Raw genomic sequence first — 115343 nt, 5'->3', positions numbered from 1 at the left:
AGCGCTATCTTGTCTTGCATAAAAACGAAGTTCGTAAGAAGTACCTCCTGTAAGGCTTAAAGGATAAAATATCCAATCTTCATTACCATATCGCAAATAGATATTCCAACCTCCACTTCGTGGCCCACGGTTATAATTAGTTAACGTATTATTTGTAATCCATTCATTTGCGCCTGTTACAGAACTCTGTGACCAACATCCTCCAAGCGGTTGCTGATCTGTAAACGAAGTTTCGAAACCTTCAGTAAATGGAGGAGACGAAATACCACAACTAGTATTATAAGCAACAGGGCCTACAAGAGCACTTTGTTCTCCCACTCCACAAATTGCACGAACATAAAAATCATAAAGTGTATTTGCACTTAGACCTGTTACTGTAAGTCCAGGAGTACCATCGTCATCGAGAATTATTGTTCCTTCAGTATTCGGATTAAAACCTGCAACGCCGTACACCACTTCCCATTCTGTAGCCACACCATTTTCTGCCCAATTTAAATCTGCAGTAGTATCCGTTCCTCCTGTTATAGTAAGGTTAGATGGTCTTGGACAAGCTTCTTGAAGCCCTCCTAAAATAACATTATTAATAAAGTTTGTTCTTGCTTGCGCTGTTGGAGGCGCAGCAGGGTCAGGGTTATCGGTATCACTTCGGAAGTAAATACTTCTTCCAGAACCCATAGCTCCAGTTTTTCCAAAATAATTAGTACAATCAAATCCTGGTTGATTTTCATCAACAGCAACAACAAGATTGTCTACATTATTGTAAGGAAATGGGGTATCAAAGGTTATAAGCATTTGATTTCCTTCAGCTGGATATGTCACTGTTCCTGTATAAACTTCAGTTAACTCTGCGAACGGCAACCAATCGTCGTTATTTGAAAACTGAGTTTTTGTAGTATGACCTAAATAAACTGTCCATCCAGCACTATTGCTATTGGTTGTAGACGTTGTTCTATCAAAATAAAACGAGATAGAAGTAATATCTCCAGCAGTAGAATTGATATCACTTTGATAAATCAGCTGTTGGCTATAAGAATAGGCAAAACAACTGCTAATTGGCATGGCATTCGTAGTGCCGTTTTGGCTTCCTACAATAACTTGAGCAAAATTCGCCCAAGTACTCAGAAGTCCAAATAGAATCAGTAATGTAATTTTTTTCATTAGTAGGGTTTTTTGTTAATAAAGCGTTTAGAAATCAAGGTTTAAAAATAAAGTAATTAAGGCGTTCAATTAACACGTACAACTGCTGTAAACAATTGCTAACACTGATAACCAAAACCTTAACAAATTAATTAAAACATTAATTATACATTGGCGACCGTGAAAGTAAACATTTATTTTAAATTAACAAAGATTAACATACCTCTTTTATATAGTTATGATTAAGAATTAACAACAAAGTGTGTAACATTCTAAATTTAAAAATTTTTAAAACCTTCAATTCAACATTCTGTTGACGTCATGACAAGTAAACTAAAATTGTTGTAACAAAAATTCAAGACAACTTCAAAACCTGAAAACCTGAGTATTTAAGCCTCATAAATTGTTGCGATAAATTAATTTGCTACTGTTTTATTTGAGAAATTTATAAAAATTAAAAAGTGGTAAAAAACCCATCTTTCTTACGTTAAAAAAAGGCTAAACCCTCTCTTTTAATTGCTTCTGGCTTAAGCTTTAATTATCTTTGGGTGAATCTTAAAAAAACAACTATATGAGCTATTTAAATCTTGATAAAAAGAAAACAACCGCTACCGCAAAAGAACTAAATGTTCTTTTAGCAGATTATCATTTATACTATCAAAAACTACGTAACTTCCATTGGAACATCGTAGGCAATCATTTCTTTGACCTTCACAACAAATTCGAAGAAATGTATGATGATGCCAAAGTTAAAATTGACGAAATCGCTGAACGCATTTTAACATTACGCTTTCAACCTACAAGCAATTTTTCAGATTACATAAAAATGAGCAGCATCAAAGAAGCTTCTGAAAATACTAAAGATTTAGAAATGGTTGAAAAACTATTAACCGACCACGGACTTCTTTTAAAACAAATGCGTAAGGTGATCGAGACTGCCGATAAGGCTGAAGATGAAGGAACAATCGACCTGATTGGAGGATACATTGGTTATATTGAAAAGGTAAGCTGGATGTTGGATGCTTGGACAATGAAAGCCACAGATAACCACCCAGAAGCATAAGTAAACTTCTAAATACATGAGATTAGAAACTGGAACAGTAAAAACACCTTGGTTTTTATTATTCCAGTTTTTTCATGCTACAACCTTCAGCGCTTATCAGCTTCTATTCAGACTCCTTTTGAAGTTAAAAATTTACATTGATATTTTGAAAACTAAGTTCTTTCTCACTCAAAACCACCTAATGCTAGGTTAAGTCAACGAAATACTCATTAGCTACTGTAAGAGAAAAAACATATTAGTACATTTAAAACCGGAATATCCGTCGTGCGTTTTGAACAGATTTTTGGCAGCATTGTACAAACCATATAGAAACAATCGTAAAAACCTCTACTCCCTGCTTTTGGATTAAAGAAAAAACAAAGCTTTTGTTCTCCTATCTATATGTTCTTGTCAAAATACACAACGAATAAAAATAATATAATGGTAGACGAAACAAATACACCAAATTCATCAGAAGCATCAACGATTGAAGAAGGAAAAACAATGGCAATAGTCTCTTATATGACCATTTTTGGACTTATAATCGCTTTTATTATAAATAACGAAAAAAAGAATTCATTTACTGCTTTTCATATAAGGCAATCTTTGGGATTGGGACTGTTTGGAATAGCACTTAGCATACTTAGTTATGTGCCATTTGTAGGTTGGCTGATTAGTATGCTAGGATCGCTTTTAATTATTGCCTTATGGGTAATAGCATTGATAAGCGCTGTAAATGGAGAAAGAAAACCCGTTCCTGTTTTAGGTGAAAAATTTCAAGAATGGCTTAGTGGCATTTCTTAATTCTATCATTTTAAACTCACAAAACGTGTTGAATTTTAGATTTAAGGTAGTGACAACAGGTGTTACTGAGAGAATTATGTTCCTAAAAATATGCTTTTAAAAATGTCATTGATAAGTTAGAAAACTAATTAAAAAATCAATTTATGAAATCATCTTTAAATTCACTAACGAATCCAATTTTTCTATTGGTTATGTCTTTGGTTATTCTAGCATCTTCTTGCAATGACAAAACGAGCGATCAAAAAGGAAGCTATGACAATTCTGATAGTTGTGAATTGATTACTGTCAGTGATGTTCGATCCGTTTTCGACCTTTCAAATCAGGTAGAAATAGAACAAACCAAAAAACACGATGAAATTTGTTATTACAAATGGCAATCACCAGAAAACCCTAATTTGGAATATACAGTTCGATTTGCTTTTGCACATTGGGCACAAAAAAGTGAAGCAGAAATGAACAAAACTTGGGAAACCCAAAATAAGCAGGTTTATAGCAAACACAACCTTCAAGAAGTACCAGGAATAGGCGATAAAGCTTCGTGGAGCGAGTACGAAAATGGCCAACTACGAGTAACTGAAGATGGTTACATATTTTACATATCTATTTATGTGAAACCAAAAAATGAAAACCCTTTGAATACTCAAGATTTGATTGAAAAAACTTCAGCCTTGGCCAAAGCCGTAATCAAAAAGATGTAAGTAATTTAAGATTATCCCAAATAACCATTGTACCTATGGATATGTAGTTTTTTAAGGGTATGCCCTAAAACCTTTGTCAAAGGTTGCTAATTGTTATTTTACTAGAGCTTAAACCACTTCTGCATAAAGATCAAAATCTTCAGCTGCTGTGATTTTCACCGTGAAAAACTCACCTGTTCGCAAATAATCGTTTTCGGCATTAATCAAAACCTCGTTATCAACATCGGGACTGTCAAATTCTGTTCTTCCTACAAAATAACCGCCTTCTTTTCTATCGATAACCACTCGGAATTCCTTGCCTATTTTCTGTTGATTCAATTCCCAAGAAATCTGTGATTGAATTTCCATGATTTCATTAGCCCGATCCATTTTCACTTCTTCGGGAACATCGTCTTCCAAATTATAGGCGTGAGTGTTTTCTTCGTGTGAATATGTAAAACATCCCAAACGTTCAAAACGCATATCTTTCACCCATTGTTTTAGGGTTTGGAAATCCTCTTCAGTTTCGCCAGGATACCCAACAATTAAAGTAGTTCGTATTGCCATTTCAGGAACGGCAGCTCTAAACTCTTCTAACAATTTGGTTGTTTTCGCTTTTGTAGTTCCGCGGCGCATCGACTTCAAAATTGAATCCGAAATATGCTGCAATGGAATATCTATATAATTACAAATTTTAGGCTCGCTACGCATTACATCCAAAACGTCCATTGGAAACCCTGTTGGGAATGCATAGTGCAAGCGAATCCACTCAATCCCTTCAACCTTTGCTAACTTTTGAAGTAATTCTGCAAGGTTTCTTTTTTTGTATAAATCTAAACCGTAATAGGTTAAATCTTGAGCGATCAAAATCAATTCCTTCACTCCTTTTGCTGCAAGTTTTTCGGCTTCAACAACCAAATCTTCCATAGGTGTACTTCGGTGCTTTCCTCGCATAATTGGAATTGCGCAAAAAGAACAAGGTCTATCACAACCCTCCGCTATTTTGAAATATGCATAGTTTTTTGGCGTAGTTGTAATTCGTTCACCAATTAATTCATGTTTGTAATCAGCACCCAAAGCTTTTAACAAACCTGGAAGTTCTGTAGTGCCAAAATATTCATCAACATTTGGAATTTCTTTCTGTAAATCTGGTTTATACCTTTCGGAAAGGCAACCAGTAACAAAAACCTTATCTACTACGCCATCCTCCTTTTTCTGAACGTATTCAAGAATAGTGTTTATGCTTTCTTCCTTGGCATTATTTATAAATCCGCAAGTATTAATAACCACGATATTCCCTTCTTCTTCGTGAACAACCTCTTTGTTACTCTCACGAAGCTGCCCCATCAGCACTTCACTGTCGTAAACATTCTTTGAGCAGCCAAGGGTTACTACGTTAATTTTATTCTTCTTTAGGGTTTTAGTACGCATATAGATTTTTATTATCGGGGTGCAAAGATACAACCATTTAAACTAAATCAATACGAATAGCTTAAAGGTGAAGTTTTTAAATTTTGAAAAGCCTGAAGATGCTTTTAAACACTATTAAAACCGAATATTATTTCTAGCGTACCGTGAAATAAAATTCACGATTAGTTTCGCTTAAAATCCTGTAACTATATGAACCACATTGATCGAAACCTATTTCACCAGGATGTGCTGCCATAAGATAGTTTTGAATTATATGTTCGTTTCGTTCAGAATTAGTCAAAGTTGCATCTCTAAAACTAAAAACGTAATCGGCAGTTTGCAATGGCACAAAACCTATTTTATAAGTATAAAACTCCATATCAGAACCTAATGCATTTTGTGCTATCAAATTAGATTCATCACATACCGAAGTGTACGAATCACCAACACTAGTCACAATTTTAAAATGGTCTATTGCACCTTCACTAGTAACCTCCGGATTTGAATTAATGAGTTTCATAACCAGAAATTCGTCTGAAAAAGGGTGATCATTAAAGAAAATTGAATCGTTTGTTTCGTTATCAAAAACCCTTGAAGATATTTTTCCAGTTACCCAAATTGTATCATTCAACGTAAAATTTGACTGCGGCGTTACACTGGTTTTAAAAGTATTAAAAACCAAAGAACTTCCCATATCATCATCACATTGAAAAGCCATCAGAAAAAAAGACAATACAAAAAGTTTAAATACATTTTTCATTTTAATCGATTTTACGCCGGACAAATATAAATTTCGTTCCTTATAACAGGGTTTTTATTAAGAAACTTTTATAAATGTCATTCCGAAAACTGGACGCAACACAAGACCTCTACAACTTATTTTAAGTAACTTTACGCCTCTTAAAAATTCAATACATTTCAAGATGAAAAAAATAACTTTCCTGCTAGCCTTCTTATGTGCTGGCCTTCTGCATTCACAAAAAACCATGACACCTGAGCTTTTATGGCAAGTTAAACGTGTAAGCCCCATCGGAATCTCTGATGATAGCAAAGTATTATTTTACAAAGTAACAACTCCAAATATGGAAGAAAACAGCTTTGATTCAAAATATTACGCAATGCGGGTTGAAGGTGGAAATTTCGCTGAAATCACAAAAGATGAAGTACAAGTTGCCGACAAAAACCTATCGCCAGACGGGAAACACCTTTTAATGCACAAACCTGTTCAAGTTAACAAAGTAACAGGAAAGGATATTTATAGCGATCTAGCTAAAAGTGACGCCTACGTTTTTACAAGCTTAGACTACAGACACTGGGACAAATATAACGACGGTACATTTAATCACGTTTTCTACAAGGACGTTAAGACGGGTGCTGAAACAGATATCACTCCGGGACAACCATACTACACTCCGCAAGCGCCTTTTGGAGGTGACGAGGATTATATTTGGGGTCCAAAGGGAGAAAACATCTACTATGTAAGTAAAAAAATGGCTGGAGCAGCATATGCCACTAGCACAAATACCGATATCTACAAATACAATCTAGCCGATAGAAAAACAGAGAACATTACAATTGAAAACGAAGGTTACGATACAAATCCTGCTTTTTCTAAGAAAGGGGCCTTGGCCTGGCTACAAATGAAAACTCCAGGATATGAAGCCGATAAAAACGATATTATCGTACTTCAGGACGGCGTAAAGCAAAACTTAACCGCCCAATGGGATGGAACAGTAAGTAGTTTTCACTGGGCAAACAACAGCAAAGAAATTTATTTTGTAGCACCTGTAAACGGAACCAAGCAACTTTTTAAAGTAGATTATCCAGGAAGAACAAGAAAAATGCCCGTAGTAGAGCAACTTTCTCAAGGTCAGTTTGACGTTACTGGTATTGTAGCCGAAAACAATGGCAAGCTAATCGTAACCAGAACGGATATGAACCACGCTGCCGAAATTTTTTCTTTCGATTTAAAAAGCAAAACTTTCGCACTTCTTACACAAGTGAATACAGAGCTTTTCGGGAAATTAGATTTGCCAAAAGTTGAAAAGCGAATGGTAAAAACTAAAGATGGCAAGCAAATGCTAGTTTGGGTTATTCTACCACCAAACTTCGACAAAAATAAAAAATACCCAACTTTACTTTATGCCCAAGGTGGGCCGCAGTCACCGCTTTCACAGTTCTATTCCTTCCGTTGGAATTTTCAATTGATGGCTTCACAAGGATATATTGTTGTTGCACCAAACAGAAGAGGAATGCCAGGCCACGGAGTAGCATGGAATGAAGCCATTAGTGGCGATTGGGGTGGTGGCGCTATGCAAGATTACCTAGATGCTATAGACGACGTTGCAAAAGAACCGTACGTAGATAAAGAAAGGTTAGGTGCTATTGGGGCTAGTTTTGGAGGTTATTCAGTTTTTTGGTTAGCTGGAAATCACGAAGGCCGCTTCAAAACATTTATTGCTCACGACGGTGTTTTTGACACACGTTCCATGTACGGAACTACAGAAGAATTATTTTTCGTTAATCACGATATGGGCGGAGCTTATTGGGAAAAAGATAATGCTGTAGCTCAAAAAACGTACAACGAATTTAACCCTATTTCCCACGTCAACAAATGGGATACGCCTATTATGATTATTCAGGGAGATAAAGATTACCGTGTACCGATTGAGCAGAGTTTACAAGCTTTTCAAGTTGCACAACTTAAAGGAATCAAGAGTAAACTTCTCTTTTTCCCAGAAGAAAACCACTGGGTGCTTCAGCCTCAGAATGCTTTGGTATGGCAACGTCAATTTTACGATTGGCTAAAAGAAACGCTATAAATTATTCGAAACAGATGAAAAAAATCCTAATCCTTCTTTCGGTAACGACTATTCTTGCTTGTAATTCCTCTAAGGAAAAACAGAGCACAATTAAAACTACCGAAACAGTTTCATTCGCATCAAAAAACAATAAAGCAGAAAAAATGAACGAAACGGTTCCATACGAAGAGTCTGTAATGATTTTGGGAAAAGCCAATCGCGCTGGTCTTCAAAACGAAGCTTTTAAAGATTGGTTTGGTCCAGGTTACGAAAGTTATAACCCCGACTCTGGAGTAGTTGAAAAACTAAAACCACTTTTAAAAGACGTGCAGATTACTGTTTTTATGGGAACTTGGTGTGAAGACAGTCATCGGGAAGTCCCATATTTATACAAGGTTTTGGACAAAACAGGTTATGACGAATCGCAATTAACTGTAATTGCCGTTTCTGAAGAAAAAACAACGCCACAAGGGTTTGAAGAAGGCAAAAACATCACCCACGTTCCTACTATAATTTTCTATAAAGATGAAGTAGAAATGGGGCGTATTGTTGAATTCACAATTCAGACTTTAGAGCAAGATATGTTGGATATTTTAAGTGGCGCCGACTACAAAAACCCCTATTCAGAATAATACAATTGAGAAGGCGATAATTCTTCGTAATTTTGCCCACCGAGAAATTAATTAATGAAATACGAATCTTTTTTAATTGCTGTAGATTTTGACGGAACCATAGTGGAAGACGACTATCCACGTATTGGCCGACCCATAATTTTTGCCTTCGAAACAATGAAAAAACTACAAGAAAAAGGGCATCGACTTATTTTGTGGACATACAGGAGAGGAAAAGCTTTAGAAGATGCCGTGGCGTTTTGCAGACAAAATGGAATAGAATTTTATGCTGTAAACAAGAGTTTTCCAGAAGAACAATTCGATGGAACCTATAGCCGAAAAATTAATGCAGATATCTTTATCGACGACCGAAACTTTGGCGGCATGAGAGATTGGGGTGAAATATATCTTAACCTAGTTGGCGAGAACAAAAATCAACCTTCAGCAATTAAAAAACAAAAAAAAGGTTGGCTTTCCTTTTTCAGAAAATAAACTATGATAATACCAAAAACAAGAGAAGAAATTGAACTGATGCGCGAAAGTGCATTGGTAGTTTCCCGTACTTTAGGAATGCTTGCTAAAGAAGTAAAACCGGGCGTTACAACAAATCAGCTTAATAAAATGGCGGAAGAGTATATACGAAGTCAAGATGCAATACCAGGGTTTTTAGGATTGTACGACTGCCCTTCTACCCTACTTACAAGTGTAAATGAAGCGGTAGTTCACGGATTGCCCACCGATGTTCCTTTAAAAGAAGGAGATGTTGTAGCCATAGATTGCGGCGCAATAAAAAATGGGTTTTACGGCGATCACGCATACACTTTTGAAGTTGGCGAAGTAGATCCTGAAATTAAAAAGCTGCTACAAATCACTAAAGAATCACTTTACATAGGTATACGCGAATTTAAAGCGGGAAATCGTGTGGGCGATGTAGGTTATGCAATCCAAAAATATTGTGAAGCACACGGGTATGGTGTAGTACGGGAGTTAGTAGGTCACGGACTTGGACGGAAAATGCACGAAGATCCCGAAATGCCGAATTATGGGCGTAGAGGTCGTGGTAAGAAATTTATTGAGGGAATGACCATTGCTTTAGAACCTATGATTAACATGGGAACACATAAAGTGAAACAACTAAGTGATGGTTGGACAATTGTAACTCAAGATGGGCAACCTAGCGCGCACTTTGAGCACAACATCGCCCTTGTAGATGGAAAACCTGAATTGCTATCAACTTTCGATTATGTGTATGAAGCGTTGGGGATTACGAGCGATGAGGAGAAGGAGTTCAGAAATTAAAAAATATTTTACTCTGTGTTCTCCGTGACTCTGTGGTTTAATGTTGACCACAAAGGCACAGAGAACACTAAGAATTAAGTTATACCTCAATTCCTTTTGTTCAAAAAAATCCTAAATACCATTCCACGTCCATTACTCATTAAACTGAGTATTATTACCAGACCCATACTTGCTTTCTTTTTAAAAGGAAATAAGTTTACAGACCCTATAGACGGGAAGTCCTATCGGAAATTTTTGCCTTATGGATATGAAAATGTTCGGGAGAATGTGCTTTCCCCTGGAACACTTTCTTTGGAGCGGCACCGGTTGTTTTGGCTTTATTTAAAAAATGAAACCGATTTCTTTACTGAAAACTTAAAAGTGCTACATTTCGCTCCAGAACAGGCTTTTTATAAGAAATTCAGAAAAATGAAGAATCTGGATTATACCACCACGGATCTTAATTCGCCCATAGCAGATGTGAAAGCCGATATATGTGCTCTACCCTTTAAGGACAATGAATTCAATTTTATTATCTGCAATCACGTTTTAGAGCATATTCCAGACGACACCAAGGCAATGGAGGAAATATATCGCGTATTAGCTCCAGGCGGCACAGCCATACTTCAAGTGCCTTATAAAGCAAGCCTTGACACTACTTTTGAAGACGATACCATTACCGACCCTAAAGAACGGGCTCTAATTTTTGGACAATACGATCACGTACGAGTATATGGAATGGATTATTTCGAAAAACTTAGAACGATAGGGTTTAAAGTAGAAGCGGTTGATTACACAAAACAGTTTTCTAAAAGTGAAATTGAAAAATATCGTTTGTCAATTGGCGAATTACTTCCAGTCTGCAGAAAGTAAATAATCGATTCATTGCAAAAAAACTATTTAGGCATTCTTCGTTTAAACCCTTCTGTAATATAAACTGATTGTTGATTAAGAGAGTCTGTATACGTTATATAAGCATCAACTACTGATAGCTTATTAAGCAATTCTTTTGACTTTTCGAACCCTAAGGCCATTAGCGCAGTTGCATATGCGTCCGCTTCACCACAACTTGAAGCTATAACAGTTGCACTTGTAACATCACTCATTTCTGCTGAACCGGTTAACGGATTTAAAGTATGCACATATTTTTTCCCTGTTAAAGAATCGACTCTAAACTTTCTGTAATTACCCGAAGAAGCCATCCCTACATCTTTCAACATCACGGCTGCTTCGAAACTACGGTTCTCAAGTTCAGAATCAGGAGTTTCAATTCCGACTGTCCACAGTTTATTTTTATCTATATTTTTACCTTTTGTAAGGATTTCCCCGCCAAGTTCTATCAGATAGTCCGAAACGCCTTTAGAATCAAAATAACGGCCTATTTGATCAATTCCAGAACCTTTTGCAATTGCATTAAAATCGAAGTAAATTTGAGGATATTCTTTTCTAACAGTGCCGTCTTCTTTCAATGCTACCTTATGAAAACCCACATACTGCATCAAGGAATCTAATGTTTTGTCATCAATATTTTGAAGTGATTTAACATCTCCAAACCCATAAGCATTCCGAAGTACACCAATTGTTGGATCAAAATATCCATCGGTTTCGCGATGAATTCTAGAGGAAAGATTAAATACTTCACGAAATAAATCATCAACAACAACTGTGGCGTCACCTCGATTAATTTTGGAAATATCACTCTCAGGAATGTAAGTGCTTAACGATTGATTAACAGCATTTATTACAGAATCAATTCCTTTTTGAAGTCCATTAGCTTCGTTTGCGTATAATTGAATATGATAATTTGTGCCAAAAGCATTTCCTTCAAAATAGTGATGATTTGAGGTTTCATTTGTGCAGGAAAAAAATAGACCTACTAATATTAAAGTTAAAATATATTTCATTTTATTTCCTGTAAGCCGTTGTAAATTAAAGTATAATCCTCATTTTTTAGAACAGGCTTTCCGTAGTCATCTCCATGTCCTAAACCAACACCAGCGTAAAAGGTTCTAGCCTCAAATTTAGTAGCATGTTCCTTTATGGTAGCCATAAATTGCGGATCGTAGGCATTGGCATCTTCAGGGTAGGAAACAGCTCGAACAATTATAAAACTGAGTTTCTTATCCTTTAAAACCACAAACTGCGGGTCTCTTTTCAGCTTCGAATTAACCCCTAAAAATTCGTACCCTTCACTTTCCAATAATTTGCCAACAATATTCATGGCTAAATTATGTAATTCTTGTTTGCTAAGTTTTTCGTTCATAATAGTCACAAATTTACATAATCGTCAATGAGTTTCACTATAGGAGAATTAAAAAAGCCGTTCCAATAAATTTGAAACGGCTGATAATTTTTACTTCTGAAGACCATTATCCCCCAAAATCGTCGAAACGAATATTTTCGTCTGGGATTCCGAAGTCTTCTCCCATTTTTTGAACCGCTTGGTTCATCAAAGGAGGCCCACAGAAATACAATTCAATATCTTCTGGCGCTTCGTGATGGTTTAAATAATTGTCAATTACTACTTGGTGAATAAATCCTACAAAACCATCGCCAGCCTCATCGTTTATATCTTTTTTCACTTTCCAATTATCTTCTTCCATTGGCTCCGATAATGCTAAATAAAATTTGAAATTCGGGAATTCAGCTTCCAATTCTTTAAAGTGGTCTAAGTAGAATAATTCTCTTTTAGAACGCCCTCCGTACCAATATGTAACCTTACGGCCCGTTTTAAGGGTTTTGAAAAGATGATACAAGTGAGAACGCATAGGCGCCATTCCAGCTCCACCTCCTACATAAAGCATTTCTGCTTCGGAAGGATTAATAAAGAACTCACCATAAGGCCCTGAAATTACAACCTTATCGCCTTCTTTACAGTTGAATATATAAGATGATGCAATTCCTGGATTTACGTTCATCCATCCTCCTTTAGCACGATCAAACGGTGGCGTTGCTATACGAACGTTCAGCATAATTTCCCTACCTTCTGCAGGATAAGAAGCCATTGAGTATGCTCTTTCAACAGTTTCGGTGTTTTTCATTACCAGTGGCCAAAGTTTAAACTTATCCCACTCATCCTGAAACTTATCTGGTCTTTCGTGCTCCTCTGGGTGAGCAGTAATGTCCATGTCCTCGAATTTAATTTCACATGGCGGAATTTCAATTTGAATATATCCACCAGCTTTGTAGCCCATATCTTCAGGAATTTCCACTACGAATTCTTTAATAAACGAGGCTACGTTGTAATTTCTTACTACAGTCGCTTCCCATTTCTTAATACCAAAAACTTCTTCTGGAATTCTAATATTCATGTCCTGCTTCACTTTAACTTGACAAGAAAGACGAGCTCCTTCTTGCAACTCCTTACGGGTAAAGTGCGGTGTTTCGGTAGGAAGTGCTTCACCACCTCCAGAAATCACGTGACATTCGCATTGTATACAAGTTCCACCACCACCGCAGGCCGATGGAAGAAATATTTTTTCGCTACCTAAGGTTGTTAAAAGTGTTCCTCCGCTTTCTACCTCAATTACCTTCTCGTCGTTAATAGTTATTTTAACTGGGCCAGATGGTGATAGTTTTTGTTTGGTAAAAAGTAATAAGGCTACTAAAAGTAGGGTTAGAACCATAAAGGCGATAACCGTTACTACAATAACTCCGAGTGTACTAACTGCTATAAACATACTATTGCTTCGTTATAGTTGAAACTTCAACCGTATTTGCGGTTGCTGTATTTTCGTTTTGAATTTGCTCTGTTTGAACTCCAATGTTTTCAGGTTTACCTTCTAGAGATGTGGTATCTTCATCGCCTCCTGTCAACATTCCTCCAAAACTCATAAAACCAATTGCCATTAAACCGGTAATGATAAATGTAATTCCTAAACCCCTTAACGGAGCTGGTACATTTGAATACCGTATTTTTTCACGAATTGCGGCTATTGCTAAAATTGCTAAAAACCAACCAATACCTGAACTAATTCCATAATTTAAAGCCAGCCCTAAAGTTTCAATTTCTCTAGACTGCATAAATAATGAACCACCTAAAATTGCACAGTTTACAGCAATAAGCGGCAGGAAAATACCTAAAGAGTTATATAATGAAGGTGAAAATTTTTCAACAACAATTTCAACTAATTGCACCATTGTAGCGATGGTTGCGATAAAAAGAATAAATGAAAGGAAGCCAAGGTCATAAGAAGCATACTCCTCGCCCAACCAAACCAACGCACCATCCCGTAATAAATATTGATCTAGTAACCAGTTAATAGGCACTGTTACTGCTAGTACAAATATAACTGCAGCCCCTAGACCAACAGCGGTTGATACTTTTTTAGAAACCGCTAGGTACGAACACATTCCAAGGAACGTGGCGAATACCATATTGTCTATAAATATCGATTTAAAAAATAACTCTACGTGTTCCATTTTTTGAGTATTCAGTGTACAGTTACAGTTTACAGTAGGACTTGTTGCCCACTAATACTGATTACTGCTAAGTTTTTATTCTTCTATTAAGTCTTTGTTTCTAGCGCGTTGAACCCAGATGATTAATCCAACAATAATCAAGGCCATTGGCGACAATAGCATAAAACCATTGTTTTCATAACCTATAGCATAGATTCCAGTTTTTTGGATAGGATCACCCAAAACTTGGTATCCCAATAAGGTTCCTGAGCCAAGTAATTCCCTAAAAAATCCAACGATTACTAGGATAAGACCGTAACCAGCTGCGTTTCCAATACCATCTAAGAAAGATCTCCATGGGCCATTAGCTAATGCGAATGCCTCAAAGCGTCCCATAATAATACAGTTGGTGATAATTAATCCAATAAAAACCGATAATTCCTTACTTAACGAATATGCAAAAGCTTTTAAAACCTGGTCAACGATAATTACCAAGGCTGCTACAACAACCAACTGAACTATAATTCTAATTTTTGAAGGAATAATGTTTCGCATCAACGATATAACCACGTTTCCAATTCCCATTACCGCAAGAACCGAAATAGCCATTACAATAGAAGCTTTAAGTTGTGCAGTAATTGCCAATGCTGAACAAATTCCTAAAACCTGAATGGTAATTGGGTTGTTATCTGCTAATGGATCTAAGATTAACTTACTATCCTTTTTTGAAAGAAGTGCCATATTCTATTGATTTAAAGATTTTAAATAAGGTAGGTATAGTCTAATATCCTTTCGTATCATTGCTGTAATACCGTCTCCTGTAATGGTAGCTCCTGCAATTGCATCAACCTTATTATCTGTTTTGTTTTCGTTAATAGGGTCGTTATTACCTTTTGCCACCGTAATTCCTTTAAAAGTGTCTCCATCCATGATGTTTTCACCTGTAAAGTCATCCATAAAATAACGTTGCTTAATCTCGCCCCCTAAACCAGGAGTTTCGCCTGCGTGGTCGAAAAATACACCTTGAACCACAAAGTCCTTGTCAAGTGCGACAAACCCCCAGATAGCATCCCAAAGACCTTTCCCACGCATTGGAAGCACATAAACTGTTTCTCCATCTTGCTCGCCAACAAACAATGGCAATCTGCGCTGGTAGTTCGGATCTTTTGCTTTTGTTTCTTCTTTTTTGATATCAATCAAATAAGCTTCTGGATCTTCAGTTACATTATCGCCTTGAATAACCAATTGCTTGGTAATATTTTTAGCAAAGGCTTCTTCAACTTTATCGGTAGAAATAAAGGTAACGTCTCCATCCCCTTCATTGCCATTGACTCCCATAGCGTAAAGAATATTCTGCATTTTTTCAAAACGCTCATTTAGTGTTATCTTACTTTTAAGTCCCTGAGCAACTCCGGCCAAAAGCGATCCCACTACAATAACCATAATCACTGCAAAGATTATAGTATATGAGTTTTTATCTGTTGTTTTTGACATTATTACGCTGTTTTAGCTTTTAAACGTTTCATTCTTTTCTTAACATTTCCTTGAATCACATAGTGATCAATAGTAGGAGCAAACACATTCATCAACAATATTGCTAGCATTACTCCTTCTGGGTAGGCTGGGTTGAAAACCCGAATCAATACCGAAATAAAACCAATAAGGAATCCGTAGTACCATTTACCTTTATTGGTTTGTGAGCCAGTAACCGGATCGGTAGCCATATAAACAATACCGAAAGCAAGTCCTCCAATAACTAAATGATGCCAGAATGTTTCACTCATTAAGCCATAGAAACTATTTCCTTCCTGAATCCATCCTGCATTTACAACACCATTAAAGATAAGCCCCATAGTGAGTGCACCAATCACGGCAGAAAGCATAATTCTCCAGCTTCCGATTTTAGTATAAATTAAAAATATTGCGCCTAATAATATTAGGAAGGTAGAGGTTTCTCCAACCGACCCTGGAATAAAGCCCCAAAAGCTATCCCAAATACTGTATGCATGTTCTTGATTTTGCGCTAAACTTCCTAAAATTGTTTCGCCAGAAATAGCGTCTGGTTGCCCAGCCATATCTCTTGCTCCGTGAACCCAAACCTTATCACCGCTCATCCAAGTTGGATAAGCAAAGAATAAGAAAGCACGAATGGTAAGCGCTGGGTTAAGGATGTTCATACCTGTTCCTCCAAAAACTTCTTTACCAATAACAACTCCGAAGATTACTGCAACAGTAAGCATCCAAAGTGGAATGTCGATAGGAACAATAAGTGGCACAAGCATTCCCGTTACTAAATATCCTTCTTCTACTTCGTGCCCTTTAATAACGGCAAAGATAAACTCCACCGCAAGTCCTACTCCATAAGAGATTAAAACCAAAGGTAAGACAGTCCAAGCTCCTAAAATAAAGTTATCCCAAGTAAAAAAGTTAGCAAGCGGGTCTAAACGTAATGATGCGTCGATAGCAGCGTAATGTTGAAACCCTGCATTGAATATTCCAAATATTAAGCAAGGAACAAGCGCCATAATCACCGTGTTCATGGTCCGCTTTAAATCGTCTACTACACGTACGTGCGATCCAGAATGAGTAGTTTCATTTGGCGTGTACAAAAAGGTATGCAAAGCGTTGAAGGCCGGAGCCATCTTAGTACCCCTGTACTTTTCCTTTAGCTTATGTAAATTCTGTTTCAATCCCATATACTACGTATTTTTCATTTTTTCAAAAATGAATAATTATCCAATTTCTTTAAACATTAAATCCAGACCGTTCCGGATGATCTGTTGGTGTGGCTGCTTACTTACACAAACAAATTCGGTAAGTGCAAAATCTTCTGGTGCCACTTCATACATTCCCATTGCTTCCATTTCGTCTAAGTCTTGAACCAAGCACGATTTTAGCATTTGCAACGGATACATATCTAGCGGAAAAACCTCTTCATAGCTTCCAGTAACTACAAAATTACGGTGTTCACCATTTGTATTAGTATCTAAATCGTATTTCTTATTTGGCACTAACCAAGAAAAAGTTAAAGCCCTAGATGTAGATATTTTATCAAAAACCGGTTTGTTCCAACCAAACAACTCATAATCATCCCCTTCCGGGATAACCGTTACGGTATTACTATAAAAACCTAAATGTCCTTTTGGAGATATTTTTGTTCCTGTAAGCACATCACCACTTATAACACGAATGTTTTCGCTATTAAGTCCTGAGTCGTACAAGAAGGTAGATACTTCTGAACCTATTTTAGTTTTGTAATATTTTGGAGTTTTAACCTCTGAGCCGGATAATGCGATTATTCTTTCAGCATTAAATTTCCCTGTAAGTAAAAGTTCGCCAATTATCACTAAATCCTGAGGAGCTATAGTCCAAACCACTTCACCCTTATTCACGGGTCCGATTTTATTTATCTGAGTTCCAACGTTTCCAGCAGGATGAGGACCCGATACCGAATGAACAACAACATCTCTTAGTCCTTTAAGCGGAGAATTTGCATCTTTTGCAACTCCTACGTGAACCTGACCTTTAGTAAGTTTACTCAATGCGGTTACAGCAGCTTGCAACTCCTTTTCTTTATTCTGAAGTGAAAAATCGCAATCATTAGCCAAAGGGGCAGAACTGAATGCAGAAATAAAGATATCTCTTGGCTCTTGTTCGGTATTAGCAACTACCGCATACGGACGCTGCATAATAAATGGCCAGCAACCAGACTCTAGCAAACGGCTTTTTATAGCCTCTGCACTAGAGGAATCTGGATTTAAAATACCAAAATCCCTGAACGAATCTTGTGCATCTGCCTCAATCAACAATGTGGTGATTACTCTTTTTGCACCTCGTTCTATTTTAGTCAAGGTGCCACTTACCGGAGAAACAAACTTTATTAGTTCGTTATCTTTAGAATAGAAAATTGCATCTCCTGCTAAAAACTTTTCACCTTCTTTAATCACCATTTTTGGGGTAATTAAATGAAAATCGGCAGGTTTGATAACAAAAGTTCTAGATCTCGGCGCACTGGAAAGTGTTTTTTCGGCGTCGCCTTTTAAATTAATGGTAAGACCTTTTTTAATCTTAATGTCTTTGGACATATCTATGGATATTAATAATGCCTTTTTTACACCCCTAACTTCCGAAATATTTCGGTCGATTTTTGGAGCGCACAAATTTAAAAATTAAAAAGACTATTGCACAATAAAAGCGTATAATTTTGCAGGTTTAACAAGATGAAATAGTATTTTTAAAATATCGGTTACATTCGGCAATCTGGATTTTGGGTAAATTTGAATGAACCAACAGCTTCAAAAAACTCTGCACAACCCTTTTATATAAACCTACTTTGCCTATTAGCATATAGTAAAGCTAACTACACTTCCGTTTTATTTCTCTAACTACACATCAGCTTCGGGCACAAAATTTGTTTTATATTAGCCTTTTAAAATGTTATGATGAACAAAATACAACTAACCTTCTTATTTTCCTTGCTTTTCGCTTCTCAAATTTTTGCTCAGTTGCAAGAAAAAATAGAACCGCCTTATATTAGAACCGTACAATTTCGCGGAGCAACCGACCAAAGTCAACTTCCTATTATTCGACTAGGCGATAGATTACAGCTATCATTTGATGCGCTAAATGGAAAGGAAGAAGATTTTTATTACACCCTTACGCATCACGATTTTGACTGGTCTCCTAGCGATTTATCAAAAAGCGAGTACTTAGACGGATTTGACGATGTTCGTATTTCAACGTATGAAAACTCTTTAAACACGCTTCAAATTTATTCACATTATACGCTTACTATTCCCAACAGGGATACGCGGCGTTTATTAAAAAGTGGAAATTATTTATTGAGTGTAACCAATAGTGATGGCGATATTATTTTTTCGCGAAAATTCTTAGTTGCAGAAAGTATTGCTTCTGTAGGTGTAGAAATTAAACGTTCGAGAGATTTAAAATACATCAATGAGAAACAGGTGGTTCAGTTTACTGTTAATTCTCCCAATCTACTTTTAATCAATCCAAAACAAACAGTCAAAACCCTTGTGTTACAAAACAGTAACTTAAAAGCGGGTATAACCGATCTTGTTCCTCAATACACAATGGGAAATGAGTTAATATATAAATATGACAAAGAAGCATCGTTTGGCGGAGGAAACGAATTCTTGGCATTTGACAATAAAGATGAACGTTCTGCAACCAATGGAGTTCGGTCTGTTTCGTTAACCGATGTATATGAAAATTACCTCTTTACCAATACACCTAGATACAATAAACCTTACACTTACAATCCCGATATAAACGGAAATTTTGTAGTTCGAAATGTCGATGCACAAAATCAGGATATAGAAGCGGAATACGTACGAGTTCACTTTAACCTTCAATATTACGATGATCTTGGCGATAAAGAATTACATATTTATGGCAATTTCAACAATTGGACAATCGATGGTAGCACTTATATGAAATATGATAAGCAGAGTGATTCTTACCGAAACGAACGTTTGTTTAAGCAAGGTTTCTACAACTATAAGTATGTAGTAGTTAACCGTGATGGCACCGTGGACAGTGGCGCCGTAAGTGGTGATTTCTGGCAAACCGAAAACGACTATACAGTAGTGGTTTATTTTAGAGACCTCGGCGCTCGCTACGACAGAATTATAGGTATGGGAGCAGCAAACTCAATTAACATCAGTAATAATTAGAGTGAAATATGTATATGAACTCTATCTTTACTCTGATTTCTAACGTGGTTTTCAATACTTACTAAATTAGAAGCTTAAAACACTGCTTATTTTAAGCGCACGATGAAACGCAAGAAAAAAGAATTTAGCAGCAGGAAGTCACTTCGGTATCGAGGCACTGAATGTTTGAATTGCAAACAACCTTTAGATAAAAGTGACGTCTATTGTCCGCATTGCTCACAAATAAACAGCAAAAAACAGCTTTCGGTATTAGATTTTCTTTCAGAATTCCTGGGCAGTATTTTAGTTTACGACTCCCGACTTCGCCATACCTTGCGGGATCTATTATTTCATCCTGGACGCATCACTAAAAACTATGTTTCAGGACAGCGCTTAAAGTATGCCAATCCATTTCGGTTTTTTTTAAGCGTATCAATTATTTACTTTTTGATAAAAGGTTTTATCGGAGTAATAGATACTTCAGAAAAAGACGATTTCCTAAATTTAACAACTGCTAAAAATGAATCGGAAGTAAGTGAAAAGATCAATTCACTCCCTCCAGATATATTCATTTCCGATTTAAATGGAGACACTCTAATGGCCAAAAAGTTGGATATTCCAAATTACTTTCCGGAGCGTTTATTAGATTCGTTACCATACTTTGAAAACCAAGTGGAGCGGAGCACAATGTATTTAGGCCACCATTATAGATATCCATTGGAAACCCCTACCGAAGCTTTACAAAAACTTCAGCATACAAATTCGTTTAAAAACCGTTGGTTATATTCACGAATGGTTGCCGTAAAAAAAATAGCAGAAGACCCATATTCCTTTATTGATTATTTCAGCGCTAAGATGCCCTTCTTTCTTTTCTTTTTCGCGCCTTTATTCACATTGTTTTTCTGGATACTTTATTCAAAAAAGAAGTATACGTATATGGAGCATATGATATTCATCTTCCATATTTTCAGTTTTGTTTTTGTTGTTAAACTGTTAGTAACCATTCCAGAGTTAATCTTTAAAACCAGTCTACTAGATTGGCCATATATTATTATTTTGGGAGCGATTTACTTCTATTTCGCCTTAAAACGATTTTATCAGCAAAGCCATTTACTCACGTTTATCAAGTTTGCTTTTCTTGGATTCACATTTAACACCGGTTTTTTTATTGCCCTTTTAATTTTTGTTACGGGCAATGCAGTTATTTATTAAGTGCGAATTAACACCCTACCATCCGCATTAGGCTTATTCAACTAAAGAAATAAAGTAAAGAAGAACAACGTATTTCTATAAACACAAACCATTGGGAATTTTAAATAGGTTTTAAAAACAACACCCAACCACCCTAAAGGCATTATCGTCAAAATTTCAATTTCATTCAATTAGAATAGGGAAAAATTAAAGCTTTATTCCTACACATATCATTAGCGGCAAATACAAAAAAAAGAAAAATTCATTCAACCACCGCAATAATTATGTTTTTTTAAATTATTTACGGTATTTTGTATTACTTTTACATGTTACAAGGAGTTTTAATACATTTAAATCTTTTTTACGGTGTATTTACAACTACTTATGTAAATCATTCAGATTTATTTTCACGGATTTCAATTACTAAAAAACCAAATTAATGAAAACAAACATCACTTTGAAAAAACAAGTAGCGCTTCTTGTGCTACTTGTTTTTTCATTAACAATTTCCCACGCCCAAGACATTGCTATTAACGAAGTAATGGCTTCAAACAACACCACAATTTCTGATGAAGACGGAGATTATGGAGACTGGATAGAGCTTCACAATTACGGCAGCTCATCGGTTAATCTTCAAGGTTTCGGACTAACAGACGACGCTACTATTCCTTTTAAATGGGTTTTTCCGTCGTTAACCTTAGCTGCAAATTCGTATGTAATAATTTGGGCTACAGACAAAGATCGCACCGTGGTAGGAGAACCACTTCACACCAATTTTAAAATTAGTTCTGGCGGAGAAGCCATAACACTAACCAACGCCCAATCGGTACTGGTAGACGAGTCTCCCAGTGTGGCTTTAGACCCCGATGTTTCCTACGGAAGGCAACCAGATGGCACTGGCCCTTGGTGGTATTTCTACACGAGCACTCCTGGTGCTTCAAATACTGGAACAGGACTTTCAGAACTTTTGGTTCCTCCAACTTTTTCGCAAGCATCAGGTCTGTACAGCAATGCATTTGATTTAACCATCTCGCACACTAACCCAAACGCAGTAATTGTTTATACCTTAGACGGATCTGAACCTTTAATAGACAATCTTTCAGGGACAAGTTTCAACTATAAAAATGAATATCCTTTAGACGTAGGCGATCCATTAGGCCCAATGCTTACCGACAGTTACACATCTATAATTTATTCGCAAGCCATTAATGTTTACGATAAATCTTTGGAGCCAGACCAGGTAACAACAAAAAACACCAATCAAGACCCGTTATACATTCCACCAAGCCCAGTTCGAAAAGCTACAGTTATAAAAGCCAGAGCGTATGTAAGTGGAATAGCCTCTAAAATAGCTTCCGAAACTTTTTTTGTTTGGAGTGGCGGAAATCCGTATAACATCCCTGTGCTTTCACTACAGATTCAAGAAAATTTATTGTTTGGCTACAATGAAGGAATATATACCTCTGGAATTGATTTTGACACTTGGCGGCTTGAGAATCCAAACAACACACAATCATACAGACCCGAATGGAACAACTATTGGCGACGAGGAAGAGATTATGAATACCCTGTAAATCTAGAAATATTTGAACCTAACGGAACTGAGTTAAATTTGGTGCTGAGTCAAAATGCTGGCTTGAGAATACACGGAAATAACTCTAGAAAAAGAGCTATAAAAAACCTCAGGTTTTACGCAAGAAGCGATTATGATGAGCAAAGTGTTTTTGAACATAACCTTTTTGACAGTCCAATACCAGACGCTACAGTTCCCAACAACAATGAGTTTAAGCGAATAATGTTGCGTGGTGATGGTTCTGGTGGTCCGGTTTCGTATGATGTTGTTTTTAACAGAACGATGCAACCCATTTTTAATGGCCTTACACGAGTTAAGCCTGTAATTCATTTTATAAACGGAGAATATTGGGGCCTCAATGCAGTTCGCGATCGAATTGACGACCACCATTATGCCTTAAACTTCGACTTAGACAATGACAACGTCGCAATTGTTGATTGCAAAGGAGTAAATTGCGAATTAGATGAAGGAAGTGATGATGATTATCAAGCATACATAGATATGCGCGATTTTATTATCGATAATAACATGGCAAACCCCACCTTATATAGTCAAGCCACAGACATGCTGGATATGGCATCGTTTATAGATCACTTTGTTTTAGAAATTTTTGCGGCAAATGATAGTTTCGAAAGAGCTTTTTGGAAAGCTCGCGTACCTGTTAATAATGGTTATGGCGATGGAAAATGGCGATTATCGGTTCAAGATTTTGAAGCGTCTTTAAAAGATGAGACCAATTGGTTAGAATTTTACTCAGACATCACGAGTGGATCTGATAATAATATTCTGTTAGGCAACCTGTTGGAGAATGAAAGTTTTAAGAATCAATTTATCAATCGATTTGCAGATGTACTGAATACGGTATTTACACCAACATATTTCAACAATGCAGTACATGAAACTTTTGATGAAATTGAACCATATTTGGCAGAAAACACACATCGTTATCCACGCGATCAATTTTATGATCCTTCAGAAAAAACAAATTTATTAGACTGGGGAAACACGCGACCGACAGCTCAAAGAAATCAAATAAAAGATTATTTTGCAATTTCGAACGTGGTAGACGTTGATATAAACGTTTCTAGCAGCGAGGCTGGATTTGTAAAAATAAGCACCATAAACATAGACCCAGCAACTCCAGGTGTGCCAGAAAATCCGTATCCTTGGACAGGAAAATATTTTGAAGGCATTCCTGTTACTTTAGAGGTTACTGCGTTCCCTGGTTATGAATTTTCGCATTGGAGCGGCAGTGTTACGGGAACTAACCCTATAATTGAAGTAACTCCAACTGGAAATATGCAAATTCAAGCCAATTTTGTAACAGGATCAGCATCTCCAGAAGTTGTCTATTTCTGGTTAATGGACGGAGAAATTCCAAACGACACACCTCTTGAATTTTTAGATGCCACCTATGCTAGTAACGCTTTAAATTCGTCTATACTTTATACTTCGTGTTTAGATGGATATCCTTTTACAAGTGGCGACCCCAATTGGAGAAAGGCTTCTTTTGAACGCAAAAACTCACCAACTCCGCTAAATTACAGACCAGAGGCGAATAACGACATCCCCTATTCTTCAGATATGATGAAGGGAATTCAAGTTAAACAACCCTTTAGGGCAGGTGATTTGGAAAATACTCTCGAATTTCACATCCCTACGACAGAATTAGAAAACGTAAAGCTTTCTTTTGCCGTAAGTACTGATGGCGCAGCACAAACCTTATTGGTAGATTATTGGGATGGTTCAGACTGGTCAACAACCAACTTAATGAACCCTTCGGAAACTATTTCAGACACATTTGAAGTAAAGCTATTCGACTTTTCTGATGTTCTTCTAGCAAATGACAATCCTGATTTTACTGTGCGAATGCGTTTTGACGGGACTGACATGTATGCTGAAGAAAGTAAAGAAGTCGTTTTTAACAACATAGCTATAGAAGGAGAAACCACCTTATCTAATAATGTAATTGTAAAAAAAGAAGTTTTAAAAGTATTTCCAAATCCTACAAACGATATGCTTAACTTCAAAACGAGTGAGCCTATAGACCAAATTGTTTTTTATAATATTTATGGGCAAGAGATAAACAATTTTCACCCCGAAGGTTTAAACTTTGAAATTAACATCCAAGATTTTTCTCAAGGCGTTTATTTAATGAAGGTCTATTTTAACGAAACGGAAAGAACTTTAAAAATTATTAAAAACTAATTGTAAATCCGCTTTTTGCCGTACAAGTAAAAAAGCCTGCGAGTATCTGCGAGATCGGCGGGAACCAAAAATCTGAGAATGCGAAAGATATCCCACAGATCACGGTGATTAACACAGAATATAAAAGTATTTACTATTTGAGACTACATATAAAAGGTGTTAGAATGTCACAATTCACAGCATTATGGCATATTGTGGACAATCAAAAAACTAATAAAGAAAAAATACAATTGTAAAATAAAATCAAGTAAAATGGTGGGAAATTGTCCCACCATTTTTTTATAGTAGATCAAGAAAATTGAGCATCTCGACTACCAGTTAGTTTTTGAAATATAACGATAAATAAGACATCTTATTGGGAAGCTGTATTGCTATATTAACATTAGTCCATATAATAACTTTTATTGTTTTCATCGCCATCGACGAAACTTTTTATATTGCCGTCTTTATCTTTTTCTTCTTGGTATAGTTCTTCGTAATCCTTGGTATAATGAGCACTAGGAACCACGTTTACATCAAACTTAATCTCGTACATATCTGTTCCTTCAAAATTGCCAAACAAGGTAATATAGTGATCTACAAAGCCAACGTTTTTAGCACTGTTGTATTCTAAAATCAATAAACGTTCATCTCCTTCTGGAATGGCTTCTATTGAGGATTTTTTAGACACAAGGCAACCACAAGAAGTGATTACATCTGATATAACAAGCGGGTTATTTCCTGTGTTTTTAATAGGAAAGACAATATCAAGCTTTTGTCCTGCCAACACAGGATAGTAATGACGATTATTATCTACAACTTCAATGGTCGTTTTTCTATTTTTAATATCTGCGCAACTTACAGATAGCAAAGCCAAAAGAAAATATGCGAATATATTATACTTCATAATTTTAAAATTTGAACCTCATCACAAGCAATAATACTCTTTTTAGCTTCTTTTGGAGTCATTTTAATAACTACATTTTTCATTTTAGAAAAATCGATATCAATATCGCACGAAGCCGTATTTCCAACAATTTTTATTTTATTAGATGCTATCATTTTTAAAGGTTTACCATCTGCCAAGATTTCTATTTTTTCAGGTGAAAGCAAGCCTTGTCTAGGATTATTTAAAAACCTAAGACGTAAAGTATTTGTGTTCTGCAAATTTGTTGTGGAAAATTGTAATTGAAGTTTATCGCCACTAAACAAATACCAACCTTGAAGATAATCCTGAGGAAAACCAGGCGTGCCATCATTTAATAAACTTACTGATTCAAAACCTTCATCAGGCTTTGACAGAAGTTCTATTTTTTCGCCCAAAAGTGCATTTTGAAAGCTATGTTTTGCTATTAGCGCATTCCATTCAGCAGTATACTCTTCAAGTGTATTTCCTATTTCGTCGTAGTTTGCCATATCCGAATATGCCACATATCTACCCAATAGGTTTACATATTCGCTTATTTCGGGTTTCACAATCAATTTATTTCCGTTTACAATTCCGTAGCCCCATTTTCCAGTGGTTGTGGTATATGCAATTTGTAGCCGTGTAAAGGTTAGTGTTGTATACAACTTCAACAATTTATTCCACTCTTCACCTCTTATTATTGGAAGTAACGTTTCTACCGCTTCATAAAAAGTAATAAATTTAGTTGCATCTAAATACGTTTTCAGGTTATCACGCATTCCTCCATACAGATTATAAGCTTTATTTTTTTCGGCGTAATTCTGTTCTAGTGACAAATAATAATTGGCTAATAAATTACCACTTACGGGAAATTCGCTTACAAAATACCTTCGACAAAGTTCCTCTACATTAGCTTGTGTATCCATCATTAATGCAGCGATGACATACGTTTTCATGCCGTCAAATGAAGAATAATCGTAACCACTACCATTAATAAAAACACCCTTTACCCCATTGTTTTTAAAAAACTGCAAATGCTGTTGTAAACCGAATAAAACAGGAATTGGTGTTAGGTAATCATCATAATTAGCCGCATAATCCCACAAGTAAATATTATCTGTTATACTACGCCATTCATTTAACTGATTTAAAAACTGACTTGTTTTTGATTGTTTCTTATTTAATTTAATGCCCTTTGGAAGTTTTATTGTACTAATAAATACACCTGAATTTTTAGGTAGTTTAAAAGTAGGAGGGCTTGCTGTTGTTCGATAGGCAGTCATATAAAAACGATGATCGGGGAAGTGCTCCGATAGTCTTAACACTAACTTTGAGACTGCGGGTGTAGCGTTGCTTGAAGTATTCCCTAATTTACTACATTCACTACAAGTACACACCAAGTTGTTATCCTGTGGGCTTATCATAAAATAGTTGGAAGTTTCATCTCCTCTTCCATAGTTATCAATGATAAAATACCTAATGTGCTCGAAAAACTGTGGCGATGAGAAGCAAAGTTGAGATTCCACCCTCTTTCCTTCCACAAGAGCGTATAAATTTTCGTCTTCGTATTTATTAACTATTCTTGAAACATTGTGCCCCCATATACCCCAATCTGTTTCAACATTATTTGTACCTAGAATTGGAGCAAAATCTGTTTGAAGATTTGGTGCAAAATGTGGTTCGCGATATTCAAAATCAAAATTTTTACAGCTGTTTGAAAGATTAATCATTGGGGGCGGAAAATCTGCTGCATTAATTCGATTATCTTCTATTGAAATATTTCCGATAACTTGATAAATAATCCATAAGGCGCTGCGATCGTTCTGTGCTCGTATATCTAACTGTTCCGCCGAATTTTGGATGCAGTAATCGAACTGTAATCCTGAAGAAACCTGGATGAACAATGATTTATAACCACGCTTTATACTTTTTTCTTTTGAGACTTTTTGCAACAAAACAATAGTCTTGTCTTCGGCTCTATTTGATAAATGGTTATAAAGATAATTCGCCCACCGTTCGCTTTTTTCATCATCACTATACGAAACAACGTATCCTTTGAAACCTAGTTCTGAAGAAAATACTGGAGCTGTGACCAGGATTAATGCCACAATCAAAAACCGAGAATTAAAAAGCCACATGAATTTGAAGATAGAGGTTATATAGATTTCTAAAGTCGAAGTTAGTGTTTTGATCATTCTTATAATTATACCAAGTACCTAAAACCCCAACCGACAGGTTTTTTGTTAGCAGGTGGCTACCTCCTACTCCCACCATTGTATTCAACACCGAAAAACCATCGTAAAGTCGGTAATCTATCATTTCAATATCCGGAGAAGACCCTATGCTTCCCATTGCCGTTACATAGCTTTTAGGTGATGCGATATAATAACGTGCATTTAGCGAAAAGTTATAAAGCCATTGCCCGTCTAAAACAAAATTATTGAAGCGCGAATTGAACCTCCATTTATCCAATTCTTTTGTAGCACCAACAACCAGGTTTAAAAAGTTTTCATCATCAACTAATTTTCTGTAGCCTAGCCCCAATTCTCCTTCGAGTCCGTTTAAAATATTTAATTGTCTATAAATCGAAGCATTGAGCATTATTTCTGGAAAAAACTGATTGGCCCAAGCAGCATCAACTTTAAACCGTGTTCGTTCGTTCAGAATTCTTCCCCATTCCAATTGAATTTGAACACCTTTTCCGGGGTTACGACCTGCGTAATTTACCCTCCCTACATACGTATTTCTTGTTCCGAAAAAACTATATTCTAAAGTTGAAACAGTAGATATAATGTCTTCATCTCCATAACGACTTCGCAAATGATAAATACCTATTTCATTACGATTACTCTTATAGTTAAGGTAATAAAGATGTTGTTTAAACTGATTTTCTTCTAAATAATCAGGTTCATAAACCGATTGGTATGCATACGCTGAATCATATTGCTTCAGTTTTTCAAAGACCCTTCCTTTGGAGTACTTTAGGGTTTTGTTTTCAGGTGAATAGTATAAAGCTGTGTCTAAGACTTTACGGGCCAAATCTAGATCCTTATTTTTAATTAGTTGATTTCCGTAATCGTCTGAAACTTGTGTAAAAGCGTTAATTAAATCAATGTTATAAGGGTTTTTCAACACATCTTGATGCATCGCTAGATAAATTCGCTCAAAGTTGCTATCGTCCTTTCCTTCAATTTCAGCTAATTTAATTTTAAAATACACTTCTTCAGGATATGCTTCCTTGCCCATTTGGGCATAGCGCTTCATTTCGGCTGCATTTTTTGTTTGAAAAGAGAGGTTCACGGCATATTGTAAAGCTTGCAAATTATTAGGGTCTTGCTTTAACCATTCTTTTACATACGCCAAGGATTCGCTATACCGAAACTGCTCGTTCAGTTCTTTCACAATCTGCGAAATCATATCGGAATAACCGCCAAGATGCTTCTGTTTAACATCTTCAGCAACCATCTGGAGGGCTTGTTCGTAAGTAGCAATTGCCAATTTGTACTTTTTTTGCCGCCAATAAACATCTGCGCGTTTAACATACAAATCTGCATTTGATGGATCCGCTTCAATCATAGCGTTTAAGGCATTCAAAGCGTTATTGTATTCGGTGTTCCCCATTGCCATATATGCATTAAATATAGCGTTTTGCGCAACCTTTTTCATTTCTGAATCACCGTATTTCCATACCTCGTCCCATGCTGTAATGGCTTCACTATAGCGCTCCTCAGCCATTTTGTCTTTGGCTTCATTTAGCATTATAACGGCATAATTAATTCGTAAATCCGCATCATCGGGATATTGTAAAAAAAGTTGTTTTGCCAATGCATCGCCTCGGGTTTTATTGCCCATTCTATTGTAAACCATCAATTCCATAATAGATAGTTTTTTGGAATTGCCCCTAGCCTTGCGTTGTTTATTTAAAATACCAAGCGCTTCTTCATATTGATGTGTTCCCATTACGTCGATAAATACATATTCAAAAGCCTCCTCATTTCCTGGATTCTGCTCTAGCACCTTTCCGTATAGCGTTGCCGGCTTCCTGTTTTTAGCATCTCTAGCAGCCTCTAACAGATAGTAATTGTATTGCTTTTTTAATTCTGGAGAATTATTACTTTTAATTTCTTGCTGCAGGAAACCCAATAGCTCGTTATAGCGATTTTGTTCTGCCAGCAATCCTGTTTTCTTATCAATAAGCGAGAGATTTTTTGGAAACTTATCTAAGCCCTGTTCAATATAACTTTGTGCGTTGTATTGATCTCCTGCTTTCAGGTAATTATTTATTAGCATTAAATAATATTCAGGATTATCGGCTTTTTGATTTACCAATTCTTTACTTAATGCAATAGCTTGTTCTATATTTGCTGACTTATTGCTGGCAATGGCTTGCATTTCGGCACTGTATAGGTAGTCTTCTTGCAACTCACTATCTTCTGGATAAATTTGCATAATCCGTTTCCGGAGTCTACTAGCTTCAACGTTATTTCCCTGCAACTCGTAAATAGCTATTTTTTTTCGCCATAGCCCACGCCAATAGGGGTTTATTTCTAATAATTCATTTACGTAACAAATTGCACTGGAATATCGTTTGGAGTCTGTTTCAACGTTCACTAAAATATGTTTAGCATCTACGTTTCCTGGGTTTTGCCTTAACGCCTTGATTAAATCGTATCGTGCCCTATCGTATTCTTTGTAATGATGATGGTACTTTCCCGAAAGCATATTTAAATCAGAATCTTTCGGATGCTTATCCAGCCCTTCGTCTATAATTATTTTTCCTTCTTCCCATTTTCCACGTTCAAACAGCGCGCTTGCCTGTTCGGTATAATCTTTCCTATCGTCAAGTGTTACCTTAACTTGCGAATAAATAGTCTGAAACCCTAATATGAAAATCAAGGTAATGCATACCGACTTTAAAGGAGTTTTATATATCGTTGTTATCATATTTTCTTTTGACACCTTATTAATTCCTTTCCAGTCTACACTTATTACAATTGTTTTTCTACTACTGCTTTTTTGGAAGAAGACTTTTTTGAAAACCCCTGCCTTGTCATTGCTCCCCATTCAAAATTTTCTTGAGTTAGAAACTGCCAATACCCTCTTAAGCTAAATATAACAATTAATGGATGATATAATACTGCTTCAAATGAAGAGAAAAAGATTAAGCGAAAATATTCTTTGAGCTTATACTGTTTCTTTACGCTAATATCATACGAGATAGCAATGAGCGACATTGTGAATCCAATTAAGAAGACAAATATCAACATAAGCCAAAAGGTAGAAAAATTTATTTGTTGAGTTATTAACAAAAATAGTAAAACAAAAAACCCAGTTACCTCAATAATTGGAGCCACAAATTCAAACAACAGCGCATAAGGAAGAATTACAAGCCCTAAACGGCCATATCTTCGGTTAAAAAGAAACCTTCTATGAACAATAAAAATCTGCAACAAACCTCTTCCCCACCTTGTACGTTGTCTACTAAGCACTTGAATATTTGGAGGGCCCTCAGTCCAACAGCAAGTATCGGGTATTTGAACTATTTTGTATTTGCGACCATTATCGCGCATGTAAACAACCATTCGAATAGTCATATCCATGTCTTCAGCGTGAGAAAGCGGGTCGTAACCACCAGCTTCTATAACAACAGATCTATTAAACAACCCGAAGCCCCCAGAAACATTAGGAATAGCATTGAGCGCCGCCCAACCCATTTTTGCTAGTAGGTAAGAACGAAGGTATTCTGTTTCTTGAAAAGTGGGGATAAACCTTCTAGGAGGATGTGCCGCTACCATATCGCCATCTTTTATCTCGCAGCTATTCACCATTCTCATGGTTGCCCCAACAGCAATTACGGTGATTTTTGAATCTAAAACAGGAAGTACAACTTTTGTTAGGGTATCTTTTGCCAAAATACAATCTACATCGGTATTGATAAAGTAATCGTACTTGGCTACATTGATACCCGCATTCATTGCGTCGGCTTTGGTACCGCCATTTTCCTTGTCTACTACGGTTAATCTCGAATAAGCTCGATTTGTAGATCTAAAAATTCTTTTAACAGGGCGACAACGAATATTTTGAACATAGGGAAAAGGTATTTCTTCTAAATGAAAGTGATTAATTAAAAGATCTAAGGTCTTGTCTACACTTCCATCATTGACAATAACTACTTCAAAATTTGGATAATTTAAACTCAACAAAGAGTTTACGCTATCAATAATAATAACTTCTTCATTATAAGCTCCAGCGACAACTGAAATACCGGGCGCTTTTTTAGGTGAAAGGTTAAGTAAGTGTTCTTCTTTTAAAGTGTATCTTGTTTTTTCTCTCAGAATATTTAAATACCCCAAAATTCCCAAAACAAGGTAAATTACGGTAAGACAAATTGCATAGAAAAAAATAGCATATTGATAAAAATATATAACTGTGTCCATTAAGACAATTTAGTTTTCTTTCTAGTACCAAGAAAATTCGAGTTGTATTCTACGTACGAAAATGCTTTTTTCTCGAATTCGGATGCAGCATACTTTCTTAGTTCTTTGAATATTAATTTTGCTTGGCAATCAATTTTGTAAATATTTTCGATAATCTTGATAAAGCTTTTATCATCGTGATGTGTGCTTTTATAAATATTCTTTAAAAAATCTAAAGCTTCGGGGCTACCGTATTCGCCCATAACATCAACAATAGCATTTTGCACAGGTGTAGAACTATAGGGATAATCATCTGTTAACATGGTAAATGCCGGTTCATATTTAAGGGCTCCAAATGTTGTTACAATCTGTGATTTTACTGTAAGACTATCTGTTGTTTTGTACAACTCCATTAAATAGGACGCACTTTCCTGTTGATTAAAAAATGCTATCTCCCTAATTAAAAAACACTTGAAGTCTTCATTTTTTGCAGTTCGTATCCAGCGACCAAATAGGGGAAGTGTTTTTTTCTTAGCGTTAGAAATTAGACCCGAGTGAATTCTTAGTTCGTCAAGGTGATTAAAGCCCTTATCAAAATCATCTTCCATAAATTTAAAGGTGTTCGACTTATTAATTTTGAAAGATTCAGCTCGGGCAAGTTTTCGTAAACTATCATCCTTATTGTATGCCAACCTTTGAATTATTGAATTAGGAACACTAGCACCGATATTATCTAACATCCGTAAAGCCTTTTTTTTGCAAACTCTAGTTCCTTTAGTTGTTTGATCTTCCCAATAGGTATAAAGATCAAAGGCTTCTATGACCATTGCATAATTGTGAAGATTTAATTCCTTAGCTTTTCCAAACTGCTTTAATGTTACAATTAAATTGGTTAAGTGTTCTATTTCCCATTTTTTGGTCAGCTTTAAATCATGGTCAAAAACGTCGTGAACTTCATTTAAATTTAATTGATTTGGGTTATAAAGTATTGAATTTAATCGGTCATTATATTTAGACACTATAACATTTAGCCTATTTAAGTTTTGTCCGTCTTTATAGTTAAGGAAAAGTGTTCTTGAAAGGCAAAAAACAGACACTCCTAATAACAAAAGAACCAAAATAACCGTTACACTAATAATTAATGGCATGCCTGCAAATGCAGCATCCAAATAATGAAAGTAATATTCTAAAGTCTCCATTTTTAATATATTTTAATTTTTAAACCGATTTGTAGTAAAAACCGAACTCATTATTGTTTTTCACAAAAAAAGCATCATTTAAGTCCTTATTTTCACAGGTAACATCTTGCTAAAAACCTTCTATCTTTTATCTAAGGCTCTTCCATCTATTGTAGAAACTGAGTAAATACCATTTATTCTAGACACAATTTTAGATTGATATTTTAATTGCGATATAAATCAAAAACAACAAAACTCTAATCTCTAAAAAAATTGAAGGCTACGTTCTTCGATAAAACCCTAACATCCTCATTAATAATTTTTAAGATGAAAAGTAAAAACTAGTTACGCAATAAAAATCATATAATAGTGACCGAAACACTCAATAATCAATATTTTTTATTCGACTTAATTAAAAATATAAAATATTAACAAAAATATAAATTTAGTACAAATTAAATATCATTTAAGTCAATAAACACAATTATTTTTTAAAAAACCATATTTATGGAAATCTATCCTAACAGATCACTTTATAGTTATTAAAAACAACCCCTTTCTCCAGATGAACGTCATCTATAACAACAATCTTACTTGCGGTTTTATTCTTAAATTTTAAAGCAAAATAAATGCTTAACAATTATCAAAATAACCGATTATCATCAGTCTTTTCTTAATTGCTCTATCTCCTCGTTTATATTTTGAAGTTGAGCGTCATAATAATACCAAACCACCCAAAATAAAATTACCCCTACCAAAAAGATTAGAAGCAAATTAGCTATCCGTTTAAAATTTATTCCTTTCACAGTCTAAAGTTGAAAAATATACAACAGCAAAACTTTAAATAGGCGTTACAAAAGCGTTACAATTTGATATATGCAGCATTAACGAAGCTTCACGGTTCTACTAAAAATCGTTTTCTTTTTTTAAGAGAATATAAATGTTGCCTTTTAAACCTATAGTGTAAAAAAGTATAGACTTGCTGTGCTCACGTTCTACTTTTCTTCGGGTTACTCGAAGTTTAAAAAAGCTTGTGCCAAAAAGTGTTTTACTAGTGTTAGTAACTTTGAGCTATAAACAAAGTTATTTTTAGGTTAAATCAAAATTCAAAGAACGTAATGTATGTAATCCATGTTCTTAAGAATTATGTAGTTAATAGATGATTCATTATTAAATCTATTTCAACTAGTTACCACTGCCAAAGTTGATAATTCTACTTGTCCAATAAATCTTTAGATTTATGTTTTTCTTTCTCCAATTCTACAATGATTTTTTTCAAAGCACTTTTTTTATCTGCATTGTTTTCTATGGATTTATCCAAGAAGCTTTTTTCTTTATCAGTGGATTTCTTTTTCATGGAAACATAGAATTTAATTACAATTCAAAATAAGACGTGTTTTTGACAGACCCTAAAATGTAGCCCCACCAAAAACACTCAAGAAGCCAATTAGCACCATAAAATTAACACTCATTTAAGCGCATTTATCTGTATTTCAGCAGTTTAATTGTTTTGAAGAATTGGATGTTTTATCCTAGGTTAGACAAATATGAAGATAAATCGGCTTGGGAGTTTGTAATATCTAGCTTTTTCCGAAGTCTTGTACGTGCATTTTCTACCGATTTTGAAGACTGTCCTGTAACTTGAGCAATTTCCTTAGTGGTGAGATTTAGCATTAAAAGCGCACAAAGCCGTTTATCTTTTGAAGTAAGATCTGGATGTGTCTTGAGGAGGTTTTTATAGAAAGATTCATGAACTTCTTTAAAGCGCAGTTCAAATTCATCCCAAATATTGGTGTTGGTATCGCGTCTTAATCGTTTGGCAATATAGTCGATGGCATTTTGGGTTTCTTTTTTATGTGCCTTTAACTTAACTTCTTTTAAATCTTTTAATATGTCTTCGATAATTTCTGTGTGGTGCAATTCAATCATCGCTTTGCCAATTAGCTCTTTATTCTTTAACTCAAGATTTGCGTGTAATTCTTTTTGTTTAGAAGTAACCAATTGTTTTTCAAGCTCTATTCGTTTAAGCTTGGTTCTATAAATATATAGAAGAACCGCTAATATTAACAATAGAGCGAAAAGACCGAAAATAACACTATACATATTCGACCGACTTTTGCTTTCTTCCAGTTTACGGATTTTGTCCTTAGTTCTATATTCCTCTTCCAAAACGATTTTCTGCACATTTATTCTTCTATCTTCAATGTTTAAACTATCCGAAATTGCCGTAAATTTCTCGAAATAATTGGCTGCCTTTTCAAATTCTTTATTTTCAATATATGCTTTGTAAAGTACTTCGGAAGCTTTAAGTTGATTTATACTAAATGGGGCAATACTGTCTAATATTCTTACTGCATCTTTAGAATAGTAGATGGCCGAATCTCGTTTTTTGTTTTTTAATAAGAATTCAGAAAAATCGCCATAGATCCAGGCTAGCCTACCATCACGAATATTACCACTCTCGTGAACTGCTAGGTTAAAATATCTTTTTGCGTTACGAGAGTCATCTTTTAAAGCGTAAGCCCTTCCAAGATTAGTATAAAGAAGAACTTTAAAATCTGGCATATCTTCATCTTTAATTAGTGCTACTGATTTATCATAATACGCCATTGCCGAATCAAGATTTTTCTCCATCCAAACTAATCCAATATTATTAAACATTTTTGCCAAACGTATAGGATCCTCACTTGTATATTCATGATTGGTGATTTTCTGAAAAAACTTTAATGCCTGGTCATAGTTTTCAGTTTGTGAATATGCGATAGCCAAATCGTTTTCCAAAACGTAACGCTCCTTAAATGGTTTGTTTTCGTAGTACTTATAAGCCTCTAGTAGATTTGCGAGGGTTATATCGTATGCTTCTTTACGAGCATAAATAAAGGCCACTTCTATGTAAAAATTAGCGATAATGCTATCTGAATTCGAATGTCGAGCACTTTTCTCGGCAATATCGATATAATGAAGTGCTCTTTTCCAATCCTGATTTACTAATTCAGAAGCAATATTCATGCTTAAGGAAGCTTTTTCACTTTCTTTAGTAGTTTGTGCTAAGCTATCTATTAGCATTTTAACATCTACTTGTGCATTTGCAGAATGAAATAGAATAAAAAATAATATTATCCGTAAAAACATACAGTAAACTTAACAAAAAACAGCTTATAATCGAAAGTTATCTGAATTTTAGGTTTTATTTTTTTAAAAAGTCAAAATAATAGATATTTAGGAAGACTGATGACAAATTAAAGACTAAGTTGTGCTTGTCTACTAAAGTTGAAAAATAAGCATAATGTCAAGCACGTTAGAGAATGTTTTAAATCACTTTTTACGTTTAAATTTTAGATATTCCTATTAAAGTTAGACCAACAAAAACTTTAGCTATTTAGCTTACTGATGACCATCCTTTCTACCTTATCTAGAAATAAAACCAAAACAGTAAAATGCAATCTGATTTAAAACCTTTAAACCCTTATTTACAATAGATTGCGCTTCTAGTCTTGGTTCTCGCCTCGACGACGGACAGGCTTGTTTCTTACAGCAGCCGACTTGTTTCTTTCCTCGGACAATATTGGTTTTAAACAGTAAAGAGTTTAAGGAGAAGACATTTAGGTCTAATCGATATCTTCACATAAAGCACATATAATTAATGAATGAAAAAAAGTTGATTGGTAGTCAATTTCTATAACGCAGAAATAGTATAAAGTAAGCACCAAGGCCCATAATTTTAGTAAGTACACACATTGGTCTCCATAAATAAATTTGTATTTTTAAGCAATATTTAATTTTGACCAGTTTGCCGTTACTTAACTTTTTTCAGCAGCAAGTGTCGTAATTTATAAAACAATGGTTCAACAAGTAACTCAAGGCATCAAGATTTCAGTAAAGACCAGATATGATGGTTCTTTTATTAAACACCGTGAAGTAAAACACGCCTTTGTTTATTCTATTACTATTGAAAACCAGAGTAAAGATACTGTGCAACTTATTTCTCGTTGCTGGAATATAAAAGATGCGCTTAATAAGCCTAAAGTTATTCAAGGCGAAGGAGTTATTGGTGCAAAACCTATTTTAATGCCAGGCGAAAAACATTCCTATACAAGCGGATGCCTTTTAGACTCACCAATGGGTGCTATGAGCGGACATTATAATTTAGTGAACTTCGTAACTACAAAAAACTTCAAAGTATCCATTCCATTATTTAACCTGAGCGCTCCTTTTTCAATGAATTAAAGCTGATATTTTCAACTCGGAAGTAAGTTTGTGATTGTTTTTCTTCTATTTTTCAAAAACTAAAGTACTTGGTTCTTCTAATTGAAAATCTTCATAACGCATTTCTAGCCTATCTCCGTTTTTAACTATTTGCGTAATGCTTTTTGTCTTTACGAACCCACGATCCATAATAAGACCGTTTTCCAGATTTCCTTCCCCTGCTGTTTTATGAAAACGAAGAATCTCTTTGCTTAAAACATTTTCATTTTCTGATAGAAATACTGAAAACCATTGTTCGCGTTCCAGTTTTATAGTTTCGGGATATAAAGGAGATGAAGACCATATTTTTGGAACATTGGCCTCTTTAATAGTATGAAGATTTTCACCGTCCCAAACCAATGTAAATAATTCTACATTGTTTGTCCATTCCACAACAACAGCGGTAAAAGGCTCAATTCCATCAAAATTGTATGATGTTAACAAAGATGTTAAATCGTCGGCAATCAAAAAATCCTTAACCACTATCCCTCTACTTTTTCGGTAATGAGATTTTCGAATATGCGCTTTAAAACCTCCATTCATTAAGCTAACAGCACGTTTTTTTTCACTTATTCCAATCCAAGTTCCACCCGCTACTGCATCTTGTGGGTACAACAGCATAATAACTTCTTCTTTATACATTTTAGGTGGAATAGTAGCACGCTCGGGAGCTTCATCGCGATTAGACGTTAGAATGAAGTTATTATTAGGTCGTGGAATAAAAGTTACTGTACACATTTTTACAAAGTTTTCACTATGCAGTAAAGCTAATAAATTAAGTAAATCTTGTTCCTGCGAATGGAGAAAGTTTTATCTGCACATAAAGGGAAACTGCCAACGGTTACCGCCAACTGAAAACTAAAAAAATCGTATCTTTGCAATCTTATAAATTTTAAACAGTTACAGTTATGGGAAATGGATTTTTTAAAGTGCCAATCGCCGTAAACGAACCTATTAAAAGCTATGCGCCAGGTTCACCAGAACGCGAAGAAGTACTTGAAACTTATAGAGAAATGTACAAGGCTACAGTAGAAGTGCCTTTATTTATTAACGGGAAAGAGGTTAAAACCAAAGAAACCGCTACTATGTCTCCTCCTCACGACCATAAGCACGTGTTGGGAACCTATTATAAAGCTACAAAGAAGAATGTAGAAGAAGCAATTACTTCTGCCCTAGAAGCTAGAAAAAAGTGGGCTGCGATGCCTTGGGAACAACGCGCCGGAATTTTCTTACGCGCTGCCGAATTAATCGCTGGTCCATATAGAGCAAAACTTAATGCAGCAACAATGCTTGCGCAGTCTAAAAATATTTATCAAGCCGAAATTGATTCAGCTTGTGAGATTATAGATTTCTTACGTTTTAACGTACAATATATGACCGAAATCTATGCTGAACAACCCGAATCTACTTCTGCAGCCTGGAACCGTATTGAGTACAGACCTTTAGAAGGATTTGTTTACGCAATTACGCCTTTCAACTTTACAGCTATTGCTGGAAACCTTCCTGCCAGTGCTGCATTAATGGGGAACGTAGTTGTATGGAAACCAAGCAACACCCAAGTTTACTCTGCAAAGGTACTTATGGACATTTTCCGTGAAGCAGGTGTACCTGCCGGTGTTATCAATATGGTAATGGGAGACGCTGCTATGATTTCAGACACGTTAATGGCTAGTCCTGATTTCAGCGGAGTTCACTTTACTGGTTCTACTGGTGTTTTTCAGGGAATTTGGAAGAAAATTGGAGACAACATCTCAAACTACAAAACCTACCCTCGTATTGTAGGAGAAACTGGTGGAAAAGATTTTATCGTTGCCCACAAGTCTTCAGATCCAAAACAAGTTGCTACAGCAATGGCACGTGGTGCTTTTGAATACCAAGGACAAAAATGTAGTGCTGCTAGTCGTTGCTATATTTCAAAAAGTATATGGGACGATGTTAAAAACTATCTTATCGACGATGTACGCTCCTTTAAAATGGGAACTCCAGAAGATATGGGGAATTTCATTAATGCAGTAATCAGCGAAAGTTCTTTTGACAAGCTTGCAGGCTATATAGACCAAGCAAAAAAGGATAAAAACGTAGAAGTAATTGTTGGTGGAAATTACGACAAGAGCAAAGGATACTTTATCGAGCCTACTGTAATTGTTACAAAAGATCCAAAATACACTACCATGTGTACTGAATTGTTTGGCCCCGTGCTTACGGTTTATGTTTACGACGACAAAAAGTGGCCAGAAACTTTAGAGCTAGTAGATGGAACTAGTGAATACGCACTTACGGGTGCCGTTTTTAGTGAAGATAGATATGCACTTGAAGAAGCAGTTAAAGCGCTTGAAAACGCTGCTGGAAACTTCTACATTAACGACAAACCTACAGGTGCAGTTGTTGGGCAACAACCTTTTGGTGGTGCTCGTGCAAGTGGAACAAACGACAAAGCAGGAAGCAAGCAAAACCTATACCGATGGATTTCTCCACGAATGGTGAAGGAAACTTTTGTTTCTCCTACAGATTATAGATACCCGTTTTTAGGTTAATATCTAAATCGACTCCATTAAAATACCCATCCTGAATTTTAGTTAGGATGGGTTTTTTACGTTTTATACAATTTTAAGCTTACTATTCGTAATCTTTATTCTCGTTGATTTTTGAAAACTGTGCGTTCTTAGCAGTATTATCAGAATCTACCACCATTACAACAAAACTTAGATTATCACCTACATAATTTGAAGGAACAGAAAATGAGTATTCTTTTTCAAACTTTTCAAAAGCTGGTTTATTCGGAATAGCATCACCAAACAAATCTGATAAAGAGTTTCTTAAAGCATCATTGTGTACATAATTTTCTATTGGATTACCCAACCCTTCATATGGGTGTCCAGGAGTTTCATTAAAATAATTAACCTGAGGCGATACAATGTCATTTTCTAATAAATAAACAACCAATTTATCTCCAGGCGCTGAGCCATTTTCGTAAACTACCTTAACTTTAACCGTAAGATTAGAACCTGTTAACTGACTGTTTATTCCTATAGCAACATCGGTATCATTTCCAGCCATTGAAAGCACACGATCCATTGGATACGGGTTTACCCAAGACGTTGTTCTGTTTAGTTGTGCTTTCGGAAAACCATTATCTATTCCAAACATATCCTGTAGTTCCTGAATTCTAGGAAAGTCCATTGGATCAGGAATAGTCGAAGATGTTTTATGGATAGCCACAACCGCAACATGTTCTGTAGCTTCACGAGCTTCATCTATAGCAACAGCCACAGCAGGACAAAAGCCACACCAAGTACCAGTATAATCTTCAATAACAACTTTTCGCTTCGGAACAAACACTTGAAAGTTTTTAGTTGCCGAGGTATAAGGATCATCATTTGCTACATAATTGGCATACACTTCAAAATCGCCAGGAGTGGCAGTGGAAAATGTATTTCCAGTTATAGCTTCACCATTAACAAAGAAATCAGCTTCGGGAGCACTATCATTTCCTTGATCATCAAGTAGCTTAAATGTAATAGTTTGGTTGCGCAATGCTTTGGGAACATCAACAATTAATACTCTTTCTGAAGGCTCAAGAACTTCAAAACTGAGAATGTTACTTGTAATTCCCTCATAAACAGCTTTTACTGAAAACCGACCTGTTTGTGTAAACTCGTATGTACTTCCCGAAATTTCTTGATCATTTACGAATAACTGAGATGAATTGGTGTAATCTTCACCATCACTGCCTGTTATTGTAAACATTGCTATTGTATTAATACCAACAACTTCTAACTCACCAGGCCCTACATCACTTGAAAGAACAAGTGTAAGTGGAGTGGTTGGCTGGTCAATAGGATCTTCTTTTTTACTACAAGAAATTACTGCTAAAACAGCAAATAAAATTAAAAATTTAAAGGAAAGCTTTTTCATGGCAAGGTTATAATTAAAATAAAATGGCTAAGGTAATCTAAATTAAAAAAAAGTGTAGGCTAAAAATGTTAAATGAACATTTTTACGCGTTAAGCATCACAATTTTGTTTAAAAACACTTAATATTGCTTCACAATTTTATAATAACAAATCTAAACTAATATGAGAAAATTGATTCTGCCCCTACTTTTAATGCTGTCTATTGTAGCTATTTCTCAAAACGAATTGCCGAACATCGATTTAAAAACACTTGATGGTAATACGTTCAACTCACAAGAACTTGCTAAAGACGATAAAGTTACTATTGTATCACTTTGGGCAACGTGGTGTGTACCATGCTTAAAAGAATTAGATGCTATAAGCGAAATTTATCCAGATTGGCAAGACGAAACAAATGTTGAGCTTTTTGCCGTTTCTGTAGATGATAGCCGAACCGTAAAAAGAGTAAAGCCACTTATTAATGGAAAAGGATGGGACTACACAATTCTACTCGACACCAACAACGACTTTAAACGCGCGTTGGGAGCTGCTACGGTACCATTAACTTTATTGATTAAAGACAATAAAATTGTATATCGCCATTCAGGCTATAGCCCTGGAGCCGAATATGAACTTTATGAGAAAATAAAAGAGCTTTCTAAATAAAACTATTCATAATCAATCCCAATTCATGAAAAAATTAATACTTGGCGCTTTTGTTCTTATTTGCGCTACAAGCTTTTCTCAGGAAAACGGCTACTTTTTTGGTGGCTTAGAGTCAAACTCACAATGGCTTTTAGACGATGAGAAATTCGATTTTCCTGCGCCAGACGAACAATTTAGAGCTAACAATTACCTTCAACTTAACTACAGTTTAGGAAAGTTTACAGCTGGTGTTCAATTTGAATCGTATTTACCAGTTGCCCTTTCAGGATATTCGCCTACTTGGGACTCACAAAACGGCGTTGGAACCTATTATTTAAATTTTAAAAATGAAACCTTAGATGTTACGGGCGGTTATTTTTACGAACAATTTGGTAGCGGACTTATTCTACGCTCTTGGGAAGACCGACAGTTAGGAATAAACAATGCCATTAAAGGAATGCGAGTAAAGTTTAGCCCGACAAACGCAGTAGATTTTACTGGTGTTTTTGGCCAAACAAGAAATGGATTTGATGTATCTGAAGGCATTGTTCAAGGATTAGATGCCAATTTAGACCTTAGCGACCTAATGAAAATTGAAGCAATAGACTTAAAATTTGGTGCTAGTTATGTTGGACGTTACCAGTCTAATGGATCTAACGACACTATCCCATCAACCGTGAATGCGTATGGTGGTAGATTAGATTTTGTTGCCGATAAATTTTATGGTGGCGTTGAAGCTATCACTAAAGATCCAGACGTGCTTGTAAACGAAGGAAATGTAAGCTCTCCACAACTTTTTGATGGCACCGCGCTTCAGGTAAATTTAGGATACGCCAGAAAAGGCTTAGGAATTAACACCACCTTTAGAAGACTTGAAAACTTTACCTTTTATTCCGATAGATATGCTGAAGGAAACCAATACAATGAACAACTAATTAATTATGTGCCTGCAATTACTAAGCAGCACGATTATATGTTATCAAATATATATGTATACAGCTCACAACCAAGATTGCTTTTTAGTGAAAATGAAAAAAGAGCTGGGGAAGTTGGATCTCAAATAGATGTATACTACTCATTTGACAAAGAATCTGCATTAGGAAAAGTAGGAACAAAACTTGCAGGAAACTTCGCATACTGGGCGGGTCTTGAAGCTGATTTCAATATGACCGACCAAACCTATGACGTTGAGTTTATAGGGAAGGGGCAACGATATTTTAGAGACATCAATTTGGAAGTTAAAAACCGATGGTCATCAAAATGGAGTACTGTTGTAACTTTTCAAGATGTTATCATCGACAAGAGTGTATCAAAAGGAGGAATTGTAGGAAATCAAGGCGATATTCACGCACAAATTGCAGTTGTGGAAGCAACTAGACGATTGGGTGGCGGAAAAGCGTTAAGGCTAGAACTGCAACACTTATGGACACAGGACGACGATAAAAACTGGGCAGCAAGTGTTTTGGAGTATAACTTCAACCCATCATTTACAGTATTTGCCGCAGATGCTTGGAATTATGGTGGCGAAAAAGAACTTCATTATTATAACTTTGGAGGAAGCTACTCAAAAGGTAGAACACGTTTTGCTATTAACTATGGAAGACAGCGTGGAGGTTTAATTTGTGTTGGTGGTGTATGTCGCGAGGTACCTAAAAGCACAGGAGTTAGCGCAAACTTGGTAGTTACTTTTTAAGAGTTTCGAATTAGTTTAAAAACAAAATGCCGCAGAAATTAGTTCCTGCGGCATTTATTTTTGAAATACACTCTGGTTTTTACTTTACCATTATTTTTGTAGTTCTAACCGCACCACCATTATTTCTAAATTGAACGATATAGGCTTGTGTGCTTAAATCAGATACATTTACAGTGTGAGTTCCATCTTGAAATTGAGCTTGTTTAACCAATCTTCCTTGAAGATCATACATCTTCATTGCAACTGGCTCATTAACTTGTAACACCATTTGGTCAGTAACAATAGTAGACTCAATAGACAAGTTTACCTTACTTACCCCTTTAACCCCCAAAGTAGGATTATATCGGTAAGTGAACGTAAGCGGAGTTCCTATTTCAATAGTACCATCAGCATCCTCAAATTGACGGAAAGCAAACACATAATCTACACTGTCTGTTCCATTCCCTGGATCATTATTATAAAAATGATTTCCAAGACCCGTAGTAGCACCAACGCGAATGGCAACTGGAGCTTCATTTAATGGGGGAACAAACTGAAGCATTTGAATTTCATAGTAACATTGAATTCCATAACACAATTGCTCAAAAGTAGCATTTGTCTGGTTCTCTGCACTCATAAGCTGAACTCGTGAATAGATTTCGTTATCAGGATTCTCGTTGGTTACAAAAAAATCATACGATGCATCCGGATAATCAGTAGTACCAAACTCTATTATATCACCATCGTTAAGCACATTACCATTGTCGTCCATAACGGAGTATTGCGCACTAGCTATTGTAATAGAGCCTAACACACTCAATACAAGTAATTTAAATTTCATAGTTTTTTGTTTTAGAATTAATAAGAAATTAAAAAGTAGGTTCTTGACTGTGGCAAAAGTAAAGATAAAAATCAAAAACACAGCCCTCTTTCTACCTCTTGAATCATTTATTTAACAATTTACAACTATTTGATTCTAAAAAGCATAGAATCTTACAACAAGATAGATTACATTTCTGAAAATTATAGAAATCAATACCCTGAATTGGTTTACATGATATAGACAGTAATTTTCTCTTAATAAAATGCTAAAAAATTGAATTATTATCCTTATTTTTCAGGCTCAAAACTAAATTTACGAACTAACTTAAGTCGTTTTACACCTATTCTAAAATTAAAAATTATGTTTAAAAAATTATCCCTTGGCTTGGCATCTGGATTAATTGCCTTTGCTTCGTATGGACAAACTATCGTCCCGACAACACCACAAAACAAAAACGTTGTTCTAGAAGAGTTTACTGGAATTTACTGCGTATACTGCCCGCAAGGACATGCTATTGCACAATCTATTAAAGAAGCAAACCCAGAAAGAGTTACGTTGATAAATATTCATACAGGTGGTTATGCCGCTCCAAGTGGTTCAGATCCTGATTACAGAACACCTTATGGAAGTGCTATCGCTGCCCAATCTGGTCTTGCTGGATATCCTGCAGGTCAAGTTAACAGACACGTTTTCCCGAACAGAGGAATGACTAATGGCGGTACAGCAATGGGCCGTGGTAGTTGGGAAATTTCGGCCGACGAAATCTTGGCAGTTGCATCTTATGTGAATGTAGGCGTTGAAGCTTTTCTTGATATTCAAACCAGAGAATTGGTTGTACACGTAGAAGCTTACTACACAGGAGACAGCCCACAAAGCACTAATATGCTAAATGTTGCGCTTCTTCAAAACAACACCAAAGGTCCACAAACAGGTGGAGGTGCTGGAAACAACTATAACCACATGCACCGGTTGGTAGATATGATTACAGGGCAATGGGGTGAAGAAATAACCACTACAACTGAAGGCACTTTTGTAGACAGAACGTATACTTTTACAATTCCTGAAGACTATAATAACATTGCAACAGTAATGGAAGATATGGAAGTAGCTGCCTTTATTACTGAGACTCAACAAGAAATTCCAACAGGTAGTTCAACACAACCGTATTTTACTGGTGTAACTATTGCAGATGACGCTAGCATTAAATCAGTTATGCCTATTGGCCCTACTTGCTCTGAAACCATTGCACCTGTTGTTAAAATTAAAAACAACGGACAAAACACTATAACTTCATTGGAGATTTCTTATGAAATTAACGGAGAGCCGCACACTTACAATTGGACAGGAAGTATCCCTGCGTTGTGGGAAGAAGACATTCAGCTACCAGAAACAACTTTTACTGCACAAGCCACAAACACTGTCACTTTTTCAATTCCAAATGATGAAGACACTTCAAACAACACTTACGACCTAACGTTTGATCAAGCACCAGAAGGAACAGGAACTATTTATGTAGACATTATAACCGACAACTGGGGTGATGAACTTAGCTGGGAGCTTAAAGACTCAGCTGGAAATGTTGTACAAAGCGGCACAGGGTATGGCAATAACGCCACAATAAACCTTCGTTTTGACATTGCAGCAGACTGCTATACATTCACAGCAACAGATTCGTTTGGAGATGGTGGAAATAGAGTAACTGTAACAGATACAGATGGAAATCAATTATTCCGCGTTGTTGGAAACTGGGGTTCTGAAAAATCGTCAGAGTTTTCTAGCGACGGTGTATTAAGTGTAAATCAATCTGCACTTGAAGGCATCAACATTTATCCAAACCCTACAAAAGAAACGCTTAACATATCGAATGCTGAAACAGCGAATATCGAAGTATATGATATGCTTGGAAGAATGATTCTTTCTAAAAACAATATTTCTTTAAATGAGCAACTTAATGTATCTGGTCTTAACGCTGGAGCTTACTTTGTGAAAATATCTAAAGAAGGTAATTCAACTACCAAAAAATTCATTGTTACAAATTAATCAAGCAGTTTTTTCATAATTGAGAAGAGCCCCGGATTTTTTCGGGGTTTTTTTATGTTTTATACCAAAAAAGCGCTACTTTCAATAAATACTATTACATTCTAAAAACACCTTTTATGAAGTATGTTGTCAGAGACGAAAAAACTGTATTTAACGATCATTATAAGGTCGTAAAAGCACAAGTAGCATACGAAACGTTTAATGGAGACGAAATAACCACCAAGCGTTTGGCATTTGAAAGAGGAGACTCGGCAGCCATTTTACTTTTAGAAAAAGAGACCAATAGTCTGCTACTAACCAATCAGTTTCGTTATCCAACTTGCAAACATAACGTAGGTTGGTTATTGGAGATTCCTGCAGGCACTATAGAAGAAAATGAAAGTCCGCAACAATGTGTTATAAAAGAAGTTAAGGAAGAATTAGGATACAGTATTGTCAACCCAGAGCATATCAGCACGTTTTATGTATCTCCAGGTGGTGCTACCGAACGGGTATTTCTGTTTTACAAAGAAGTTTCCGAAATGGATAAAACTGAAAAAGGCGGCGGAAATGAGTCTGAAAACGAAGATATTGAAACAGTCAAAATTTCAATTTCAGAATTAGCAAACAATATAGATACATTGCGCGACGCAAAGACAATTCTTGCAATCCAATGGTTCCTTTTGAACAAAAAGTAGGATTAGTTGACGATGAAAAATTACTCATTTTCTTTGAAATGATAGCACCATCAACCAATCGAAAATTTGATTAAGTCTAAATTCCTATTTTAAAACAGCTTCAACATAATCGCGTAGATAGGCATATTTAGGGGTTAACATCCCTTCTTCGGTAGTAATCTGCGCGCGTCGTAAAATTCCTTCCTTATCACCATCAAAAAATGCAGGAATAACGTTTTCTAAAAACATATCGCCAAAGCCTTGACTGGCATCTTTGGGCAATTCACAAGGTAAATTATCAACCGCCATAACGGTAATTGCTCCGGGAGCATCAAAAACCACTTCACTTTCATCTTGGGGATTGTAACCGTAAAATGGATTCGCAATGGTGGAAGCTCGAATGGTACAAGCTACGGGGCCATCGATATCACAGGAAATATCAGAAACCAAATTTATTCGGAAATCAGGGTGTTTAGCATCCTCACGAGTAAATAGAAATGGAGCTCCTTCACCATAAAAATGACCTGAAACAAAAACATCGCTAGTCTTAGCAAATTTCATGAAATCACCTTCATACTCGGATGGGTTACTATAAAATTCTGGTTTGTCAAACTCCCCTCCATCTTTTCTTTTATTGTAGTCAGCCACACGGATCACACAATATACAGCTTCATTAAAATAATCTTGAGAGAGATATTCTGTAGTTGTAATTTCCCGTATTTTTAAATGATCTAAGATTTCTTTTGCGCCTTTAGTCACTTTTCCTGAACCTGAAAGCACAATTTTCATTGGTGGAAGTGAAATTTTATCCAATTCAGCTTTTACTGAAGTAAGGTCGGGAAGATTTTCAACTTTTGGTAATTCAAAAATATTATCACGAAGGCCTAATGCACGAAAACCGTTATAAGCGCCTACTAATCCAGCATAATAACCGAATCCAATCAATCGACGATTCCATTCGTTTACAATTGTTTCATGGTCAAACAACTGTATGTTTTTCTCAAGCACCATTTGTAAAAGACCTCGATTATAAGGCTGTTTTTTTATGGTATGGCTAAAGAAAAAATATTTTTTATTCGGAATAAGCGCCTCTTTAGAAACCTCCTTCACTCCCAACATTACATCAGCTTCAGACACATCTTCCATTACCTCAAATCCAGCCTTTCGATAATCATCGTCAGAAAAGATACGAATATCAGAAGCTTCAACAATTATCCTTGCTCCAGAAAATTGCTTAATGACTTCTTGGCATTTTTTAGGTGAAAATACTACACGACGATCTGGCGGATTCTTTCTTTCTTTGATGAGGGCAAAGGTTATTGACATTTGGTATGTTTTTTGAGTAAATATGAGCAGGTAAAGATAGGGTTTTTCATGTATCTTTGCCATCGGATTCAGGTTTCTGGTTCGAAGTTTCAGGTTAAATTTTCACCCAATACTGGTTACTGAACACTGATTACTGATTTAATGGGGCCGACTGGTTTTGACAGCGAGTCTAATTGTATTGTAAGCATGCCGAGCGCTGGGATATAGCTCGTTAATATCATATTTCACACTTTTTAAACGGCGAGAACAACTACGCCCTAGCTGCATAATCCGAATCATAGTAGGATGTGCCTCGGCCCACAAGGTGGGTAAGCAGGAAGTCACTCAACGGCCTTGGTTTGCGGCGGTTGATTTAGTGGCTTCGTAATAGTAAACCTAGCAAGTGTAGGGCTTTGATGCACTTGTGAAGCTCAAGCGAAGATAAGGAGTGCGTTGGTAGTTTTCGACCGGCAATCTCACGAAAACCTAAATGAAAACTAAGCATGTAGAAAGCATTATAATTGCTTGTTTGGACGGGAGTTCGAATCTCCCCGGCTCCACAAAAAAACCTCAACCATAAGTTAATTAAATGGTTGAGGTTTTTCCTTTTTTAGTCACCATTTTTATTTAAAAACTCAAATTACACCTCTTAACGAGAAAGACTCTAGCATCATACGTCAATAAGTGATGAATAAATACTTTTTTAGTGTAAGGCGTTAAGAATTTTAAATATTGGCTATCGCTTTTTTCTACATCGAGTCGCTTATTTTAAAACCTTAACAGGGTTTTTATTTTCGCCTATTGCCACAAAAGTAAAAACACAACTAACAGCTTTTTCTCTGCTGTATGTGTACATTTCCTCTATGTATATATCTACTTTAACCTTTAGGCTCGTCGTACCTAAATAGGAGACTTTACCTACTAATTCCACAATAGTGCCAGCGGGAATAGGCTTTGTGAAATCAATACGATCCGAAGACACTGTTACCATCCGCTGCCTGCTAAATCGAGTAGCAGTAATAAATGCCGCTTCGTCCATCAGCTGCATAGCGGTGCCTCCAAAAAGAGTATCATAATGATTTGTAGTGTTGGGGAATACTGCCTTAAAAATTCGCGATTCCGACTTTTCTATTCGTTCTTCTATATTCATTTTAATTGTTTGATTTAAAAGCAAATGAAATTCTTCATTAGCATCCATTTTACTCCTTTATAAATCTAAATAGTTTCGTTTTCCCCTCGAAACCAACACGTAAAACATATACTCCATTTTGAAGTGTGGAAACATTTAGACCTTGTTGGCCGTTGTTCTTTTCAGATAAAATAATGCTACCCTTCATGTCATAGATTGTTGCTTGCACTACCTGCTTTGTGTTGATATAAAGATACTTTGTAGTCGGATTTGGATAGATAGACACAGAAATTGCTTCGTCAGTATCAATACCTAAAACCAGCTCGTTAATTACTCCTACCCCATCCAAATCAAAACCACTGGAATAAAAAGGTGTGGTAAATGGGTCGTTTATAACGTTACCAAAGCTATCATAACGCGCATAAAGTGGATCTATGCTTCCAACGACATCGATGATTTTAATATGAGTGACTCTGTTCTTATCCAAATTTGGGTTATCCTCTAATTCTGAAAGGTTAAAGGGAGTTCCATAAAACGCACGGTATTTTCCTGCAAGGTTGTTTAAATAGGTTGGATCCAGTGGATCAAATCCTCCTACCTGAACATTGGTTTGGGTTTGACTATGGGATGGAAATTTGAAGTAATCCACCCCATTGGAGCTAACTTCTACAAATGCTAATTCTAAAAAGTTATCGTCAAAGCCGTTTTCAAATACCGCGAAATCAAACCCAGGGCCATCGGTTATGGGTTTATCAAAAGTGAGGATTGCCACACCTGCATCTCCCAAACTTACCACCTGATTTGTTGGTGGTCCCAAGGCATCTTCGGGTTGCCCATAAGTAGCATAATTACTGCCATTATGCTGCAGTTCTGGATTGGAAATATCTATTAGACCACGCGTAACCGATACTCCTGTGGCCCATGCCACAAATAGCGGACTATCCGCCGGAATTGCTGTTGACCCCATCTGGCCCGCAGCTGGAGGATAGCTTTGGGCGTGAAGGGTCAGACTTAGTATGGTGAATAGAAAAGCTAATTTTCTCATTCAACTATTAGTTTTTGAGTAGTTGTTTTTCCTTCTATTTCAATATTCACAAAATAGACTCCTGCGTTTAATCCGTCTACTGAAACGGCTTCATTGTTATAATTCGCTGTTTGTACCAATCTCCCCGTTAAATCGTAAATATTGATTTTGGCTGCTTCCGAAGTATTTAAATAGAAGTTTGCTGAGGTTGGGTTTGGATACAACGCAATTGCAGAAAGTACAAAATCAGCCACTGAAACCGTTTCTTCTTGATATTTATGAAAACTATTAGGAAGTGGACCCACGCTATAATCAGCTTCAAAACTTCCATCTTCTCCATAAACATATACTTTACCTGCACTCACATAATCTACAGCATCTGCGAGGTATAATTTATCATCAATTTTGTTGAAGCCATACGGAATTTGAACCCCGTTAGAAATAGTTTCAATAAAAGGAGATACAGGAAGCGCATTAGCCCCTAGTTCCATTTTATAGATATCTGCATTAAGCACATAATAAAGATCTGTATCATCCAGGCCTAAAAACTCAGGGTGTTCAGAGATTTCAAATGGATACACTGTTACATTTTGAAAGTCGGATAAGTCGAAAACATAAAGGCCACCTGCTGTTTCATCGCCTGTCCAAGCTTGTTTCCCACTACACAAAACGTAAAGATGAGAATCGTCTAGCTTTATAGCTGAAGGAACATCTGCAACATCTAAACTTGTAATCTCTTCAGTTATAGCATCAATCACTGAAATTGTATTGCCATAGCCGTAACCTCCTTTATGAGCCACAAAGAGTTTTCCGTTTTTCTCTAGTATTACCTCCGGGCCTTCGGCTACGGGAATTGTTCCCGTTACTGTATTGGTAGCAAGATCTATAACGGCTACAAAATCATCGTCTGTATTGCCTGGATCGCCCCAATTGGTAACGTAACCATTACCCTCAAAAAAAGCGATATGTCTAGGCAATTCAATTTGATCTGTGATGGTAGCGACGAACTCAAATGTGGTTCTGTTTACTACTTTTATCTCATTGCTGTAATTTAAAACTACATAGGCGAAATCCTCGGTAAGCCCCATTCCTTGACCCGTATCTCCTAAAGCCATTCCTCCATTTTGTGCGGAAAAAATATTGTTTTCAAGCGTGCCGTCAGTGTCTAAAAAGGATACTTCTGAATTTTCAGTTCCTATTAAACCTTCGTTTAGAATAAAAACTCCGTCTGTGTAACTCTGGGAAAACCCAAAGGTTGTAAAGAGCAATGCAGCTAATACTACTACTGTTTTTGTGTAATGATTTTTCATGGTAAGCAATTTTTAAATATTTATTAATTATTAAAATAGAATGAATTCGGAATGATTTGAACTGTGTGTTTTTCCTGTAAGTCGCCAGCGAGGTTATAGATAAAAACTTCACCGTTTGAAACATAATCTTTAGCATCTGCTATGTATATATTGCCTTGGTTTACTTTAAAACCATAAAGCAATTCTACCCCATCTGAAGTAGGTTCGAAAAATGGGTTTTGTGAGAGTTGGAAGTCGCTTAGGCTAATTGTATAAACACTGTTGTCCATAACGTAAAAGAGCGCTTCATTATCTAACTCTAAATGTTCGGGATGTTTCCCCTGAGGAAAGGTTAGCACATTTTCGACATTATTGTTTTCAAGATTTATTCTGAAGAGTTTTGCCAAGGTTTCATCCTGTGTATACGATGGTTTTCCTGAAGAAATAACGTAAAGGAAGCCGTTTTTAATAACCATTCCGTTAGGGACATCGGCAACCGGAATGCTAGCAAGCAGACTTTGTGAAGCCATGTCTATTACTGAAATAGTGTTTCCATACCCGTATCCGCCCTTATGTGCAACGTAGATTTTTCCATTGTAAACTAATAGCTTTTCAGGGCCTTCAACTACTGAAATTTTGGCTTCCACTAGATTGGTTTCTAAGTTCAGGACGGCTAAATAATCATCGTTTACATTATTAGGATCCCCCCAATTGCTGATGTAGCCTTTATTCCCTTTAAAAACGATGTATCGCGGGTTTACAATCATATTTGAAACCGTAGCGATATGTTGGAAGCTATTTCTGTTTACCACTTCTATCGTTGACGAATTATTGACAACTATGTACGCATTATCACCCTCAAACCCCATACTCTGCGCGGTATCGCCCAAATTGGTGCTGTTGACATTTGAGTAGATGGAGTTGTAAATCTGTCCGGCGGCATCTAAAAAGGAAACCGAAGCATTTGAGTAGCCAAATCCACCTTCATTCAAGATGAAGATTCCTTGTGCATAATCACCACTTAGCGGAGTTTCTTCTTTTGGAGTTTCCCTATCATCGCTAGTGCAAGAGACTGCAAAGAACGAAAGCAATAGCAAAAAGCTTCCAATTTTATAAAATGGATTTCTCATAGATTAAAAAATTAAGTTGATATAGAAATTAAAGTTTCTTCCAGGCATAGGTCGGTTTTGAACACTTTCATAAGCTTCATCCCAAAGGTTTAAAACTTGTACTCCGAGTTTGTATTTCTTTTGTTTGCCAAGCGCATATTCGGCGCCCAAATTGGCAACCATATAACTGTTGAGAATATGTTCGGTAGCATTGTCGGTAGTTGTAAATACCTCGCCATTGTTGAGGTATTGGTAATAGGCAGAAAAGTTTTTAAATCCATAACCTACAGAAGCAGTTAACTTATGGAAGGGTACATAGATAAGTTGTTTTTGAGTTTTTGAGTTTTCAGAAATCGTATAGGCATACGTAGCTGATAAACTGAAAAGATGGGAATCGATTTTCCTTTCTAGATTCAGAATAGATTCCAACCCATAAATCTGAACTTGATTGGTGTTTTCGGGTCTGAAAATGCCGTCGCTGCCGGGAATCCAATGCAAGAGATTTTTTACTGAATTGTAATATGCTGTAACAGAAAGGGAAGCGTTTTTAATTTTAAAATTATTGCTGATTTCTCCTTGATAGGATACTTCGGGCTTTAAATTTGGATTACCCAAACCTTGCCAGTACAAATCATTATAGGTGGGGATTCGATAGTTTTTTGAAGTGTTTAGTTTTAATTGATAGAAGCTCGTAAGTTGTACGCTCATACCGGCTGAATAAAGCAACGGACTTCCATAAGCTGCATTCGCTTCCTGCCGCAGGCTTATTTCGTATAAAACAGATTTGGAAATCTTGTGTTTAAAACTGACAATTGCCGCGGCTAGATTTCTAGTTTCGGCTTGGATATCGGAGCCTTGCCCATCATTTCTGGTATAGTTTGCACCCAGACTAAAGAGCATGTTGTTGGAGAAAGCATAATCCAATCCATATTTTGCAATTAAACTATTTACCGTTGCTGTGGTATAAAAGTCACTTGCAATATTTCCAAAATAACGATACTCCTCCGTAGTTGTCGCTACCTTTAAGTTGGAAACAAATTTTCCCAAAACACGCTCCCACTCTATTAAGCTACGGGTATTGAAATCGGTGTATTTAGTTTTTAGTGCATTGGGTGTTGGTACTGAAAAGTTTCTTCTGCCTTTATAAACATTTGCAAAAACCTTTAATGTATTTTTTGAATCGAGTTTTGAGCTGGCTGCAAAACTGATATTCGTGTTTTGGTAATGTCCGTTGCTATTGATTCGCTCTGTTTCGGGATACGGATAATTGTTGTCTGAACCATTTCTTGCCACCCCGAGCATAAGACTTAACTTTTTTGAAGAATATGAAGTGCGATAGTCTAATCCATGGGTATTGAATTCGCCATAATTAAAAAATAGTTCGTTATTAAATCCAGCGTCGTACTCAAGTTGATTGACCAAGTTAATTGTCCCGCCAATTGCACCGCTTCCATCGGCTACACTAGAACCGCCTGGTTTTACCTCAATCTTATTATAGCCACGGATATTAATGGTGTTAAAATCGGTTTGTCCAGTGGTCTGCGAATTGATGTTTATGCCGTTCCAAAGAACAGCGGTTTGAGATGCTGTAGTGCCGCGGAATGAAGGTGATGAAACCATCCCCAACCCGTTTTCTTTGAAATAAACGGTGCTGTTATAATTTAATAGATTGGTGAGTGAAGCTTGGTTTTGACGAAGTACACTATCGCTAAGGATTGTGACATTGGTGGTGTAAGCCGAATCTTTTATACGCACAGATTTGAGGTACACATTTTCCAATGTGGTTATGTTATCGGTCTGGGAATAAATCACCTGACCAAAGCCCATGCATAAAAACAGGATGTAGAAAATTTCTTTCATAACCCGAGGCCTTTTACCCGAAAGCCAACGTATTTAAATTGATTGACAAGTGGCAGGTCTCCTGGCTCGCGTCCGGTAATTCTCCTTCCCATTCGCCGAGGCGGACAGTGGATTTCTTGAAGATTTAATTACAGGCATCCACCTACGGCGGACAAAGCTTACAGTTGCGGGAACAGCTCAGGTTTAGATTGGTATTAACCAATGGCACCTAATTCCCTTTTAATTGCTCTGAAAAATTTTCAGATGCAAACCAAATGTGGCGCGAAGGTATGAATAAATTGATTGTAATGGTCAACAAAAAAGGGTTTGACTTTTATTCAAAGCCAAACCCTTTCTGTTTTATTTATAATAGGTTGTTGCTTTTAACCTATTGCTTTACTACTTGCAAGGTTTCAACTCCTGCTTCGTTTTCAACTTTAAGAAGATAGATTCCGTCAGACAAGAAACTTAAATCTATTTGAGCTACGTTACTGCTAATTGACTCTGTAAATACAAGTTGCCCTGTCAATGAATATAAACTTAAATTCATACTGTTTTTGTCGCTCTTTAAATATAAAATATCATTCGTTGGGTTAGGATAAGCTTTAATCAATGAAGAATGCCTGGTTATACCTTCACTTCCTAAGCCTTGTAAATCGATGGTATAAAGCATCAATCCTAGATCGATACTGCCAATATAAACCTCAGCACTATCTTCTTGAAATTTTACGAGAGCATCGGTAGCTGCGGTTTTTAACAATTCGTCATTATTTATTTCCTCCCAATTTTCCCCAGCGTCACTAGAATAAACAATGGTAAAGTCTGAAATTGCCGAATTGAGAACAATTCCTACAATATGGCCTTCAGTAACCGAGGAGTGGTATGTTTTGTAGACAAGATTCTCATATATCTTAATCCAATTATCTCCTCCATCCATACTCGTGAAAATTCCCTTATTGGTTGAAATAGTTAACTGGTCAGTATTTAAGGGATTAGCTGATAGATCTAAAATTAAATCGAAATCTGGCACCAATTCTTCTAAACCTCGACTCGAAAGTATCCAAGTAGCTCCATTATCTTCAGATTTGTAAACATTTGTACCAATTGTAATTATTACTTTACCTGAAACCGCTTCATCAAAATAAATTCCGTTAATCGTACCTGTTTCTGGGGTTGTAATTGGAGTACTTGTAATAGCATTTAAATCGGTTACATCTGCTTTCCAAAACTCTACATCACCCATATTATTTGACATCGCATACCAAACTTCATTAGAATTAAAAGGGTTTGCTACAAGCGCATCGACATAATTCATATACGAATTATGAATTTGATATTGTGTTTGGCCGTGATCAACACTCACTTTCAAGTCTGCGCCAAACCAACCACTGCTAAAAATAAACACTCTGCCCTCCATAGTATTGTCTACGAACAATGGAGGAGCACCTCCCTGAGAGTATGCTGTTAAAGGCATTATATTAAAGTTTTCTTCAACTTCTGTAGAAAGATTTCGGTGCACATAACCGTATTGAACTCCGTAGTACAAATGCTCCGTAATCCCTGAGAACATTCCTAAGGTTCCTGTCGACCTAAAATAATTATTCTTTTTCCATAAAGTGGTAGCTCCTCCATCTTCCGATTTCAAAGGAAAGTAATCGCTATTTATAAATACTTCATCTTCATTAAATGGATTGAATGAAAGATTCCAACCTGAATAATAGGTATGAACATCGTCCATATCATACACATAGTTTGTCCACGAAACACCATTGTCGGTAGAAATAACGATTTCATTTTCTTCAAGAACAATAATATGTCCTTCATTGTTGGGATTAAAAGCGATGTAATTGATGTTGTCCAGGTTTCCAGCTGTCCACATTAATGGAATGGTTTCCCAAGAATCTCCACCGTTAATAGAACGGTATATGTTTTCTGGAGTGCTTCCAAAGCTAATCCCTGTTCCTGCATAAATTTCATCAGTATTAAACGGATTAAAGGAAACTGGGTTTAATACAATACCCTCCAACTTTACTTCCCACGTTTGGCCAGCATCGGTAGAGATTAGCATTCCTCCTTCTACTCCATTTGGTCCAAAACCTCGGGTTAAAATTAAGTGTTCTGGGTTTTCTGGGTTAATTGCAATGTTGTTTAATGAAACCTCATCAAAATCACTCTTTGAATATACCATTTCCCAATTCTGCCCACCATCGGTGGTGTAGTAGGTGTTTTCTGAAGTTCCGAAATCCAATACAGCGTTCATTAAAATGATATTGGAGTCTTGTGGATAGATGCTGTATGATTGAATTGTATTTACATTTGAAATAGCTGGTATTTCGATTTCGTTAATAATGGTTTCAGTATCTAAGTCGAATATCAAAATAGTGTTGTCTGGCGAATCTTGATTGTATTTAATAAAACTCAGAGCCGTATTGTTGTTGGTCATTTTCAGGTTCTGAAATTCCATAACCTCTCCAAAAGTCATAGAAAACAAAACATTCCAGTTTTCTCCGTTGTCTTCGGAAACGAGAATGTGGTTGTTCAAAGAAGTTGCATACAATTTGTTTTCAACCTGAGGGTCGTATGTAATATTAAAGATTCTTCCGTATTCAGCTGAACCTACAAATTCCAATTGCCCATAGAACGGACTACAGGCGAAAAAAATAAGAAGAAAAAATAAGAAGCGCGTAATTTGATTTTTCATAGTGTTAATTATTTAAAATGATTGATAAGGCTAAATTGCCAAATACATTTCATTTTTAAACAAAAACCAACACGAATAAGTAGGACATGTAGCAATAATTTCTGCGACAGTACTTTGTTTTAGATAGTTGAGAGATATGGGAACAATTCTGCAGTTTCTTGTAAATTCATTTTTTTTGCGATACGCTCCTTTCGTTTTCTACAAGCATCGGGCGTAATATTTAATAGTGAGGATATTTCTTTTATAGATAAATTCATATATAAATACGATATAAATCGAATATCATTGGCATTGAGACTTGGATGCTTTTCGCGTAAGGAACTCAAAAATCCATAGTTGGTTTCTTCAAAATGTAATAAGAAATCATCTTTGGCAGTGTCTTTTTTCAAGTATTTATTTAACTGTGAAATGTAGTTTCGAATTTCAGGTTTGTTAGCTAAATCTAGCTGCTCCTTCATATTCTGAATCACCTCTTGCAACATTTCGTTTCTACTAGACATATTCAACGCTTTTACCGCTAGCGTTCTATTTTTTGCTTCTAGTTCGCTCTCCATTTCCAGCATTTTAATCTTTTGATTTCGTTCTGCTATAATTTTTTTCTGTCTGAATTTGATAACATTGCTTCGCCAAGCCCAAATTAATATAAGAAGCAAGATGACAATTCCCCCAAACAAAATGTATAGCAGCTTACGTTCTGCTTGGAAATTTTTTGTCTTTTCTATAATTTCCATTTCATAATTGCGAATGGCAAACTTTACACGATTGGCTTCAAACTGACTATTACTTTTTATTTTGTACAAACTATCCTGAAGTAAAATAACCGAATCTTTATAAACACGTGCCACTTCATAATTTTTGTTGTTATAAGTTAAAATAGATAGCTGCTGATGTACCCGTATTTGCGAATCTAAACTGTTATTGCTGCTTTGCGCTGCGCTGGCGTATTTGTGGGCTTCTTCAATATTTCCTTCATTTTGAAACATCTTGGAAAGCAATAACAGACCGGATGCTTTTTGTTCTATAAATTCTGTGCGGTCTAATTCTGGAATTAAAGCCAACAAGGTTTTCTTCGCATTTGGATATTCTCCTTTTAAATAAAGGTTTTCTGCCAATGCATATCTTCCTTGTAAGAGTACGTTTTGGTTGTTTTCTAGTAGTGGTAATGCTTTTTGTAAATAGGTATTTGCTTCCGACAGCCGTCCTGCATTATTATATACCAACCCTAAATTTACAGCGTACAAGCCTTTTTTAAAATCATCGGAATGTTCTGTAGCGATGTCATAAGCTTTCAAAAAATATTTTTCAGCTTCTGCCAAATTATTTTCTTGATAAAAGAGAATTCCAATATTGTTAAGCACCACCATTTCTTGTTTCGAATCCAAATGAGCTAATGCTATATCGTAGGCTGCGAGATAATTTTCGAGGGCCTCTCCATAATCTGAAAGTTTGTAATAATTGGCTCCAATGTTATTTAGGGCTAAAAACAATTCCTTATACCAACCTTTTTCCTGAGCTATTTTTTGAACTTTAATAAGCAACTCCAAAGACTTGGTATGCTCTTGTTTGTGCATTGCCTCTATAGCTGTTTGTATATAAGCATCGCATTCCTGCCTAGTTTCTTGCTGCACATTTATTAGTAGAAAAAGTGCTATAAAAATGGATTTCATTTATAATGGGTTTGGGCGACTTGGTTTTTCTCTTAAAAAAACGAATATAAAAATAAAATAGGGTTTACAATTACTTTCTCCTAAAGCTTAAATTAATGGAATATACAGTATGCGTTTATAATGCATGAAAATCGGAACCCATTAAAATGAAAAAGCCAAAGCATTTTACGCCTTGGCCTTTACTTCAATTTGAAAAAACTAACTTCTACCTAATGTTTTATTATTTTTTGAATGCTTTTAGAGCCATCGTCAAATTCGACATATACCATATAAACCCCATTACTATAATGTTGTATATCTAAGGTGAAATTCACAGAATTTACTTCATCGTGTTTTTTTAACAACAGCCCTGTTACACCTACCACTTTTATAGTTTTAATCCTTTTATTAGTACTTGCTATGGTTAATAATTTTTCTGTAGGATTGGGATAGTAGAGAGCACTTGCTTCCTTTTTGTTGAAATCTGATGTATGCAAAGATGGATTTTTAAAAATATAAGCTGATCCTGATTCGTCTATGGGATTATTTCCGTTTTCATCTGTGTTTTCCCAAGGAGCACCTGCAATTATTTGATCTTCGTAAAGAGCTACGGACCATCCAAAAAAGTTTGCTACCGCTATGTCGTTACTCTGAATTATTTGCGTTTCTTCCCACTGCCCTGATACGTTTTCATTAAATAAAAACACTTCTCCAAGGGTAAAAGCCCAGGCGTGAGGTGCGCCCACTACCAAGTTTGCTCCTGCAACATCACATTGAAATCCGAAGTGAGCATCGGGTATAGATGTAGAGGCAGTTAACTTTTGTAACTCTTCCCAACTTCCTGAATCGTTCTTTTTAAATACGTATGCTGCGCCTTTTACTCCATTTACTCCAAAAGCACCAACAACTATAATATTATCATCTATACTCACTGATGATCCAAAATAATCGCCTGAGATGCCATCCGCGGCAGTAATTTCTTGATTAAATATCCATTGCCCGTTTGCATTTTTATTGTAGATATAAACTGCTCCTATAAAATTATTGGCTTCATTGGCACCAATTACCAAGGTATTCCCAGAAATGGCTACACCTATTCCAAAACTACTAATTTCTTCGGGTGAAGGACTTAGTATTTTTTGAACTTCAGACCATTCACCACCATTTTTCTCAAACACATAGACACTTCCAGTCCAAACATTTTCACCTGGAGCCCCGGCAACAATGGTGTTATTTTCAGTATCTAAACTTGTATGCGTCATTCCCAGCATGGCATCATTGCTATAGTCGCTAGTAATAATTTTGGTGCTAAAATTCCAATTGGTTTCATCCCTATTATAAACATACAAAGCGCCAGCACGAATAGTTTGGCCGATATCTGCTCTACCCGAAGCCACAACAATATAATCTTCGGACATCTTTACAGCTCCTCCAAATTCGGCCATAGGTTTACTATCGTCAGGAATTAGGGATTGATGATAATTCCAATTGCCATTGGCATCTTTCGTATAAATATATGCAGCACCTGCAGCAATATCATAACGAGGTGTTCCCGAAATTGCAAAGTCTCCTCGAATATCTACGGAAGTACCAAATTCATCTCTAGAACCTCTTTCAGGGCTTACAAGTTTCGATTGTTGTGTGAATTGCGCAGATGTGGAAATTGAAAACAATAAGCTACAAAACACAGCAATATTTTTGGTGTTAATTTTCATACTGAATGAATTTTGATTAATTAAAACTATTGAACCCTAAAACTGATGTTTAAACACTCCTTTAAATAAAATTGACAATGTAAAAGTATGGCATCAACCTTATTAGTTTTAAAAAAGAAGTAGGACATTGTAGGACAAGAACTGGGATATAATGGGACAGTACCCACATTTGCTTATAAATTACTTATCAAGAACATTGAAACATTTAATAATATAGTTTTTATTTAGATTGAATATAAATAGATTTGCGCAAGTAAATTTCCACCTCTATCAAAACTAATCGTTGTTAAATAAAATGGAATACCTTACAATATCGGGTAGAATTGAGAAAATAGACAAAGAGACAATTAAAACTTGTTTAATCTCTGCATATCAAAAAGGACAAGTTTTTGAGGAGACGGAATACTGTATGGAATGCGGACAATTGATTTCTTTTGAATCAAAGATTCTTAAGGCTTCTGGAATTTTAATCAGGGAAATAAAATGTATTCAGTCTTCAGATATTACAGAGGGGTTGGAAATTTCGGGAGAACCTGTAATAATGAGGTTTATAATTAAAACAGGTAACGAAAGACCTACACACAATATAATCTATGGCTCTAATTCTAAAACCTATTTTGTTACAACCTATCAAGAAACGGATAGCGTTTTTATGATTATTCTTTCTAAGGAATTTTACTTTAACCTTATCCACCATAGTTACGAATCGCATAAGGAATTTGCTTCTCATATATTTAACAATACCACAACCAATCTCTTTGTTGCAGACCTTCCTATTGATCCTTTAATTGGTGGGATTATCAAGGAAATAAAAGATTGTAATAGAGAAGGTTTGTTTAAGCGAATATTTATTGAAAACAAAGTACAAGAGTTATTATTGTTACAGTTAGAGCTTTATCTGCATCAAAAAAAATATAACAATCTTGTGGAGTTCAATGCAGATGAAATTGCAAAGCTATGTCAAGCAAAACTTATTCTTGATAATAGGTTTACAAAAGCCCCGACAATCAATGAACTTTCTAAAGAAGTTTTTCTCAATGAAACTAAACTTAGAAAAGACTTTAAAACATATTACGGCGTAACCATAAAAAACTACGTAATCAGCCTTAAAATGAAGTACGCCCTTAAGCTACTTCACGAAAAAAAACACAACATAACAGAAATTGCTGAACTTTGTGGCTATAACGGACTTGTTCAATTTTCAATTGCCTTCAAGAAAATTTACGGCTGCTCGCCTAAAAAATATCAAATATAAATCTTAGGGCATATTGTGGTTAATGCCCACAAAGCACCAACATTTCTATATTTCAAATTCACTTTAAAATTCTCTTCTTTCACACAAAGGCATTACGCATTTCTGTGGTTATGAAGGATTATCTGACTGCAAAAACATAAAAGGCCTCCTGGATTTCAAGTTCTTTTCTGATTTCTATTTCTCTTGTTTCATCCTTAGATCTTTATAAAAAGACTACGCCAGAAATATAAAAAAAGATATCAAAAAGCTTAAATAATATTACATCTCCCTTTCCCTCCAAACAAAATCAGTCTTTACATTTGCCTCTTATTTAGATTAAATAAAAATAACAGCTATTTAAGATTACTTCTACTTATGATCTCTTATGTCGAATTCATTCCAAAGATGATGTAACCGTATTTAAATAAATCTTTTAGAAGTAAAGTCTTAATCTAACTTAAATCATGACTAAAAACCATTTTATATATCTCACAACTTTGCTCGTTAGCATACCCCTATTCGCTCAACAGGAAATAGTTAAAGACACTACTGAAGTGCAAAGACTAGAGGAGGTTATTGTAACAGGTCAACACAATCCACAATCTGTAGGTAAATCTGTATTTGAAGTAAAGGTTATTTCCCGAAAAGACATCGAGCGCCAAGGCGGAAATAGTCTTGCAGACATACTAAACACAACGCTAAACCTAAATATAACACCAAACACCTCAACTGGTAAAAGCGGAGTTAGCCTTTTTGGTTTAGACAGCCAATATTTTAAGGTGTTGGTAGATAATGTTCCTATAATCAATGAGGAAGGTATGGGAAATAATACCGACCTCACCCTTATCAACCTTGATGATGTTGAGCGTGTAGAAATCGTGGAAGGCGCTATGGGAGTACAATACGGCGCCAATGCCGTATCTGGAATTATAAACGTTATAACAAAAAAGTCCTCACGCAACGTTTGGGATATCAGCACCTATATTCAAGAAGAATCAGTAGGTGATGAATACGAATGGTTCAATAAAGGCCGTCACATCCAATCGTTGCGAGTGGGGCACAAATTAAACAAGTACTTATATGCAAACATAGGATACACCCGAAACGATTTCGGTGGGTATTGGAGCGATAGAATGGGAGAAAAATACGATCGCAACGATGACAAACGCGGCCATGAGTGGCTACCAAAACTTCAGCAAAATGCCAAAGCACTGCTATCCTACAGTAAAAATGATTTTTCAATTTTTTATCGGTTCGACTATTTAAATGAAACTATTGAAAACTACAGCAAATTGGTTGCTGTCAACGAAAACCCGGCAACAGGAACTACACATCCAATCTCACAAGATGAACTTTTTACAAACAACCGCTTTTACCATCATCTAAACTTAACGGGTTCGATATTTCAAAAAATTAATTACAATTTTTCAATAAGCTACCAGGAGCAAACTAAGGACTTAGAGCGTTACTCATATATCATTCGCGAAGATGTAAAAGAGAATATAGAAAAAGGCCAATACCAACAACGAACCGCTTTTTTCTCGCGTGGTACTTTTAATAATCTTATTAATACAGAAAAAATTAGCCTCCAAGCAGGTTATGAACTTACCAACGAACGAGGAAGTGGATCGGCAGTTGCCATATTGATAACGCCAGGTGAAGAAAAAACCACTCAAAATCTTAATAACTATGATTTTTTCGCTTCCTCTGAAATAAAACTTTCGGAAAGCTTCTCCTTCCGACCGGGAGCTAGAGTTTCCTTTAGCAATATTTTCGATACACAATTTATAGGTTCTTTAAGTGCGAAACAAAGTATAAATAAAGGATGGGAACTTCGAGCCATCCTAGGATCTGCAAATCGAACCCCGAATTACGACGAGCTATACACTTATTTTGTTGACGTGAACCACAATGTGCAAGGCAACCCAGATTTACTTCCTGAAAAAGGACTCTCTGCCTTCTTTCACATAAAGAAAAAAACCTCCTTATCTGAGGGAAAAATTCGTTTAAAAAACAAATTGAGTCTTAATTATCTAGGACTTAACGATCGTATTGAATTAATAGTGGTTCAACAGAGTCCGCTTGCTTTTCAATATAATAACATAGATAAATATAGGGTCATTGGTGCCTTTATGGAAAACGAATTGTATGTAGGGAACTTAAAAGCACAGCTAGGAGCTTCTATTCAGGGAATTTCAAAAGTCTTAAAAACCAATAATAACAATAATGATGATTTTCTTTTTAACCTTCAATTAAATGCAAATCTTTCATACACACTTCCAAAATGGAATACCACCCTTTCAACCTACTTTAAATACATTGGTGAACAGCAACAGTTTGTAGAAAAAACAAACCAAGAAGGCGTCCAAGTATTCGAAACTGGAAAAACCGATGATTATAGCTGGATGGATGCTACAATCAGTAAATCCTTTTTCAACAATAACGTTACTACTACTATTGGAGCCCGCAATCTTTTTAATGTAAACTCAGTAGAAACAACAGCAATAAATGGCGGAGCTCATAACGGACCTGCAACACAAATACCCCTCGCTTATGGTCGATCTTATTTTGTGAAACTAGCTTACAACTTAAACCTATAAATGATGAAAACAACTAATATTTTTATATACATAACCTTAGCCATATTCGGATTCGCTTCTTGCAGTTCAGATGATAACAATCTTAGTACTGACCCATTTGTGGTCGCCTATGAAGATCGTTCCGCGAATCTTAAAGAGATTAATGTTTTTGAAGATATAATGCTAATATATTCAACATCTGCTATAGAAGCAGGCGGTTTTAGCATTACGGTAACTGCTGAGAATGCAGTTTATGGTGTCGATTTTACGACAGAACCCGCACTTATAAACGGAAAGATAACACTCCCCATAAATCAAGGCAGTAACTCCAACAACTTTAAATTTCGACTTTTAAACCCAAACTTGGATGAAACTACCAATATAATTTTCAAGATTGACAATATAGATTATCCAAATGCTAGCATTCAAGGCAACACCACTTTTACAATTAATTCTGAAGCAGCACTAGGGGGAAGCATTCAGCCAGAAGTAGGTGGGCCAAATGAACAGTTTCAAGTATATGTAGATTTAAGTTCAAAAACTACCAAACAAGTATTACGAGATTCTTGGGATCTCGCCTTCTACTCCTATGACGAATTTCGCGTAGGTATAAATGGTTCCATATATATGGCCGCAGCCGAATTAGAACAATCCAATATCGACAATATTACGCAAGCAGATGTAGCCGACCTAATGCCGCAAGTAGCAGTAGGTACTTTCGACCCTTCAAACGAAATATACATAGACTACCCTGACGGCGATATAAATCGAACTGCCATTAAAGAAATTAATTTAGAAGATGCCCTAAACAAAGTCTATTTAGTAAACTTAGGTTACAAAGTAGGAACCGAAACCCCAACCAATGGCAGTGTAGCTGTAGCTGGCGATGCACGTGGGTGGAAAAAAATAAGAATTCTTAGAGACGGTACTAGCTATATTTTACAATATGCAGACCTTAACGATACCAATCACCAAGAAATCACCATTGATAAATCATCTGGCTACAATGCGACTTTCTTCAGTTTTGATACGAACTCCACTGTTAGTGTAGAACCCGAAGCAGATCGGTGGGATCTCAATTTTACAGTTTTTACAAACATTATTGAAGGCGCAGGATCTTATGGATTTTCTGACGGTGTACTCCACAACCGAAAAGGCGGAGTAACTGTATACACCGTTTCGACCGAACATTATGATTATGACACCTTTTTACTCTCAAACACAGTTGAATCTAATTTTAAACTTGATCAACGCACCATTGGTGAGACTTGGAGAAATGTTATGAACGATGATAAAGTACTGAATCACAATATATTCTATATCATAAAAGACGCTAACAATAACAATTACAAACTAAAGTTTACGGCGCTACTAAATGATCAAGGACAGCGTGGTTACCCAGAATTCAAATATGAACTTTTAAAATAATTTATAAATCAACAAAAATTTAAATACAATGAAAAAACTATTACATATTGCTGCCATAGCCTTGACTGGGTTACTTTCACAGGCACAACAAACAAATGCAACCCTTTCGATGGGGCAAGGATACAGTAATGAAGTTTACTACAAACTCTCTTCAGCAGAGACAAATACGTTTCCTGCTTCAAGTTGGGACATAGCCTTTTTACGTGAAAACTCACAAAATATTGGTATTCGTGTAAATGATGGAATAGGCATTCAGGTTTATGAAGCATCAAACAATCCGGCCGATTTCAACACAATTGATATTGCAGACGAAGCGTCTTGGACACCGTTGTATAATGACGATACTAATTGGGATAATGGTGCTTTTATGCAAGGTTCTGCGAGTTATGGTTGGGGAGAATACAACCCAGTATCTCACCACGTAGAGGGAACAATCGTTTTTGTATTAAAGTATACCGATGACACCTATAGAAAGTTTATTAATGAAGATTACTATGGTGGCTACACTTTTAAATACGCTACTTGGGATGGAACTGATTGGATAGATGAAACAACTACAACTGTATCAAACACAAGTAATCCAGAAAACCGTTACAATTATTATTCGCTTCAAAACAATGCAGAAGTTGTTGCCGAACCAGCGATAGGTTCTTGGGATTTCGTATTTAGAAAATACAATACTTTTTTAGATCCTCCAGGCGAAAATTATATTGTAACGGGAACCTTACAAAACCCAAATGTAACCGTTGCAAAAAACGAAGAGCCCGATGGTAATGGCAATCCAAACGGATTAGCGTATTCTGAAGAAATAAATACCATAGGATACAATTGGAAAACCTTTAACGGATCAGGTTATGATGTAAATACGGATATGGCCTATTATTTAAAATACGATGAAAACACTGTGTACCGCTTAGTTTTTGAATCATTTGAAGGCGCATCAAACGGAAATTTAAGTTTTTATTATGAAGATGTATCAGATATCTTGGGGCTTGAGGATATTTCTGAAGGCGTTACTTTCGGAATGTTTCCAAATCCCACTACAGACAAAATTGTAAATATAGTTTACGATTTAAAAAACACTAACTCAATAGAAAACAATCTTTCAATTTATAACATTCAAGGGCAGTTGGTACATACTTCTCAAATTGCTTCAACTAATGGTTTTTTCAACAAAACCCTAGATCTTTCTTCATTACAAAGCGGAATATATATGGTTCAGTTTAAAGCCGGAAAGAACGTTATCTCAAAAAAACTTATTCTAAATTAATATAAAATGAAAAAACAAAACTCGTTCCTATTGGCGCTATTCATTTCAGTAATGACACTACAAGCGCAAAACAAAAAAGAATTAGACAAAAAAGAACTAGATAAAAAGTCTATTAAAGATATGTGTGGTTGCTTCGAAGTAACCTTCAACTTTGCTGAAACCTTTAATTACAGCAAAGATTCGCTTTACAAACCTTCGCCAAATGAAGTGTCTTCAGGCTTGGAATGGGCTGAAATAATTACAGATGAAGATAATAAAATTGTTATTCAACATTTACTTCAAGTGGGCAATCCTGCTGAACCTATGATTGTAAAACATTGGCGCCAAGACTGGCTTTATGAAAACACAGATTTTTATTCATACAACGCAGACAACACTTGGGAATTTATACAGTTACCAGCTGCAAAAGTAAAAGGTCAATGGACTCAAAAAGTTTTTCAGGTAGATGATAGTCCAAGATACGAAGGTTCGGGTTCTTGGGTACACGTCGATGGGAAGAATTACTGGGAGAACACTTCCAACGCACCATTGCCAAGACGTGAATATACCACGCGAAGCGACTACAACTTAACAGTGCGAGGTAATCGTGTTGAAATTACAGATTTTGGCTGGGTTCACGATCAAGACAATGAAAAAGTAATTCGTGAAGCTGGCAAGGAAGACGTGATTCTGGCCAAGGAAAAAGGATATAACACCTATGTAAAAGTTGAAGATAGTCGATGCGCAGTTGCTGCAAAATGGTGGAAAGACAATGGTGAAAAATGGGCACTTGTTCGTGATAAATGGAACCGAGTATACGCTAAAAACAAAGATCTTTCTCTTGAAGAAAAAGTAGACAACAAGCCTTTGTACAAGTTTTTATTTGACGAAGAAAAATACACCAATAAAAAATCAATCGACAAAGTGATTGATTCATTTATAAAATAACAGGCATCCTATAAACTCCCGCACCTCTCGACTAAGCTCCAAAATTAACTTTAGCTTAAATGAAGAGGTGCTAAGGGTTTGTTTTTTGAAATATAATTCTATGAAAATAACACTCAAAATCCTATTGTTTCTAGTAACTTTCAGCGCTTTAGCACAGCAACAGAATGTACTTGCTGACCGTGCGTTTTGGTTACAAAACCCAAGTTTAGAAACCTTAAAACAAAAGATTTCGGAAGGGCACGATCCAACCGCACTAAATGAAAACGGTTTTGACGCTACCGTATATGCCCTAATTACCAAAACTGACAATAAAATTATAAATTATTTATTGTCCTTAGAAGGCAATCCCATCGATAAACGCACGCACGACAGTCGAATTTATTTACATTGGGCGGCCTATGCTGGAGAAATTCAGAATGTTATTTCTTTATTAGAAAAAGGCTCTTCCATAACGGCACGTGATAGCCGCGGAAATACTCCGCTTACCTTTGCCGCTACTTCGGGACTTACAAATCGTGAAATTTATAATTTGTTTATAGCAAAAGGTGTTGATCTTACCCGAGAAAAAGACCAAAATGGCGCGAATACCTTGCTTCTTGCAGCACCTTATTTAAAAAATGAAGCGGACATTAATTACTTTATCGAGAAGGGTATTTCGTTAAATAGCACCGACGATGAGGGAAATGGCATATTCAATTATGCGACCAGACGCGGAAATATTGAATTCTTAAACTTGTTAGTTAACAAAGGTGTGGATTACAAAACCTTGAACAAAAATGGAGGCAATGCTTTTCTTTTTGCAGCGCAAGGAACAAGAGGGTTTGAAAACAAATTTGAAGTTTTTCAATACCTTAAAAACTTAGGCCTTAAACCCAATATTGTTACGATAGATGGCTTCACCCCTTTGCATCGATTGGCATATAGCACTTCAGATAAGAATATTTTTGAACTTTTTCTTTCAGCTGGCGCAGATGTAAATCAAAAAGATTCAGAAGGTAATACTCCTTTTTTAAACGCTGCTTCACGCAATAAGTTAGAAATAGTAAAACTGCTTTCGAATAATCTTAATGATTATAACTACGCAAATAACAAAGGTCAAACTGCTCTAATGCTTGCTGTAGCTGGAAATAATCCACAAATAGTTGATTTCTTATTACAAAAAGGAAGTGATGCTATGGCAAAAGACTCAAATGGTAATACTGTCGCATACTATTTGGCCAAATCATACTTAGCAAATAACTCTGATGCCTTTGAAACCAAATTAGAAATACTCAAAACAATCGGGTTAAAATTAAATACTACTCAAGCCAATGGCAATACGCTCTGCCATTTTGCAGCCAGTGAAAACAATCTTGAATTGATGAAGCGTCTCGCAACTTTTCAAATTCCTGTAAATGCCAAAAACAATGAAGGTATAACAGCGTTACATCAGGCTGCAATGAAAGCTGAAAATGATGAAATGATGAAATATTTAATCTCCATTGGCGCTAATAAAAACGTCAAAACTGGCTTTGACGAAACAGCTTTCGATTTAGCGAGCGAAAATGAACAGTTGCAAAAACAAAATATAAGTTTAAATTTTTTGAAATAATATGAAGAAGTTATCTAAAATAATACCTGTCTTTTTTATCCTTATTTTTCTAACGGTTGGATTTACAATCAATGAAACCAAACCTGTTAAATGCCTTATACAAATGACAAATTACAATGGTGAAGGTGCTTATGTTATAGTTTCCTTGATGAACCCTAATGGAGAATACGAAGAAACTTTAAACGTTTTAGGAAAAGACCCTGAATGGTATAGTGAAATAAGTGAATGGTGGAAATTTTATGGTAAACGTCGCCCGAATATCGATGCTATTTCTGGAGAAACAATTAGCGGTGGTGAACGCACTGTTAGTATTTTGCAAATTCCAATAAATAAAATAGATAAGGGTTACTCTTTGCGATTTGAAACGTCCGTCGAAGATCAAAAATATTATAAAGATGATCTTCAATTTCCGCTTACGACAGAAAGCCTGAACTCTAAAAAAGAAGGGAAAGGCTTTATCCGTTACGTACGTATGCTCACGCAATAAAAAACGAATTAATACCTGAGGACTTGGACGTAGTACCTACATTATAGTTTCACATTAGTCCTACGTCTTAAGTCATCCAATCCTAATTCAAAAATCTAAAGTCGCACAGCAATGACAATTTCCATCTGGAGATACTGCCATTTAATACTTGCCTTAGCTTCTTCCCTATTCCTTTTGATCGCTTCAATTACAGGAGTTATCTTAGCTGTTGAGCCAATTATACATCAAACAAAGGATTACGGTGTTTCAAATCTAGAAAACGTTTCTTTGGCAACAGCGATTGTTGGATTAAAAGAGAATTACGCAGAAGTATTTTTTTTGGAAGTAGAATCTTCTGGCTTCGTAAAGGCATCTGTACTCAACGAAGATTTTGAAACATTAGATATTTACATCAACCCAAAAACAGGAGAACAGATAGGTGAAGTTACTAAAAGACCGGAGATTTACCGCTTTGCCACCAACTTGCACCGTTCATTATTTCTAAAAAGTGTTGGGCGGTTTTTTGTTGGTCTGGTTTCATTTTTACTATTTATTATTGCTATTACTGGTATCTTTCTTTTAGCAAAAAGACAAGGCGGAATAAAAAAACTATTTTCGAAAGTACAAAAGGAGTATTTTGAAATGCGCTATCACGTTATTCTAAGTAGATGGTTACTTCTTCCTATAATTATTCTTTCCCTTACAGGAGTTTATCTTTCTGCCGAAAGATTCAATCTTTTACCAAATTCTACAATTGAGTTACAGGAAGTGGCAGTTTCAAACGCACCAAATACATATGGGAAACTATCAGAAATTCCTTTTTTTAAAGAAACAAAACTCTCTAAAATAAGGAATGTAGCATTTCCTTTTTCCGATGCTGCCGATGATTATTTTCACATTGCATTAAAAAATAAGGAAGTCCTTTTAAATCAACAAACAGGCGCTATTGTAAGCTCAGCTTCATATCCTTTTGTAACATTAGCTTCACGCTTAAGCATAGCACTTCATACAGGTGAAGGCAGTGTGCTGTGGTCAATCGTACTATTGGTTGCAAGCGCATCCATTGTTTTCTTTATGTATTCAGGATTCGTAATGACCTTGAAAAGATGTAAAAAATTAGGTGCAATCTCAAAAAAACTAGATAAAGACGTTTGTGAATACATAATTTTGATTGGCTCTGAAACCGGAACCTCTTTCGATTTTGCAATCCGACTTCAGAAGGCACTTACCTTAAAAGGTAAAGACGTTTTTTTAACAGAATTAAACAACTATTCTACTTATGCAAAAGCTAAACACATTATTGTACTAACCTCAACTTATGGTGAGGGAGAACCACCTACCAACGCAAGAAAGTTTAAAACCCTTTTTGAATTTGTTAAGCAACCAAACACTATAAACTTTTCCGTTGTAGGATTTGGATCCTTGAATTATCCCGATTATTGTCAGTTTGCAAAGGAAATAGATTTACTTTTCCAAACAAGAAAAGGTTTTCATCGCGTCTTACCCCTCTACAAAATTGACAATTCCAATTTCGTCGACTTTCAAAAATGGGCACAGCAATGGAGTAAACTAACAGCAGTGCCTTTAAAAATTGATCCGCCAAAGCAATCTAAAAAACTAAAACTAATTTCTTTTAAAGTTGTAGAAAGAAGCGAACTAAATATAGATAACACCTTTTTGCTTCGCATAAAACCAAAGCGTAAAATTAAATTTACATCTGGAGACCTACTTTCTATTTTACCTGCGGGCACTAAAACCGCTCGACAATACTCCATTGCTAAAATAGGCGATGAGATAATATTAAGCATCAAAAAGCACGAATTTGGTCTTGGATCTTCTTTCCTTTTTAAATTGAACAAAAATGATATTTTTAAGGCAGCTGTTGAAACAAATTCACAGTTCCACTTTCCAATATATTCTGAATCGGCAATATTAATATCCAACGGCACAGGAATAGTTCCGTTTTTGGGAATGATAAAAGAAAACAAAAACGCCGATGTAGTGCTTTTGTGGGGCGGTCGTGTAAAAGAATCCTCAAATATTTATGATAACTTCTTGGAACTCGAAAACTTAAAAAATTCAAACCTTAGCCTTCACAAATGTTATTCAAGAAAAGAAAATAAGCAATATGTTCAAGATTTAGTCCTACAACAACAAACAACCATTCTAAAAACAATCAAGAATGGTGGTACAATTATGATTTGTGGCTCCCTAACGATGCAACACGGAGTTATGGATGTTATAGAAAAAATACTGATAAATTCGGATACAACTTTAGATACCCTAATTAATAATGGGCATCTAAAAATGGATTGTTATTAATAAGAAACAGGTTTTGGACTTTGATCCACCTTGTTCAACACACGTTAAAAGCTCACAACTCCTTCATTAATAATGGTTTTAACGCTTTTTATCATAGGTTTACAATTTACTTAATACAGTAAACGAGCTATGAATCTTACCTTTACACAAAAGAAATATTAATTAAAAAACAGAAAATTATGGATAAGAGAATAGCAATTTTGGCAACAGATGGATTTGAAGAAAGTGAATTGAAATCCCCAAAAGAAGCGATGGAGAAAGAAGGATTTAATGTAGATATTGTAAGTCCAAACTCTGGAAAAATTAAAAGTTGGAGCAAAGGAAATTGGAGCAACGAATACGAAGTAGATAAGGTGTTGAAAGATGTGAGTGCTAGCGATTACAATGCCCTAGTATTACCTGGTGGCGTTATTAATCCCGATAAGTTACGTACTAATGAAGATGCTCTTCAATTTATAAGGGATTTCTTTAAACAAAAGAAACCAGTAGCGGCTATCTGCCACGGCCCTTGGTCTTTAATTAATGCAGAAGTTGTAGAAGGTAGAAAAATGACATCGTACGCTTCCATCCGAAAAGATTTGGAGAACGCTGGTGCGCATTGGGTTGATGAGGAAGTTGTTGTTGATGAAGCTTTTGTTACTAGCCGAAATCCAGATGACCTTCCAGCATTCAACAGTAAATTAATTGAGGAAATAAAAGAAGGAAAGCACGAACTGCAACATGCTTAATTAGTTGTAAACAGTAAAACTTCGAAAATAGATTTAGCCGTCAAGGTTAAATCTATTTTTTTTGAAATATGAAAGCCACACTAATTAAAAATACCAAGACTATATATTATTCGAAGTCAATACACGTTATTTCAGGTCGCATCCCCAATCTTCCCGGAAAACCCATCCATCCCAAGCCTCGATTTACATACAAAAATTGGTTGTTCTCCTGATACAGCCCTGCCCATTCACGGTATTTGTATTTAATGGGACTCCATTGCTTTCCAGCAATCGAAACTCCCGCTTGCATTCCGTGTGTGTGCCCAGAAAGCGTCAAGAAAATATCGGGATGATTCAGTACTTCTTCTTTCCAATGGCTCGGGTCGTGGCTTAAAAGTATTTTGGTAGAAACGTCTGTAACATTAGACAAGGCTTTTGGTAAATCGCCATATTGTTTAAACGGTGGCTTCCCCCAATTTTCAACGCCCACAATGGCAACTTCCTGAAAATTTACGATTACGGTTTCGGCTTCATTTAAAAGCAATGTAAACCCTATTTCATTAAAAAAACCTTTAATGGCTTCAAAATTAGTTTGTTTTTCTTCTGGACTTGGCCACACACTATAATCACCATAATCGTGATTTCCCAAAACAGCATATTTGCCTCGTTTTGCTACCAGATTCTTAAAACTATCTTCCCATCCTTTTAGTTCCCACGCATAATTATTAACAAGGTCGCCGGTAAAGAAAATAAAGTCTGGCTCAAGATCATTTATCATTTTTATGGCACGATCAAAGACTTTGTATTGCGAACGAAAGCTGCCTAAATGCAAATCTGAAATCTGAATAATTCGCAGGTTTTTCAAAGCTTCGTTCTTTAGTGTAATATTATATACCTTAAACCTATAAAGCCCTTTTAGTGTGGCATAAACAATAACAAAAAACGGCAAAAAACCCGCCACCAAACCAGCTATTGAGACCCAAATTACGGACTGACTGTCGGAAAAAATATAATTAGAATAATGTAAAAGACTAATAATTACCACAAAGACAATCTTGGGAATAAAGGAGGATACCGTAAGTCCGTACATTGAAGATATAAGCCTTTGGCGTCTGGATGGATCTATATAGCTTAGGCTTAGTTTGAGGATCAAAATAGCAGAAATAAGTCCGAAGGTGAAAAACCAGAAAAGAATTTTTATTAGCGTAGTTAAGAAAGACGAAGGAATTATTTCAAGTATGGATAATAACCAATAATAGGCGGCGGCATCTACCAAAAAGATGAAAACGCATAATAGTACAATTACAAAAAAGTTATAGGCACGCATAATTTTTCAAATAGAATAAAGCTAAAATGACTTAATCTCCTTCACTTCACCAAAATTATCAGTAATGTAAAGGTAGCAATTGAATTAGTTTTAAAATCAAAGAAGGGAAGCGTTTGTGCCTCCCTTCCTTTAAATTTATAATACTTAATTAGTTACTCAATACATCATAGTAACCTAATAACTTCGCAATCACATTTTAACATTTTCGAGCTTTACTTCTTCTGCATTTTTATCGACAAGTTTTACCTCATCAAAGCCCATATTCTTGAATTGCGCAAATTGGGTTTCGGCATCTCCTACCACTACATACGCCATTTTTGATGCATCCAAATACTTATTTGCTAGAGCCTTATGTTCTTCCAAGGTCATATTTCTAACAATAGTTTCTTCGTCTTCAATATAATTATCGGCAAGATTGTACTGGTTTATTTCCTGAAGCATTCCTAACAAAGAAGACTGAGTTTCAAAACGTCGTGCATTCGATTTGATTAGGGCATTTTTAGTAAAATCAAGATCTTCTTTTGAAATTCCTTCTTTATACTTATTAATTTGATCTCTAAAAATTTCAACCGATTCGCCTGTAGTATTGGTACGAACACTAGACGATGCTGTAAAAGTTCCTGGAATTTTACTACCGCTAAAATTGGTTCGAGCGCCATAGGTGTATCCTTTTTCTTCACGAAGAATTAGGTTTAAATTCCCAGAGAAAGAACCTCCCAATTTATAGTTCATAACTTTCAAAGGATAGAAATCGGCGTCGGTTCTTGGAATAGCAACATACCCTATATTTATAACCGATTGTTTTGAATTTGGAATATCAACAAAATACAAAGAAGCCTTATCTCTTGTATTCGCAACTGGATATTCAGGAATGCTAACTTCCTTCGCTGGCCAACGTTCTTCCAACGATTTCAAATTAGTTAGCACAGCATTTTTGTCAACTTTACCTACAATTTGAAATGTACTGATAGAAGGTGAAAAGTTATTATTGTAAAATTCTTTCAAATCCTCCATTGCAATTGCCTTAACTGATTCTACTGTTCCCGAAGTTGGATAACTGAAAATGTGGTCTTCACCATAAAGAATCTTGTCATACACTCGGCTTGCAACGGCATTTGGATTGGCATCAGAACGCTCTATATTGTTAATCGTTTTAGTTTTTACACGAGCCAGTTCTGCTTCATCCCAACGAGGTTCTAGAAGAATTTCAGCTACCAAATCCATTGTCTTTTTCAAATTACGCGTCAAAGTGTTTCCTCTAATTACAATAGACTCTCGTGTGGTGTACATATTGATACTAGCTCCTAATAGTGCAATTTCTTCTTCTAATTGTTCAGGTGTTTTGTTTGCCGTTCCTTCCATCAAAATGTCTGTCATCAAATTAGCCACTCCATTCTTCTCCATATTGTCCATTAAATGACCGCCTTCAATAACTAAACTGAAAGTTGCAACTGGAATTTCATCTTGTTGAATTCCTGAAACTTTCATTCCATTGCTCAAAGTTTGCGTCCACATTTCAGGAATATTCAGTGCTGGTGATTCTCCTGGAGCTGGTTGCAGGGAACGATCAAATTTTGAAGGTGTTTTAACTATTTCGGTAACTGCTTCTTCTACTTCTACAGCCACATTTTCTTTAATTTCTTCTTCTACAACATTTGCCTTTTCAGAATTTTCAGCAATAAGTTCTAGCTGCCCTTTAGGAACAAAACTTGTCATAACGTAAGGTTTTCCTTTTATGTACGTGTCATAAACTCGTTGTACATCTTCCTTTGAAACCTTTTTGATGTTTTCAATGTCTTGGGTAATAAATCCAGGATCGCCTGCAAATACATTGTAATTTGCTAGTTGAAAGGACTTGCCCAACACGCTGCTAATTCCGTTGTAGAACTGTGTTTCAAGCCCTGCTTTTACGCGTTCTATATCGCTATCTGTTATTCCTTCTTTTTCAAATAAGGCAAAGGACTCGTTGATTCCTGCTTCAATTGCGTCTAAGTCTACCCCGTTATTTGCAGTAATGGAAATTCTAAAATCCCCTGCAAGTTCATTAGAACTGTTATAAGCTGTAGTTCTTGAGGTAAGGTCTTTTCCTTTCACTAAAACTTTATACAAAGGAGCCTTTTTTCCTTCGGAAAGAATTTCTTCTAAAACGTCTAGCGCATAGGCATCATCAGTATACTGCTCCAGCGTAGGCCAGACCATTGTTAGTTGTGGCGCAGTTGCAAAATTGTCTTCGTGGTACAATCTTTTTGTTTCGGCAAGGGTTACCCGTTGTGGTTTTAAAGGTTCTACTTCTTGGCGACGTTTAATTTCACCAAAATATTTTTCAATCAATTTTTTGGCTTCGGCTGTATCAAAATCACCTGCAAGGACAAGGGTGGCGTTATTTGGACCATAGAATTTATCATAAAACTCTTTCACATCTTCTACAGTTGCATTTTGTAAATCTTCCAATTCACCTATTACCTGCCAATTGTACGGATGCCCTTCAGGGTACAAGCTTTTATCTATTACATAGCGAGTGTGGCCATACGGATTGTTATCCACACGTTGGCGCTTTTCATTTTGAACTACTTCCTGCTGATTCGTGAAAGCAGCTTGGGTAACTGTATTAATCAAGAATCCCATACGGTCGCTTTCCAGCCACATTACGGTTTCCATTGCGTTTTTAGGAACTACTTCGTAATAAACAGTTCCATCTTTCCAAGTTCCTCCGTTTAAAGTTCCTCCAACATCTTGAATGGTTTTGAAAAATTGATCTTGTGGTACGTTTTCCGATTCTTGAAAAAGCATATGCTCAAATAAGTGGGCGAAACCGGTTCTACCAGTAACTTCACGATTGGAACCCACCCCGTATTGAATGGCGAGTGATACGATTGGATCACTTTTATCTTGGTGAAGAATGACTTCCAACCCATTCTCGAGTTGGTATTTTTCAAAATCTACAGAAAGTTTAGCACTTTCGTCTTGAGTTATGGCTTTGTTGTCATTACACGACATAGTGAATAATGAAAAGACACCAATAGCCAAAATACTGGTTTTAAATGTTTTAATAAGCATAAGCAGATAGGTTGATTTTATGTAAGTTTTAAAGGTACATGAGGCGAGGATGTTTATTCTTAAAAATAAGTTAAATGAACGCTAATCATAACTTTTTGAATTATTCTCAGCCGTCTGTTTTAAAACTATTTAGGGTCTTAGGTTATGAAATTATCCAAACCACCCATCACGGTCAAGGCTACGATATTGAATGGCTTCAGAAATGTGGTTGCCTGTAACATTTTCGGAAGCTTCTAAATCAGCTATGGTTCTTGCGACTTTTAAAATTCGGTCATACGCCCTGGCCGAAAGGTTTAAACGCTCCATTGCGGTTTTTAACAGTTGAAGTGAGGCCCCATCCAGTTTACAGAATTCACGGATTTGCTTCACTCCCATTTGAGCGTTGTAGTGAATATTTTCGTAGTCGCTAAATCGTTCAGACTGTATTTTTCTTGCTTCGGTAACTCGTGCTCTAATAACTATACTGGATTCGCCACGGCGCTCATCACTCAATTTTTCAAAAGGAACTGGTGTTACTTCTATATGAATGTCAATTCGGTCTAAAAGCGGGCCGGAAATTTTGCTTAAATAACGTTGCATCTCAGCTGGGGAAGACATAACCGGCGCATCGGGATCGTTGAAATAACCACCCGGACTCGGGTTCATACTCGCGACCAACATAAAACTAGAGGGATATGTTACTGTGAATTTTGCACGGGAAATAGTAACGTCTCGATCTTCTAAGGGCTGTCGCATTACTTCCAAAACACCTCGCTTAAATTCGGGTAGTTCATCTAAGAATAACACACCATTGTGAGCCAATGAAATCTCGCCAGGTTGTGGGTATTGACCGCCACCAACCAAGGCGACGTCCGAGATTGTATGATGCGGGCTTCTAAAAGGGCGTGAAGTCATTACACCGCCTTTTTCCATAGTGCGACCTGCAACACTGTGAATTTTGGTTGTTTCCAAGCTTTCTTGTAAAGTCATTGGTGGTAATATACTCGGTAACCGCTTGGCAAGCATTGTTTTTCCTGACCCTGGCGGTCCTATTAGAATGATGTTATGACCCCCTGCTGCGGCAATTTCCATACAGCGTTTGATGGATTCCTGTCCTTTCACGTCGGCGAAATCAAATTCTGGGTGTTCCAGGTGATTGTAAAATTCTGCTTCTATATCTACTTCGGTCTTTTCTAAAGGAATATTCTCATTGAAAAAATTGATTAGCTCACTTATATTATCAAGTCCAAAAACCTCTAGACCTTCAACGATTGCTGCTTCTTTTGCATTTTGTTTTGGTAGGATAAAACCTTTAAACCCTTCTTCTTTCGCTTTTATGGCTATTGGCAATGCTCCTCGTATGGGCTGTAGATTTCCGTCGAGGGAAAGTTCGCCCATAATAATATATTCTGACAGCGGGTTTTGCTCCTTTATTTGTTCGGTAGCAATCAATATCCCCATTGCCAACGTGAGGTCGTAAGCAGAACCCTCTTTCCGAAGATCGGCGGGCGACATATTTAAAATAAGTTTCTTTCCAGGGATTTTGTAACCGTTATTTTGAAGAGCGGCTGCGATTCTGTAATTGCTTTCGCGAATAGCATTATCTGGCAAGCCCACTAAATGATAGCCTACCCCTTTATCAACGTTAACTTCAATGGTGATAGTTGTGGCCTCAACTCCAAAAACAGCGCTTCCATAGACTTTTGTAAGCATAGGTTGTAATTTGAATTAAACATAGGGGAGTTTGGAGCAAGTAAGATACTAAAAATGTTTGGTTTCCGATACTTTTTAAAAGCGCTCAGAACTTTTACTTCAAATTTGGCTTTGTCTTAAACTTTGATAAAACTGAAACGAAATCGTGACAATTCAATTGTTTTACGATGTTATTCTAGTGAAAATTCATAAAGTTTTTTTAATAAATATGATTTATTTGAACATTGCTGTATCTTTATTCATTCACATTAAAAAACATCAAAATGATTAAGTCAAAATATCAAAGCGTCTTGGATTTAGGCGAAAAATTAAATATTCAGAACGGAGACGTTAAAGAAGAAAATGGCCAACTGAAAGTATGGGGTACTGCAAAAAACCAGTATGAAAAGAACCTACTTTGGGACGAAATTAAACGTGTAGGCGGCGAAAACCCAACCGATATTATGGCAGATATTAAAGTTGCAGACACTTCTGTATTTGCACATCACACCGTGAAAAGTGGGGAAAGTTTGAGTAAAATCTCAAAACAATATTACGGTGATGCCAATAAATACAATAAAATATTTGAAGCAAACCGTGGGAAATTAAAGTCGGCAGATCTTATTCATCCTGGAGATGAGTTGGTGATTCCGAATATCTAAGCTAGTTCTATATTTTTCAAATAGCGAAAGCCGAGTATAATCTTGAAAAAGAGTGTGCTTGGCTTTTTTAGTTTATATCACTTGCGAATAGCCTTCCAGGACCACTTTGATATCATCACCACTAAAAGTGCAAGAAAACCAACCACCAACCCAACAGCAAATTCAAGAACGAGGGATGGCAATTCGGGTAGAAAACCGTGAAAGAAATCGAGATTGTGAACAAAAATACCACCAGCAACAAATAGTAAGGCTATGGTGCCAATTACACTCAACCCCCTTATAACGTACGGTAGTGCTTTGACGAGTATATTTCCTAAGAATTTAGCAAAACTCTTTTCTTTCTTGCTGCTTGCTATAAGTTTATAGCCCGCCTCATCCATACGAACAATTAACGCTACTATTCCATACACGCCAACTGTGGCAATGAGTGCAATAATACTAACAACCATAATTTGGGTAAGCAAGGGTTGCCCGGCTACACTGCCAAGAGCGATAATTATTATTTCTACAGACAGAATAAAATCGGTAACAATTGCATCCCGCACTCGCACCTTTTCTATTGCCAAAATCTCGGCTTCGGTAAGTCCTTCATCAATCAATGATTCTTTATCGTGTTTGTGAGGAAATAAGAATTCGTAAATTTTCTCGGCTCCTTCATAAGCTAAATAGATTCCTCCCAAAACCAAAATAACAATAATAGCTACAGGTAAAAAAGCTGTTAAAAGGAAGGCTATTGGAAGGATAATAACTTTATTCAATAAAGATCCTTTCGAAATTGCCCACAACACTGGTATTTCTCGCGAAGAGGCAAATCCTGAGGCTTTTTCAGCATTCACAGCTAAATCGTCCCCTAAAATTCCAGCTGTTTTTTTAGCTGCAACTTTACTCATCATGGCTACATCGTCCATTAAGACAGCTATATCATCCAATACTGCGAAAATTCCTGAAGCCATATATTTTTAGTCTTTATTCTTAGTTACGAAGCTATTACTAATGAAAGTTTAAAAGCCGTACATTAAAAAGTTTGCAATGACATTTTGTAGGAAGCAATACAAGTTCAGTTTTTCATTTTTCTTGCATTATTTCAAACATCCCTGTGCAATAGTTTTTGCGACTCAAACCAATCATTAAATATTCAAAAGTAAATAAGTCGTTTTGAATTGGTTTTAATTTACAGAACAATTTAACAGATTTAAAAATAGGGAGCATTAAGAATAACCTTAACGTTTGAAGCGTATTTTTGCCGCAAATAATCGCAATGAAGTTTACAATACTCCAATTCTTTTTAATTTTAGTTCTCTTTTCATATACTAGCTTGGCACAAGAAGATTACAAATCATCTACTCTTGCTGCAAAATGGGAATTAGATTCCACCTCACTTTCAAAAGAAGTTGAATTTAAGCTTTCGCCTTACAAACCAATTTATGTACTGTTTGCCAACTACACTTCAGACGTTAATAAATCGCCCACAGCTAGTAATGCGAGTGAAGTTTCCGATTTGGACATACCTTATAACGCCATTGAAATGAAGTTTCAATTAAGCTTTAAAACCAAGGTAATGCACAATGTGCTTGGAAAAAAATTAGGGGGCGATGTATGGTTTGCGTACACACAAAGTTCGAGATGGCAAGTATTTAATAATTCGCTTTCACGACCTTTTAGAGAAACAAATTATCAGCCTGAAGCGTTTATACTTTTTGCCACCCCTTATCGCATTGGAAAATTTCATAGTGTTTTTACGGGATTTGGTATCAATCACGAAAGCAATGGTCGGGCAGATCCACTTAGCCGAAGTTGGAATAGGGTAATTTTTCAGTTTGGCTGGGAAGTGGAGCAAATACAAGTAATTTTAAAGCCTTGGATTCGACTCCCTGTAGCGGAAGCAAAAGACGATAACCCTGATGTTGGCGACTATATGGGGCGAGCAGAACTTCAATTAAATTATACTATTAACAAGCACGATTTTGAAGTCGCAACAAGACATTCGCTTAGAGGTGGCGACAGAAGTCACGCAAGTTTAAGAATTGACTACTCCTACCCGCTGATTAAAAACCTGAAACTTCACGCACAATTTTTTACAGGATTTGGCGAGAGTATGATTGACTATAATCACAATCAGACTGTTTTTGGATTAGGATTATCCTTGTATTAATTGAGTTTCTTGTTATTGATTTAGACTAATCCAAATCAATAATGAATAATTTCTTTGATAAAGTAGGTACGATTTGACCAAATGAGTTTAAAGCAATAACCATAAAATGAAATCAGCCTCGCTTCTAGCCTATCTTTAGAGGAAAGACAATATGAAGCAAGGCTGATTTTTCAAAAGAACCTTAGTTGGTTAAATCATTTACCACTAATACCGTGTGATAGCTCCAAAACCATTAAATTTTGAAAGCTCTCCTTTTGGAAGAAAAACCACGTCTCCACCAAAATTCATATTGGCTTCGATCATTTCGTCGTAAATATCATCAATTACACCTGTATCGTTTCGCTGTTCTTCAGAAACATAAACTATTTCATCTCCTTTCATAATAGCAGGTTGAAAAAGACCTTGCTCAATGAATAATGTTTGGACTCTTCCTTCTGAAATAGCTCTTCAAATTTCGTTTGTATCACTAACAAATTTGTTCTCGGTTACTGCTTTTTTCAATTCGGCTTTACGGCCGTTGTTCTTTTCAATCACATAATTCTTTACTACTGCCCAGGCATCTTCTACTATTGAATGAGCAGCGTCGTTGATTTTATTTTTATCTAAATACACATCAAAAAGGGTGTTTTTTAAATCGGCAATTTTAATATACTCATTGTAGTTTTCTTCCAAACCACAGATAAATACCGGTAGCGGATTTGATTTTCGCTTTTCATTTACGTCCTTGTCTGCTCGATTAAAAAACTCAATCATCAAATTTGTTCGGCGCGAAGAAACTGAATCGCTTGGGTCGTCTTTCGAAAATTCTTGAATATCTTCAAGTGGGAAAGGATTTCCAATTTCCTTTATTACCTTATCGTTCATAGCTTCAATCAATCTAATTTTCTCTTGACTTAGCACCAAAATATAGTAATGCATTTCTATATGAATAGCTCTAAAAAGATCTCTTGTTGCGAAGGTATCGTCAATTACAACTCGATCTTCCACATTTATAGGCAATCTGACATATTCTGCTGTGTCTTCATTTACGAAAAGCATCAAACTTTCTAGATTTTGACTGTGGTCTAAACTCTTGGCTAAAGAATTCAATTTTTCTAACAACTCATCAGCTTTCTTTTTATCTACATCTGCTGTGAGGCGTGTTTCGACTTCTTTAATGAGGTTTTTAAGACGCAAATCATCATTTAAATACTCAGGTTTTGTTCGGTGTGTGGTCATAATAATTGTAATACAATTTTCCGAACGGATGTCTTTAAGACGTTTTAAGGTTGTTTTCATATATACAATATTTTAGGGTTAACATTTTTGAAACAGCATCTAGACACATTTTTTTCATTACGTCTTCTTCCATCATCAACATCCTTAATATAAGCAATTTATTCGACATTGACTTATAATAAAGGGCTTTTACTAGGATATTGCAGCCTAATTTAAGATGGATGTATTTCTACTTTATTGAATATGAAAATGATAATTACAGAAATCCCAAAACATATCTTTAAACCTAAAAATTTCTATCTAAAACCGATAGTTTATTGAGGTAAAATTCTGATAAAAGAAATAAAAGTTACGAAATCAGTTTTGAGCCTTAGCCGAAAAATTCAAATCCTTAAAAAGGAAGTTTAGAACTATTGAATATACAGAACGCTTATAAAGAAATGTTTGACTACAACTTTTTATTGTTTCTCCTGAAGCGTAGGAAATTTTGCTGGAGTAAGAAGTAAAATAGTTAATGTTACAAGCCCAGCAATTACCATCCCCATATACACATTTTGTGTGGCGGCAAAGAATGTTTCGCGTAGATACAAGCTTACTTCCGAAACAGATTTATGCGATTGAAGCACCTCAACCACTTTGTTTACACTTGGAAGTTCTGCTTGCAGATTTGCAGGAGCAGTATCAATTCTATCGGTAAGTACTGAATTAAATATAGCTGCAAATACTGCCGCCCCAATACTTTGTCCAAAATAGCGAGAGAACATACTTGTGCCCGTTACCACTCCGCGCTGCTCCCAAACTACGGTAGATTGAATTCCGACCAACAAAGGCGTGGTTATAAGCCCGAAACCTGCTCCCAGTGTCATTTGTATCGCCACTAGCGCCCAAACGGGACCTGGAAAAGGCAAGAACAGGAAACTTGAAGCCCCTAAAATAACTATGGTAATTCCGCAGAGTGCAGTATTCCGAAAACCAATGCGCAAGTATAAATTTCCAGATAAAGCTGATGAAAGCGGCCAAGTAATGCTCATACTTGCCAAAATAAATCCAGCTGCCATCGCCCCAACGCCTGTAACCGACTGCGCAAAAACAGGTAGAAACATACTCGGGCCCATTGTGGCTATTCCCATTCCGATAGTTGCGAGATTAGACCCTAAAATTATTCGTTTTTTCCAGACCCAGCTTGGTAAGATAGGTTCTTCTGCGCGGCGTTCAATCCTCACGGTGATATAAATCATCACCATCGCTATTAGAATTATTATCAACGTATTCTGAGAAAACCACGGCCAAGCTTGCCCACCTTGAAGCAGTCCAAACATGATTATACTTCCTGTAATAAGCATTGCAGCGGCACCGGCCCAATCAATTTTATGCCGTTTAGACACTTTATTCTCTTTAAGAAAATAGGCTATCAAAGCTATAGACCCAGCTCCCAATGGAATGTTTATCAAAAATATCCATCGCCACGAAGCGTAGTCAGCCAAGGCGCCACCAATAGCAGGGCCTAAGATTGCTGAAATACCCCAAACACTGGATAGCCAACCTTGAATTTTGGCGCGCTGTTTAATTGTATAAATATCGCCGGCTATAGTATTTACCGTAGCCATTATTGCCCCCGCTCCTACTGCTTGCACTCCTCTAAAAACAATCAAGGAATACATATTCCAAGCTGCGCCACAAGAAGCCGAGCCTATTACGAAAATTACAATTCCGAATATTAAAATTGGTTTGCGGCCATAAATATCTGCCAATTTCCCATAAACGGGAATGGTGATAGTTTGGATGAGTAAATAAATGGAAAACAACCAACTGAACAGCGAAAAACCGCCAAGATCACCCACAATTTGAGGAATGGCTGTGGCGACTATAGTAGCGTCCATAGCGGCCAAACTCATTGTAAGCATTAGCGCAATCAAGATCCAATCCCGACGCATTTCTTTCACGGGTTTTTCCTGCATTTTTCTGTTTCTGGAATTTTGGGCAAAGGTAGCAGTTTGGCGAAATTGAGACATACTTTAATGCTATTCTTTCCAAAGCAGAAAAGACAGATTTTAAAATTCAAAATTTGCGCTGTCAAAAAGCAACTATGCTTGTTTGTTCGAGCGAGGTCGATAATTTTATGTTCTTAGCTTCCAATTAGGTCTCGACTGCCCGCCAGGTTAATCTTTCGGGCTGGCGATCGACCTGACAAACCAAATGTTTTTCGCCTTTTAACAACCTTCTTATTCACACATATCTTTTAAATATAAATTCAGAGTATCGAATCTAGCCTATTTTAAAAAAATCATCATCTAATTGATGTTTTAACTTAAGTTAGTATCTTATTCCACAAAATCAATTTGTTATGATAAAAAATCTCACTCTCTTTATAATCCTACTTTTCTCACTAAATTCTTTTGGTCAAAACTTTGAAAGAAATTGGAAGAAGGTAATTGAATATGAAGAAGTTGGCAGTATTAAATCGGCTTTCAAGGAGGTAAACAAAATTTATAAAAAGGCAAAAAGAAGAGGAGATGAGCTGGAAATAATCAAAACTTTTTTCTTTCGATCCAAGTATATTCAAAAGCTTGAGGAAGATGCACAAAGTCTCATTATCAAAAACATTAAGTCTGATATAGCCGAAATTTCCGAGCCAAACAAAGCTGTTCTAGAATATATTTACATTACTTCTCTTAATGACTATTTACGGAGGAACAAATATCAAATCCAAGGAAGAACAGCTACTGAATCTACTTTTAATCCCGACTTCCAGAGTTGGAGTCTTCCCGATTTTGAAAGAGAAGTAGATTTTTACATTTCTAAATCGCTCGCAAATAAAAACAGTTTAAAAAACACAGCTTTAATAGATTTTGAATCTATTTTATATTTTGAAAAGCTAGCGCTTCTCGAGAACCGAAATTTATATGAATTTCTTCTTGAAAAATACATTGAGATTTACGCCTCTCACATAAACCGTTGGGATGAGGTACCGCCTCTTTTCTCTACAATAAAGCAATCCGTTCTTGGAGAATCTTCTGAATTTACATCATTAAAGTTCGATTCGTTACCAGACAGCAACCTCAAAAAAACGACATTGCTGTATCAGGAATTGGAACGCAGCAATCTTACCGACAGGCGATACGAGCTGAAAAGATTACAATTTTTCGACACCTATGTTTACAAGGATTCAGAGGGCTTTTTACAGATTTTAACCCGTTTTCAGAATGCTACTAAGAAAACTGAATTACGCCAGGAAGTACAACTACTCCGCGCCAATCTCTATTCAAAATTAGCATCAAAAGACAAACATCCTGAATACAACAAAACAGCAATTCAAGTCTTGGATAGCATCCTCAAAATAGAATCGAGGTCGAATACTTATAAGTTAGCCTTTATTAAAAAGGAGCAAATACTTTCAAAAGAAATAAAGGTGAAATTGCAAAGGTTCGTTTATGAAGGAGAAAATACCAGGGCATTTGTGAATTTCAAAAATGCGGATAGCTTATTCCTAAAAGCATATAAAGTTTCAAACGATTTTGAAATTCCCAACAACGCCTTCCAACGTGATAGTTGGATTACTAATATTATCAGAAATGGGAACCAGCAACAACCAACTTCATATAAACTTCCTAATAAGGAGGATTTTTTCGAATACAGCACCGAGATTTTATTGCCCCTACTGCCAAAAGGAACCTACTTAATGCTTTTTGAAGCTGATAAATCAGGCTTTAATAAAACCGACAACTTTAATTATTTATTTGTAACCGTATCCGATTTCTCGGTTCTTCAGAAAAGTAGAAATAATGTAGATTATCTACAGGTGGTAGATAGAAAAACAGGGCAACCAAAAAAGGACGTTTCAATAGCGTTTGCAAACACCAAAGTAAAAACCAACGAACAAGGAACGGTCGCTGTAGAAAATTGGAAACCACATATTGGCAACAACAGAAATTCACTTGCAGAAGTCACCAATGCCACCGATACCCTAAATGTAAATTTCCACCGAGGATACTATAAGAAATACAATAACGACGATTACGAAGCTTATTTTGGGAAAGTGCAATTTTTTCTAGATCGAGCCATTTATAGACCTGGACAAAAAGTATATGTAAAAGGGATTGCGCTTCAAAAGAAAAACGGCGTAAAAAGCACAGTGCCTAATTTGACAGTTTATGTTGAAATATCCGATCCAAATTACAATACTGTAAAAGAACTTGAAATACAAACCAATGAATTTGGCTCCTTCACTTTTGAATTTATCATCCCGAAAGACGGCCCAACAGGAAGATATTCCATTGAGGTTGACGAACCCGACAATATAGAAAATGACCCTTTATACAACGAAGAAGATGAAGAACATTTATTTTGGGATTTTGTGGATTTTAATTTCTCTGCAGTTAATTTCAATGTAGAAGAATACAAACGGCCAACTTTTAAAATTGAATTTGAACCCATTAAGGAAACTGTTGTAGTAAATCAAGAAGTAACTGTTTCAGGAAAAGCAACTGCCTTTTCGGGTGTTAACCTCGATGCTTCAAAAGTGATTTATCGGGTTGAAAGAAACTCTTACCCCAGTTATTGGCGAACCTATTATTCCGAAGAAACCAAAACCATAGCCGAAGGAGAGACAATTACAGAAGATGACGGCAGCTTCAAAATTGATTTCACGGCCATCCCGTATTCCTCGATGGACAAAAAGGAATTGCCCGTGTTCCATTATACAGTCTATGCAGATATAACCGATGCTCGCGGTGAAACCCAAAGTTCACAAACTACAGTGAAAGTTGGCTACCATAATTTAGCCCTTACTGCAGTTATTCCTCAACTTATAAATACAAAAAACGAAAACGTGCTTACCCTAAACAGCACCAACCTTAACGGCGAATTTTTAGCTACAAAAGGAAAAGTCGAAATTTATTATCAATCAAAAATAGAATCTAAATTTAAAGATCGTGTATTTCCCAATCCAGAAATACCTGGTTTTACTGAAGAGGAATTTGAAAAACTCTTTCCGTTTGAAAAGAATACGAATTCTGAAAAACAATTAGAAGTTTTAGTGTTTTCAAAAGAAATAAATACTGAAACCGAAAACGAGCTGTCATTGGATTTCCTTAAAGAAAAAGCAATCGGGAATTACAAGCTGGTTTTTTCAGCAGTAGATACAGAAGACAATTTAATTAAAACCTCATCGGAGTTTAAAGTTATTCATTCTGATACAGACTTGGTAAATAAGCTTTTTACACTTACTCAAAAAAACGATAATCCATTTAAAGATGGTTTTGCTGAATTGGAAGTCAGATCAGAAATCAAAACCATTTTTCTGAATGTTTCGAATAATGGTACTTCTTCTTCTGAAATACTTCACATAAAATTAGAAGACGGCTATTCCAAAATACGTATCCCAATCGATTCGAAAAGAACCGACAACGTAAACCTATCGTTTGAAAGCTATTTTGAAAACCAACTGTTTACGGAATCTTTTCCAATTGCAAAGAAAGAATCGGGGGAAATAAATATCGCCATCAAGACTTTTAGAAATAAAATTGAACCAGGAAGCAAGCAAACATGGAGCTTTAGCATCACTAAAAAAGACAAAGCCACAGAAGCCGAAGTGCTTGCCTCTATGTACGACAGTTCTTTAGACCAGTTTAAGGTAGAAGATTGGAATAAACTAAACTTCCGGCATTACTATGGATATTCCAATTATTCAAGGACGTCGAATCTTAGCAACAGTGACTCGTACACACGATTAAGAAATCTGAATTCAGAGCTTCCTAGATTTCAGTTTTCCAATAACAATGTAGATATATTCTGGTTTGGGTTTGATTTTGCTAATCCCAGTAATAACTTAATTTTCAAACATTCAAAAAAAGCTATTTCTAAAATTCCTTCAAATGCATCAACAGTTTACGGCATTATTACCGATGATAGCGGACTCCCCTTGCCTGGGGCCAATGTAATCGTGAAAGGAACAAATCGTGGCACACAATCAGATTTTGATGGATACTATTCCATAGATGTAGCTCAAGGCGAAGAACTCGTTTTTTCGTATGTCGGATTCGATACGCAAGAAATAAATGTGAAATCAGACGAATATGACATCTCCCTAGATCCAGGCGCTTCATTAGAAGAAGTGGTGGTTACTGGATATTCAAGTAGTGAAAAAACCGTACAAACCTCTGCTATAGTAAGTTACAAGATAGATGACATTCTAGCCGGAAAAGTATCTGGAGTAACAATCAACCAAGAAACTGGAAAACCAGGTCAAGGAGCAACTGTAAAAATTCGCGGTTCTGGCTCGTTGAGTCCAGGCACTTCCAATGTACTAGCAATAATTGATGGCGTTCCCGTTAATTCAGACAAGAATTCAGAGGACACCGCAGATATTTTAGCATCCTTAAATAATGATGACATCGCGAATATCAGTATTTTAAAAGGAAATGAAGCTACAGCGTTATATGGTTCCAGAGGAGCTAACGGTGTGATTATTATAACCACAAAAAGTGGTTTGCAAGAATTAACCGAGGTTAAAACCCGTACAAATTTTAATGAAACCGCATTTTTTGAACCTCAACTTAGAACAGACAAAAAAGGAAACATCAGCTTCAACTTTACAAGTCCCGAAGCTCTGACTCAATGGAAACTCCGGCTGCTTGCTCATAACAAAAAGGCCGAATCTGGATATTTGGAGAATTTTGTAATCACTCAAAAAGAGTTGATGATTGTTCCAAATATGCCTCGGTTTTTCAGGGAGAAAGATAGTATTTCGATATCGGCACGGATTTCCAATCTGACTTCAGAAAACAAAACAGGAATAGCAATGTTGCAGCTTTTCGATGCTGTTAGCATGAAGCGAATAGATATAGAAATGGGTAATGAAATAAACCATCGCAATTTTCAAACCTCAGCAAAAGGCAATACTACAGTGTCTTGGAAAATCAGAATTCCAGAGGGAGTTCAAGGAGTTCAGTATAAGGTGGTCGCAAAATCAGGTAAGTTTACAGATGGAGAAGAAAACCTAATTCCCGTTCTAACCAATACTATTTTGGTGACAGAGAGTATTCCTATTTGGGTAAGAGGAAACACCACAAAAGAATACAGTTTTGAAAAATTGAAAAATAACACCTCCACTACGCTCAAAAACCACCAACTTACTTTAGAATACACTTCAAACCCAACTTGGTTGGCAATACAAGCATTACCCTATTTAATAGAATATGAACACGATTGTTCCGAACAGGTATTTGCGAGGTTTTATGCCAATTCCATAGCTTCCGAAATCTTAAATAGTAACCCTAGAATAGCCGCCTATTTTAAAACAAAAGAACCTCTAGACTTAAAGTCAGAATTGGAGCAAAACGAAGAACTGAAATCTATCATACTTTCTGAAACACCATGGTTTAGAGATTCCGAATCTGAAGAAGAAAAAAAGGCGAGATTGGCATTGTTTTTCAACTTAGACAAATTACAAGAATCGCAAGAATCCACTTTTAAAAAATTGCAGAATCAACAAATGGCTAATGGAGCATTTCCGTGGTTTGAAGGTGGTAGAGAAAGTGAGTTTATCACACGTTATATAGTTGCTGGCTTTGGAAAACTAAACAAACAAACAGATTCAATTGCTTTCGATTACAAAGCCATTACCGACAAAGCGATACGTTTTTTGGATAACAAAACGGAAAAAAGATACTATAAAAATAAAGGTCTAACAAACTTCAATTCGTTTCTTAATATTAGAAAAACGCATTATTTATATACTAGAAGCTTTTATTTAAAGAGCAATAAGATTTCAGATTCACTACAACTAGCTATTGACAAAGACTTGGCTTCACTCAAGGATAATTGGCTGCAAACTTCCTTATTTCAGAAAGCAATGGCAGCTATTGTTCTCCATCGGTTTGGAGATTCTAAAACAGCTGAAAAAATAATTAATAATTTAAAGGAAACATCATCCAATAATGAAGATTGGGGAATGTATTGGATAGAAAATAAGCCAGGTTGGTATTGGTATAACGCTCCAATAGAAACACAAGCTCTCTTAATTGAAGCCTTTTCAGAAATAGAAAACGATCGAAAATCGGTTGAAGCTATGAAAGTTTGGTTGCTAAAGAATAAGCAGGTAAAACATTGGTCATCTACCAAATCTACTACGGAAGCAATAAACTCCATGCTTCAATATGGAAAAGATTGGACCGATGTAAAGGACAAAACAAAGTTCAAACTGGGCGATTCCAAATTATTGAAACAAAAGCTAGCTGAAGTAGAAAAAGAAGTAGAAACAGGATATTTTAAACTCAACTTTAAACCTTCAGAAATTCAAAAGGATATGGCGGATTTATCAATTAATAATAAATCTGATGTTCCTGGTTTTGGCGGATTTTACTGGCAATATTTCGAACAGGCCGATAAAATTGAATCAAATTCAGATAAACCATTAAGTATTAAAAAAGAGCTTTATCTAAAAAAGAATACTTCTACCGGGCAACAACTTCAACGTATAACAGAAGAGAATCAGCTTAAGTTAGGTGATTTGATTACAGTACGCTTAATTATTGCTACAAAGGAAAATATGGAATTCGTTCATTTAAAAGATATGCGAGCTTCAGCCTTCGAACCGGTTGATGTGCTTTCAGAATATGAATATAAAGATGGACTAGGATATTACAAGAGCACCCGTGATGCTGCGACACACTTCTTTTTTGATAACATAAGCAAAGGGACTTACGTTCTTGAATATGATGTGCGGGCAAATAATATCGGCAATTTTTCTAATGGTATTACCACAATCCAGAGTATGTATGCCCCAGAATTCGGTGATCATTCTGAGGGAATTCGGGTGACTATTTTAGAATAAACAATAAAAGCTCTAAATCGAATATAATGGGAAATAAAAATTAGATGTTTTCTGTCTGATGGAGCGCAGTCGAGACCTTTTGACTATGATTACGACGAAATCGGAAAATGTAAATCAATTACTTTTAATTACTTGAAATAGTAAAGACTCAATTACGAACATCCAAAAAATATCGTGTAATCAATAAAATCGCAAATCTAAACCCTTGTTTCACAATAGCGACTGTTATGGATTTAGCTCATTCTTGAAAGGCATCAAACTATTGATCCTCATCAACCCTTATCAAGAAACTCACAATTCTATCATTCACTGTGGAGGCTTGATCTATCGATAAAAAATGGCCTGCATTGCTTATTACTTCACCTTCTCCTCTTGGTATATCTTCTTTAGCGAGTCGGATGGTTTTTTCGTTGTTAATTATATCATCGTCGCCGATTAGCACCAAAACTGGCATTCTAAGCTTTTGGAAATCATCCTTGGAAAACGGCGTCATCTTAATCATAAACTTATTAATAGAATCTTTTTCTGTTGCAATAAGATATTGATCCAAATACTTCTTTTCTATGTTGCCAACGTTTGTAGACATCGTTTCCAAAGAACGTATCGTCTTTTTCTCTTGAGAAGAGAAAATGTTAACAATATTCTTTAACAATCCAACGCTCGGTCGAATCCAAATAAACGTCTGTGCTGGACTTAACAACACCATGCTTTTAATTTTTTCTTGATTATGTAACGCCAAATTCACAGCTATCCATCCACCGCGAGAAGCGCCGACCAAGTGATAAGATTCCAATTGTAAAGCATTGAAAACTTCTTGATACCACAATGAAATATCATCTATTTTTTCAAACTCAGCTGTTTTAAAAGATTTACCTGGCTCGATTATTAAATCTATCGCGAAAACTCGGTATTCAGCAGCCAAGGCTTTTGCGTTTGGATACCACATTGTAGAACTAGCATTCATTCCGTGAAGCAATACTAAAGGCTCTCCATTTTTAGGACCACTTACAACAACATGCGCCGTGCCGTATGAAGTTGGAATATAGAGTTCGTCATAATCTATATCCCACAGCGACAATGCCTCGTCATACGCCTCAAAATAGGCTTTGTATTCTGCTGATGGCTGGGTAATATATTCAGGCTTTTCAGTGTATTTCATATATTCCTTTTCACAATTTGTGAAAAAGATAAAAACAACGAAAAGACTAAGTATTTTTATAAATTTCATCATTAATAATCGTTTATTACAAATGTAACCGATATACAGTTGCTCTATTAAAACTATGTAACATCTTAACGAATTTATAACTCACAGGCTTCAATCTTCAAAATAAAAACGTAATTGAATATAAAAAGCCACAAACCCTATTTATTAGGATTTATGGCTTTTAATAATTTCAGCAATTACGATGCGAGAATTTTACTTAGACAATGTTAATTCATCAATAATATGAGTAGCTCCAGCAAGCTTGTCAATTAAAAACAATACATAACGAATATCTACACTGATAGTGCGTTGTAGGTTTTCATCAAAAATAACATCACCTGCCATAGCTTCAATGTTTCCATCAAAAGCAAGACCGATAAGTTCTCCTTTTCCATTTAAAACAGGAGAGCCAGAGTTTCCTCCAGTAATATCATTATCAGATAAAAAGTTTACGGGCAAATGACCGTCTTTATCTGCATATTGACCAAAGTCTTTCTTTTCGTATAAGTCGATAAGCTTTTTAGGCATGTCAAATTCATCATCGCCAGGTTGGTATTTAGCGACAGTTCCTTTTAAGGTAGTGTAGTAATTTTCTTTTGCATCATTTCGCTCATCTACTGGAAGTGAGTTAACTTTTCCGTATGAAAGTCTTAAAGTGCTGTTAGCATCAGGATAGTATTTTTTATCAGGATTTTGAAGTCTCATTCCTTGAACCATCAATCTATAAGCACGTTGAAAGTCGTTTTCCCACTCTTTCTGCTCTTCAGACTTATAACGATATCTGTTAAGAAGGGCTATTGATAGATTATACAATGGGTCGTTCTGTAATCTAGCTGCATCTGGATTGTCCAAAAATGCATTCAATTTTTCTTTTGATTGAAAAATGCTGTTTTGAAATGAAGTTGTAAGATACTTTTCCCAGTCTTCAACTTTATTACCATTAGTTGCTGCAATTTCTGCTACTTCCGAAGCTGGATTATGGGCCTTTTCGTTATAAAGACTCAATTGAGCTGCAAGCATATCTCTTTCTAACGGAAGGTGAAGTCCGTCGTAAAGATTTTCAATTTCAGTTTCTAATTTAGGACGAAGTTCTTCTTTTTTGGCATCATTTTGTTCTGCGTAATATTCAAGCGATTTACCCAAACGATACGGAATGGTAGCCGAACGAGTTCTAAGCAGAAGTCTTAGGTAGTTATCGTGTCGGCTAATTTCATTTGTTTTTTTATAGTAATCGTTGATAATAGGCATTACCTCGGCATACTTTCTATTTTTCTTTTTAGAAGCCCATTTTTGAAAGCTTTTTTCATCGGCATATTTGGTTTTTGCCGTTTCGTGTTGCTTCAAAGCATCGATCATTCCTTGGCGGTTTTTCCAATAATTTGCAATACCCGCATAGCTAGAAGCGTAGTCAAGGTTAACTTGCTGATCTTTTTTCATATACTTCTCCATAACATCCATAGAAGTCCTAGAAGCTTCTACCCAAGCAGGATAAGCATAGTTTGTATTTTGCTCAATTCCAGCACCAGGCATCCAACGGTTTGTTCTACCTGGATACCCTAAAATCATAGCAAAATCGTTGTCTTTAAATCCTTTTAAACTTGTTGTTAAGTGATATTTTGGCTCCAAAGGCACATTGTCTTCTGAATATTCAGCAGGGTTTCCGTCTTTATCGGCATAAACCCTAAATAGTGCAAAGTCACCAGTATGCCTTGGCCATTCCCAGTTGTCTGTGTCGCCACCAAATTTTCCGATACTTTTTGGAGGAGTACCTACCAAACGAACATCTGTATAATCTTGATACACGAAATAATAAAATTCATTGCCATTATAGAATGACTTTACCGAAACGGTATATTTTCCGTCTTCGTTATTTTCCATTTCAATTTTCGCGATTTCTTGATTGATTGCCGCCTCGCGTTCAAGCTCAGTCATTTCATCGTTTACGCGAGCTAGAATACGTTTAGAAACATCGTCCATTCTAACAAAGAAACGTACCGAAAGATTTTTAGGTTTCAATTCTTCTTTGTGATTCGCCGCCCAAAATCCATTGGTTAAATAATCATTTTCAGCAGTTGAGAGTTCGGCTATATTACCATAACCGCAATGGTGATTGGTCAAAACCAAACCTTTGTTTGAAATAATTTCTGCTGTACATCCGCCGCCAAATTGTACAATCGCATCTTTAAGGCTAGCATTGTTTACACTATAAATTTCTTCTGGAGTAAGCTGAAGCCCCATTTTCTGCATATCGACATAGTTAAGTCGTTTTATATGCATCAAGAACCACATACCTTCGTTGGCATGAATTGGCAAGGCAAAAACAGCAACAATTAAACTAATAAAAAACTTTTTCATTAAAAAGGAGTTTGTAATTAATAATGATTTCAAGGTTTACTGTGCAAACAGTAAAATTATAAAGGGCGTAAATATACTGGATATTCTCAAGTTATTTTAGGAAAAGTTTCAGTTGAAACTATTAAAAGGGAATGAAACCTTTATACCCATAAAATTACTGATTTGGCCTGCGCTACTCTATCACGTGCTGCGAATAATTTCGCCATTTTTCTAGGCAAGCTTCAATATCTTCCGGTATCGATGATTCAAAGCGCATAAACTCTTCTGTTATTGGATGGAGAAAACCTAATGTACGTGCATGCAAGGCCTGACGAGGAAGAATTTTAAAACAGTTATCTACAAACTGCTTGTATTTTGAGAATGTAGTTCCTTTTAAAATTTTTTCGCCACCATAACGCTCATCGTTAAAAAGAGTGTGGCCAATATATTTCATATGAACCCGAATTTGGTGGGTACGACCTGTTTCTAATCGGCAGGAAACGAGGGTTACATAACCAAATCTTTCCAATACTTTATAATGGGTAACGGCAGGTTTTCCTTTTTCGTCAACATCGTTTTCATACACGGTATTCTGCAATCTATTTTTGGGGTGTCGACCAATATTACCTTCAATAGTTCCTTCATCTTCTTCTACATTTCCCCAAACCAAAGCAACATATTCCCGCTCTGTGCTTTTATCAAAAAACTGTTTGGCAAGATGGGTCATCGCTTCTTCCGTTTTCGCAACTACTAGAAGTCCGCTGGTATCTTTGTCAATTCTATGAACAAGTCCCGGACGGTTGCTACTATTGTTCGGTAGATTGTCAAAATGATAGGTAAGCGCATTTATCAATGTACCGCTATAGTTTCCATGTCCAGGATGCACGACCATTCCTGCAGCTTTATTAACTACAAGTACTGCGTCGTCTTCATATACAATGTCTAAAGGGATGTTTTCAGGAACTAAAAGAAATTCATAAGGAGGATGTTCGAAAAGAACAGTAACCACATCGTTTCCTTTCACTTTATAGCTCGATTTCACTGGAACTCCGTTTACGTGAATGTTCCCAGCTTCGGCAGCTTTTTGTATTTTATTTCGAGTAGCCTTTTCAATCAGGTTCATCAGGTATTTGTCTACCCTTAACGCTCCCTGACCTTTGTCTGCTGTAAAACGATAATGCTCATAAAGGTCGTCATTTCCTCCAGTATCGTCAATTTCTTCTTCGTTAGAATTCATCATTTTCGTCTACATTTTCAACCGGTAGCGGATCATTTATAGCGTCTTCATCAGTTTTAAGTTTGTTAAGAGATTGGTCTCCTACAATTAGATCGATGACAGATTTTTTTCCTAAGGGTGTTCCTGGCTCCAATTTTTCACCGTTGTAGCGCATTTCTAAAACGTTATCGCTAATATGGGGACGATGACTTATTTTTCCAATTACAAAGCCCATTGCTAAAAGAGTTGGTTCAGCTTGTCTGCGCGTACGCCCAAGAATATTGGGAACATCTACTTTACTATAACCCGAAGGATTCAGCGTGAGATACAACCTTCTGTTTTCCTTTACAAATTTGCCCGGTTTTGGAATTTGATCAATCACCGAATATTTTGGATAGTCTGGATTATAGTTTGCAGAATCTAAAATTTCATAACGCAGATCCATCTCATCCAATGTTTGCTCTACTTTGTCTAACGACATTTTAGCCAAGTCGGGAACTTGGATTTTTTCATTGTGATTAGTCGTAAAGCGCAACCACCAAAGCGTTAGGAACCCCAAAACCAATATAACTACAAAAGCCAGAAGCACTTGCTTTAGAAATGTTTTGGTGAACACAAATCGGAAAAATGTCATATGTTTCTTTGTTAAGCCACTAAAATAGAAAAACCAAAGGTAATATCTTTTGATGAAATCGAAATCGAATCTGAAATAGAATTTGATTTCACTTATGTCTGCTCAATTTCTATTAATTCCCTTATCTTTCCTTCTGTTGAATAATTGAAAAATACGTTCAGAACGTCTTTAAAGTATTAGCAAAATGATAAAATTGTCTTTCATAGTAACGTTATCTGTCTTGATTTTGTTTTCGTGTAATGAAAAGAAAGTGGATAAAAAACCCGAATTAGTGTTGATTAACCAAACTTCCAAAATAGCTAAGAACGAAAAAAGTTTTAAAAGCTATTTCAAAATTGATAGCCTATTAAACAAAAGCGATGCTGATTTCACTTTAACCATTTCGAACAATCAAAAAAGTGAAACACTCCCTGTGCTATGCAACTGCGAAAAAAACAAAAAAGATAACACCATAAAAATTCAAATTACCTCTGGAATTCCTACAAAAACAGAGTTAAACAGCGGACAAAAAGGAAACAGGATTCTAATGAATTTAGGAAAACCAGGTTCAGTTAAAGGTCAGATGAAAACACTAACATTTCACATAAAAGACAGTTTAATTGAAAAAATAGACCTTATTTCAAAATCGACCGACAATGATTACGGAGGATTAGGCTACAATCATTTTGAGGTTTCAAAATATGAAGTCAATATTTCAAAAATGAACTACGCCATTGCCTCAAACATTTTTGGAAATTACAAACTTATACTCCCACAACAATATGGATATTTCGAAAACGACACTATTCTAAAAGGAACATTTGTATGCAATAACTGGCGAATTAACACCCTAGACGATTTAAAATCGTTAGACTTAAATAAATGGAATGCTCAAAAACAAAGCGAAATGGGTTTCCAAGTGAATCAATAGCAAACATGGAACCTAAACATTTAGTCTTCCAATTAACCGAAAGCTTTCTTCCCTCAACCCGCCATATTCTCCCACTCTAAAAATCAAAATTAAATGATAAAAGCAAAACTCAGCCTTAAATATTTGGCTGAATTTTGCTTTTTTTTATTTATCGATAATAAAGGAATTATAAGCTACAAGGTTCTCAACTCTAAACTCATAGCTTGAAAACAGTCTTTTATCTTCTTCCGCCACCTCTTTTAGCTTGACCTTTAGAAGAAGTGCCTCCTCTATCTCCTGAATTCCGTCCACGACTTTGGCGTCTGGCTTTCTCCTTTTTCTTTTCTGCCTCGGCAGCTTTTACCTCTGCCATGGTTTCAGTTGGTTGAAAGTCGGAAAGAATTTTAGGTTGCAGACGTTCGCCAATAAGTTTTTCGATATCTTTTAAATACCCAACTTCATCTAGGCTCACTAACGAAAGTGCTTCACCACTCGCTCCTGCCCTTCCGGTGCGACCAATTCGATGTACGTAATCTTCAGAAATATTTGGCAATTCAAAATTGATAACGTGTGGTAATAAAGGAATATCAAGACCACGTGCTGCAATATCAGTCGCAACTAACACGCGTACTTTTCCTTCCTTAAATCCAGAGAGTGCTCTGGTTCTTGCGCCTTGACTTTTATTTCCGTGAATTGCCGCCGAAGTAATTTTTGCTTTTTCAAGCTTTTCGCTCAATCGGTTCGCACCGTGTTTGGTTCTAGTAAAAACTAAGACTTGTTGCCAATTTCCTTCAGAAATAAGTTTTATAATTAAATCTGTTTTTTGGGCTTTGTCAACTCGGTAAACAGTTTGGTGTATTTTTTCAACCGTAGTGTTTTCTGGAGTGGCTTCTACCAAAACAGGATGGTGAAGAAACTCATTCGCCAGTTTTTTAATTTCCTTTGAAAAAGTTGCAGAAAACAAAAGGTTCTGTCTTTTGCTAGGGAGTAGCGCAAGCACTTTTTTAATATCGCGAAGAAAGCCCATATCGAGCATTCTATCGGCTTCATCCAAAACTAAAATTTCAACTTTAGAAAGTGAAAGCGCACCTTGGTTTTCCAGATCTAATAATCGTCCAGGAGTTGCAACCAAAATATCTACTCCGTTTCGCAATGCATTAATTTGCGGATTTGCTCCTACTCCACCAAAAATAACGGTCGAACGCAGATCAGTAAATTCACTGTATTCCTTAAACTCGTCTTGCACTTGCGCAGCGAGTTCACGGGTTGGTGTTAATATTAATGCTCTAACAGGCCTTCTTCTTAAAGGTGGCTCATTGTTTAAAATTTGTAGTATTGGCAAAGCAAAACCAGCAGTTTTCCCACTACCCGTTTGTGCGGATGCGAGTACATCTTTCTGTTCTAAAATTAAAGGAATTGCTTTTTGTTGAATTACCGATGGCGTTTCATATCCTTTTTTGCTAATAGCTTTCAGCAGGGCATCAGACAGCCCAAGAGATTTAAATGACATTTTTTAGATATTAGATTTTAGACATGAGACTTAAGACTGAATGACCTAAGACCAGTGACCAAAAAAATTGAATATTTATTATTTGATTATTTGAGACCGCTGCGCTTGGAGATAGTATATCGCGGCGCTTTTAGAATTCGGTCTTTTTTAAGAACCCTTAAAACTAAGAAGACGGTTTTAATAAGGCGCGAAGTTACGACTTATTTTCTGCGTGAACGTTTTTTATTATTATATTGGTGTGATATTGTTGTAAAACACAATATTTGAAACCATTTATAAAAGAACTATGCTTGGAGGCTTTGGGAGTATAAATCATATGATTGTTACACTCCGTAACAACAAAAAATTAATGCCTAATAGAAGAAGTTACTTTAAACCCAGCAGCTATCAAGTCATTAAAGCCGAGTACAACAAAGCAGCTGGAGCCACTTTCAATTTTAAAAAAGCTACACCCGCACAATTAAAGAAGATACGCGCATGTATCATCCAAAAAAGAAAAAGAGAAGCCCGCAATTTCGTAATCATTATTTGTGTTGCTATCCCGCTTATTGGTTTCGGAATATTTAAGACATTTCAAAGTTTTAGTTTTAGTACTCAGAAAACGGATGAACAGAGCATCAAAGCAAAAAATGAAGAACAATATATGTTTTACATAAAAGATGGAGACAGTTGGCTATTAAAACAACATTACTTTAACGCTGTTTTTCAATATAAAAAAGCGCTTCAACTTTTTCCGAGCGACTTTGAAGCAAATTACCGATTGGCGTTGGCTTACAGTTATAGGTGCCAGTACGACTTTGAAGATTGTGGCATTGGAATGAAATTGACTCAAAAGCTAGAAGATCAATTTCCAAGTAATCAAAATATCAAAAAAATCAAGTCGGTTTTTGTGCATTGGGGTGAGTAACATTTCCAAAAACATATTTCAAAAGATGCTCTTGTTTTCTCACTGAAATTTATTTAGAAACCAATTTTAAAATAATTAAATTACTCGCTTTAATTATTTAAAAAAGTCCTATGAAATTGCATTACCTCTTGTCTCTTCTAGTTTTCTTTGCTTTTACTTCAATACTTTCTTCTCAAGAAGTATATTTTCAAATAGACCCAACCTTAACGCCAGACGGGGAAACCATCGTTTTTAGCTACGATGGCGATTTATGGAAAGTACCGTCAAGCGGTGGTGATGCTTTTAGGCTCACGGCTATGGAAGGGGAAGAAACGCTTCCTCACATTTCGCCAGATGGAAAATGGATAGCTTTTAGTGCCACACAATATGGCAATAAAGATGTTTATGTAATGCCTATAAATGGCGGTGAGGTTAAACAAATTACATTTCATGAAGCCGCAGATGATGTAGATTGCTGGTCGTGGGATTCAAAAGAAATCTATTTCACCTCATCGCGATACAATCGCTATAGCGGTTATAAAGTTCCAGTTTCTAGAGGCACACCAAATCGCTTGTTTGAAAATTATTTCAACAATGTTCACAACGTTGTTTCCCACCCTAAAACAAATGAAATTTTTTTTAATGAAAGTTGGGAAAGTAAAAACTTCGCAAGTCGAAAACGCTACAAAGGCGCCTACAATCCCGATATTAAATCGTACAATCCACAAACAAAGGAATTTAAAGAATACACCGATTACAACGGAAAAGATATGTGGACAACCATAGATGAAAATGGTGTTATCTATTTTGTTTCAGACGAAATTAATGGCGAATATAACCTGTATACCTTTAAAGGAAACATCAAAACAGCTCTGACCAATTTTGAAACTTCAATTGGTTGGCCTCAAGTTAGCGCAAATGGAAATAAGGTGGTTTTTACAAAAGACTATCAAATTCATTTATATGATGTTGTTTCAAATAAAACTCAAAAAATCAAAGTTCAGTTAAACACAAACAACACTCTTTCTAAAGAGCAAGATTTTAAAACGCAAGGCAAAATAAGTACAATGTCCATAGCTCCCGATAATAAGAAAATGGCGTTTATATCGCGCGGTGAATTGTTTGTTTCAGACATAAAAGGAAAGTTTATTAAAAAAATAATCACCAACCCAAATGAACGCGTTAAAGAGGTAAAATGGCTTAAAGACAATCGCACATTATTATACAATCAAACGGCTTCTGGCTACACCAATCTGTTTATAATTCCTGCCGACGGTACCGGAAAAGAAAAAAGAATTACAAACGAGAAAAAGAATAATGCAAACATTGTTTTGGATAACAAAATGGAAAATGCAGCATATATAAGTGGCCGTGATGAATTGAAGTTTTTAGATTTAAAAACATTAAAAAGTAAGACTTTGGTAACCGATGAGTTTTGGGCCCTTCGACCACCCGAGCCTCAATTTTCACCAGACGATTCCTATATTTTATACAGTGCCTTCCGCAATTTTGAACTCGATATTTTTACCTACCATATCCCTTCAAAACAAATTATAAACCTAACAAATACAGGTGTTTCTGAAAGCAATCCAACGTGGTCTCCAGACGGAAAATACATTTATTTCCAATCTAACTTAACGCAGCCATCGTTCCCAAGAGGAAATGCAGACACACATATTTACCGAATGGCTTTAGATATCTATGACAATCCATTTAAATCTGAAAAATTTAAAGATCTTTTTAAAGAAGACGAGCAAAAGGATAAGGATAAATCCAAAAAGAAAAAGAAAGCCGAAAAAGAAACCGACAGCATTAAAAAACCTATTTCAATTACTATAAATAAAGAAGGTTTGATGGATCGTTTAGACCGAATTAGCCCTGCTTTTGGCTCTCAGGGCAAGGCGTTTATCATTTCAACAGATGAAGATACTTATGTTTACTATTACTCAAATCATGCTGAAGGAAAAACAAACTTATGGCGAACAATTAGTAAACCATTTGAAGACAACAAAACCGAAAAAGTGGATGACATTGTTGTTAGAAGAGGTCAATTAGAAACTGCAAAAGATGATAATTATGCTTTATTAAATGGCTCCATTTATACGCTGAACCTAAAAAACAATAAACTTGAAAAAATTGAAACAGAAGCTACTTTTCGTAAAAATTTAGAAACTGAATTTCAACAGATGTTTTTTGAAGCTTGGGCAGGTTTTGAAGCTAATTATTACGACGATAACTTCCACGGCGAAGACTGGCAACAGCTTAGGGATAAGTACGCACGGTTTTTACCACATATTACAAAACGATCGCAGTTAAGTATGTTATTTAACGATATGCTTGGCGAATTAAACACATCGCATGTTGGCTTCTATACCTCTGGAAAAGAAGATGAGACCTATTACGGTAGCGCTACTTCAGAAACGGGAATTATATTTTCACAAGACAACCCATACAAGGTAGCGCATATTGTAAGTAAAAGCCCTGCAAATATTACGGGAAAAAATATTAAACCTGGTGACATTTTAATCGCAGTAAACGGAATTGAAGTAGACACGAACAAAAACAGAGAAGCCTATTTCTCTGCACCTTCACGATATGATGAATTACAATTAACATTTAAAAGAAACGGGAATAATATTATAGTAAACCTACATCCTATAACCTCACGAAAGCTCAAAGATTTACTGTATGATGAATGGGTAGCAGAAAATCAGAAGTATGTGGATGAAAAAAGTAACGATAAAATTGCATATATCCATATGAAGAATATGGGTGGAGGCGAACTCGATAACTTTATGAAAGAGATGGTTTCCGAAGCTCATAGAAAAGAAGCATTAATATTGGATTTACGAAATAACACAGGTGGAAATGTGCACGACGCGGTTTTACAATTTTTGTCACAAAAACCTTATGCACAATGGAAATATAGGAATGGCAAACTGGCAACGCAGCCCAATTTTACCCCTGCAGCAAAACCAATAATGCTACTCATTAATGAACAATCATTAAGTGATGCCGAAGTAACAGCCGCTGGTTTTAAAGCGTTAGGCCTGGGAACGATTATAGGAACCGAGACATATCGTTGGATAATTTTCACCTCGAGTGCTAACCTTGTAGATGGCTCGGCTTATCGCTTGCCGTCTTGGGGCTGTTACACACTGGATGGAGATAATTTAGAACATACTGGTGTGCAACCAGACATCTACGTGAATGAAGGTTTTAAAGATAGGCTCGAAGGCAATCAACCGCAATTAGACAAGGCTATTTCAGAAATTTTAAAAGAATTAAAACCGTAATGGTGGATTAATATTTTGAAAAATTGAATTCCATATCCTGTACCTAACGGCACAAAAATTAATGAAATTGGAAATTTTGGCTACCAATGGTGTGTCCCTAACGGGACAAAAAAAGAATGGAAATTGTATCTTTAAAGGAGAGCTAAAAACCCCCAATATGTCCCGCTAGGAACCACCTATCGGAAAAAAATTAATTGAAACCAGCGTGCCGTTAGGTACGCCATATAAATGAAAAAAGGATGGAAAATGAAATTAATCACGTTCTGTCTAACGAGACAAAAAAAACAATAAAAATTGTATTTTTAAGGAGAGCCAAAACCCCCAATATGTCCCGCTAGGGCCACCTATCGGTAGAAAAAATTAATTGCAACCAGCGTGCCGTTAGGTACGCCATATAAAATGGGGAGGTTATACCCTATATCTAACGAAGCAGAAATCAGCCCTGTCAACATTTTAGCTGCCAATATTTGTCCTTAACGCAACAAACACAAACCCTCACCCTTCTTACTAACAGATAGATACACACAAAATGGAAAATCTTAAAATGCCTACAAAAATTTTGAAGGGTTATTTTCTACATTACGTACATTTGTAATCTCAAAATCATCTACACAAAAACTATGAATATAGAACAAATTTTCAAAAACAACGAGGTCTGGGTAAATGATAAATTAGGAATTGACCCTGAATATTTTAAAAACCTAGCTAATGGCCAAAACCCAGATATTCTGTATATCGGTTGTAGCGATAGTCGAGTTACTGCAGAAGAAGTTATGGGTGTAAAGCCCGGAGACGTATTTGTAATGAGAAACATTTCTAATATGGTTTCAAATCTAGATCTAAGCGCGATGAGTGTTATAGATTATGCAGTAGGTGTCCTTAAAGTAAAAAACATCGTTATTTGCGGTCACTATGGTTGTGGGGGTGTAAAAGCTGCTATGCAATCTAAGGATTTAGGAATTTTAAACCCTTGGTTGCGAAACATTAGAGATGTATATCGTTTGCACCGTAACGAACTTAACGCTATTTCGTGCGAGGAAGAAAAGTATAGAAGACTTGTAGAACTAAACGTTCAAGAACAATGTGTGAATGTTATTAAAACGGCAGATGTCCAAATTGCTGTTCGCCAAGGAAGGCTAGCCGTTCACGGGTGGGTTATGGATATTGGAACAGGAAAATTAATCGACTTAAATATAGATTTCGAGAAAGTCCTAGAAGGAATTATGGAAATTTATCATTTAGATAAAGAAGATATTCTACGAAAATAAAGCAAATCAAAATTTGCACCCAAAGGTTCAGAGACGCAAAGAAAAAAAGCCACTCCTTTCTAGCATTTATATTCTGAACTGAGTAAAAGGAGATTAATAACCGGGAAATCCAACAAGTTATCGGGCAGGTGCACCTAGAAAAACTTTGCGGCTTAGCGCCTTTGCGAGAGAAACCTTCACGCAAAGTTTCAAAGAACACCTACATCCGCTCCGGAACCTCAATCCCTAATAACGCGAAAGCACTTTTTATAACTTCCGCTACAGCATTTGACAACTTAACGCGAAACATTTTTTCAGTTTCATCCTGAGTAGCTAGAATAGGCACATTTTGATAAAAACTATTAAATTCTTTTACCAAATCATACGTATAATTTGCAATTAACGCGGGACTGTAATTTTCAGCTGCCAATTGAATGGTTTCAGGATATTGTTGGATAATCTTGATTAGCTCCTTTTCCTTTGGGTGCATATTTATTTCAGCCACACTCAATGTTTGGTCGTCGAATACTTGGACTGCCCTCTGTAGGGACGCTGTTGAGGCAGCTTTTCGTAATATAGACTGAATTCGTGCATAGGTATATTGAATAAACGGCCCAGTATTACCTTGAAAATCTACGCTTTCTTCAGGATTAAAAAGAATTCGTTTTTTAGGATCTACTTTAAGGATATAATATTTTAAAGCCCCTAACCCAATCATTTTATAAAGTTCGCTTTTTTCATCTTCGGAAAAAGCATCAATTTTACCAAGTTCTTCAGAAATCGCCTTTGCCGTGGCGGTCATTTGTGCAATTAAATCATCTGCATCGACAACGGTACCTTCACGACTTTTCATTTTACCTGAAGGAAGATCGACCATTCCGTAACTCAAATGAAATAGGTTATCAGCCCATTTATAGCCCAATTTTTTAAGAATCAAAAACAGGACTTTAAAATGATAATCTTGTTCGTTCCCCACGGTATAAATCATTCCTCCAACGTCGGGATGATCTTTTACGCGCTGTACAGCAGTACCTAAATCTTGTGTCATATAAACGGCGGTGCCATCGCTTCTTAAAACGAGTTTTTCGTCAAGGCCATCTTCGGTTAAATCGCACCAAACGGAACCATCGTCTTTCATAAAGAAAACATCATTCTTGATACCTTCTTCTATAATATCTTTTCCTAATAAATAGGTGTCGCTTTCGTAGTAATAGAAATCAAAATCGACTCCGATGGATTTATATGTTTCTTCAAAACCCTTATAAACCCAACCATTCATTTTGTTCCAAAGTGCTACAACCTCTTCATCCCCAGCTTCCCATTTACGAAGCATATCTTGAGCCTCAAGTATTAATGGGGCTTGCGCTTTTGCTTCTTCTTCGGTTTTACCTTCAGCTTTTAAAGATTCTATTTCCTTTTTATATTCTTGATCGAATTTTACGTAATAATTTCCAACAAGCTTATCGCCTTTTAGAAGATTGGATTCGGGAGTTTCGCCATTTCCAAACTTTTTCCAGGCAAGCATACTTTTACAAATATGAATTCCACGATCGTTGATTATTTGTGTTTTGTACACATTTTTTCCCGCAGCCTTTTCAATTTCAGAAACTGAATAGCCAAGCAAAACATTTCGAACGTGACCTAAATGAAGTGGTTTGTTAGTATTAGGTGAAGAATATTCAACCATTAAAGCTTCTTTTCCCTGCGGCACTTTTCCATAGGAAGAAAAATCTTCTATAGAATTAAAGAAATCTAAAAAATACGAATCGCTCAACACAATATTCAAAAAGCCTTGAACTACATTGAATTTTTCAACTTCAGAAACATTTTCTACCAAATAGCTTCCGATAGCTTCTCCTATCTGAACTGGATTTCCTTTTATCACCCGAAGCATCGGAAAAACAACAGCCGTAATATCACCTTCAAAATCTTTTCGGGTAGCTTGAAGTTCTACGGTTTCAAGAGTTGCGCCATAAATTTGTTTTACTGCGTCTTTAATTCGGTTTTCTAATGTTTGTTGAAGAGTCATTTCTTGTTCTAAATTATGAATCATGCTTCTTAAATCCAAAATGACAGAAACCTGATTATTTGGGCACAAATATACGGGTTTATAAAGAAAATAATCCCGACTAAAACGCAATTCGGTTAGATATATTGAAGTATAATTTTTCAATTTAAACTTAACATTTCGGTAAAATTCAAATCAAAAAAGCGCACGTCCTTTACAAAAAAACTATGGACATTTTTTTATATGTATTTGCTTCACTTTTTTCAGTGATTAACCCTTTAGGAACCGTGCCGGTATTTGTTGGTCTAACAAGTGAAGAAAGCCCAGAAGAGCGCAACAAAACTTCGCTATTAACCACGATTAATGTAATTGTAATTTTACTTATTTCGTTTTTTGCAGGTACTTATTTACTATCTTTTTTCGGGATAAGCTTAGACTCGCTTCGTATTGCTGGCGGAATGATAATTGTAACCTCGGGATTTGCACTTTTAACCGGAACTTTTTCAAAACACAAAGGGATGAAAAACAAGCGGGTTAAAAAGGACTTAAACAATCGAGAAAAATTTTCGCTTACACCCCTGGCCATCCCAATGCTCGCAGGCCCAGGCTCTATTTCGCTTCTAATAACTTTTAATCAAGAATATCAGAAACTAAGCGCAGTAATTATGGTAATGTTGGCCGTTATAACGGTTGGATTGGCTACGTTCATCATTTTACGAAGTTCACACTACATCAGTAAGATTCTTGGGGATTCGGGGATTAACGCAATTTCTCGTATCGTTGGGTTTATTGTAATTTCAATAGGAATAGAATATATCAGCACAGCTGTTATTTCAATTCTAAAAACCATAAACGGTTAAAAACTAACCTCTTTGCTTGATAAGCACACCTGCAATTAAGGCAAAAACGCCAATTCCTATCATTCCTAATGTTTGATTTGTAAGTCCTTCCTTCGCGTTTACTTCTAGCGGTCCAATATCCAAAACTGCCTGAGGAACAAAAGCTTTGTATAGACCTGCGAGGATTAAAACAACGCCTGCAACCATAAGAACTAATTTTAAAACTTTCATCTGTGCTAAATATTTAAGGTGTTAAACGTACTTTAATTGGCCAAGGGGAAAAATATAAAGATAGCCTATTCGAAATCAAAAAAGCTTAGAACTTAACGGCTTTTTAACCTCTGTTTAAATTTATTGATTTATCTTTAAACAAATTTTACTACTTGAAAATACTACTTACAGGGGCCAACGGCTATATAGGCATGAGATTATTGCCCGAACTACTTGAAAATGGGCATCACGTAATTTGTGCTGTACGCGATAAAAACAGACTACCACTAGACCCAGAAACCACTAAAAGAGTTTCGGTTATTGAAGTTGATTTTGCTGAAGAAGTAAATCTCGATTCGTTCCCAAAAGATATCGATGCTGCCTATTACCTCATTCATTCTATGAGCAGCTCTACAACCGATTTTGATGAAATGGAAGCGCGTTCTGCCGAAAATTTCAATAAATACATAGCAAAAACCTCGGTAAAACAAGTTATTTATTTAAGCGGGATTGTAAATGAGCAAGAATTATCCAAACACCTGTCGTCCCGAAAAAAAGTAGAAGATATTTTATATCAAGGGAGTTACCACCTTACTGTGTTACGCGCCGGAATTGTAGTTGGAAGCGGAAGTTCTTCATTTGAAATAATACGGGACCTTTGCGAAAAACTTCCTATTATGATTGCCCCGAAATGGTTGGAAACTAAAACCCAACCTATTGCCGTGCGTGATGTTATTGCTTTTCTGTATGGCGTATTAGACAATGAAAAATGTTTTGACCAATCTTTTGACATTGGTGGGCCCGATGTTTTAACATATAAAGAAATGCTTCTAAAGTATTCCAAAATACGGGGTTTAAAGTTGTGGATAATTCCTGTTCCTGTTATGTCGCCACGGTTATCATCATACTGGTTGTATTTTGTAACGTCTACATCGTACAAACTAGCTGTAAATTTAGTGGACAGTATGAAAATGGAAGTTGTAGCTACAGACAATAATCTTCAAAAAATATTGAACATTCAACCTATTACTTATGAAAAAGCAATTGAAAGGGCGTTTGTGAAAATTGAACAAAATCTTGTAATTTCCAGTTGGAAGGATTCGTTAGCAGCTGGAAGAATAACAAATTTGAAAGAATACATCCAAGTTCCCACTTTTGGTTGTTTAAAGGATAGAAAAGTCCTGGAAGTTAAAAACCCTGAAGCCGCCCTAGATAACATTTGGTCTATTGGAGGTGAAAACGGCTGGTATTACGGCAACAGATTGTGGCAAATTCGAGGGTTTATGGACAAAATGGTTGGCGGGGTTGGACTGCGGCGGGGTCGTACCGATCCCAAAAAGATTCACACGGGCGATGCTTTGGATTTTTGGCGCGTGCTTTATGCCGATAGAGAGAATAAACGATTATTGCTATTTGCTGAAATGAAACTACCTGGAGAAGCGTGGTTAGAATTCTGTATTAACGACAAAAACGAATTAATTCAAACAGCAACTTTTAGACCCAAGGGAATTTGGGGCAGACTGTATTGGTATGCAATGCTGCCCTTTCATCACTTCATTTTTAACGGAATGATTCGGAATATAAGTAAGGTTAAAGAGACTTCTTAAAACTACTCCTTCGGAAGAAATACCTCAGCCATCATACAACGGGCACTTCCACCACCACAGGTTTCAATAGTTGTTAAATCGCTGCTTAGAATTTCGCAATGCTTTTCAATTTCTGAAATCTGTTCTTGGGTCAAACTCTTATGAGCGGCAGTACTCATTACCAAGTATTTTTTATCCTTTCCTTGCACCTGAAGCATGTTTCCTGCAAATTGATGCATTTGACTTTCAGAAATGGCAATTACTTTTTTGCCATCTTCCTTTAAATGGTGCAGTACATTTTTCTTTTCCTTTGCATCATCGATAGTATCTAGGCAAATTACACAGAATTCTTCCGCAAGGCACATCATCACATTTGTATGGTAAATTGGCACGCGTTTGCCATCTACAGTCTGATTTGCAACAAAAATAACAGGTAGATAGTCAAAATCTTCGCAAAACTCAATCAACAATTCTTCGTGAGCGCGAGGTGAAAGCGCACAGTAGGCCTTTTTATTTACGCGATCCAATAATAGGTTTCCAGTACCTTCTAGAAATATCCCTTCATCTTCAGCAGAAGTATAATCGTAAATATTATTGATAATAAAACCTTCGCTTTCCAGGCGTAGCAACACCTCTTCACGTCGTTCTCTTCTTCTATTTTCAGCAAACATTGGATACAGCCCTATATCTCCATTTTGATGAAAACTTATCCAGTTATTCGGGAAAATAGAATCTGGAGTATCCATTTTTATATCATCATTTTCCACGATAACATGTACGCCCACGGCACGCAGTTTATCTACAAAAGTGTCAAACTCTGCTTGCGCTTTTTTATTGATTTCGGCATTTTTAATATCCAAGTCTTCCTGAAAAAAATTGTTTACCGCAGTTTGCTCGTTCATTCGAAATGCCACCGGACGAATCATTACGATTGTATCTGTAATTTGTTTTGCCAATTTGAAAAATTTTAGGCTGCAAATTTAAGCCATTTTATTGGAGAAAAAACAGATTGGGAAAGGAATATATGCCCACTCAAAAACTAGTGAATTTCTCAGAAAAATATATCCAATCTACCATAAAAACCAAACTACAAGAGTTGATTTTTTAACCAAAAACCGTGTTTTTTACTTAATTTTTTCGTGCCTCAGCACATTAAATCCTAACAACGCACCCTTGTTAACCTAAACAAATACAAGGCCTAACAAATTGTAACGCTTTTGTAACGGTCTATTTTTGTTGTAAACCCGATATTATTTCACTTTTACGCAAGAAATATAAAGAAGTAAATGAATCACAGAAATTTGATTAACGCTGTTTTATACTTAACATAATAAATAATAAACACTTTAATAAATACACAAAAGCAATTTATTGATTAAAATAATTGAATTTATTTCAGCTATTTTAATGTTTTATTAGTTTTTAGGAATATATTTGTCAAATTAAACTTAACCCACAAAAATTATGAAAAACTTTACACGCTTCCTCAGTGTAATTTGTACAATCTTAGCATTTACAAGTATTACAAATGCGCAAATAACCTCTGCGCAGTTGGCAAAAAACGCGAGCATGCATACAGAAACGCAAACCGCTTCGACACAAGAAAAAAGAAAGAGCTCACGCAACCACCACAGAGCAATAGTGCCACAATATATTGGTTCGTTTAACACCAATGATGGCCCGAATTGGAATGACGCCCCACCAACACTCAGTGCTATTGAAGCTGCGGCACTTATTTTTGGAGGGAGCGCTACAGACTACGTTATCTCTACAAACCCGAATACCACCGACCCAGCAACGATAACCCACACCGCTTGGGCTACTAAATACGGGATTGCAAGTTGTCATGAAGTAGCTGAAGACTATTTTCTCGATCAAGGAACACCAGGGTATAATACAAACGGTGATACATCGGCATATGTAGATGACAACTGCCTCACAGGAAACACAAATTACGTATGGTCAGTTCGCGACCCATCTACATTTATAACAACTTGGGAAACCACAGCAGCAGGTGAAAGCATTACCATCCCAACAGCAGCAGGGTCTGTTTACAGCTACGATGTAGATTGGGAAAATGACGGAACTTGGGAAACTGGCTTCACAGGAGATGCTACCCACACCTATGCTACTGCAGGTACTTATATGGTTACTATTCGCGGCACCTTTCCGCGTATCTATTTTAACAATACTGGCGATAAAGACAAAATTAAATCTATTAACCAATGGGGAAGCAGCATTAACTGGGAATCTATGGAAAATGCATTTTATGGCTGCTCCAACCTTGTTTACAGCTCTAGCGATACACCCAACCTTTCCATGGTTACAAGTTTGGCGAATATGTTTAACCAAGCCACTTTGTTTGATGCCGACATAAGCGCTTGGGATGTTAGCAACGTGACAGATATGACAGATATGCTTGGAGGCATCACACTCCACACTTTCTACTACGATTCACTACTAACAGCCTGGAGCAACTTAACGCTTCAAAATAACGTGAATTTTGATGCTGGTAGTAGTCAATATTGCAATAGTGAAACAGCACGAGACAATATAATTAACACTTACGGATGGACAATTTCAGACGGTGGTAAACTCTGCGTTATACCGGACGAGTTTATTACAACTTGGCAAACTACTGTGCCAAACGAGTCAATCACCATTCCAATATCATTTATTTCATCATACAATTATGATGTAGATTGGGAAGGATTGGGATTCTATGAAACTGGCTTTACAAACAGCGCCACTCATACATATGCAAATCCAGGTATCCACACAGTTGTAATTCGAGGAACTTTCCCACGAATCTACTTCAACAACTCTGGCGACAAAGACAAAATAATGACTATTGAAAAATGGGGGCCTAATGCTTGGGAATCTATGGAAAATGCTTTTTATGGCTGTTCCAATTTAACATACAACGCCACAGATGCTCCAAACCTTACAAATGCGAGTAATATGACTAACATGTTCAGTGGCGCTACTTTATTCAATGGCGACTTAAGCTCTTGGAATGTAGCCAATATAGACAACATGACTAACCTCTTTAACAATGCAACGCTATTTAACGGAGACATTAGCACTTGGGATGTTAGTAACGTAACAGGAATGTCACAAACGTTTGCTTATGCAGCTGCATTTAATAAAGATATTGGCAGTTGGGATGTAAGTAGTGTTATAGATATGAATGATATGTTTTTTAATGCAAGTTCCTTTAACCAAGACATTGGTGACTGGAACATATACAACGTATCGACCATGGACAATATGATAGACGGTTCTGCTATTTCAAGCGTTAATTACGATCGTCTGCTCCTAGGATGGAGTTCCAAGACACTACAAAATGGAGTGACTTTTAATGCTGGCACTATTGAATATTGCACTAGCCAAGCTGCTCGAGACAATATTATAAACACCTATGGATGGTCAATAACCGATGGAGGACAAAACTGCGCCACATGTACAGACATTACGGAATACACCACCGGAAGCTGGAGCAATGGCCTACCAGATAATACTAAAATAGCTATTTTAATCGATGATTATAACACAACAGATGGAAACATAAACGCTTGCGGAATCTTGATAAGACCAGGAGCAACACTAACTGTTAGCGACGGAACTTTCATCAATGCTGAAAACAATCTCATAATCGACGGGAATTTAATATTTGAGAGTAGCGCAACTGGAAACGGAGAACTGGCATCTATGGGACCATCAGGTGCTATTTATGGAGACGCAACCGTTCAACGCTATATGAAAAACAAACGCTCCTACAGAATGGTGAGCAGTGCTGTTACTACTTCAACTTCTGTCCACGACAACTGGCAAGAAGGGGCTACGAGCAATACCAATAATCCTAATCCAGGTTTTGGTACGCACATTACAGGAAGTACTACAGACCAAATGAATGGTTTTGATGGTACTATTACCGGAAACCCTTCTATGTTTACTGTGAATGTGGGTACGCAAATGTTTGAAGCAGTTACCAATACCGATGTAAACACATTGACTGCTGGTGAACCGTACTTATTGTTTGTACGTGGCGATAGAAGTGTTGATTTAACCAACGACCTTGCCGCTGGTGAAACTGTGCTTCGTGCTACTGGTTCATTGGTTACAGGAACTCAAACTCAAAACTATGCCACTTCAAATGCAGGGGATGTTTTAATGTTCGGTAACCCTTATCAAAGTGCGGTAGATGTTAATGCAGTTTTCGCAGCTTCCACCAACCTGAATACTGGATATTATTATGTTTATGATTCAGAGCTTGGAGCCCACGGAGCCTATGTTACCGTAAACCTTCCCGGTGGATCCAACACTTCTGGGTCAGACGCAAATCAATTCCTGCAGCCCGGTCAGGGTGCACAAGCGGCTGCCTTAGCTGCGGGTGCAACTTCGGTTGTGTTTAATGAGGCTAGCAAGGCACCGGGCAATTTCACGCCAACAAACCGTCCAGTGTCAGCTAATGATATGTTGACCGTTCAGCTATTCACTACTGAAAACTTCAACAATGGAGGCCCCGTACACGATAGCTTCGGAATTATATTTGCTGAAGGAAATGACAACGGATTAACCCCTGCCGATGCAGTGAAGCCTATGAACTTCTACGAAAATCTAGGAAGGGACCTAAACGGAACCTACTTAAGCATCGAGCAAAGGGCGTTGCCACAAGCTGCTGAGGTGTACCCAATGTACTCAATAGGTTATACTAAATCTGATTACACTTTGAAGGTTATTGTTGAAGGTTTGGAAGCTAATTTCTTGTACTTAGATGATCACTTCACTGGTACAAGTATGTTGTTAGAAGCTGGAGAAAACTCGTACAGCTTTAGGGTTGACCCTAACGATGCGTTGAGCATTGCAACCGACCGTTTCTCAATTAGAACAGCGCAACGTTTAGGAGTTGATGACAACAGTTTATTGGTTGGCATCAGATTGTTCCCGAACCCATTGAATGGAGATACATTCTACATCAATGCACCAAAACTAAACGGGGAGCAATTATCTGTTAG

At 36.2% G+C, this 115343-nt stretch carries 81 protein-coding genes, 1 other RNA gene and 1 riboswitch (1 of these 83 running past the window's edge); of the genes, 37 read left to right on the top strand and 45 right to left on the bottom strand.

Annotation, left to right across the window (positions count from 1 at the left end):
* A protein-coding gene (locus tag BLW28_RS07125; RefSeq protein ID WP_073216943.1) for a fibronectin type III domain-containing protein crosses the window boundary here: on the bottom strand, positions 1-1158 show its 5' end (the start). 3750 nt of this gene lie to the left of the window's left edge; the window shows 1158 of its 4908 coding nt (coding positions 1-1158); the start codon lies at positions 1156-1158; its stop codon lies beyond the left edge, outside the window.
* Between the two features lie 550 nt (positions 1159-1708).
* Between BLW28_RS07125 and BLW28_RS07120 the strand changes: the two genes are divergently transcribed.
* The 3 genes from BLW28_RS07120 (at position 1709) to BLW28_RS07110 (ending at position 3681) form a co-directional block, all read left to right on the top strand.
* Positions 1709-2200, top strand: a complete 492-nt coding sequence (locus BLW28_RS07120; RefSeq protein WP_073216945.1) for a Dps family protein — start codon at positions 1709-1711, stop codon at positions 2198-2200.
* Positions 2201-2620: 420 nt separating this feature from the next.
* Positions 2621-2983: a DUF4870 domain-containing protein gene (locus BLW28_RS07115; RefSeq protein WP_073217105.1), complete on the top strand. Its 363-nt coding sequence runs from the start codon at positions 2621-2623 to the stop codon at positions 2981-2983.
* Positions 2984-3126: 143 nt separating this feature from the next.
* A complete protein-coding gene (locus BLW28_RS07110) occupies positions 3127-3681 on the top strand; it encodes a hypothetical protein (protein WP_143036852.1) in 555 nt (184 codons plus the stop codon).
* Between the two features lie 108 nt (positions 3682-3789).
* Here the strand turns inward: BLW28_RS07110 and rimO are convergent, their stop codons facing one another.
* Positions 3790-5091 (bottom strand): 30S ribosomal protein S12 methylthiotransferase RimO, encoded by a 1302-nt coding sequence (rimO, locus tag BLW28_RS07105; RefSeq protein WP_073216949.1) that lies wholly within the window; start codon positions 5089-5091, stop codon positions 3790-3792.
* A 133-nt stretch (positions 5092-5224) separates the two neighbouring features.
* Positions 5225-5830 carry a hypothetical protein gene (locus BLW28_RS07100; RefSeq protein ID WP_073216951.1) on the bottom strand — a complete coding sequence of 202 codons (606 nt, stop codon included), beginning with the start codon at positions 5828-5830 and terminating at the stop codon, positions 5225-5227.
* 163 nt (positions 5831-5993) lie between these two features.
* Here BLW28_RS07100 and BLW28_RS07095 point away from each other — a divergent pair, with 163 nt between their 5' ends.
* The 5 genes from BLW28_RS07095 to BLW28_RS07075 all read left to right on the top strand — a co-directional run bounded on the left by BLW28_RS07095 (position 5994) and on the right by BLW28_RS07075 (position 10633).
* Positions 5994-7892 carry a S9 family peptidase gene (locus BLW28_RS07095; protein ID WP_073216953.1) on the top strand — a complete coding sequence of 633 codons (1899 nt, stop codon included), beginning with the start codon at positions 5994-5996 and terminating at the stop codon, positions 7890-7892.
* Positions 7893-7906: 14 nt separating this feature from the next.
* Positions 7907-8503, top strand: coding sequence for a TlpA family protein disulfide reductase (locus BLW28_RS07090; RefSeq protein WP_073216955.1), 597 nt, complete (start codon positions 7907-7909; stop codon positions 8501-8503).
* A gap of 54 nt (positions 8504-8557) precedes the next feature.
* Entirely contained in the window at positions 8558-8974 is a 417-nt protein-coding gene (locus BLW28_RS07085) for a BT0820 family HAD-type phosphatase (RefSeq protein WP_073216957.1), read from the top strand.
* 3 nt (positions 8975-8977) lie between these two features.
* Positions 8978-9781 carry a type I methionyl aminopeptidase gene (gene map / locus BLW28_RS07080; protein ID WP_073216958.1) on the top strand — a complete coding sequence of 268 codons (804 nt, stop codon included), beginning with the start codon at positions 8978-8980 and terminating at the stop codon, positions 9779-9781.
* 96 nt (positions 9782-9877) lie between these two features.
* The gene (locus BLW28_RS07075) at positions 9878-10633 is read left to right on the top strand and encodes a methyltransferase domain-containing protein (protein ID WP_073216960.1); all 756 of its coding nucleotides are present in this window, start codon (positions 9878-9880) and stop codon (positions 10631-10633) included.
* Positions 10634-10656: 23 nt separating this feature from the next.
* On the opposite strand, the gene BLW28_RS07070 is transcribed toward BLW28_RS07075, so the two are convergent.
* From BLW28_RS07070 to BLW28_RS07035, 8 genes are all read right to left on the bottom strand, one after another.
* A complete protein-coding gene (locus BLW28_RS07070; RefSeq protein WP_073216962.1) occupies positions 10657-11664 on the bottom strand; it encodes an FAD:protein FMN transferase in 1008 nt (335 codons plus the stop codon).
* The gene (locus BLW28_RS07065; RefSeq protein ID WP_073216964.1) at positions 11661-12023 is read right to left on the bottom strand and encodes a Na(+)-translocating NADH-quinone reductase subunit F; all 363 of its coding nucleotides are present in this window, start codon (positions 12021-12023) and stop codon (positions 11661-11663) included. Before BLW28_RS07065 ends, BLW28_RS07070 begins: the two co-directional genes overlap by 4 nt.
* 106 nt (positions 12024-12129) lie before the next feature.
* A complete protein-coding gene (nqrF, locus tag BLW28_RS07060) occupies positions 12130-13440 on the bottom strand; it encodes an NADH:ubiquinone reductase (Na(+)-transporting) subunit F (RefSeq protein ID WP_073216966.1) in 1311 nt (436 codons plus the stop codon).
* A gap of 1 nt (position 13441) precedes the next feature.
* The gene (gene nqrE, locus BLW28_RS07055; RefSeq protein WP_073216967.1) at positions 13442-14182 is read right to left on the bottom strand and encodes an NADH:ubiquinone reductase (Na(+)-transporting) subunit E; all 741 of its coding nucleotides are present in this window, start codon (positions 14180-14182) and stop codon (positions 13442-13444) included.
* 75 nt (positions 14183-14257) lie between these two features.
* Complete coding sequence (locus BLW28_RS07050) at positions 14258-14902, bottom strand: NADH:ubiquinone reductase (Na(+)-transporting) subunit D (protein WP_073216969.1); 645 nt, start codon at positions 14900-14902, stop codon at positions 14258-14260.
* Between the two features lie 3 nt (positions 14903-14905).
* Positions 14906-15655 carry a Na(+)-translocating NADH-quinone reductase subunit C gene (locus BLW28_RS07045; RefSeq protein WP_073216971.1) on the bottom strand — a complete coding sequence of 250 codons (750 nt, stop codon included), beginning with the start codon at positions 15653-15655 and terminating at the stop codon, positions 14906-14908.
* 2 nt (positions 15656-15657) lie between these two features.
* Positions 15658-16857: an NADH:ubiquinone reductase (Na(+)-transporting) subunit B gene (locus BLW28_RS07040; RefSeq protein ID WP_073216973.1), complete on the bottom strand. Its 1200-nt coding sequence runs from the start codon at positions 16855-16857 to the stop codon at positions 15658-15660.
* 36 nt (positions 16858-16893) lie between these two features.
* Entirely contained in the window at positions 16894-18246 is a 1353-nt protein-coding gene (locus BLW28_RS07035) for a Na(+)-translocating NADH-quinone reductase subunit A (protein ID WP_073217108.1), read from the bottom strand.
* A gap of 357 nt (positions 18247-18603) precedes the next feature.
* Here BLW28_RS07035 and BLW28_RS07030 point away from each other — a divergent pair, with 357 nt between their 5' ends.
* The 3 genes from BLW28_RS07030 to BLW28_RS07020 all read left to right on the top strand — a co-directional run bounded on the left by BLW28_RS07030 (position 18604) and on the right by BLW28_RS07020 (position 24808).
* Complete coding sequence (locus tag BLW28_RS07030; protein ID WP_092842551.1) at positions 18604-19857, top strand: type IX secretion system plug protein; 1254 nt, start codon at positions 18604-18606, stop codon at positions 19855-19857.
* A 102-nt stretch (positions 19858-19959) separates the two neighbouring features.
* The gene (locus tag BLW28_RS07025) at positions 19960-21048 is read left to right on the top strand and encodes a DUF3667 domain-containing protein (protein ID WP_073216976.1); all 1089 of its coding nucleotides are present in this window, start codon (positions 19960-19962) and stop codon (positions 21046-21048) included.
* 418 nt (positions 21049-21466) lie between these two features.
* Positions 21467-24808, top strand: coding sequence for a CotH kinase family protein (locus BLW28_RS07020; RefSeq protein ID WP_073216979.1), 3342 nt, complete (start codon positions 21467-21469; stop codon positions 24806-24808).
* A 382-nt stretch (positions 24809-25190) separates the two neighbouring features.
* On the opposite strand, the gene BLW28_RS07015 is transcribed toward BLW28_RS07020, so the two are convergent.
* The 7 genes from BLW28_RS07015 to BLW28_RS06990 form a co-directional block, all read right to left on the bottom strand.
* Positions 25191-25694, bottom strand: coding sequence for a DUF1573 domain-containing protein (locus BLW28_RS07015; RefSeq protein WP_073216982.1), 504 nt, complete (start codon positions 25692-25694; stop codon positions 25191-25193).
* The gene (locus BLW28_RS07010; RefSeq protein ID WP_177165880.1) at positions 25691-27802 is read right to left on the bottom strand and encodes a DUF4838 domain-containing protein; all 2112 of its coding nucleotides are present in this window, start codon (positions 27800-27802) and stop codon (positions 25691-25693) included. The genes BLW28_RS07015 and BLW28_RS07010 overlap by 4 nt, the downstream gene beginning before the upstream one ends.
* Before the next feature lie 16 nt (positions 27803-27818).
* Entirely contained in the window at positions 27819-30638 is a 2820-nt protein-coding gene (locus tag BLW28_RS07005; protein WP_083540691.1) for a tetratricopeptide repeat protein, read from the bottom strand.
* A 44-nt stretch (positions 30639-30682) separates the two neighbouring features.
* Entirely contained in the window at positions 30683-32131 is a 1449-nt protein-coding gene (locus BLW28_RS07000; RefSeq protein WP_073216985.1) for a glycosyltransferase family 2 protein, read from the bottom strand.
* The gene (locus BLW28_RS06995) at positions 32131-33309 is read right to left on the bottom strand and encodes a HEAT repeat domain-containing protein (protein WP_073216987.1); all 1179 of its coding nucleotides are present in this window, start codon (positions 33307-33309) and stop codon (positions 32131-32133) included. The genes BLW28_RS07000 and BLW28_RS06995 overlap by 1 nt, the downstream gene beginning before the upstream one ends.
* Positions 33310-34501: 1192 nt before the next feature.
* Positions 34502-34645 carry a hypothetical protein gene (locus BLW28_RS15705; protein WP_159431750.1) on the bottom strand — a complete coding sequence of 48 codons (144 nt, stop codon included), beginning with the start codon at positions 34643-34645 and terminating at the stop codon, positions 34502-34504.
* 170 nt (positions 34646-34815) lie between these two features.
* Positions 34816-36420: a hypothetical protein gene (locus BLW28_RS06990; protein WP_073216990.1), complete on the bottom strand. Its 1605-nt coding sequence runs from the start codon at positions 36418-36420 to the stop codon at positions 34816-34818.
* 708 nt (positions 36421-37128) lie between these two features.
* On the opposite strand from BLW28_RS06990, the gene apaG reads away from it, so the two are divergent.
* A complete protein-coding gene (apaG, locus tag BLW28_RS06985) occupies positions 37129-37515 on the top strand; it encodes a Co2+/Mg2+ efflux protein ApaG (RefSeq protein WP_073216992.1) in 387 nt (128 codons plus the stop codon).
* Positions 37516-37560: 45 nt separating this feature from the next.
* Here the strand turns inward: apaG and BLW28_RS06980 are convergent, their stop codons facing one another.
* Positions 37561-38271 (bottom strand): NRDE family protein, encoded by a 711-nt coding sequence (locus BLW28_RS06980; protein WP_073216994.1) that lies wholly within the window; start codon positions 38269-38271, stop codon positions 37561-37563.
* A 170-nt stretch (positions 38272-38441) separates the two neighbouring features.
* Between BLW28_RS06980 and pruA the strand changes: the two genes are divergently transcribed.
* On the top strand, positions 38442-40067 hold the full coding sequence (pruA, locus tag BLW28_RS06975) for an L-glutamate gamma-semialdehyde dehydrogenase (protein ID WP_073216996.1): 1626 nt from the start codon (positions 38442-38444) through the stop codon (positions 40065-40067).
* Between the two features lie 82 nt (positions 40068-40149).
* On the opposite strand, the gene BLW28_RS06970 is transcribed toward pruA, so the two are convergent.
* Positions 40150-41448 (bottom strand): Omp28-related outer membrane protein, encoded by a 1299-nt coding sequence (locus tag BLW28_RS06970; protein ID WP_073216998.1) that lies wholly within the window; start codon positions 41446-41448, stop codon positions 40150-40152.
* Between the two features lie 161 nt (positions 41449-41609).
* Here BLW28_RS06970 and BLW28_RS06965 point away from each other — a divergent pair, with 161 nt between their 5' ends.
* Entirely contained in the window at positions 41610-42092 is a 483-nt protein-coding gene (locus BLW28_RS06965) for a TlpA family protein disulfide reductase (protein ID WP_073217001.1), read from the top strand.
* 25 nt (positions 42093-42117) lie between these two features.
* The gene (locus tag BLW28_RS06960) at positions 42118-43764 is read left to right on the top strand and encodes a DUF6029 family protein (RefSeq protein ID WP_073217003.1); all 1647 of its coding nucleotides are present in this window, start codon (positions 42118-42120) and stop codon (positions 43762-43764) included.
* 79 nt (positions 43765-43843) lie between these two features.
* Here the strand turns inward: BLW28_RS06960 and BLW28_RS06955 are convergent, their stop codons facing one another.
* On the bottom strand, positions 43844-44584 hold the full coding sequence (locus BLW28_RS06955; protein ID WP_073217005.1) for a T9SS type A sorting domain-containing protein: 741 nt from the start codon (positions 44582-44584) through the stop codon (positions 43844-43846).
* Positions 44585-44926: 342 nt separating this feature from the next.
* On the opposite strand from BLW28_RS06955, the gene BLW28_RS06950 reads away from it, so the two are divergent.
* Together BLW28_RS06950 and BLW28_RS06945 are read left to right on the top strand one after the other, a co-directional pair.
* Positions 44927-46606, top strand: coding sequence for a T9SS type A sorting domain-containing protein (locus BLW28_RS06950; protein WP_073217006.1), 1680 nt, complete (start codon positions 44927-44929; stop codon positions 46604-46606).
* Between the two features lie 116 nt (positions 46607-46722).
* The gene (locus BLW28_RS06945) at positions 46723-47283 is read left to right on the top strand and encodes an NUDIX domain-containing protein (protein WP_073217008.1); all 561 of its coding nucleotides are present in this window, start codon (positions 46723-46725) and stop codon (positions 47281-47283) included.
* 84 nt (positions 47284-47367) lie between these two features.
* Here the strand turns inward: BLW28_RS06945 and BLW28_RS06940 are convergent, their stop codons facing one another.
* Positions 47368-48582, bottom strand: a complete 1215-nt coding sequence (locus BLW28_RS06940) for an NAD(P)-dependent oxidoreductase (protein ID WP_073217116.1) — start codon at positions 48580-48582, stop codon at positions 47368-47370.
* 149 nt (positions 48583-48731) lie between these two features.
* Here BLW28_RS06940 and ssrA point away from each other — a divergent pair.
* Positions 48732-49130, top strand: a transfer-messenger RNA (tmRNA) gene (ssrA, locus tag BLW28_RS06935).
* 200 nt (positions 49131-49330) lie between these two features.
* Here ssrA and BLW28_RS06930 read toward each other — a convergent pair.
* From BLW28_RS06930 to BLW28_RS06895, 8 genes are all read right to left on the bottom strand, one after another.
* A complete protein-coding gene (locus tag BLW28_RS06930) occupies positions 49331-49717 on the bottom strand; it encodes an acyl-CoA thioesterase (RefSeq protein WP_073217119.1) in 387 nt (128 codons plus the stop codon).
* Between the two features lie 49 nt (positions 49718-49766).
* The gene (locus BLW28_RS06925; RefSeq protein WP_073217010.1) at positions 49767-50741 is read right to left on the bottom strand and encodes a T9SS type A sorting domain-containing protein; all 975 of its coding nucleotides are present in this window, start codon (positions 50739-50741) and stop codon (positions 49767-49769) included.
* Complete coding sequence (locus BLW28_RS06920) at positions 50738-52030, bottom strand: T9SS type A sorting domain-containing protein (RefSeq protein WP_073217012.1); 1293 nt, start codon at positions 52028-52030, stop codon at positions 50738-50740. Before BLW28_RS06920 ends, BLW28_RS06925 begins: the two co-directional genes overlap by 4 nt.
* Before the next feature lie 23 nt (positions 52031-52053).
* Positions 52054-53139 carry a YncE family protein gene (locus BLW28_RS06915; protein WP_073217014.1) on the bottom strand — a complete coding sequence of 362 codons (1086 nt, stop codon included), beginning with the start codon at positions 53137-53139 and terminating at the stop codon, positions 52054-52056.
* Positions 53140-53142: 3 nt separating this feature from the next.
* Positions 53143-54978, bottom strand: coding sequence for a TonB-dependent receptor plug domain-containing protein (locus BLW28_RS06910; protein WP_073217016.1), 1836 nt, complete (start codon positions 54976-54978; stop codon positions 53143-53145).
* 34 nt (positions 54979-55012) lie between these two features.
* A riboswitch (cobalamin riboswitch) is annotated at positions 55013-55248 on the bottom strand.
* 97 nt (positions 55249-55345) lie between these two features.
* On the bottom strand, positions 55346-57658 hold the full coding sequence (locus tag BLW28_RS06905; RefSeq protein WP_073217018.1) for a VPS10 domain-containing protein: 2313 nt from the start codon (positions 57656-57658) through the stop codon (positions 55346-55348).
* 119 nt (positions 57659-57777) lie between these two features.
* Positions 57778-59325 carry a tetratricopeptide repeat protein gene (locus BLW28_RS06900; protein WP_073217020.1) on the bottom strand — a complete coding sequence of 516 codons (1548 nt, stop codon included), beginning with the start codon at positions 59323-59325 and terminating at the stop codon, positions 57778-57780.
* A gap of 209 nt (positions 59326-59534) precedes the next feature.
* The gene (locus tag BLW28_RS06895) at positions 59535-61019 is read right to left on the bottom strand and encodes a T9SS type A sorting domain-containing protein (protein ID WP_073217022.1); all 1485 of its coding nucleotides are present in this window, start codon (positions 61017-61019) and stop codon (positions 59535-59537) included.
* 295 nt (positions 61020-61314) lie between these two features.
* Here BLW28_RS06895 and BLW28_RS06890 point away from each other — a divergent pair, with 295 nt between their 5' ends.
* The 9 genes from BLW28_RS06890 (at position 61315) to BLW28_RS06850 (ending at position 73564) form a co-directional block, all read left to right on the top strand.
* Positions 61315-62274 (top strand): helix-turn-helix domain-containing protein, encoded by a 960-nt coding sequence (locus BLW28_RS06890; RefSeq protein WP_083540689.1) that lies wholly within the window; start codon positions 61315-61317, stop codon positions 62272-62274.
* Positions 62275-62717: 443 nt separating this feature from the next.
* Positions 62718-64853, top strand: a complete 2136-nt coding sequence (locus BLW28_RS06885) for a TonB-dependent receptor plug domain-containing protein (RefSeq protein WP_073217027.1) — start codon at positions 62718-62720, stop codon at positions 64851-64853.
* On the top strand, positions 64854-66260 hold the full coding sequence (locus tag BLW28_RS06880) for an HmuY family protein (protein ID WP_083540690.1): 1407 nt from the start codon (positions 64854-64856) through the stop codon (positions 66258-66260).
* A gap of 28 nt (positions 66261-66288) precedes the next feature.
* On the top strand, positions 66289-67530 hold the full coding sequence (locus BLW28_RS06875) for a T9SS type A sorting domain-containing protein (RefSeq protein ID WP_073217030.1): 1242 nt from the start codon (positions 66289-66291) through the stop codon (positions 67528-67530).
* 6 nt (positions 67531-67536) lie between these two features.
* Positions 67537-68457, top strand: coding sequence for a DUF6607 family protein (locus BLW28_RS06870; protein WP_073217032.1), 921 nt, complete (start codon positions 67537-67539; stop codon positions 68455-68457).
* A 100-nt stretch (positions 68458-68557) separates the two neighbouring features.
* A complete protein-coding gene (locus tag BLW28_RS06865) occupies positions 68558-70048 on the top strand; it encodes an ankyrin repeat domain-containing protein (RefSeq protein ID WP_073217034.1) in 1491 nt (496 codons plus the stop codon).
* Between the two features lies 1 nt (position 70049).
* Positions 70050-70535 (top strand): DUF2271 domain-containing protein, encoded by a 486-nt coding sequence (locus BLW28_RS06860; protein ID WP_073217036.1) that lies wholly within the window; start codon positions 70050-70052, stop codon positions 70533-70535.
* Positions 70536-70646: 111 nt separating this feature from the next.
* Positions 70647-72836, top strand: coding sequence for a PepSY domain-containing protein (locus BLW28_RS06855; RefSeq protein WP_073217038.1), 2190 nt, complete (start codon positions 70647-70649; stop codon positions 72834-72836).
* Between the two features lie 179 nt (positions 72837-73015).
* A complete protein-coding gene (locus tag BLW28_RS06850; RefSeq protein WP_073217041.1) occupies positions 73016-73564 on the top strand; it encodes a type 1 glutamine amidotransferase domain-containing protein in 549 nt (182 codons plus the stop codon).
* A gap of 106 nt (positions 73565-73670) precedes the next feature.
* Here the strand turns inward: BLW28_RS06850 and BLW28_RS06845 are convergent, their stop codons facing one another.
* The 3 genes from BLW28_RS06845 to BLW28_RS06835 form a co-directional block, all read right to left on the bottom strand.
* Positions 73671-74870: a metallophosphoesterase gene (locus BLW28_RS06845; RefSeq protein ID WP_073217045.1), complete on the bottom strand. Its 1200-nt coding sequence runs from the start codon at positions 74868-74870 to the stop codon at positions 73671-73673.
* 189 nt (positions 74871-75059) lie between these two features.
* Positions 75060-77867 carry a M16 family metallopeptidase gene (locus BLW28_RS06840; RefSeq protein WP_394331657.1) on the bottom strand — a complete coding sequence of 936 codons (2808 nt, stop codon included), beginning with the start codon at positions 77865-77867 and terminating at the stop codon, positions 75060-75062.
* 210 nt (positions 77868-78077) lie between these two features.
* Positions 78078-79619: a YifB family Mg chelatase-like AAA ATPase gene (locus tag BLW28_RS06835; RefSeq protein WP_073217051.1), complete on the bottom strand. Its 1542-nt coding sequence runs from the start codon at positions 79617-79619 to the stop codon at positions 78078-78080.
* A 263-nt stretch (positions 79620-79882) separates the two neighbouring features.
* Here BLW28_RS06835 and BLW28_RS06830 point away from each other — a divergent pair, with 263 nt between their 5' ends.
* Complete coding sequence (locus tag BLW28_RS06830) at positions 79883-80260, top strand: LysM peptidoglycan-binding domain-containing protein (protein ID WP_073217054.1); 378 nt, start codon at positions 79883-79885, stop codon at positions 80258-80260.
* Between the two features lie 77 nt (positions 80261-80337).
* On the opposite strand, the gene BLW28_RS06825 is transcribed toward BLW28_RS06830, so the two are convergent.
* Complete coding sequence (locus BLW28_RS06825; RefSeq protein WP_073217057.1) at positions 80338-81213, bottom strand: DUF808 domain-containing protein; 876 nt, start codon at positions 81211-81213, stop codon at positions 80338-80340.
* 305 nt (positions 81214-81518) lie between these two features.
* Here BLW28_RS06825 and BLW28_RS06820 point away from each other — a divergent pair, with 305 nt between their 5' ends.
* Positions 81519-82412, top strand: a complete 894-nt coding sequence (locus BLW28_RS06820) for a phospholipase A (RefSeq protein WP_073217060.1) — start codon at positions 81519-81521, stop codon at positions 82410-82412.
* A 204-nt stretch (positions 82413-82616) separates the two neighbouring features.
* On the opposite strand, the gene BLW28_RS15990 is transcribed toward BLW28_RS06820, so the two are convergent.
* The 3 genes from BLW28_RS15990 to BLW28_RS06810 all read right to left on the bottom strand — a co-directional run bounded on the left by BLW28_RS15990 (position 82617) and on the right by BLW28_RS06810 (position 85642).
* Positions 82617-82793, bottom strand: a complete 177-nt coding sequence (locus tag BLW28_RS15990) for a hypothetical protein (protein WP_234946452.1) — start codon at positions 82791-82793, stop codon at positions 82617-82619.
* A gap of 66 nt (positions 82794-82859) precedes the next feature.
* Positions 82860-83690: a baeRF3 domain-containing protein gene (locus BLW28_RS06815; RefSeq protein WP_234946453.1), complete on the bottom strand. Its 831-nt coding sequence runs from the start codon at positions 83688-83690 to the stop codon at positions 82860-82862.
* A gap of 398 nt (positions 83691-84088) precedes the next feature.
* The gene (locus BLW28_RS06810; RefSeq protein ID WP_234946454.1) at positions 84089-85642 is read right to left on the bottom strand and encodes an MDR family MFS transporter; all 1554 of its coding nucleotides are present in this window, start codon (positions 85640-85642) and stop codon (positions 84089-84091) included.
* A 332-nt stretch (positions 85643-85974) separates the two neighbouring features.
* Between BLW28_RS06810 and BLW28_RS06805 the strand changes: the two genes are divergently transcribed.
* Positions 85975-92463, top strand: a complete 6489-nt coding sequence (locus BLW28_RS06805; RefSeq protein ID WP_073217063.1) for an alpha-2-macroglobulin family protein — start codon at positions 85975-85977, stop codon at positions 92461-92463.
* Positions 92464-92722: 259 nt separating this feature from the next.
* Here the strand turns inward: BLW28_RS06805 and BLW28_RS06800 are convergent, their stop codons facing one another.
* From BLW28_RS06800 to BLW28_RS06785, 4 genes are all read right to left on the bottom strand, one after another.
* Positions 92723-93694, bottom strand: coding sequence for an alpha/beta fold hydrolase (locus BLW28_RS06800; protein ID WP_244885843.1), 972 nt, complete (start codon positions 93692-93694; stop codon positions 92723-92725).
* A gap of 189 nt (positions 93695-93883) precedes the next feature.
* A complete protein-coding gene (locus BLW28_RS06795) occupies positions 93884-96025 on the bottom strand; it encodes a S46 family peptidase (protein ID WP_073217071.1) in 2142 nt (713 codons plus the stop codon).
* 172 nt (positions 96026-96197) lie between these two features.
* Positions 96198-97244, bottom strand: a complete 1047-nt coding sequence (locus BLW28_RS06790) for an RluA family pseudouridine synthase (RefSeq protein ID WP_073217073.1) — start codon at positions 97242-97244, stop codon at positions 96198-96200.
* The gene (locus BLW28_RS06785; protein WP_073217076.1) at positions 97231-97854 is read right to left on the bottom strand and encodes a PASTA domain-containing protein; all 624 of its coding nucleotides are present in this window, start codon (positions 97852-97854) and stop codon (positions 97231-97233) included. Before BLW28_RS06785 ends, BLW28_RS06790 begins: the two co-directional genes overlap by 14 nt.
* Before the next feature lie 193 nt (positions 97855-98047).
* Here BLW28_RS06785 and BLW28_RS06780 point away from each other — a divergent pair, with 193 nt between their 5' ends.
* Positions 98048-98764 (top strand): hypothetical protein, encoded by a 717-nt coding sequence (locus tag BLW28_RS06780; protein WP_143036851.1) that lies wholly within the window; start codon positions 98048-98050, stop codon positions 98762-98764.
* A gap of 217 nt (positions 98765-98981) precedes the next feature.
* On the opposite strand, the gene BLW28_RS06775 is transcribed toward BLW28_RS06780, so the two are convergent.
* Positions 98982-100253: a DEAD/DEAH box helicase gene (locus BLW28_RS06775; protein ID WP_073217082.1), complete on the bottom strand. Its 1272-nt coding sequence runs from the start codon at positions 100251-100253 to the stop codon at positions 98982-98984.
* Between the two features lie 316 nt (positions 100254-100569).
* On the opposite strand from BLW28_RS06775, the gene BLW28_RS06770 reads away from it, so the two are divergent.
* The 3 genes from BLW28_RS06770 (at position 100570) to BLW28_RS06760 (ending at position 105703) form a co-directional block, all read left to right on the top strand.
* Entirely contained in the window at positions 100570-101160 is a 591-nt protein-coding gene (locus BLW28_RS06770; RefSeq protein ID WP_159431751.1) for a tetratricopeptide repeat protein, read from the top strand.
* Between the two features lie 110 nt (positions 101161-101270).
* A complete protein-coding gene (locus tag BLW28_RS06765; protein ID WP_073217089.1) occupies positions 101271-104435 on the top strand; it encodes a S41 family peptidase in 3165 nt (1054 codons plus the stop codon).
* Positions 104436-105055: 620 nt separating this feature from the next.
* Entirely contained in the window at positions 105056-105703 is a 648-nt protein-coding gene (locus BLW28_RS06760; RefSeq protein ID WP_073217092.1) for a carbonic anhydrase, read from the top strand.
* 199 nt (positions 105704-105902) lie between these two features.
* Here BLW28_RS06760 and argS read toward each other — a convergent pair whose 3' ends face one another.
* Positions 105903-107711, bottom strand: a complete 1809-nt coding sequence (argS, locus tag BLW28_RS06755) for an arginine--tRNA ligase (protein WP_073217129.1) — start codon at positions 107709-107711, stop codon at positions 105903-105905.
* A gap of 206 nt (positions 107712-107917) precedes the next feature.
* On the opposite strand from argS, the gene BLW28_RS06750 reads away from it, so the two are divergent.
* A complete protein-coding gene (locus tag BLW28_RS06750; RefSeq protein WP_073217096.1) occupies positions 107918-108550 on the top strand; it encodes a MarC family NAAT transporter in 633 nt (210 codons plus the stop codon).
* A gap of 3 nt (positions 108551-108553) precedes the next feature.
* On the opposite strand, the gene BLW28_RS06745 is transcribed toward BLW28_RS06750, so the two are convergent.
* Positions 108554-108760 (bottom strand): hypothetical protein, encoded by a 207-nt coding sequence (locus tag BLW28_RS06745; RefSeq protein ID WP_073217099.1) that lies wholly within the window; start codon positions 108758-108760, stop codon positions 108554-108556.
* Positions 108761-108912: 152 nt separating this feature from the next.
* On the opposite strand from BLW28_RS06745, the gene BLW28_RS06740 reads away from it, so the two are divergent.
* Complete coding sequence (locus tag BLW28_RS06740; protein ID WP_073217102.1) at positions 108913-110346, top strand: SDR family oxidoreductase; 1434 nt, start codon at positions 108913-108915, stop codon at positions 110344-110346.
* Between the two features lie 2 nt (positions 110347-110348).
* On the opposite strand, the gene ctlX is transcribed toward BLW28_RS06740, so the two are convergent.
* Positions 110349-111251, bottom strand: a complete 903-nt coding sequence (gene ctlX / locus BLW28_RS06735; protein WP_073217132.1) for a citrulline utilization hydrolase CtlX — start codon at positions 111249-111251, stop codon at positions 110349-110351.
* Positions 111252-111789: 538 nt separating this feature from the next.
* Between ctlX and BLW28_RS06730 the strand changes: the two genes are divergently transcribed.
* Positions 111790-115343: BspA family leucine-rich repeat surface protein (locus BLW28_RS06730; protein WP_143036849.1), on the top strand; the 3554-nt coding region annotated here is incomplete at its 3' end.

Origin of the sequence: Aequorivita viscosa (assembly GCF_900106795.1) — a bacterium.
Lineage (GTDB): Bacteria > Bacteroidota > Bacteroidia > Flavobacteriales > Flavobacteriaceae > Aequorivita > Aequorivita viscosa.
The sequence above is the reverse complement of the archived record's forward strand: the minus strand, read 5'-3'. Positions and strand labels throughout refer to the sequence as shown.

Excerpts from the sequence above, each read along its gene's own strand:
- BLW28_RS07120 (WP_073216945.1), top strand. The coding sequence starts at position 1,709 with ATGAGCTATTTAAATCTTGATAAAAAGAAAACAACCGCTACCGCAAAA.
- BLW28_RS07115 (WP_073217105.1), top strand. The coding sequence starts at position 2,621 with ATGGTAGACGAAACAAATACACCAAATTCATCAGAAGCATCAACGATT.
- BLW28_RS07110 (WP_143036852.1), top strand. The coding sequence starts at position 3,127 with ATGAAATCATCTTTAAATTCACTAACGAATCCAATTTTTCTATTGGTT.
- rimO (WP_073216949.1), bottom strand. The coding sequence starts at position 5,091 with ATGCGTACTAAAACCCTAAAGAAGAATAAAATTAACGTAGTAACCCTT.
- BLW28_RS07100 (WP_073216951.1), bottom strand. The coding sequence starts at position 5,830 with ATGAAAAATGTATTTAAACTTTTTGTATTGTCTTTTTTTCTGATGGCT.
- BLW28_RS07095 (WP_073216953.1), top strand. The coding sequence starts at position 5,994 with ATGAAAAAAATAACTTTCCTGCTAGCCTTCTTATGTGCTGGCCTTCTG.
- BLW28_RS07090 (WP_073216955.1), top strand. The coding sequence starts at position 7,907 with ATGAAAAAAATCCTAATCCTTCTTTCGGTAACGACTATTCTTGCTTGT.
- BLW28_RS07085 (WP_073216957.1), top strand. The coding sequence starts at position 8,558 with ATGAAATACGAATCTTTTTTAATTGCTGTAGATTTTGACGGAACCATA.
- map (WP_073216958.1), top strand. The coding sequence starts at position 8,978 with ATGATAATACCAAAAACAAGAGAAGAAATTGAACTGATGCGCGAAAGT.
- BLW28_RS07070 (WP_073216962.1), bottom strand. The coding sequence starts at position 11,664 with ATGAAATATATTTTAACTTTAATATTAGTAGGTCTATTTTTTTCCTGC.
- BLW28_RS07065 (WP_073216964.1), bottom strand. The coding sequence starts at position 12,023 with ATGAACGAAAAACTTAGCAAACAAGAATTACATAATTTAGCCATGAAT.
- nqrF (WP_073216966.1), bottom strand. The coding sequence starts at position 13,440 with ATGTTTATAGCAGTTAGTACACTCGGAGTTATTGTAGTAACGGTTATC.
- nqrE (WP_073216967.1), bottom strand. The coding sequence starts at position 14,182 with ATGGAACACGTAGAGTTATTTTTTAAATCGATATTTATAGACAATATG.
- BLW28_RS07050 (WP_073216969.1), bottom strand. The coding sequence starts at position 14,902 with ATGGCACTTCTTTCAAAAAAGGATAGTAAGTTAATCTTAGATCCATTA.
- BLW28_RS07045 (WP_073216971.1), bottom strand. The coding sequence starts at position 15,655 with ATGTCAAAAACAACAGATAAAAACTCATATACTATAATCTTTGCAGTG.
- BLW28_RS07040 (WP_073216973.1), bottom strand. The coding sequence starts at position 16,857 with ATGGGATTGAAACAGAATTTACATAAGCTAAAGGAAAAGTACAGGGGT.
- BLW28_RS07035 (WP_073217108.1), bottom strand. The coding sequence starts at position 18,246 with ATGTCCAAAGACATTAAGATTAAAAAAGGTCTTACCATTAATTTAAAA.
- BLW28_RS07030 (WP_092842551.1), top strand. The coding sequence starts at position 18,604 with ATGAACAAAATACAACTAACCTTCTTATTTTCCTTGCTTTTCGCTTCT.
- BLW28_RS07025 (WP_073216976.1), top strand. The coding sequence starts at position 19,960 with ATGAAACGCAAGAAAAAAGAATTTAGCAGCAGGAAGTCACTTCGGTAT.
- BLW28_RS07020 (WP_073216979.1), top strand. The coding sequence starts at position 21,467 with ATGAAAACAAACATCACTTTGAAAAAACAAGTAGCGCTTCTTGTGCTA.
- BLW28_RS07015 (WP_073216982.1), bottom strand. The coding sequence starts at position 25,694 with ATGAAGTATAATATATTCGCATATTTTCTTTTGGCTTTGCTATCTGTA.
- BLW28_RS07005 (WP_083540691.1), bottom strand. The coding sequence starts at position 30,638 with ATGATAACAACGATATATAAAACTCCTTTAAAGTCGGTATGCATTACC.
- BLW28_RS07000 (WP_073216985.1), bottom strand. The coding sequence starts at position 32,131 with ATGGACACAGTTATATATTTTTATCAATATGCTATTTTTTTCTATGCA.
- BLW28_RS06995 (WP_073216987.1), bottom strand. The coding sequence starts at position 33,309 with ATGGAGACTTTAGAATATTACTTTCATTATTTGGATGCTGCATTTGCA.
- BLW28_RS15705 (WP_159431750.1), bottom strand. The coding sequence starts at position 34,645 with ATGAAAAAGAAATCCACTGATAAAGAAAAAAGCTTCTTGGATAAATCC.
- BLW28_RS06990 (WP_073216990.1), bottom strand. The coding sequence starts at position 36,420 with ATGTTTTTACGGATAATATTATTTTTTATTCTATTTCATTCTGCAAAT.
- apaG (WP_073216992.1), top strand. The coding sequence starts at position 37,129 with ATGGTTCAACAAGTAACTCAAGGCATCAAGATTTCAGTAAAGACCAGA.
- BLW28_RS06980 (WP_073216994.1), bottom strand. The coding sequence starts at position 38,271 with ATGTGTACAGTAACTTTTATTCCACGACCTAATAATAACTTCATTCTA.
- pruA (WP_073216996.1), top strand. The coding sequence starts at position 38,442 with ATGGGAAATGGATTTTTTAAAGTGCCAATCGCCGTAAACGAACCTATT.
- BLW28_RS06970 (WP_073216998.1), bottom strand. The coding sequence starts at position 41,448 with ATGAAAAAGCTTTCCTTTAAATTTTTAATTTTATTTGCTGTTTTAGCA.
- BLW28_RS06965 (WP_073217001.1), top strand. The coding sequence starts at position 41,610 with ATGAGAAAATTGATTCTGCCCCTACTTTTAATGCTGTCTATTGTAGCT.
- BLW28_RS06960 (WP_073217003.1), top strand. The coding sequence starts at position 42,118 with ATGAAAAAATTAATACTTGGCGCTTTTGTTCTTATTTGCGCTACAAGC.
- BLW28_RS06955 (WP_073217005.1), bottom strand. The coding sequence starts at position 44,584 with ATGAAATTTAAATTACTTGTATTGAGTGTGTTAGGCTCTATTACAATA.
- BLW28_RS06950 (WP_073217006.1), top strand. The coding sequence starts at position 44,927 with ATGTTTAAAAAATTATCCCTTGGCTTGGCATCTGGATTAATTGCCTTT.
- BLW28_RS06945 (WP_073217008.1), top strand. The coding sequence starts at position 46,723 with ATGAAGTATGTTGTCAGAGACGAAAAAACTGTATTTAACGATCATTAT.
- BLW28_RS06930 (WP_073217119.1), bottom strand. The coding sequence starts at position 49,717 with ATGAATATAGAAGAACGAATAGAAAAGTCGGAATCGCGAATTTTTAAG.
- BLW28_RS06925 (WP_073217010.1), bottom strand. The coding sequence starts at position 50,741 with ATGAGAAAATTAGCTTTTCTATTCACCATACTAAGTCTGACCCTTCAC.
- BLW28_RS06920 (WP_073217012.1), bottom strand. The coding sequence starts at position 52,030 with ATGAAAAATCATTACACAAAAACAGTAGTAGTATTAGCTGCATTGCTC.
- BLW28_RS06915 (WP_073217014.1), bottom strand. The coding sequence starts at position 53,139 with ATGAGAAATCCATTTTATAAAATTGGAAGCTTTTTGCTATTGCTTTCG.
- BLW28_RS06910 (WP_073217016.1), bottom strand. The coding sequence starts at position 54,978 with ATGAAAGAAATTTTCTACATCCTGTTTTTATGCATGGGCTTTGGTCAG.
- BLW28_RS06905 (WP_073217018.1), bottom strand. The coding sequence starts at position 57,658 with ATGAAAAATCAAATTACGCGCTTCTTATTTTTTCTTCTTATTTTTTTC.
- BLW28_RS06900 (WP_073217020.1), bottom strand. The coding sequence starts at position 59,325 with ATGAAATCCATTTTTATAGCACTTTTTCTACTAATAAATGTGCAGCAA.
- BLW28_RS06895 (WP_073217022.1), bottom strand. The coding sequence starts at position 61,019 with ATGAAAATTAACACCAAAAATATTGCTGTGTTTTGTAGCTTATTGTTT.
- BLW28_RS06890 (WP_083540689.1), top strand. The coding sequence starts at position 61,315 with ATGGAATACCTTACAATATCGGGTAGAATTGAGAAAATAGACAAAGAG.
- BLW28_RS06885 (WP_073217027.1), top strand. The coding sequence starts at position 62,718 with ATGACTAAAAACCATTTTATATATCTCACAACTTTGCTCGTTAGCATA.
- BLW28_RS06880 (WP_083540690.1), top strand. The coding sequence starts at position 64,854 with ATGATGAAAACAACTAATATTTTTATATACATAACCTTAGCCATATTC.
- BLW28_RS06875 (WP_073217030.1), top strand. The coding sequence starts at position 66,289 with ATGAAAAAACTATTACATATTGCTGCCATAGCCTTGACTGGGTTACTT.
- BLW28_RS06870 (WP_073217032.1), top strand. The coding sequence starts at position 67,537 with ATGAAAAAACAAAACTCGTTCCTATTGGCGCTATTCATTTCAGTAATG.
- BLW28_RS06865 (WP_073217034.1), top strand. The coding sequence starts at position 68,558 with ATGAAAATAACACTCAAAATCCTATTGTTTCTAGTAACTTTCAGCGCT.
- BLW28_RS06860 (WP_073217036.1), top strand. The coding sequence starts at position 70,050 with ATGAAGAAGTTATCTAAAATAATACCTGTCTTTTTTATCCTTATTTTT.
- BLW28_RS06855 (WP_073217038.1), top strand. The coding sequence starts at position 70,647 with ATGACAATTTCCATCTGGAGATACTGCCATTTAATACTTGCCTTAGCT.
- BLW28_RS06850 (WP_073217041.1), top strand. The coding sequence starts at position 73,016 with ATGGATAAGAGAATAGCAATTTTGGCAACAGATGGATTTGAAGAAAGT.
- BLW28_RS06845 (WP_073217045.1), bottom strand. The coding sequence starts at position 74,870 with ATGCGTGCCTATAACTTTTTTGTAATTGTACTATTATGCGTTTTCATC.
- BLW28_RS06840 (WP_394331657.1), bottom strand. The coding sequence starts at position 77,867 with ATGTCGTGTAATGACAACAAAGCCATAACTCAAGACGAAAGTGCTAAA.
- BLW28_RS06835 (WP_073217051.1), bottom strand. The coding sequence starts at position 79,619 with ATGCTTACAAAAGTCTATGGAAGCGCTGTTTTTGGAGTTGAGGCCACA.
- BLW28_RS06830 (WP_073217054.1), top strand. The coding sequence starts at position 79,883 with ATGATTAAGTCAAAATATCAAAGCGTCTTGGATTTAGGCGAAAAATTA.
- BLW28_RS06825 (WP_073217057.1), bottom strand. The coding sequence starts at position 81,213 with ATGGCTTCAGGAATTTTCGCAGTATTGGATGATATAGCTGTCTTAATG.
- BLW28_RS06820 (WP_073217060.1), top strand. The coding sequence starts at position 81,519 with ATGAAGTTTACAATACTCCAATTCTTTTTAATTTTAGTTCTCTTTTCA.
- BLW28_RS15990 (WP_234946452.1), bottom strand. The coding sequence starts at position 82,793 with ATGAAAGGAGATGAAATAGTTTATGTTTCTGAAGAACAGCGAAACGAT.
- BLW28_RS06815 (WP_234946453.1), bottom strand. The coding sequence starts at position 83,690 with ATGAAAACAACCTTAAAACGTCTTAAAGACATCCGTTCGGAAAATTGT.
- BLW28_RS06810 (WP_234946454.1), bottom strand. The coding sequence starts at position 85,642 with ATGTCTCAATTTCGCCAAACTGCTACCTTTGCCCAAAATTCCAGAAAC.
- BLW28_RS06805 (WP_073217063.1), top strand. The coding sequence starts at position 85,975 with ATGATAAAAAATCTCACTCTCTTTATAATCCTACTTTTCTCACTAAAT.
- BLW28_RS06800 (WP_244885843.1), bottom strand. The coding sequence starts at position 93,694 with ATGATGAAATTTATAAAAATACTTAGTCTTTTCGTTGTTTTTATCTTT.
- BLW28_RS06795 (WP_073217071.1), bottom strand. The coding sequence starts at position 96,025 with ATGAAAAAGTTTTTTATTAGTTTAATTGTTGCTGTTTTTGCCTTGCCA.
- BLW28_RS06790 (WP_073217073.1), bottom strand. The coding sequence starts at position 97,244 with ATGATGAATTCTAACGAAGAAGAAATTGACGATACTGGAGGAAATGAC.
- BLW28_RS06785 (WP_073217076.1), bottom strand. The coding sequence starts at position 97,854 with ATGACATTTTTCCGATTTGTGTTCACCAAAACATTTCTAAAGCAAGTG.
- BLW28_RS06775 (WP_073217082.1), bottom strand. The coding sequence starts at position 100,253 with ATGTCATTTAAATCTCTTGGGCTGTCTGATGCCCTGCTGAAAGCTATT.
- BLW28_RS06770 (WP_159431751.1), top strand. The coding sequence starts at position 100,570 with ATGATTGTTACACTCCGTAACAACAAAAAATTAATGCCTAATAGAAGA.
- BLW28_RS06765 (WP_073217089.1), top strand. The coding sequence starts at position 101,271 with ATGAAATTGCATTACCTCTTGTCTCTTCTAGTTTTCTTTGCTTTTACT.
- BLW28_RS06760 (WP_073217092.1), top strand. The coding sequence starts at position 105,056 with ATGAATATAGAACAAATTTTCAAAAACAACGAGGTCTGGGTAAATGAT.
- argS (WP_073217129.1), bottom strand. The coding sequence starts at position 107,711 with ATGACTCTTCAACAAACATTAGAAAACCGAATTAAAGACGCAGTAAAA.
- BLW28_RS06750 (WP_073217096.1), top strand. The coding sequence starts at position 107,918 with ATGGACATTTTTTTATATGTATTTGCTTCACTTTTTTCAGTGATTAAC.
- BLW28_RS06745 (WP_073217099.1), bottom strand. The coding sequence starts at position 108,760 with ATGAAAGTTTTAAAATTAGTTCTTATGGTTGCAGGCGTTGTTTTAATC.
- ctlX (WP_073217132.1), bottom strand. The coding sequence starts at position 111,251 with ATGATTCGTCCGGTGGCATTTCGAATGAACGAGCAAACTGCGGTAAAC.